The 115343-nt window shown below is 54.3% G+C and carries 106 protein-coding genes (2 of these 106 cut by a window edge); 85 read left to right on the top strand and 21 right to left on the bottom strand.

What is annotated here, in order from left to right:
* Both H627_RS0102170 and ald read right to left on the bottom strand, forming a co-directional pair.
* A protein-coding gene (locus H627_RS0102170; RefSeq protein ID WP_027827605.1) for a flavodoxin crosses the window boundary here: on the bottom strand, positions 1-452 show its 5' portion. Its footprint begins 1 nt before the window's first position; the window shows 452 of its 453 coding nt (coding positions 1-452); the start codon lies at positions 450-452; only part of the stop codon is in view: it crosses the left edge, with 2 bases visible at positions 1-2.
* A gap of 88 nt (positions 453-540) precedes the next feature.
* Positions 541-1650: an alanine dehydrogenase gene (ald, locus tag H627_RS0102165; RefSeq protein WP_027827604.1), complete on the bottom strand. Its 1110-nt coding sequence runs from the start codon at positions 1648-1650 to the stop codon at positions 541-543.
* Between the two features lie 154 nt (positions 1651-1804).
* Here ald and H627_RS16605 point away from each other — a divergent pair, with 154 nt between their 5' ends.
* The 4 genes from H627_RS16605 (at position 1805) to galU (ending at position 6167) form a co-directional block, all read left to right on the top strand.
* Positions 1805-3259: an MFS transporter gene (locus tag H627_RS16605; RefSeq protein ID WP_051225099.1), complete on the top strand. Its 1455-nt coding sequence runs from the start codon at positions 1805-1807 to the stop codon at positions 3257-3259.
* Between the two features lie 45 nt (positions 3260-3304).
* Positions 3305-4141 (top strand): type I methionyl aminopeptidase, encoded by an 837-nt coding sequence (gene map, locus H627_RS16600; protein ID WP_051225098.1) that lies wholly within the window; start codon positions 3305-3307, stop codon positions 4139-4141.
* 84 nt (positions 4142-4225) lie between these two features.
* Positions 4226-5191 carry a YihY/virulence factor BrkB family protein gene (locus tag H627_RS16595; protein ID WP_051225097.1) on the top strand — a complete coding sequence of 322 codons (966 nt, stop codon included), beginning with the start codon at positions 4226-4228 and terminating at the stop codon, positions 5189-5191.
* Between the two features lie 70 nt (positions 5192-5261).
* Entirely contained in the window at positions 5262-6167 is a 906-nt protein-coding gene (gene galU, locus H627_RS0102145; protein ID WP_027827603.1) for a UTP--glucose-1-phosphate uridylyltransferase GalU, read from the top strand.
* Between the two features lie 43 nt (positions 6168-6210).
* Here galU and H627_RS0102140 read toward each other — a convergent pair whose 3' ends face one another.
* A complete protein-coding gene (locus tag H627_RS0102140; protein WP_027827602.1) occupies positions 6211-6510 on the bottom strand; it encodes a hypothetical protein in 300 nt (99 codons plus the stop codon).
* A gap of 138 nt (positions 6511-6648) precedes the next feature.
* On the opposite strand from H627_RS0102140, the gene H627_RS0102135 reads away from it, so the two are divergent.
* The 5 genes from H627_RS0102135 (at position 6649) to H627_RS0102115 (ending at position 13758) form a co-directional block, all read left to right on the top strand.
* Positions 6649-7794 (top strand): thiolase family protein, encoded by a 1146-nt coding sequence (locus H627_RS0102135; protein WP_027827601.1) that lies wholly within the window; start codon positions 6649-6651, stop codon positions 7792-7794.
* Positions 7787-9064 (top strand): hydroxymethylglutaryl-coenzyme A reductase family protein, encoded by a 1278-nt coding sequence (locus tag H627_RS0102130; RefSeq protein WP_027827600.1) that lies wholly within the window; start codon positions 7787-7789, stop codon positions 9062-9064. The genes H627_RS0102135 and H627_RS0102130 overlap by 8 nt, the downstream gene beginning before the upstream one ends.
* Positions 9048-10220, top strand: coding sequence for a hydroxymethylglutaryl-CoA synthase (locus H627_RS0102125; RefSeq protein ID WP_027827599.1), 1173 nt, complete (start codon positions 9048-9050; stop codon positions 10218-10220). The genes H627_RS0102130 and H627_RS0102125 overlap by 17 nt, the downstream gene beginning before the upstream one ends.
* Before the next feature lie 4 nt (positions 10221-10224).
* Complete coding sequence (locus H627_RS0102120; protein WP_027827598.1) at positions 10225-11238, top strand: NAD(P)-dependent oxidoreductase; 1014 nt, start codon at positions 10225-10227, stop codon at positions 11236-11238.
* 144 nt (positions 11239-11382) lie between these two features.
* Positions 11383-13758, top strand: a complete 2376-nt coding sequence (locus H627_RS0102115; protein ID WP_056990041.1) for a SpaA isopeptide-forming pilin-related protein — start codon at positions 11383-11385, stop codon at positions 13756-13758.
* 10 nt (positions 13759-13768) lie between these two features.
* Here the strand turns inward: H627_RS0102115 and recX are convergent, their stop codons facing one another.
* Positions 13769-14575 (bottom strand): recombination regulator RecX, encoded by an 807-nt coding sequence (gene recX / locus H627_RS0102110; protein WP_027827596.1) that lies wholly within the window; start codon positions 14573-14575, stop codon positions 13769-13771.
* Between the two features lie 34 nt (positions 14576-14609).
* Here recX and rlmD point away from each other — a divergent pair, with 34 nt between their 5' ends.
* The 4 genes from rlmD (at position 14610) to trpA (ending at position 18847) form a co-directional block, all read left to right on the top strand.
* Positions 14610-16004 carry a 23S rRNA (uracil(1939)-C(5))-methyltransferase RlmD gene (gene rlmD / locus H627_RS0102105; RefSeq protein ID WP_035439748.1) on the top strand — a complete coding sequence of 465 codons (1395 nt, stop codon included), beginning with the start codon at positions 14610-14612 and terminating at the stop codon, positions 16002-16004.
* Positions 16005-16013: 9 nt separating this feature from the next.
* On the top strand, positions 16014-16499 hold the full coding sequence (locus H627_RS0102100) for a nucleoside 2-deoxyribosyltransferase (protein ID WP_027827594.1): 486 nt from the start codon (positions 16014-16016) through the stop codon (positions 16497-16499).
* 397 nt (positions 16500-16896) lie between these two features.
* Positions 16897-18111, top strand: a complete 1215-nt coding sequence (trpB, locus tag H627_RS0102095) for a tryptophan synthase subunit beta (RefSeq protein WP_027827593.1) — start codon at positions 16897-16899, stop codon at positions 18109-18111.
* A complete protein-coding gene (trpA, locus tag H627_RS0102090; protein ID WP_027827592.1) occupies positions 18104-18847 on the top strand; it encodes a tryptophan synthase subunit alpha in 744 nt (247 codons plus the stop codon). The genes trpB and trpA overlap by 8 nt, the downstream gene beginning before the upstream one ends.
* A gap of 59 nt (positions 18848-18906) precedes the next feature.
* On the opposite strand, the gene H627_RS0102085 is transcribed toward trpA, so the two are convergent.
* A complete protein-coding gene (locus H627_RS0102085) occupies positions 18907-19536 on the bottom strand; it encodes a TetR/AcrR family transcriptional regulator (RefSeq protein WP_027827591.1) in 630 nt (209 codons plus the stop codon).
* 188 nt (positions 19537-19724) lie between these two features.
* Here H627_RS0102085 and H627_RS0102080 point away from each other — a divergent pair, with 188 nt between their 5' ends.
* From H627_RS0102080 to H627_RS0102060, 5 genes are all read left to right on the top strand, one after another.
* Positions 19725-20426, top strand: coding sequence for an ABC transporter ATP-binding protein (locus H627_RS0102080; RefSeq protein WP_027827590.1), 702 nt, complete (start codon positions 19725-19727; stop codon positions 20424-20426).
* A 13-nt stretch (positions 20427-20439) separates the two neighbouring features.
* Positions 20440-24393, top strand: coding sequence for an FtsX-like permease family protein (locus H627_RS0102075; protein WP_027827589.1), 3954 nt, complete (start codon positions 20440-20442; stop codon positions 24391-24393).
* An 84-nt stretch (positions 24394-24477) separates the two neighbouring features.
* Entirely contained in the window at positions 24478-25014 is a 537-nt protein-coding gene (gene ntdP / locus H627_RS0102070) for a nucleoside tri-diphosphate phosphatase (RefSeq protein WP_027827588.1), read from the top strand.
* An 84-nt stretch (positions 25015-25098) separates the two neighbouring features.
* A complete protein-coding gene (locus H627_RS0102065; RefSeq protein ID WP_027827587.1) occupies positions 25099-25620 on the top strand; it encodes a hypothetical protein in 522 nt (173 codons plus the stop codon).
* Positions 25621-25954: 334 nt separating this feature from the next.
* Complete coding sequence (locus H627_RS0102060) at positions 25955-29782, top strand: hypothetical protein (protein WP_027827586.1); 3828 nt, start codon at positions 25955-25957, stop codon at positions 29780-29782.
* A gap of 131 nt (positions 29783-29913) precedes the next feature.
* Here the strand turns inward: H627_RS0102060 and H627_RS16590 are convergent, their stop codons facing one another.
* Together H627_RS16590 and H627_RS0102050 are read right to left on the bottom strand one after the other, a co-directional pair.
* On the bottom strand, positions 29914-30426 hold the full coding sequence (locus tag H627_RS16590; protein ID WP_051225095.1) for a hypothetical protein: 513 nt from the start codon (positions 30424-30426) through the stop codon (positions 29914-29916).
* On the bottom strand, positions 30416-30886 hold the full coding sequence (locus H627_RS0102050) for a GNAT family N-acetyltransferase (RefSeq protein WP_027827585.1): 471 nt from the start codon (positions 30884-30886) through the stop codon (positions 30416-30418). The genes H627_RS16590 and H627_RS0102050 overlap by 11 nt, the downstream gene beginning before the upstream one ends.
* Positions 30887-31244: 358 nt before the next feature.
* Between H627_RS0102050 and H627_RS0102045 the strand changes: the two genes are divergently transcribed.
* The 7 genes from H627_RS0102045 to H627_RS19910 all read left to right on the top strand — a co-directional run bounded on the left by H627_RS0102045 (position 31245) and on the right by H627_RS19910 (position 42008).
* Positions 31245-32297, top strand: a complete 1053-nt coding sequence (locus H627_RS0102045; protein ID WP_146995678.1) for a DUF916 domain-containing protein — start codon at positions 31245-31247, stop codon at positions 32295-32297.
* Positions 32298-32337: 40 nt separating this feature from the next.
* Complete coding sequence (locus H627_RS0102040) at positions 32338-36279, top strand: hypothetical protein (RefSeq protein WP_155827885.1); 3942 nt, start codon at positions 32338-32340, stop codon at positions 36277-36279.
* A gap of 161 nt (positions 36280-36440) precedes the next feature.
* A complete protein-coding gene (locus H627_RS16585; protein ID WP_051225094.1) occupies positions 36441-37598 on the top strand; it encodes an AI-2E family transporter in 1158 nt (385 codons plus the stop codon).
* A gap of 84 nt (positions 37599-37682) precedes the next feature.
* Positions 37683-39068 (top strand): hemolysin family protein, encoded by a 1386-nt coding sequence (locus H627_RS16580; protein ID WP_051225093.1) that lies wholly within the window; start codon positions 37683-37685, stop codon positions 39066-39068.
* 161 nt (positions 39069-39229) lie between these two features.
* Positions 39230-40828 carry a peptide chain release factor 3 gene (locus tag H627_RS0102025; protein WP_035439746.1) on the top strand — a complete coding sequence of 533 codons (1599 nt, stop codon included), beginning with the start codon at positions 39230-39232 and terminating at the stop codon, positions 40826-40828.
* A 115-nt stretch (positions 40829-40943) separates the two neighbouring features.
* Entirely contained in the window at positions 40944-41849 is a 906-nt protein-coding gene (locus H627_RS0102020) for a diacylglycerol/lipid kinase family protein (protein WP_027827581.1), read from the top strand.
* Positions 41850-41852: 3 nt separating this feature from the next.
* Entirely contained in the window at positions 41853-42008 is a 156-nt protein-coding gene (locus H627_RS19910; RefSeq protein WP_155827884.1) for a hypothetical protein, read from the top strand.
* Here H627_RS19910 and H627_RS0102010 read toward each other — a convergent pair.
* From H627_RS0102010 to ykzS, 4 genes are all read right to left on the bottom strand, one after another.
* On the bottom strand, positions 42005-42208 hold the full coding sequence (locus tag H627_RS0102010) for a hypothetical protein (RefSeq protein ID WP_027827580.1): 204 nt from the start codon (positions 42206-42208) through the stop codon (positions 42005-42007). The genes H627_RS19910 and H627_RS0102010 overlap by 4 nt on opposite strands.
* A gap of 134 nt (positions 42209-42342) precedes the next feature.
* A complete protein-coding gene (gene ptsP, locus H627_RS0102005; protein WP_027827579.1) occupies positions 42343-44070 on the bottom strand; it encodes a phosphoenolpyruvate--protein phosphotransferase in 1728 nt (575 codons plus the stop codon).
* A complete protein-coding gene (locus H627_RS0102000; protein WP_027827578.1) occupies positions 44070-44336 on the bottom strand; it encodes a phosphocarrier protein HPr in 267 nt (88 codons plus the stop codon). Before H627_RS0102000 ends, ptsP begins: the two co-directional genes overlap by 1 nt.
* A gap of 144 nt (positions 44337-44480) precedes the next feature.
* Positions 44481-44669, bottom strand: a complete 189-nt coding sequence (gene ykzS / locus H627_RS0101995) for a protein YkzS (RefSeq protein ID WP_027827577.1) — start codon at positions 44667-44669, stop codon at positions 44481-44483.
* A 198-nt stretch (positions 44670-44867) separates the two neighbouring features.
* Here ykzS and H627_RS0101990 point away from each other — a divergent pair, with 198 nt between their 5' ends.
* The 13 genes from H627_RS0101990 to lepB all read left to right on the top strand — a co-directional run bounded on the left by H627_RS0101990 (position 44868) and on the right by lepB (position 57738).
* On the top strand, positions 44868-47090 hold the full coding sequence (locus tag H627_RS0101990; RefSeq protein WP_027827576.1) for an ATP-dependent Clp protease ATP-binding subunit: 2223 nt from the start codon (positions 44868-44870) through the stop codon (positions 47088-47090).
* Positions 47091-47318: 228 nt separating this feature from the next.
* Positions 47319-47618, top strand: coding sequence for a DUF1827 family protein (locus H627_RS0101985; RefSeq protein WP_027827575.1), 300 nt, complete (start codon positions 47319-47321; stop codon positions 47616-47618).
* A gap of 35 nt (positions 47619-47653) precedes the next feature.
* The gene (locus H627_RS0101980) at positions 47654-48586 is read left to right on the top strand and encodes a MucBP domain-containing protein (protein WP_027827574.1); all 933 of its coding nucleotides are present in this window, start codon (positions 47654-47656) and stop codon (positions 48584-48586) included.
* Between the two features lie 140 nt (positions 48587-48726).
* Positions 48727-50172, top strand: coding sequence for a helix-turn-helix domain-containing protein (locus H627_RS0101975; protein ID WP_027827573.1), 1446 nt, complete (start codon positions 48727-48729; stop codon positions 50170-50172).
* 117 nt (positions 50173-50289) lie between these two features.
* On the top strand, positions 50290-50994 hold the full coding sequence (locus tag H627_RS0101970) for an AzlC family ABC transporter permease (protein WP_027827572.1): 705 nt from the start codon (positions 50290-50292) through the stop codon (positions 50992-50994).
* Complete coding sequence (locus H627_RS0101965) at positions 50987-51313, top strand: AzlD domain-containing protein (protein ID WP_027827571.1); 327 nt, start codon at positions 50987-50989, stop codon at positions 51311-51313. Before H627_RS0101970 ends, H627_RS0101965 begins: the two co-directional genes overlap by 8 nt.
* Positions 51314-51415: 102 nt before the next feature.
* The gene (locus H627_RS16575) at positions 51416-51886 is read left to right on the top strand and encodes a CopY/TcrY family copper transport repressor (protein ID WP_051225092.1); all 471 of its coding nucleotides are present in this window, start codon (positions 51416-51418) and stop codon (positions 51884-51886) included.
* Positions 51873-54119, top strand: coding sequence for a heavy metal translocating P-type ATPase (locus H627_RS0101955; protein WP_027827570.1), 2247 nt, complete (start codon positions 51873-51875; stop codon positions 54117-54119). Before H627_RS16575 ends, H627_RS0101955 begins: the two co-directional genes overlap by 14 nt.
* A 174-nt stretch (positions 54120-54293) precedes the next feature.
* The gene (locus tag H627_RS0101950; protein ID WP_027827569.1) at positions 54294-54980 is read left to right on the top strand and encodes an ATP-binding cassette domain-containing protein; all 687 of its coding nucleotides are present in this window, start codon (positions 54294-54296) and stop codon (positions 54978-54980) included.
* Complete coding sequence (locus H627_RS0101945; RefSeq protein ID WP_152319466.1) at positions 54977-55888, top strand: ABC-2 transporter permease family protein; 912 nt, start codon at positions 54977-54979, stop codon at positions 55886-55888. Before H627_RS0101950 ends, H627_RS0101945 begins: the two co-directional genes overlap by 4 nt.
* Positions 55888-56091 carry a hypothetical protein gene (locus tag H627_RS0101940; RefSeq protein ID WP_027827567.1) on the top strand — a complete coding sequence of 68 codons (204 nt, stop codon included), beginning with the start codon at positions 55888-55890 and terminating at the stop codon, positions 56089-56091. Before H627_RS0101945 ends, H627_RS0101940 begins: the two co-directional genes overlap by 1 nt.
* Before the next feature lie 89 nt (positions 56092-56180).
* On the top strand, positions 56181-57068 hold the full coding sequence (locus H627_RS0101935; RefSeq protein WP_152319467.1) for a hypothetical protein: 888 nt from the start codon (positions 56181-56183) through the stop codon (positions 57066-57068).
* Between the two features lie 157 nt (positions 57069-57225).
* Positions 57226-57738, top strand: a complete 513-nt coding sequence (gene lepB / locus H627_RS0101930; RefSeq protein WP_081674549.1) for a signal peptidase I — start codon at positions 57226-57228, stop codon at positions 57736-57738.
* Positions 57739-57775: 37 nt separating this feature from the next.
* Here lepB and H627_RS0101925 read toward each other — a convergent pair whose 3' ends face one another.
* Positions 57776-58840 (bottom strand): sensor histidine kinase, encoded by a 1065-nt coding sequence (locus H627_RS0101925; protein WP_027827564.1) that lies wholly within the window; start codon positions 58838-58840, stop codon positions 57776-57778.
* Positions 58837-59514 carry a response regulator transcription factor gene (locus H627_RS0101920; RefSeq protein ID WP_027827563.1) on the bottom strand — a complete coding sequence of 226 codons (678 nt, stop codon included), beginning with the start codon at positions 59512-59514 and terminating at the stop codon, positions 58837-58839. Before H627_RS0101920 ends, H627_RS0101925 begins: the two co-directional genes overlap by 4 nt.
* 74 nt (positions 59515-59588) lie before the next feature.
* On the opposite strand from H627_RS0101920, the gene H627_RS0101915 reads away from it, so the two are divergent.
* Positions 59589-60365: an ABC transporter ATP-binding protein gene (locus H627_RS0101915; RefSeq protein WP_035439743.1), complete on the top strand. Its 777-nt coding sequence runs from the start codon at positions 59589-59591 to the stop codon at positions 60363-60365.
* Positions 60343-62337: an ABC transporter permease family protein gene (locus H627_RS0101910; protein WP_027827561.1), complete on the top strand. Its 1995-nt coding sequence runs from the start codon at positions 60343-60345 to the stop codon at positions 62335-62337. The genes H627_RS0101915 and H627_RS0101910 overlap by 23 nt, the downstream gene beginning before the upstream one ends.
* On the opposite strand, the gene H627_RS0101905 is transcribed toward H627_RS0101910, so the two are convergent.
* Positions 62291-62836 carry a hypothetical protein gene (locus H627_RS0101905; RefSeq protein WP_146994640.1) on the bottom strand — a complete coding sequence of 182 codons (546 nt, stop codon included), beginning with the start codon at positions 62834-62836 and terminating at the stop codon, positions 62291-62293. The genes H627_RS0101910 and H627_RS0101905 overlap by 47 nt on opposite strands.
* Before the next feature lie 38 nt (positions 62837-62874).
* Between H627_RS0101905 and H627_RS0101900 the strand changes: the two genes are divergently transcribed.
* The 4 genes from H627_RS0101900 (at position 62875) to H627_RS0101885 (ending at position 66729) form a co-directional block, all read left to right on the top strand.
* The gene (locus H627_RS0101900; RefSeq protein ID WP_027827559.1) at positions 62875-63615 is read left to right on the top strand and encodes an MBL fold metallo-hydrolase; all 741 of its coding nucleotides are present in this window, start codon (positions 62875-62877) and stop codon (positions 63613-63615) included.
* Positions 63616-63921: 306 nt separating this feature from the next.
* Positions 63922-64320, top strand: coding sequence for a Spx/MgsR family RNA polymerase-binding regulatory protein (locus tag H627_RS0101895; protein WP_027827558.1), 399 nt, complete (start codon positions 63922-63924; stop codon positions 64318-64320).
* Positions 64321-64922: 602 nt separating this feature from the next.
* A complete protein-coding gene (locus H627_RS16570) occupies positions 64923-65669 on the top strand; it encodes an adaptor protein MecA (protein ID WP_051225091.1) in 747 nt (248 codons plus the stop codon).
* 100 nt (positions 65670-65769) lie between these two features.
* Positions 65770-66729 (top strand): competence protein CoiA family protein, encoded by a 960-nt coding sequence (locus H627_RS0101885; RefSeq protein WP_027827557.1) that lies wholly within the window; start codon positions 65770-65772, stop codon positions 66727-66729.
* On the opposite strand, the gene H627_RS16565 is transcribed toward H627_RS0101885, so the two are convergent.
* Positions 66724-67344, bottom strand: a complete 621-nt coding sequence (locus H627_RS16565) for a DsbA family protein (RefSeq protein WP_051225090.1) — start codon at positions 67342-67344, stop codon at positions 66724-66726. The genes H627_RS0101885 and H627_RS16565 overlap by 6 nt on opposite strands.
* Positions 67345-67622: 278 nt before the next feature.
* On the opposite strand from H627_RS16565, the gene yjbM reads away from it, so the two are divergent.
* From yjbM to H627_RS16560, 3 genes are read left to right on the top strand one after another with little or no spacing between them, the layout of a single operon-like run.
* Positions 67623-68306, top strand: a complete 684-nt coding sequence (gene yjbM / locus H627_RS0101875; RefSeq protein ID WP_027827556.1) for a GTP diphosphokinase — start codon at positions 67623-67625, stop codon at positions 68304-68306.
* Positions 68287-69111 (top strand): NAD kinase, encoded by an 825-nt coding sequence (locus H627_RS0101870; RefSeq protein WP_027827555.1) that lies wholly within the window; start codon positions 68287-68289, stop codon positions 69109-69111. The genes yjbM and H627_RS0101870 overlap by 20 nt, the downstream gene beginning before the upstream one ends.
* A complete protein-coding gene (locus H627_RS16560; RefSeq protein WP_051225089.1) occupies positions 69108-70007 on the top strand; it encodes an RluA family pseudouridine synthase in 900 nt (299 codons plus the stop codon). Before H627_RS0101870 ends, H627_RS16560 begins: the two co-directional genes overlap by 4 nt.
* A 58-nt stretch (positions 70008-70065) precedes the next feature.
* Here the strand turns inward: H627_RS16560 and H627_RS0101860 are convergent, their stop codons facing one another.
* The 3 genes from H627_RS0101860 to H627_RS0101850 all read right to left on the bottom strand — a co-directional run bounded on the left by H627_RS0101860 (position 70066) and on the right by H627_RS0101850 (position 72660).
* Positions 70066-70710 (bottom strand): copper homeostasis protein CutC, encoded by a 645-nt coding sequence (locus H627_RS0101860; RefSeq protein ID WP_226999154.1) that lies wholly within the window; start codon positions 70708-70710, stop codon positions 70066-70068.
* Positions 70711-70721: 11 nt separating this feature from the next.
* Entirely contained in the window at positions 70722-71549 is an 828-nt protein-coding gene (locus tag H627_RS0101855) for an undecaprenyl-diphosphate phosphatase (RefSeq protein WP_027827553.1), read from the bottom strand.
* Between the two features lie 82 nt (positions 71550-71631).
* Entirely contained in the window at positions 71632-72660 is a 1029-nt protein-coding gene (locus tag H627_RS0101850; protein ID WP_027827552.1) for a lactonase family protein, read from the bottom strand.
* 134 nt (positions 72661-72794) lie between these two features.
* Between H627_RS0101850 and H627_RS0101845 the strand changes: the two genes are divergently transcribed.
* Positions 72795-73184 (top strand): PTS glucitol/sorbitol transporter subunit IIA, encoded by a 390-nt coding sequence (locus H627_RS0101845; RefSeq protein ID WP_027827551.1) that lies wholly within the window; start codon positions 72795-72797, stop codon positions 73182-73184.
* Positions 73185-73212: 28 nt separating this feature from the next.
* Complete coding sequence (locus H627_RS16555) at positions 73213-74469, top strand: AI-2E family transporter (RefSeq protein ID WP_051225088.1); 1257 nt, start codon at positions 73213-73215, stop codon at positions 74467-74469.
* Between the two features lie 58 nt (positions 74470-74527).
* On the opposite strand, the gene rpsN is transcribed toward H627_RS16555, so the two are convergent.
* Positions 74528-74797, bottom strand: coding sequence for a 30S ribosomal protein S14 (gene rpsN / locus H627_RS0101835; protein ID WP_027827550.1), 270 nt, complete (start codon positions 74795-74797; stop codon positions 74528-74530).
* A 119-nt stretch (positions 74798-74916) separates the two neighbouring features.
* Complete coding sequence (locus H627_RS0101830; protein WP_027827549.1) at positions 74917-75864, bottom strand: magnesium transporter CorA family protein; 948 nt, start codon at positions 75862-75864, stop codon at positions 74917-74919.
* 559 nt (positions 75865-76423) lie between these two features.
* Between H627_RS0101830 and trmL the strand changes: the two genes are divergently transcribed.
* The 12 genes from trmL to H627_RS16545 all read left to right on the top strand — a co-directional run bounded on the left by trmL (position 76424) and on the right by H627_RS16545 (position 90729).
* Positions 76424-76933, top strand: coding sequence for a tRNA (uridine(34)/cytosine(34)/5-carboxymethylaminomethyluridine(34)-2'-O)-methyltransferase TrmL (trmL, locus tag H627_RS0101825; RefSeq protein WP_027827548.1), 510 nt, complete (start codon positions 76424-76426; stop codon positions 76931-76933).
* A gap of 65 nt (positions 76934-76998) precedes the next feature.
* Positions 76999-77415, top strand: coding sequence for a DUF1149 family protein (locus tag H627_RS0101820; RefSeq protein WP_027827547.1), 417 nt, complete (start codon positions 76999-77001; stop codon positions 77413-77415).
* A gap of 107 nt (positions 77416-77522) precedes the next feature.
* Complete coding sequence (locus H627_RS0101815) at positions 77523-79859, top strand: DNA translocase FtsK (RefSeq protein WP_027827546.1); 2337 nt, start codon at positions 77523-77525, stop codon at positions 79857-79859.
* 14 nt (positions 79860-79873) lie between these two features.
* Positions 79874-81151, top strand: a complete 1278-nt coding sequence (yfmF, locus tag H627_RS0101810) for an EF-P 5-aminopentanol modification-associated protein YfmF (protein WP_027827545.1) — start codon at positions 79874-79876, stop codon at positions 81149-81151.
* Positions 81141-82442: an EF-P 5-aminopentanol modification-associated protein YfmH gene (gene yfmH / locus H627_RS16550; RefSeq protein ID WP_051225087.1), complete on the top strand. Its 1302-nt coding sequence runs from the start codon at positions 81141-81143 to the stop codon at positions 82440-82442. Before yfmF ends, yfmH begins: the two co-directional genes overlap by 11 nt.
* Entirely contained in the window at positions 82439-83167 is a 729-nt protein-coding gene (ymfI, locus tag H627_RS0101800; RefSeq protein ID WP_027827544.1) for an elongation factor P 5-aminopentanone reductase, read from the top strand. The genes yfmH and ymfI overlap by 4 nt, the downstream gene beginning before the upstream one ends.
* A gap of 91 nt (positions 83168-83258) precedes the next feature.
* Positions 83259-84215, top strand: a complete 957-nt coding sequence (locus tag H627_RS0101795; protein WP_027827543.1) for a helix-turn-helix domain-containing protein — start codon at positions 83259-83261, stop codon at positions 84213-84215.
* 22 nt (positions 84216-84237) lie between these two features.
* Positions 84238-84825, top strand: coding sequence for a CDP-diacylglycerol--glycerol-3-phosphate 3-phosphatidyltransferase (gene pgsA, locus H627_RS0101790; RefSeq protein ID WP_027827542.1), 588 nt, complete (start codon positions 84238-84240; stop codon positions 84823-84825).
* Positions 84826-84934: 109 nt separating this feature from the next.
* Entirely contained in the window at positions 84935-86167 is a 1233-nt protein-coding gene (locus H627_RS0101785; RefSeq protein ID WP_027827541.1) for a competence/damage-inducible protein A, read from the top strand.
* A gap of 109 nt (positions 86168-86276) precedes the next feature.
* The gene (gene recA, locus H627_RS0101780) at positions 86277-87548 is read left to right on the top strand and encodes a recombinase RecA (RefSeq protein WP_051225086.1); all 1272 of its coding nucleotides are present in this window, start codon (positions 86277-86279) and stop codon (positions 87546-87548) included.
* A gap of 360 nt (positions 87549-87908) precedes the next feature.
* On the top strand, positions 87909-89492 hold the full coding sequence (rny, locus tag H627_RS0101775; RefSeq protein WP_027827539.1) for a ribonuclease Y: 1584 nt from the start codon (positions 87909-87911) through the stop codon (positions 89490-89492).
* Between the two features lie 145 nt (positions 89493-89637).
* The gene (locus H627_RS16545) at positions 89638-90729 is read left to right on the top strand and encodes a glycosyltransferase family 4 protein (protein ID WP_035439738.1); all 1092 of its coding nucleotides are present in this window, start codon (positions 89638-89640) and stop codon (positions 90727-90729) included.
* 79 nt (positions 90730-90808) lie between these two features.
* On the opposite strand, the gene H627_RS0101765 is transcribed toward H627_RS16545, so the two are convergent.
* Positions 90809-91471: a YigZ family protein gene (locus tag H627_RS0101765; RefSeq protein WP_027827538.1), complete on the bottom strand. Its 663-nt coding sequence runs from the start codon at positions 91469-91471 to the stop codon at positions 90809-90811.
* Between the two features lie 55 nt (positions 91472-91526).
* Between H627_RS0101765 and H627_RS0101760 the strand changes: the two genes are divergently transcribed.
* The 24 genes from H627_RS0101760 to H627_RS0101640 all read left to right on the top strand — a co-directional run.
* Positions 91527-92831: a helicase-related protein gene (locus H627_RS0101760; protein WP_027827537.1), complete on the top strand. Its 1305-nt coding sequence runs from the start codon at positions 91527-91529 to the stop codon at positions 92829-92831.
* Positions 92828-93532 (top strand): ComFC family protein, encoded by a 705-nt coding sequence (locus H627_RS18985; RefSeq protein WP_051225085.1) that lies wholly within the window; start codon positions 92828-92830, stop codon positions 93530-93532. Before H627_RS0101760 ends, H627_RS18985 begins: the two co-directional genes overlap by 4 nt.
* 135 nt (positions 93533-93667) lie before the next feature.
* Positions 93668-94240: a ribosome hibernation-promoting factor, HPF/YfiA family gene (gene hpf / locus H627_RS0101750; protein WP_027827536.1), complete on the top strand. Its 573-nt coding sequence runs from the start codon at positions 93668-93670 to the stop codon at positions 94238-94240.
* Between the two features lie 243 nt (positions 94241-94483).
* Entirely contained in the window at positions 94484-96847 is a 2364-nt protein-coding gene (secA, locus tag H627_RS0101745) for a preprotein translocase subunit SecA (RefSeq protein WP_027827535.1), read from the top strand.
* A 74-nt stretch (positions 96848-96921) separates the two neighbouring features.
* Positions 96922-98050, top strand: a protein-coding gene (gene prfB / locus H627_RS0101740) for a peptide chain release factor 2 (protein ID WP_121499932.1) whose coding sequence is annotated in 2 segments (ribosomal slippage) — positions 96922-96993 and positions 96995-98050 — 1128 coding nt in all. Because the reading frame shifts where the segments join, the coding sequence is not laid out codon by codon here.
* A gap of 90 nt (positions 98051-98140) precedes the next feature.
* The gene (gene ftsE / locus H627_RS0101735) at positions 98141-98827 is read left to right on the top strand and encodes a cell division ATP-binding protein FtsE (RefSeq protein WP_027827533.1); all 687 of its coding nucleotides are present in this window, start codon (positions 98141-98143) and stop codon (positions 98825-98827) included.
* A complete protein-coding gene (gene ftsX / locus H627_RS0101730) occupies positions 98817-99704 on the top strand; it encodes a permease-like cell division protein FtsX (RefSeq protein ID WP_027827532.1) in 888 nt (295 codons plus the stop codon). The genes ftsE and ftsX overlap by 11 nt, the downstream gene beginning before the upstream one ends.
* 96 nt (positions 99705-99800) lie before the next feature.
* A complete protein-coding gene (locus H627_RS0101725) occupies positions 99801-100514 on the top strand; it encodes a response regulator transcription factor (protein WP_027827531.1) in 714 nt (237 codons plus the stop codon).
* On the top strand, positions 100511-101908 hold the full coding sequence (gene pnpS, locus H627_RS16535) for a two-component system histidine kinase PnpS (RefSeq protein WP_051225084.1): 1398 nt from the start codon (positions 100511-100513) through the stop codon (positions 101906-101908). Before H627_RS0101725 ends, pnpS begins: the two co-directional genes overlap by 4 nt.
* Positions 101909-102121: 213 nt before the next feature.
* Positions 102122-102982 carry a phosphate ABC transporter substrate-binding protein PstS family protein gene (locus H627_RS0101710; protein WP_027827530.1) on the top strand — a complete coding sequence of 287 codons (861 nt, stop codon included), beginning with the start codon at positions 102122-102124 and terminating at the stop codon, positions 102980-102982.
* Between the two features lie 2 nt (positions 102983-102984).
* Positions 102985-103911 (top strand): phosphate ABC transporter permease subunit PstC, encoded by a 927-nt coding sequence (gene pstC, locus H627_RS0101705; protein WP_027827529.1) that lies wholly within the window; start codon positions 102985-102987, stop codon positions 103909-103911.
* Entirely contained in the window at positions 103911-104795 is an 885-nt protein-coding gene (pstA, locus tag H627_RS0101700; protein WP_027827528.1) for a phosphate ABC transporter permease PstA, read from the top strand. Before pstC ends, pstA begins: the two co-directional genes overlap by 1 nt.
* Positions 104796-104807: 12 nt before the next feature.
* Positions 104808-105617 carry a phosphate ABC transporter ATP-binding protein PstB gene (gene pstB, locus H627_RS0101695; RefSeq protein ID WP_027827527.1) on the top strand — a complete coding sequence of 270 codons (810 nt, stop codon included), beginning with the start codon at positions 104808-104810 and terminating at the stop codon, positions 105615-105617.
* Positions 105618-105644: 27 nt separating this feature from the next.
* Positions 105645-106436 carry a phosphate ABC transporter ATP-binding protein PstB gene (pstB, locus tag H627_RS0101690; protein WP_051225102.1) on the top strand — a complete coding sequence of 264 codons (792 nt, stop codon included), beginning with the start codon at positions 105645-105647 and terminating at the stop codon, positions 106434-106436.
* Positions 106437-106462: 26 nt separating this feature from the next.
* On the top strand, positions 106463-107140 hold the full coding sequence (gene phoU / locus H627_RS0101685) for a phosphate signaling complex protein PhoU (protein ID WP_027827525.1): 678 nt from the start codon (positions 106463-106465) through the stop codon (positions 107138-107140).
* Positions 107141-107510: 370 nt separating this feature from the next.
* Positions 107511-108971, top strand: coding sequence for a daptomycin-sensing surface protein LiaX (gene liaX / locus H627_RS0101680; RefSeq protein ID WP_027827524.1), 1461 nt, complete (start codon positions 107511-107513; stop codon positions 108969-108971).
* Positions 108972-108994: 23 nt separating this feature from the next.
* Positions 108995-109282 (top strand): PspC domain-containing protein, encoded by a 288-nt coding sequence (locus H627_RS16530; protein WP_051225083.1) that lies wholly within the window; start codon positions 108995-108997, stop codon positions 109280-109282.
* 2 nt (positions 109283-109284) lie between these two features.
* A complete protein-coding gene (locus H627_RS0101670; protein WP_027827523.1) occupies positions 109285-109581 on the top strand; it encodes a hypothetical protein in 297 nt (98 codons plus the stop codon).
* Positions 109582-109709: 128 nt separating this feature from the next.
* Positions 109710-110657, top strand: a complete 948-nt coding sequence (gene hprK / locus H627_RS0101665; RefSeq protein WP_027827522.1) for an HPr(Ser) kinase/phosphatase — start codon at positions 109710-109712, stop codon at positions 110655-110657.
* A gap of 27 nt (positions 110658-110684) precedes the next feature.
* A complete protein-coding gene (gene lgt, locus H627_RS0101660; protein WP_035439733.1) occupies positions 110685-111527 on the top strand; it encodes a prolipoprotein diacylglyceryl transferase in 843 nt (280 codons plus the stop codon).
* Positions 111517-112548, top strand: coding sequence for an NAD(P)H-dependent glycerol-3-phosphate dehydrogenase (locus H627_RS0101655; RefSeq protein WP_035439731.1), 1032 nt, complete (start codon positions 111517-111519; stop codon positions 112546-112548). Before lgt ends, H627_RS0101655 begins: the two co-directional genes overlap by 11 nt.
* A 24-nt stretch (positions 112549-112572) precedes the next feature.
* Complete coding sequence (locus tag H627_RS0101650; RefSeq protein ID WP_027827519.1) at positions 112573-113415, top strand: UTP--glucose-1-phosphate uridylyltransferase; 843 nt, start codon at positions 112573-112575, stop codon at positions 113413-113415.
* Positions 113416-113489: 74 nt separating this feature from the next.
* Positions 113490-114443 carry a thioredoxin-disulfide reductase gene (trxB, locus tag H627_RS0101645; RefSeq protein ID WP_027827518.1) on the top strand — a complete coding sequence of 318 codons (954 nt, stop codon included), beginning with the start codon at positions 113490-113492 and terminating at the stop codon, positions 114441-114443.
* 211 nt (positions 114444-114654) lie between these two features.
* Positions 114655-115343: the beginning of a phospho-sugar mutase gene (locus H627_RS0101640; protein ID WP_027827517.1), read on the top strand. 1036 nt of this gene lie beyond the right edge of the window; 689 of the gene's 1725 nt are visible here — the first part of the coding sequence; the start codon lies at positions 114655-114657; the stop codon falls past the right edge of the window.

Below are 115343 nucleotides of genomic sequence, written 5' to 3'. Positions count from 1 at the left end.
TAGTTTTGCGCGTTGTACGTTGCCAGCAGTTGTTTGGCAAAGGCTTGCAGCGCCGTAATGTCGTCTTCTTCGGGGGCTAAATCGATTTTGACCACCGGAGCGCCCTCAACGGCGCCGGTTTTTTTAAAGGCGTCGGCGAAGTCGTCCACGGACTTGGCAAAGTCATCGTAAAAAGTGTCGCCGGAGCCGGCACAGCCAAAGATCTTGCCGTTTAGGTCTTCCTCTTGCAGATCTTCAAAGAAATCCACCGCTTCATCGGGCAGTTCGCCGTCACCATACGTGTAGGTGACAATGATATCGATGTCGTAGTCTTCGAATTCAGCGGCGTCGGTCTGGGAGATTTCAGATACATCCACGTCGACGTCTAGGTTTTCAAACGCTTCTTCCAAAATGTCGGCGATTTCTTCGTCGTTACCGGTCATAGAAGCATACACAATTTTGGCACTGGCCATGAGTTAAATTCCTCCGATTACCTTGCGTCAGGCAAGGATAGATATATGGATAGATTATAACAAAGGCCAGGGGGAAAGCAATTTGGATTTAGAGCAACTTGTTCAATGGTGTGAAGGGAATATCCAGATCAGCGGCGGCGGCTCCCAAGGTCATGTGCCCTTGATAAGTGGCCGTACCCCGGTAAAGGTCCTGGTTTGTCTGCAACAGTTCAACCAGCGGGGTGCTGGCCAGCTGGCGGGCGTAGCCGATGGTGGCGTTGCTCAAGGCGTAGGTGGCCGTTTGCGGCACGGCCCCGGGCATGTTGGCCACGGCATAATGAATGACCCCTTCTTGGACATAAGTGGGATCGTCATGGGTGGTGACCCGGCTGCCGGTTTCGAAGATGCCGCCCTGGTCAATGGCAATATCGACGATCACAGAGCCGTCCGGCATGTCGCGGACCATCTGGCGGCTGACCAAGGTCGGTGCCCGGTGCCCCGGCAGCAAGACGGCCCCGATGGCGACGTCGGCGGTCTTCAAGGCATTGGCGATGTTGCTGGTGTTGGACAGCAGCGTTTGGACCCGACCATTGAATTGGTCGTCGATTTCCTTGAGCCGCTCCACGTTCACGTCGAGGATCGTGACCCGAGCGCCTAAGCCCAGGGCGACCCGGGCCGCGTTAGTCCCGGAGACCCCGCCGCCGATGACGACGACCCGGCCCTTGCGGACACCGGGGACGCCGGCCAGCAGGATACCTTTGCCGCCGTGGTTTTTCTCCAAATATTCAGTGCCGATTTGAGCGGCCAGACTGCCGGCGATCTCACTCATTGGCGAGAGCAGCGGCAGGGAGCCGTCCTCTTTTTGCACGTTCTCGTACGCCACCGCGTTGACCTTGGCTTTAAGCAGCGCCTCGGTCAACGGCTTGTTGGCGGCCAAATGCAGGTAGGTGAACAGCAGCAGGCCGGGCCGCAGGTAGTGGTACTCCGCGGGGGTAGGCTCCTTGACCTTCATTACCATATCGCTGGCCCAGGCGTCATCTGCCGACCCCAGCGTGGCGCCGGCTTCTTGGTAGGCGGCATCCTGGATACCGGAGCCAACCCCGGCACCGCGTTCGACACAGACGGTCTGACCGTCGTGGATCAATTCATGCACGTCCTCAGGGGGCAGCGCGACTCGATTTTCATTATTCTTGGTTTCTTTGGGAATTCCTATTCTCATATTAAGCACTCCAATCTCTCACCTATCAACTATACCGTAAGCGTTTTTCAAAAGCAAAAATAGTGATGGACCGGCCTAGGCAGTTTTCACGATTTTTTTAGCTGATTGTGCTATCCTGAAGGGGATTAAATAACAGTTGTCTGGGGGCATGGGGATGGCCAAGAATACGCGGCGGCCCAAGTGGTTGCAGGTTCTGATTGATTCGTTCACCTTCAAGAGCACTGGCTTATCGTTTATTCAAAAACTAAAAATATCGCTGCCGGCACCGATCCTGTCGGTCAGTCAAGTCATTATTCACCAGGTCTACATCAAATATTACACTGACGTGATCGGCTTGAACGCTAACTTGGTCGGGCTGGTCTACGTGATCTACAACATCTGGAACGCCCTGAATGATCCGCTGATCGGGGCTTTGATCGACCGCCAGCCTTATCGCCCGGGCCGGGGCAAATACGTGTACCTGCTGCATGTGACGGTCCCGTTCATGATGCTGACGACGATCGCGATGGCCTTTACCCAACCCAGCTGGAGTCAGTGGGCGAAGTTCGGCGTCTTCACCGCGGAGCTGTTCTTCTTCGACACGGCCGCCACGGCGTACGGGGTCGCCTATGGGTCCTACGTGCAGATTGCCGCGCCGACGAAGGAAGAACGGCTGGATATCGGCACCATCGGCAACTACTTGACCTATGGGATGTCCTTCCTGGCCACCATGATTCCCACTTTGCTGCTGTTCCAAGGCGGCAATAAGAGTCTCTTCATTCCCGTGCTCTCTGTGGTAGTGGCCGTCCAAACGTTAATCTTCATCCTGGCACTGCGGGGCTTGAAGGATACACCGGAGATGTACGCGACGCTGAAACCGGCCAAGCGGAACAACAAAGAAACGCTGCGGGCCGCCTGGGTGATCATCAAGTCCCGGCCGTTTTTGACCAGTATTACCTATTCCATCATTGCCATGGGGGCCATCAGCTACTATTCCACGGCATTCCTCTATTATATGGACGCAGTGATCCACGCCCCTGGCACGACGGCGACGCTGCTGAATTTCATCACCCACTTTGTGGCCTTGGCCTTGATGCCGCTGATGAATTACGCGGTGAAGCGCTGGGGGACGAAGACCAATATTTACATCGGGATGATCGCGGCGACGATCGGGTATATTGGGCTGACGTTTGCCCATACGATTCCGGAGGTCTATCTCTATTACGGCTTGATCGTCTGCTGTACGATTTACTTCGCCACCGCGACTGCGCCGATGAATGCCTTGATCATTGACGAAGACGAGTGGCGCACCGGGATTCGCAAGACCGGCCTGTACAGCGGGCTGTTTTCCATTTTCACCACGTCGCTGGGCAGTATCCAAATGATTCTTTACACCTCAATCATGAGTGCCACGGGCTACCGCGGCCAAGTCGCCGTGCAAAGTGCCCAGGCAGTGCGGGGGATTCGCTTCGCCACCGGTGTCTTGCCTTTGATCAGTATTTGGGTGGGGCTGCTGGCGATGATTCTCTATCCTTTCACTCGCCAGAAAGAGCAGGATATTTCAGCGGAAAGCCGGCGAATGCGGACGGCACCCCATGACCCAGTTGCGGTTTCAGAAAATAAAGGCTAACCTGTGCTATAATTCTGATGAACAACACAAGGAGGAATCTGTTAAGTGATTACATTAAAATCACCCCGGGAATTGGACGGGATGCAGCGTTCAGCACAATTGCTGGCAGCGACCCATATCGGTTTGCGGGACATCATCAAGCCGGGCATCTCCAGCTGGGAGATCGAAGAGTTTGCCGACCATTTCATTACCAGTCATGGCGGGAAGCCTTCGGAAAAGGGCTTTGAAGGATATAAATACGCGACCTGTGTCGCTGTCAATGATGAAGTGGCCCATGCAGAGCCGCGGAAGAACTTATACTTACACAACGGCGATGTTGTTAAAGTCGATATGACCGTGAATCTGGACGGTTACGAAAGCGACTCTTGCTGGGCTTATGCAGTGGGGCAATTATCCCCTGAGGACGCACACTTGATGGCGGTGACGCACAAGGCGCTTTACCTTGGGATCGATGCCGCCACGGTGGGCAACCGGATCGGCGACATCGGCTGGGCCATTCAGAGCTATGTCGAAGACGAAGAGGGCATGGGCGATGTCCGGGATCTCATCGGTCACGGCATTGGGCCCACGATGCACGAAGCACCGAACGTGCCCCATTATGGCGAACCGGGTCAGGGCTTGCGCCTGAAGGCTGGGATGACCATCACCATCGAACCGATGGTCAACTTAGGGACATGGAAGATCAAAGCGAAGACACTGCCGGGCGATACGTGGGAATACTACGTGTCCGCTGACGGCTCCACGTCTTGCCAATATGAGCACACCTTGGTGATCACCAATGATGGGCCGAAGATCCTGACCAGTCAGGATCCCGTCTTTGACGCGAAGTATCTGTACAATGGCGTCACCGAGAATCCGTTTGTCGAGAAAGTCGCCAAATAATTTCTGTTTCACCGCGCGTTCGACCAGCTGGCCGGGCGCGTTTTTTGGTACAATTGAAGAATAAGTCGGAAAGGAGGCGGCGCCATGGCCCGCCCAATGCCCCGGTATCGGCTGGTGCCGTCCGCCCCAGTCGTTAAGCCCACGCGGTGGGCCCGGGTGGGGCAGTTTATTGCGGACATTATTGCCCGCTTTTCGGAGCCGGCGGTCCTGTCGGCGCCGCCAGTGATCACGTACTACCTGCTGCTGTCGGTTTTCCCCTTGATCATCGTTGTAGGAAATTTGCTGCCGCTGGTCGGAATCACACCGCAGTTTGCACTGAGCTATTTGGCGCCGATCGTCCCCAGCAGCATCATGGCTGCCTTTGAACCAGCAATCATTGCCCTGTTGCGGGACCGCAGCGGCGGTTTGCTGTCTTTTGGTATCGTGACGACTCTCTGGACGGCGAGTCGGGGATTCAACGCGATGCGCAATAGTATGAATTATGCCTATGGGGTCCCCCGGGCGGCCAGTGCACGGGAAGGAATCATCACTTTCTTTGGTCGTCGCCTTTTTTCTTTCTTGCTCACCCTGGCGTTTATCCTGGTATTGGGTGTGCTGATGCTGCTGTTTATCTTTGGCGGCCAATTTTTGGAGTGGCTGATTCCGCTGCTGCGCCTACCCACATCTTGGTTGGATACTTATCGGACCTTGCGCTGGCCGGTCGCCGTGGGGGCTAACTTGATTCTGGGCATGCTGCTCTATTTCTTTTTGCCCAATGCCCGGATGCGCTGGTGGACAGTACTGCCCGGGACGGCCGTAGCCACGACAGGCACGATGCTGCTGTCCCAAGGCTTTTCCGTCTACATGCGGTATTTCGGAACGGGCTGGAACTCCTACGGTCGAATCGGGACGGTGATGATCGTCCTGTTGTGGATCAACTGGACCGCGACAATTTTTGTCTTTGGGGCGGTGGTCAACGCGGTGACTCAAGAAACTGCCCATGGCACGGCGCCCACCAGCGGCAGCCGGTTTGTCGATTGGTGGCGGCGGCACAAAAAGCACACAGAATAATGGTAGATTCTTAACCAGCATGTGGTATGGTAAGCGAGTACACAATATTAAGAGTGAGGACTGATAATCAATGAAGGTACGCAAAGCAGTGATCCCGGCGGCCGGCTTTGGGACCCGGCTTCTGCCCGCCACCAAGGCGATGGCTAAGGAAATGTTCCCCATCGTGGATAAGCCCACGATTCAATTCATCGTTGAAGAGGCCAAAGCCTCGGGGATCGAAGATATTTTGATCATCACTGGGAAAGGCAAGCGGCCGATCGAGGACCATTTCGACTCTGCGCCTGAACTCGAAGAACAGTTGCGGGCCCAGGGCAAGGACGATCTGCTGAAGCTGGAGCAGGAGACGACCAACATTGGCGTCAATCTGTACTTCATTCGTCAGTCCTACCAGCGCGGGTTGGGCGACGCGGTCCGGCTGGCCAAGTCCTTTGTCGCCAACGAACCCTTTGTCGTCATGCTGGGCGACGATTTGGCCATGAGCAAGGTGCCCTTGACTAAGCAATTAATGGACGATTATGAAAAGACCCACGCCTCCACGCTGGCCGTCATGCGCGTGCCCCACGAGGAAGTCTCCAAGTATGGTGTCATCAACCCCACGTCCGAAATGGAACCGGGCCTGTATAACGTCAAGAACTTCGTGGAGAAGCCGCCGGTGGATAAAGCGCCCAGCGACTTGGCTATTATCGGCCGGTACCTGCTCAATCCGGAAATCTTTGATTTACTGGACACCCAAGAACCCGGCCGGGGCGGCGAAATTCAACTGACTGATGCGATCGATCGGCTGAACAAGACCCAGCGGGTATTTGCCCGGGAATTCACGGGCAAGCGGTATGATGTCGGCAATAAGTTCGGATACGTCCAGACGACGATTGAGTATGGCTTGCGGCATCCGGAGATCAAGGATGAGCTGCATGCGTATTTGAAGAAATTGGTGGCCGGGTTTGACGATGTCCCGGCGGCGCCGAAGAAGAAATAATAATTTACTTTGCGCAGTCCTGCGGGGCTGCTTTTTTGATCCGTCAGCCAAGCCAAATATGCCGTTGCACGAGACGAAAGCCGAAAATCGGCATTGGTCCATCTTTGGTCACGACAAGAATCTGGTCCTGGGGGCGGTTGGGTTCTTTGAGCAGGGCGACCAATTCCCATTGCCGGCGGGGGTGCCCCGGAGTGCCGACGTGGAGCAGGGCCGCTGGTGCTTCGACGTCTGGCTTGGTCCAGGTGATAGCGGTGATCGGCAGCGGTTCGCCATTTTGATTATAAAAGACAGCCGTATTCGGCCGAATATCAGCCAGCAGCAACAGTAATTCACCAACGTGCATCCGAGGTCATCTCCTTCACTTATATTGTACCGTGGTTTGCTGAATATTGCGTTAAGGTCGGGCTTTCCAGCTAGTATTCTCGCCCAGTTTCCGGTATGCTTTAGGTTCTAGAAAATTCCGAACGGAGGAACCATTATTTTGCGACAAGTCGTGGTATTAAGTGCCCAACGGACGCCGATCGGCAAGCGGGGCGGGGCGTTGAGGGAGCTGTCCGCAGTCGATCTCGGGGTGCATGCGGCGCAGGCCGCCATTGCTCAGAGCGGAATTCCGGCTGAGGCGATCGATCAAGCGATTTTTGGCCACGTGCTGGCCGCCGGCAATGGGCAAAACGTGTCGCGCCAAATTGCCCTGCGGGTCGGACTCAGTGACGACAGCACTGCGATGACCATCAACCAGGTTTGCGGCTCCGGCCTGAAGGCGGTCCATCTGGGTCAGGCGGCCGTTCAACTGGGCGAAGCGGATGCCGTCTTAGTCGGCGGCACGGAAAGTATGTCCAATGCCCCAGGCTTGGTGCGGCACAATACAGCCTCGCCGGAAGTGGAAGAAAGCCTGAATATTGATGGGCTGACCGACGCCATTAACCATGAACCCATGGGCATGACAGCGGAACGGGTGGCCGATGACTTCCATATTTCCCGGGAAATACAGGATGAATTCACCCTGCATTCCCATCAAAAAGCTGCTGCGGCAACGGCTGCCGGTCGATTTACTGAAGAAATCACCCCCATCGGCCTGATGACGATGGACGAGGGCATTCGCCCGGACTCGTCAATGGCCGCCCTGGGCAAATTACGGACGATTTTTAAAACCGATGGTACTGTCACCGCCGGTAACGCTTCCGGTATCAATGACGGTGCGGCTGCTTTGGTCCTGATGGCGAAGGATGCCGCCGAGGCCCAGGGACTATCGTGGTTGGCGGAATTAACCGCCTTTGACGAACGGGGAATCGATCCGGCCGTGATGGGCTTTGCCCCCGCTCGGGTGATTCCGCACGTGCTGCGCAAGGCCGGCTGGGCCGCTGATGATGTTGACCTGTACGAATTGAACGAGGCCTTCGCGGCCCAATCCATGGCCGTTGTACAGGCATTGGAATTGCCAGCTGAGAAAGTGAATGTCAACGGCGGGGCACTGGCCTTGGGCCATCCGCTGGGGGCTTCTGGCGCCCGCATTTTGACCACGCTGATCTATGCCCTGAAGCAGCGGCAACTGCACCGGGGGGTAGCCGCGTTATGTGTCGGCGGCGGGATGGCCGTCGGTATGGGAGTGACCCTGTCCGATGACTAAGAAATTCTGGCAGCTGACACCTGCGGAGCGCCTGGTTTTGTTGGTTGATCAGGGCATTTTATCTGTTGACCAAGCACAATTTTGGTCTGCCCAACAGCCCTTGCCGGAAACAGTCTTGACCGGTCTCAGTGAAAACGTGATCGGTCAAATGAGTCTGCCGGTGGGGGTCGTGCCTGGTGTGGTCATTGCTGGAACACCCCGGACAATCCCGCTGGCGACGGAGGAACCGTCCGTCGTGGCGGCAATCAATCACGGGTTTAAGATGCTGGATCAGGGGCGGGACCTCACCATTATCGCCAATGCCCATGCGTTAACTGGCCAGATTGCCCTGCAAAATGTATCTGCCTATGCGGCGCACGAATTACAGGGCAATCTGTCCCGGTTGACGGCAATCGGCTATGCTGCTCATCCCACCCTTAAGAGCCACGGGGGCCGTATCGAGCGGATCACCGTGGCCCCGGGTGCCGTTGATGACAGTTTGCAGCTTTTGGTTACCGTCACCCCCGGCGAAGCCATGGGGGCCAACATCATGAACGATATTTTAGAAGCCGTTGCTCCCGCTGCTGCTGAAGTCACCGGCGGTGCGGTGCTGTTTGCGGTCCTGACCAATGACGGGCGCGATAGTGTGACCCAGGTGCAGGCCGCGCTTCCACTAGCCAATTTGCAGACACCCAGGCACTCAGGGCGGACAGTCGGTCAGCGGATCGCGGCCATCGCCGACTGGGCCCAGCAGGACAGCCGGCGGGCAGTGACCCATAACAAGGGCATCATGAACGGCGTGGCGGCCCTGGTCTTGGCGACGGGTAATGATACCCGCGCGGTCAACGCGGCCGCCCATGCCTATGCGGCGAGCAGCGGCACCTATCGCGGGCTCAGTACTTGGCACGTGCAAGATGACACTCTGGTGGGCACGATCACCTTGCCCATTCCAGTGGGCACCGTGGGCGGGGCCACCAAGGTCTTGCCCAGTGCCCAGCAGGCGCTGACGCTGCTCGGTCGGCCCACGGTCCTGCAGCTTCAAGCAATTGCGGCCAGCGTCGGCTTAGCGGCCAACCTGGCGGCACTGCACGCTTTAGTGACTGACGGCATTCAGCGCGGCCACATGCGGCTGCAATACGGCTCATTGGCGGTGCGGGTTGGGGCGACAGCCGCTGAAATCGCGCCGCTGGCTGCCCAGCTCGCAACCGTCGGCCGGCCCTCAGAAGCGCTGGCCCAACAACTACTCGCCCAACTGCGGGCAAAGGAGAAGGATCATGGACATCGGGATTGACGCAATTGGTTTTTATACCCCGCACTATTATGTGGATTTAGTGAAATTGGCCAAGGCGCGGGGCGATGACCCTGATAAATATACGATCGGCATTGGTCAAGACCAAATGGCCGTTACGCCGGCCACCCAGGATATCATCAGTATGGCAGCTAACGCGGTCGATGCGCTGCCCAGTGCCCGGCTGGACGGCCGCTTGGGCATGGTGATCGTGGCCAGCGAATCCGGCGTGGACGAAAGCAAAGCCGCGGCGATCACTGTCGCTCGCTTAACCGGGCTGAATCCCTGGGTGCGCGCCTTTGACATTAAAGAAGCCTGTTACGGTGCCACTGCCGGTTTGCTCATGGCCCGGGATTATGTGGCCGCGCATCCGACTAAGACAGCGCTGGTCATCGCCAGCGATATCGCTCGGTACGGCCTGGCCAGCGGCGGGGAAGTCACCCAGGGCGCTGGTGCCGTGGCCATGGTGATCAGTGCCCAGCCGCGGGTTCTCGCCCTGCAGGATGACGCCGTCGCCTATACCGAAGACATCCCTGATTTTTTCCGGCCCACCGGCATGACCGTCCCAGTGGTGGATGGCCACTATTCCACGGCCGCTTATTTGAATTTTGTCACCAAGATCGTCGGTCAGCACCAAGTCCAATACCACGACACGATCACTGATTACGCCGCGCTATTGTTCCACCTGCCCTTCACCAAGATGGGGAAGAAAGCCTTGGCGGCCCTCACTGACAGCGTCCGCTTAGGGCAGCGGTTAACCGCTGCCAGCCAATTGTCTCGCCAAGTTGGCAACATCTATACCGGTTCTCTGTACTTGAGCCTGCTCAGTCTGTTGTGTCATGATAAAACAATGCAGGCGGGTGACCGCATCGGCCTGTTCAGCTACGGTTCCGGTGCGGTGGGCGAGTTCTTCAGCGGCATCCTGGCCCCTGGCTTTGCCGACCATATCGGTCAAGCTGCGGTGATTCAGCTACTGGCGGAGCGGGAAGAACTGACTATCCCGGCGTATGAGCAGATGTTCAATGACCAGCTGCCCCTCGGTGATGCAGCGGCCGCGCTGCCGGCAGAACAAAGCACTGCCCGGTTTACCGTTGGCGGTCGGCGGGATCATGCCCGCTGGTACCGGGACACAACCAAGTCAATGACAGAAGGAGATTAAAATAATGCAATTTGGGATCTATGGATTAAAGCCGGAAGAAAAGGAATTCTTTGACGCCTGGGCAGCAGAAAACGGCGTGACGCTGCAGTTTCATCAGGAAATTCTAAGCGGTCAGACCCCGGCGGATTTTGCCGGCGATGATGTCGTTGTCGCGTTGCAAACGGTTGCTTACCCGCCCGCGGCTATTGAAGCAATGGCTCAAGCCGGGGTGAAATACTTGGCGCTGCGCAACGTTGGGACGGATAACGTCCCCTTTGCGACCCTGGCCGCTAACGGGATTCAGCTGGCTAACGTCCCGGCGTATTCGCCCCAATCCATCGCGGAATTCGCCGTGAGTCTGACACTGCAATTGGTGCGCAACTTCGGTTATGTGATCCAATCCATTAGCCATCACCAGTATACCGATGCCATGCAGCGGACCGGTAAAGAACTGGGCACGCTGACCATTGGCGTGGTCGGTACCGGCCGCATCGGCGCGTCGGCGGTCAAGCTGTTCCAAGGTTTCGGCAGCCAGGTCATCGCCTATGATCCCTATCCGAATCCAGCGCTTAAGGATCAAGTCGAGTACGTTGATGACTTGGCAGACCTCTGGCCGCGGGTGGATGTCGTTGATCTGCACATCCCGGGCACGAAGGAAAATACCCATCTGATCGGCGCCGACCAAATTGCCCAGATGAAGGATGGGGTGTATTTGATCAACACCGCCCGGGGCAATCTGATCGATACCCAAGCCCTCATCGCTGGTTTGACCAGCGGCAAGATCGCTGGGGCAGGCATTGACACCTTCGAATTCGAAGCCGATGTCTATCCGGCTTGGGAAAAGAACGAAGCGCCGGCTAACCCGCTGTACGAAAAACTGTTGGCCGATCCCCGGGTGATCATGACCCCGCATATTGCCTACCACACCGAGACGGCCGTGGAAAATATGGTCACGGTCTCCCTGAATAACGCTAAGGCGTTCGTCGAAACCGGCCACGCACCCCATGAATTGGACGTGGCGAAGCTGGCAGACGCTTAAATTAATTTGGATAAACTGACCAATACCGCCGCAATTTGGCGGTATTTTTTTGCCCGATTTCCCACTTGTGCTTGGGGACTGGGAAAATTGCGTTATACTAAATAATTGGTATGAAAATGGAATGAATAAAAGAGGATTCGAAACATGACTTGGACAAGACGTTTGGTATATGGCATGACACTGCTGCTGATCTGGGTCGTGGCGGCCGTCGGGCTGAGCCGCCCGGCAACGACCCAGGCCACCGCGGTAACGACTGTGCAGGGACTGACTGCAGGCGATGCCAGTATTTTTGACTTCAACAACAATCCGGTGGCGAACAGTCCCAGTATGACGGTTTCAAATTTTTATACCGTGACGTATAACTGGTCTATTCCTGAAAACACCAAGATTGCCAGCGGCGATACGGCCCCGGTTGCACTGCCCAGTTACCTGCAAGCTAACGATGATCTGTCATTACAGGTGCAAGACTCGACCGGCATAGTGATCGGGATCTTTAAAATTGCCAAGGGCGCGCAAACAGGAACGATCACCTTCAATGCCACCGTGGGCCAGGCGGTAAAGACTTATCGCGGTGCGCTGAGTTTCACAACTAACGGTACGATGCCCGATGCGCCGGGGGCACTGCCGGATGTCAACATTGTCGGCTGGATTTTCTCTCGGAGTATCAACGGGGCCCCTAGTGAACTGACGTGGAATATCGCAGTCAATATGAATACCAAAGAGCTGAATGACGTTATTGTCACTCAGCAAATTGGGCCCAACGAGACGTTAATTCCCACCAGCGTGTATGCCCCGACTGGGTCGTACGCGCCGGGCACCAGCAACTTTATTAATGACGGCGGGACGGTTCAGCCGAAGATTTCGGAGACCAGCCATGGCAGTGCCGGCAGTACCGTGATCTATGACTTTGGCGACATGACTAAGGCCGTGAACATGACCGTGCAGGTTAAGCTGAGCAATGTCCAGGCCAGTACCGTGAACAAATGGACCAGTGCCGCCATGCTGGCCAGTACCGAAACTGTGACAGCCAATGTGCCGGCGTACGTCCAGTGGGGCGGGACCGGGTCGATCAGCAGTGATCAGTTGGGGTCCGTGACCTTGACGAAGACGACTGACCAGGGCCAGGCCTTGCCAGGGGCCGTCTTCAGTTTGCTGGACAACGGTGGTCGGGTGGAAGTGACCGGACTGACGACGGATGCCAAGGGGCAGATCACGCTGCCGAGCGTCTATATCGGCACGTATCAATTTGTGGAAACGCAGGCCCCTAATGGGTATAAATCGGATCAAACACCCCATTGGTTTACGATCACCCAGGGCAGCAGCGTGACGACTCCCGGCAGCCACGAAACCGTTGCGGTGGCCGATGCCGCCAGTCCTTACACGGGCCAGGCGACCTTGACGAAAGTCGATGCGACAACGTCGCAGGTTTTGGCCGGCGCTGAGTACAAACTGACGGACAGCAGCGGCCAGACCGTTGCCAGCGGGATGACGACTAACCAAGTCGGCCAAGTGACCGTGGGCAGTCTGGCCAACGGTACATATAATTTTGTGGAAACGAAAGCGCCTGTCGGCTATGCATTAAATCCGCAGGCGGTGCCGGTCACGATCACGAATACCGCCCAGAACGCGACGGTCACCGCTCAGGACACGCCGATTTCAAACACCATCAGCGGCACGGTTTGGCGGGATAATAACGGGGATGGCCTGATGGCGGACAATGAAGCCCGGCTCACCGGCCTGCCCCTGGTCTTGATCAATGCAGCGACCCACGCCATTGTCGGCGCGGATGGCACGGGCTTGGCTTATGCGATCACGACGGATTCCATGGGCCGCTATCAGTTCAGCAATATTCCGGCCGGTACATATCAAGTGGGTATTTTGGTGGATAATGTCAGTGCCGGCTTGTTCCCGACCAAGAATGGTGTCGGCAGTGATCCGACAGTGGCTTCGCAACTGCTGCCGACCCACGCGACCACTGCGGATAAGCAAACTGTGCTGGTTACCCAAACGATCCAAGTGACCAAGAATTCGGCCGTGACCAACGTGAACATGGGGCTGGCCCCAGAAGCAGCGCTGCTCCAGCTGAAAGTGCCGAATCTGGATTTTGGTACCCAACCGCTGCCCACCGCAGCGGCGGCGTATTCGAACACCAACATCAGCGGCAGCGAGGCCAACACCATTGTGGTCACTGCTGCGGGTACCATTACCGATGCCACGCTGGCGGACACCTTGGGGACGCAATACACTGTCGATGCCAAGCTGACCGCGTTCAAGCAGGCTGACACTGATGCTGCCGGTCTCCAGGGGGCCGACTTGGCCTTTGTCCAGGGCAGCAGCATCACCAGGGTGGGGATGCAGGCCAGTCAGACTCTGTTCACCAACACCGTGACCACGGCCGACTATGCGCTGCATTACAACGATATTCGTCTGGAAGTGCCGGCGCCCAGCGCGGCTAACACGATCAGTTCAGGCCGCTACACCGCCACTGTCGAATATACCCTGACAGATGGGGTAAATTAAAAAGACGCCCTTAGGCGTCTTCCGTTTCCTGCTCAGCAATCCAAGTATCAATGGCCCCCAGATCAAAGCCTTTTTGATACAGCATCTGCTTCGTCTTCCGCTTTTGCACCGCGGCCCCTTTGCTGGCATATCGTCGCCAGTACTTGGCCCCCTGGGCAGCCAAGGCATCGGCTTCTTCCTCCGGATCCGGGGTGAAGTCGGCCGCATCCATCGCCTGAGTGATCAAATCGCCAGCGAAGCCTTTGGTGTACAGATGCTGCCGAATCTTCCGTTCTTGTTCCCGAGCGGAATTCCGGCGATAGTGGTTGCGCTGCTTGGCAATCAGTTTGGCCAGTGTTGCCAGCTGCTCAGCTGGGGTAAAAATATCGGTAATCGCCTCGCGGTTGGCGAGTTCCGGGCTGATGCCCTTTTCCCGCAGTTTGCGTTCGATGATCGTCGGGCCGTTTTCCGTGGTGACCATCTGCGTCCGGACAAAACTGTCCCGGTAGGCGTGGTCGTCTAAATACCCTTGTTCCGTCAATTCTGCCGCCACTTGCTTGATATAAGCGGGCGGCACTTCTTTTTCTTCCAGCTTCGCCCAAATCTCATGGCGGGTCCGGAGCTGGTGTGCCAGGTAGTTCACTGCTATATTATAAGCATGGCGAAAATTATCCTGCTCTTGGATGCGGGCAATCTGGTCCGGCGTCAGTTCCTGCCCCTTGGCCAGAGCAAACTGGACCAGGACGCCCTCATCCACCGCAAAGGCATACTCGCCGTCGAGAAAAATATTGTAGCGGCCCGGACGTTTCTGGGCCGAGATCTTGGTTATCGTTGCCACGGTTGACCTGCTTTCTGAAAGGAATTTTAAATTCATGTCACGTTATACGCGCACCAAACCCGTTGAAGCCGTAGTCGGCGAACGGGTGATCATTACCATCAAACGCATCGGGATCAATGGTGAGGGGATTGGTTACCTGCGCCATAAAATCATCTTTATCCCCGGGGTACTGCCCGGCGAAGTCGTTTCAGCCACGATCACGGCGGTTGCGCCCAAGTTCTTACGGGGCGAGATGACCCATATTGAGAAACCCAACAAGGATCGGGTCCAGCCGGCCGATAAGAATTTCGGTAAAGTCGGCGGGCTCGAATTGAACCATTTGGCCTATCCGGCCCAAGTGGCCTTCAAAGACGATGTGCTGCGTCAGTCTTTGGAGAAATTTGCGCCCCGGGATTACAAGGATTATCAGATCAAACCGGGGATCGGCATGGCGAATCCCACCCATTACCGGCACAAGGCGCAATTCCCGCTGGCGGTGGAGAAGGGCGGCAAGATCATTGCCGGCATGTATGCTCCGGGCACACATGATCTGATTTCCATTACCCATAGTATTACCCAAAGTCCCCGGACGATGCAAACCATCAATGCGCTGGTGGAGATCCTGAACGCGCTGCACATGCCGATCTATGATTTGCAGCAGCACCGCCAGGGCCTGCGCACCTTGGTCGTGCGGGAATCGGCCAGCACTGAGGACCTGCAAGTGACCTTCGTCAGCAGTGTCGAAGACTTCCGGGATCGCGACCGATTAGTCGCAGCGGTCAAGGCCACGATGCCGGCAGTGACCAGCGTGATGGAAAACGTCAATCCGGATGATACCTCGCTGATCTGGGGCCCGAAGACGATCCATCTGGCCGGCGCCAGCACGATCACCGAAGAGTTGCGGGGCAACAAGTTTGTGCTGTCCCCAGAAGCCTTCTTCCAGCTCAATCCGGTCCAAACCGAAGAATTATACGCCATCGCGCTGCGGGCGTTGAATCTGGATAAAGACGACCGCTTGATTGATGCCTACGCTGGGGTTGGGACCTTGGGGTTGACGGCGGCTAAGCACGTCGCCGCCGTGCGGGGGATGGAAACCATCGCCGCCGCGGTTCACGATGCCCAGCGCAACGCTGAGATCAACGGCATCACCAACGCCGTTTACGAAGTGGGCAAGGCTGAAAATGTCATTCCCCGCTGGCGGAAAGAGGGCTTCACTCCGACCGCCCTGATCGTCGATCCTCCACGCACCGGTCTGGATGTCGCCTTGCGCAAGACCATCGTCCAGGAACGTCCGCCCAAGTTTGTGTACATTTCCTGCAACCCGTCCACGCTCGCCCGGGATCTGGTCACCTTGACCGAAGCCTATGACGTGGACTGGCTCCAATCCATTGACATGTTCCCCCAGACCGCCCGTTGCGAATGTGTCGTGAAACTCAGTTTGAGAAAGTAGGTTAATGCCGTGAAAGTCTATTTTGCCAATGGCTTGTTCTCCCAAGCCGATGCCGAATTCAACGCCAAGATCGTGGCGAAGATTCGCGCGCAATATCCGCTGGTCGAAGTCTACCTGCCCCAAGAGAACGCCAGCATCAATGACAAGAATAACTATGCCAATTCACTAATGATTGCTAAAGCCGACACCGACGAAGTGCTGGCCAGCGATCTGCTGATTGCTGTGCTGGATGGCCCGACGATCGATAATGGCGTCGCCAGTGAAATTGGCGTGGCCTATCAAGCCAAGGTGCCCATCATCGGGTTATACACCGATACCCGCCGCTTGGGCGCGGACAACCAGCAGAAGCTGGACGCCTTGCAGCAAGTGGCCGAGAATCAGTTCCACTACCTGAATCTGTACACTACTGGGCTGATCAAGCTGAACGGCAAGATCGTGACCAGCGTGGATGATTTAGTGGCGGCGATTGATGAGTACGCGGAACGGGGAGACTAGATTTTTCAATTTCTCATCAAATTAGGGTTGACAGTCTCAAAATGAGCGTGTAGTATCCTAATCAATCAAATAAGTTCGTCCTCAAACCGCTGAGGTGGAAGTCAAGTCGATCGGGCCCATACAGAGAGTCGCCGTTGTTGAGAGTGCGATTGGATGCTAGTCGATAAATGGACCACTGAGGGTCTTCCCGAAACATATGGAGTACGGAAGAACGTTAGGCATACGTCAGTTGCCGGGAGAGTGTTGGCTCTCTGCTAAGTCGGGGACTCTGGCGTTATTTTGATAACCTGGAATCCCAATTAAGGTGGCACCGCGGAAAAATCCGTCCTTAAGCAACAGTTGTTGTTTGAGGACGGACTTTTTTTGACTACTTTAGTTCTCAGAAAGGGCGAGTAACATGCAAGAAATCGAAAAGCAGCACACATTTAAGACACCGGGCCATTACGGCGAGTTCGGCGGGACCTACGTTCCGGAATTGCTGTACCCCGAATTGCAACGGGTGGCCGACGCGTATCACGCGGCGCGCAAGGACCCAGAGTTTAACAAGGAATTGAATGATCTGCTGGTGAATTATGCCGGCCGGCCGTCGCTGCTGTACTACGCGGCCAATATGACCAAGGACTTGGGCGGGGCCCAAATTTACTTCAAGCGGGAAGACTTGAACCACACCGGGGCGCACAAGATTAACAACGTTCTCGGTCAAGCCTTGGTTGCCAAGCGGATGGGCAAGAAACGGCTGATTGCCGAAACTGGTGCCGGTCAGCATGGCGTGGCGACGGCCACCGTCGCCGCGTTGTTCGGCATGGAATGTGAGATCTTCATGAGTAAAGTCGACACCGAGCGGCAAAAGCTGAATGTCTACCGGATGCAGCTGCTGGGCGCCAAGGTCACGCCGGTGACTAACGGGTCCGCGGTCCTGAAGGATGCGGTCAATGCCGCTTTGCAGAATTGGGCCGCCCGGTCCGACGACACGTTCTACCTGTTGGGCAGTGCTGTGGGGCCGTATCCGTTCCCGGCGATGGTCCACGATTTCCAAAGTGTAATTTCTAAAGAATCGAAGAAACAGATTCTGAGCCAGGCCGGCCGGCTGCCGGATTACGTGGTCGCCTGTGTCGGCGGCGGTTCCAACGCCATTGGGTCCTTCGCTGAGTACATCGACCATCCGGAAGTCCATCTGGTCGGGGCCGAGGGTGCCGGCAAGGGGGCGGATACCCCGGAGAACGCAGCGACGATGACCAACGGCAGCACCGGCATTTTCCACGGGATGAAGTCCAAGTTCTTGCAGGACGCAGACGGCCAGATCGACAAGGTCTATTCCATTTCGGCCGGGCTGGATTATCCGGGTGTGGGGCCGGAGCACGTGATGCTCCAAGAAAGCGGCCGGGCCCAGTATTACCCGATCACCGATGATGAAGCGGTGGACGCCTTCGAATATATTGCCAAAGAAGAGGGCATCATCGCGGCGATTGAGAGCTGCCACGCGGTGGCCCAAGTGATGAAGATGGCGCCGAAATTACCCAAGGATAAAATCATTATTTGCACGTTGTCCGGCCGGGGCGACAAGGATGTCGCCAGCATTGCCAAGTATCGGGGGGTAGAAATTGATGACTAATACAACTGTAACCAAAACCATTGTGCCGGTGATCGTCGCCGGCGATCCGAGTTTGACCAGCACCACAGAACAACTCGTTGCTTTAGGCGCGGCCGGCGCTAAACTGGCGGCCATTTCCGTGCCGTTCTCCGATCCCGTCGGTGATGGACCGGTGATCCAAGCCGCCGATGTCCGGGCCTTAGCCGCCGGCACGAACCTGCCCGGCATCTTCTCGGCCATTGAAGCGGCCCGGACCAAGACCCAGGTACCCATTCAATTGACGATTTACGCCAACTTAGCCTACAAGTACGGCGATGAGAAATTCGCCAAGAAATGTTCCAGCCTCGGGGTGACTGACGTGCTGGTGCTCGATCTCCCGGGCCAGGAAGATGATCCGCTGCCGGGTGCGCTGGCCGCCGCCGGGGTGAATCTGGTGACGGTGGTCACCACGAATTCTTTGGGTCACGTCGCCCCCATCGTGGCCGCCGCGAAGAATTATATCTTCGTCATGCCGATTCCCGGTTCCGGTCCCGAGGCCACGGCGGCGCAACTGCAACAGCTGGTCCCGGAGATTCGCCAGCACACGGATCTGCCGGTGATCGCTGAAATCGGCCTGCCCATCACGCCGGTTCCCGCACCGATCCTAGATCAAGTCGATGGCGTTTACCTGGACACAATTTTCCCCGCCGTGGCGGCGGAAGCAGGCCAGGACGCGCCGGCCAAGCTGCAAGCAGCGTTCAAACAGTTGCAAGGATAAATCGCGGATTTTGAAAACGCCCCGAATCGCTGAAAAATGCGGTCTGGGGCGTTTTTGGGTCACCGGGCCGAACCATTTGTTTCCGCAATTCCCAGCAACTCGTAAGGGCTCATAAACCGCGTCTTCATAATAATATCCGCGACTTCATCCGGGCTCTCGGGATTATCCTGACTGAGCCAAAACGTCACAATATTCGCTATATCACCGACCACGATTTCATGGGCATAGTTGTCTGGAATCACCGTGGTCATTTTTGTGTTGCCTTTGACTTGATACAGATCAGCGTCGATAATGCTGCGCAGGATTTTCTTCATTTCATCGACAAAATGCGGATCGCCGCCGGGTCCGATCAGTGCCCGCAACAGGTCGAAATTATCGCCAATATAATGCAGCATCTTGCGGATGGCATCATAGGTGACCATGGTTTCCGGGCCATTCTCCGGCGACACCATGGCGGCGGCCAGGCGGTTTGTGATGATATCCTGCAAGGCCTGAATTGATTTCTGCTCAAAGAACTGGATCAAATCGAACTTATCTTGATAATGGGCGTAGAACGTGCTCCGGTTGATGTGGGCGTATTTCGTTATGTCGCTGATGGTCAGGCGTTCGAAGCCCTTCGTATGGATCAAATAGATAAACGCTTCTTTGATTTTCTGCTGCGTCTTCGTCACTTTGGCATGGGTTGTCATGATGATCACCTCAGGGCTCATTATGCAGTGGTCGATAATTAAAAGCAACAACATGTTGGTGTATTTCCTGTTTTGACGTTCAAACCAACACTTTTTGGCTTTTTGATGGTTGCTAGAAGCCAAGGCAACCCCGTATACTCGACACAAGACAACACGATGTTGGATTTAAATTCCAGGAGGTAATCGAAATGGCCTATATTGAAGTGAAGCATAGCTATAAGCGCTACGCGATGGGTGACACCACCATCGTGGCTAATAACGATATTAATTTTGCAGTGAACAAAGGGGAACTGGTCGTGATCCTTGGCGCATCCGGGGCCGGGAAGTCGACGATGCTGAATATTCTTGGCGGCATGGATACCAATGACGAAGGGGACGTAATCATTGATGGTAAGAACATCGCCAAGTACAACGCCAGGGAATTAACGACGTATCGGCGCGATGATGTCGGCTTCGTCTTCCAGTTTTACAATCTGGTGGAGAATCTCACCGCGAAGGAAAATGTAGAACTGGCGTCAGAAATCGTCAAGGACGCCCGGGATCCGGAGCAGACCCTGAAAGACGTGGGTCTGGCGAACCGAATCAATAACTTTCCTTCCCAACTATCCGGCGGGGAACAGCAGCGGGTGGCCATTGCCCGGGCCGTGGCCAAGAACCCGAAGATCCTATTATGTGATGAGCCCACCGGCGCCTTGGATTACACCACCGGTAAGCAGGTCCTGCAAATCGTTCAAGACATGAGCCGCAAGCAGGGCGCCACCGTCATCATCGTGACCCATAACGCGGCGATCGCCCCCATTGGCGACCGAGTGATTCATTTCCGGGACGCCAAGGTGGAAAAGATTGAAGAGAATCCCCATCCTGAAGCAATTGCCAATATTGAATGGTAAGGAGTGTTGAGCATTGAAGAAAAAAGCATTGTGGCAAGACATTCGCAAATCATTCTCCGGCTCCTGGGGGCGGTTCTTCTCGATCATGGGCTTAATGCTCCTCGGATCGTTTGCCTTGGTGGGGTTGTACGTCACCGGTCCGGATATGCGGGCCACAGGGACGACGTATTTCAATCAGCACCACACCGCTGATGTCTCCGTCATCGCCGATTATGGGTTGGATAAAAGCGACGTACAAACCATCAAACAGGCCAAAGGGGTCCAAGACGCCGAATTCGGTTATCTTAAGGACGTCGCCATTCAAGGCACTGATACCAGTGTCCGGATTTTCTCAGCACCGACCAAGGTATCCCAGTACCAGGTCGTTAAGGGCCGGATGCCGCGGCAGGCGGACGAGATCGCCCTCAACGCGAAGCAAGAACAAGCCTACAAACTCGGCCAGCAGTTCAAAGTAACGGAGAAAGCCGACGCCCTGGGCAATACAGTCCTGAAACGGCACACCTTCAAAGTCGTCGGCTTTGTTAATTCAGCGGAGCTGATTTCCGACGTCAACATGGGCCAGTCGACTTCCGGGTCCGGCAGCCTGAAGGGCTTCGGGGTCGTTACCAAGCAGGCCTTCCGGTCCGACTACTACATGCTGGCCCGTTTGACGTTCAAAAACACGCAGGGCGTTGACCCCTATTCCAGTCAGTACACCAAATTGCTGGACACCCATAAGGGCCAGCTCAAGACCCTGCTGAAAGATCAACCGCAAAAGCGGCTGGCCGCCATTAAGAAGCAGGCCAACGCCAAAATTGCCAGCGGTCAAAAGAAAATTGACGCGGCGAAACAGAAGCTGATCGATACCCAGAACCAGCTGGCTTCCGCCAAAACGCAAATTGCCCAGGCCAATCAGCAGATCAGTGCCAATCAAGAGAAGCTGAACACCCAAGTCGCCAGTGCCCAAAGCCAGATCAGCGCCGGTGAAAAGCAGATCCAAACCGCGCAGACGACGCTGGCCACGAGTACCGACCAATTGAACGCCGCCAAAGCCCAGCTGGATAACGGGCAAACCACGCTCAATCAAAAATGGACCCAGCTCCAAACCGCCAAAACCGCCTTGGCTCAAACCCAAACACAGTTGGCGGCCGCCAAGCAGCAGTTAGCAACGGCAGCCCAAGCCATTGATGAGGGGCAGAGCCAAATCGCCGCGGGGTACAAACAGATCGACGCCAATCAGGCTAAGATCAATGACGCTCAAGCGCAAATCACGGCGTCCGCCCAGACGCTGGCCCAACAGAAGGCGCTGCTTGATGCCAAAGAAACAGAGTACCAAGCAAACGCCCAAGCACTGGCGACCAAGCAGGCTCAGTGGGACGCAGCCAATACGGCTCTGAATGAAAAACAGGCGGCCCTGACCAAGCAGCAGGACGCCCTCACCGCCGGCAAGAACCAATATACGACGGGCATCAGCCAACTCCAGGCCCAAATCGGTCAGCTTAACCAGCAGCTGGCGAACGCTCAGTTGACGGACGCGGAACGCGCCCAGCTGACCGGCCAATTACAGGCGGCACAACAGAAACTGACCGAGACCCAAAGTGCCTATCAAACCTTCATGCAGGAGAAATACACCCCCGGCATGGCTCAAATCGCGCAAGCCCAAGGCCAAATCGATGCCTCCGCCAAAGAGCTGGCCGCCACAAAGACCCAGTTGGCCCAAAGCGCCCAGCAATTGCAGGCCGCGCGCAGCCAGCTGGATGCCAGCCAAGCCAAATACGCCGCTGCTGCCCAAGAATTAACCGCGGCCCAGACCAAGCTCCAGGACAACATCCAAGCCCTGGCGGCGGCAAAGGCCAAACTGGCGGCCAGTGAAAAACTGTTAGCCGCCAAGAAACAAGAATACCAAGCCGGGCTGATCCAATACAACCAAGGGGTCCAGGCTTACAACAGCGGGCAGCACCAGTACCGCGGCGGCTTGCAGACCTGGTTGGCTGCAACGGACACCCTAAGCCAGAAGTCCGCGGCGTATCAGCAAAATGCGGCCAAAATTGCCCAGGCTCGTACCGAATTGCAAAGCAAAGTTAACCAATTAGCCACGGCTAAATCGACGTTAGCAACGCAACAGGCAACGGGCGAGCAGCAATTAGCCGCCGCTAAAAGGGAATTAAGCACGAAGGAAAAGCAGTACCAAGACAGTCTGGCTAAGTTTAACGACGCCAAACCGGCAGCAGAGAAGAAAATCGCGACGGCAGAGGCCACCCTAAAAGAGGCCAAGGCCACGCTGAAGCATCTGCAAGCACCCGTTTATGCCCGCGACTCCCGGCGGGAAGTCCCTTGGGGCGACGGCTATAAGATCTATGGCACGATTTCCTGGATCGTTGACTCCTTAGCTGCGATTTTTCCTATCTTCTTGTACTTCGTCGCCGCCTTGGTGACGATCACCACAATGACCCGGTTCGTCGACGAAGAACGGATCAATTCCGGCACGCTGAAGGCGCTGGGTTACGACAATCAAGACGTGATCAAGAAATTCACCATCTACGGCTTCGCCGCCAGTATGGTGGGCACGGTGCTCGGCGTGATTTTGGGCCACACTCTGCTGCCGTACATTGTGTACAACGCCTATTCCACCGGCTTTACCTTGCCGCGGATTCAATTCCACATCCATTGGGGTGTGACCCTGATTGCCTTCGCGTTAGCTCTGCTTAGTGCCGTCGTCCCCGCGTATTATGTGGCCATGCGGGAACTGCGGGACAAGCCGGCGGCCCTGCTGCTGCCGAAACCGCCAGCAGCCGGCTCGAAGATTTTTCTGGAACGCATCACGGTCATCTGGAAGCACCTGAGTTTCACCCACAAAGTCACAGCCCGCAACATCTTTCGCTATAAGAAGAGGATGTTCATGACTATCTTCGGTGTCGCTGGCTCCGTCGCCTTGCTCTTCACCGGCTTAGCCGTGCAGCATTCGATTGCCGGCATCAATGACCGCCAATTCGGCGATCTGGTGCACTACGACATGATCGTCGCCCACACGGATTACGTACCGACCAGTCAGCAGAAGAAGATCAACAAACTGCTAGACGAGACGGCAGTCAAAGAGCACACCAAGGTCCACTACGAGCAGCTGACCCGGGTTGCTGGTAAAAGCGGCGATACGCAGCAGATCAAGCTGATCGTTCCTAGCGACACCCAGTCCTTCACGGATTACATTCAGCTCGTGAATCGCCAGTCTCAGCAGAAGTTGACGCTCAAAAATAGTGGTGTCGTTATTTCTGAACGATTGGCGAATCTATTGGGGGCTAAAGTCGGGGGCACCATCACGCTGCGGGACGCGAACAATACCCTGCGGCGGATGAAGGTGACCGGGATTACCGAGATGTACATGGGCCACTTCGCGTTCATGAGCCCGCAAGCTTATGCCCGAACGTTCGACACATCCTTCTCGACCAATGCCGATCTGATCAATCTGAAGGACCGCAGCACCAGCAATACCCGGCGGCAATCCGCGAAGTTCATGAAACTCAGCGGCGTCGCCGGGGTGGTGCAGAACACCACGCTGCGCTCGCAGATCAACGTCATCGTCAACTCTCTGGACAAGATCATGATGGTCCTGATCGTCATCGCCGGCTTGCTGGCCGTCGTCATCCTGTACAACCTGACCAACATCAACGTGTCCGAACGGATGCGCGAGTTGTCCACGATCAAGGTCCTGGGCTTCTACACCAACGAAGTCACCATGTATATCTACCGGGAGACAATTATTCTCTCCCTGTTCGGGATCGCGGCCGGTTACGTCCTCGGCGAACTGCTGCACCGCTATATCCTCTGGGCGGTGCCGCCGGATGAGGTGATGTTCAATCCGGCGCTGGGCGCCATGGGCTTCATCATTCCGTTCATTGTGGTGGCCATCATCACGCTACTGCTGGGTTTCTTCGTGAATCATCGACTGAAGAACGTCGATATGCTGGAAGCGTTGAAGTCGGTGGATTAAGGTAGAAAATGCCAGGGTGGAGCCCCCCTGGCATTTCTGCTATAATTCTTAGTGACTAACAGTTCCACGAAAGCTGGGTTCGCAGTGCATCTTCCCAAGGAAGGAGACTATATTGCGATTCAGAGCTACAAGCATGATGGGAGCTTACATCGTACCTGGCGCGATACAATGGTGCTCAAAACGAGCGAGAATTCGCTCATTGGGTGCAACGATCACACTTTAGTGACCGAATCGGATGGCCGTCACTGGCTGACCCGCGAGCCGGCAATCGTCTATTTCCACCGTAAATATTGGTTCAACATCATCGCGATGATCCGCGACAACGGGGTGTCTTATTACTGCAACTTGGCCAGCCCGTTTGTGATTGACAAGGAAGCCCTGAAATACATCGACTACGATCTTGATGTGAAGGTGTTTCCAGACGGCGAAAAGCGCCTGCTGGACGTGGACGAATACGAAGCCCACGCCAAACGCTGGTCCTATTCGCCGGAGATCGACCATATCCTCAAGGAGAACGTGAAGGTGTTGGTGGATTGGATCAATAACGGCAAAGGGCCGTTTTCCCAGGAGTACGTCGACATCTGGTATCAGCGGTATTTGGAGCTGTCTCATCGCCGCTAGTTGTAATCATAGTCTCGAAAATAAAAAAGCCGGGGTCAGCCTCGGCTTTTATCATGTATATTAAAGAAGAAAGAGGAGTGCACAATGGCAGAAATTAAAAACGTGGACGCAATGCGGATGATCGGGTATCCCTACCTGCCCACAATGATGGATGGTAACGGCAGCTTCTATTCAGCTTGGGAGGAATTCATGCACAGTGACGCGCCGGCCCAGTTGGACGCGCATCAGACCGGGCAAAAGAACCGGACCGCCCTGATCGTCTTTTCCCCATACTCCTTCGTGTACTACATTGGTTCCTTATTCCCAGTCGGCACAGAAAAGTTCGGCGATTTCGTTACCTTCGACCTGCCGGATAGTAAGGCGGCGGTGCACACCGAAACTGCCGACACGGTCATCTACCAGATCGGGGTCAATCAAGGGATCGAACGGCTGATGAAGCAGTTCGAGAAGTCTGAGCTGAAAATTCCGGAACACTTGGCCATGACCAGCAAGCCGTATTTGGTGGACAGCTGGCGGATGGATGAGCAGGACAAGATTTGCGACCACGCCGGCATCATGTATATTGGCAAGGAACAAGACAGCCAGCCGGATGAATATGACGATTAATCAGTAAAACCCTATTGTGCCGGGCGGCAGCAAGTAATTGCAGCCGCCCGGTTTTTGTTTTCCTCAAAATTGAATTGGTATTTGACAATACAGGCGTATCATCTGTTATGTCAGTTTTCATATGCGTACTTTTCCGTATTCGAAGTGGGAATACCGGTAACAAGTGTTACAGTAGAAAATGGCTTGGTGATAAACTGCCTGGGCCTATTGATTGGACTACTATTTTTTATCTTGTGGTCTGGTTTACATACAAAGCTTTTCAACCAAAGAAATGTTATTTAGAGTCATTAACCATAGTGTTTAACGGTAATCAATCGTAATGGGGGGATCTGTCATGCAACGCAATTTGATGAAGAAGGGAGTCTGGGGGCTGTTACTCGTAATCCTGGCGAGCAGTGTTCTGTGGCTAGGGCAGCCGGCTCAGGTTGCCGCCGATACAATCGGGGATGTACTCGATAATACTGGAACCACAGTACCCAAGGATAAGAATGGGCAACCGTGGAATATGTATCAAGTGCCTGGGCTGACGAATAATCAGGGCGTTTCCCGGGACCATGGGATGAATGAAGGGTCCTTTGTACGGTCTGGGACGGCAGCGTCTGGGGCGCCTTTATCGACGACGCCGGATTCGTCAGGAACTGGTTATCAGGATATGGATTCGACGACGAACTCGCCCCAAGCTGAGTCGCCAGCGGATATTCAATTCCAGGATTCGGATGACGGGACGCACGGTAATCCGTGGTTCGTTATTAACTATGTCAATAAGCTTGGCTTTGTTGACTATGGCAATGCGGATATTGCCAATAATTTCAGCAAGTCATCAACTCCGTTTGATACCGATGCCAACCACTATCTGTATAATCCCGATGGCGTACAGAGTAAGATGGATGGCAATACTGGAAAATTGAAAGATGGCGAATCATTCAACGGCGGCTATCTGCAGATTTCCGGAAACGTTCCAATTAGAGCCCGGATTGCCACCACCCCGACAACAATCAATGCGATCATGGCAGGCAACTGGGGGGTTATGGTCCGGGTTGACTTACCCAAAGGCGTCAATGCAAAGGACTTGGCAAGTACCGTTGCTTGGAATTCCTCGTATTTTTACCTGACTCTGGACACGTACACGTTTAATATAGATTATAATTTTTTATTTATCCCTATTAAGATCCCAATCACATTCAAAAATCTAACATTTCCACTCCAGTTTGATCATCATATATACTTGGACAAGAACAATCCAGACGGCAATGATTTTTACTTGAAGGTCAAGGGAATTCCGTTTAGCTATAACATTCCCTCGGATGGATCAAGTGCGCAGATGCAATTGCAAAAGCCAAAATCAGATGCGCTGGATTACCTGCACAACAGATACTATGATGGCGGTCAAATGGAGCCATTGGATAATCTAGATAGTGATTCAGACAATAGCCTCGATTTGAATGGTCAGCCGGAGTTTCAAACGCAAGGAACTGGCCGTGGGATGCCGTGGGATGCCTGGTATGGCATAGCTCACGAGCTAGTCATTGATCCTTTACAAGGTCAGGGATTGCTTGGACAATTTGCGTCCTGGGCAGCATCGGTCATTCTCACCACGTTAGTTCCTGAAAGCCCGGTTTACAAAACGGGGCTAACCGGACGTACTTTGGCTATGTTGAACGGTGTTACTAAGATGCAGTCAGCTGATCGTAAGACAACCAATGGGAATATTTTAGGTGCACTTAATAGCATCATCGTTGCCCCGATTATCAACAACCTTGCCTCATACTTTACCCAGAACTACTTCAAGGGTACAGCACATATCAACTTTACGTTCGACATTTCGAAATACGCTGACCACAGTAGCGCAGACCGAGAAGCGTTGACGTCGGGCAAATTGTTTGCGGCGCCGTATTCAGACGGAAAAATCAATGATGGTGATGGGCTGCAGTCCGGCGACAGACGTGGATTTGGGATTACGATGTTTAACACGGCTCAGCTGGTTGACCCGTATCGGGTGTTGACTGGGTCAAATACAATGGACAGCAATTCAGCATCCAGTAACGACGCCATTTTCCAGCACTTAAAAGCGGGGGTCACGCCGATAGATTATGCCCTGGTGAAAACGGGTGAAAAAGGAACGCCTTATCCGGTGTACACGAACTTTACTTCCTGGACCGGGGCAATTACCCCTTACGACCGGCTCCACTGGGCTGACGACAGCAGCAAGCCTTTACCGAAGATTGCAACAGATACGTTGCACTCCCAGGACAAGCTGGCTAGTGATCTGAATTCTCGCAGTGCCACGCCGGATCCGGCGAAGGACGGCATTTTGGTCAACGACGGAAAAGCATTCCCAGTACAAGACCAGACGACTTTCTACAATCAGGAGCAAGCGTATCAACCGGTCTTTAACAAGGATAAGTTCACCACCGCCGGCGTGATTCGACCGCAGCGGTACGCGAACGTGTATCAGTTGTACGATTATTCCAAGAGTACTCCGACGCCGTTGGAAACACCTAAAGCGGTCTATGACGGGGTGGATAACAACAAAGTCTCCGTGACAGCCAATGATGGCGTCAACTTTGACGGCACCACGATCAACAGCGCGTTGAACAACAGCCAATGGCATTACACCGGGACGCTGAATACGTTACCTCTGGCGGATGCGACGTTGGGGTTGAATCAGTCGTTGAAACCGACGATTGATTTGTCCGATTACTTCCCGATTTACGTCAACCGCAGTGAAATTACAGGCGGCAAGAGTCAGACCAAGCCGGTGGGGTACTTCCGGGACCCGTTGGCCACCGGGACCAATGCGTCGAATTTGCATCTCGGCTTCTCCACGAAGCAGACACAACAAGACGCTTGGAACAAAACTGGCGAAGGGGTAACATACAGTCCAACACCTAAACTGTTGAGCGGCAACTTTTCTAGCAAGAATGATGTGGCACTTGATCAAAACCAAAATATGGCGAACAACACAGCCATGAGTTTCAACTCAGACGGTTCGGCTGTGGGTAAATTTCAAGTACCATTGCAAAGCGACCCGACATCGATTCTATATTATGGTTATGCAGATGTTGATCGAGATAACACCAAGGTCAATATTGTCAACAGCTACAAGCTGGGCGCTAACGTGGATAACACGGCTTCGGATGATACCATGCTGGTCATTGATGACAACACCCCAGATAAAGACTGGTATACGATCAAGAAGCAATTTTCGGATGGTTCGCTCGTCCACTTTGTTCAGAGCGGTGACACTGGCAAAGATGTCGGGGTGACCACTGAAGGTATCAGTAATCAGCTTGGCGGCAAGAACTATGGGAAAGATGTTACGTTGATGATTCCGATTGTCCCGGGTGCAGACATTGACGGGACACCGCAAGTCACCACAAGTGATTCAGGCAACTCACTAACCAGTGGTCCGACCAAGGTTTCGTCGGGGAATGGGGATATTGATAAGAAATATGCTTCCTATCAAGTATCGTTCGCGAGTCCCCCGGAGGAATTCAAGTTTACTTACCAGTACAAGATCACGGATCCGACCCAACTGCCGTATCAGCGGTCATTACAAGACTTGGCGGTGAATGGTACCCAGGCGTTAGGGGTGTCCAATGGCATTTCGTTCAATGAGTTCAAGAACGAAAACCTGGTTCATGTGCCATCACTCGATTTTGGTAAACATCAGACGCCCAGTGCAACGGGAACCAATGCACCATATAGCCTGACTGATCCGCAAGATGCGTACTTCCAAGTGCAGGATAATACGAATCACATCGGATCGTGGACCTTGTATGGGGCAATGGGGCCCTTTACCAGTGCGGACCACAATACGCAGTACACGGACTTCAGGACCAGTCTGGGTGTACCGGGGACGGACGTCAAAGGTACTGGCGAAAGCGGCGTTACTCCGGTCGACGTTACCGGTGCGTTCGATCCAGCGTGGGACTACAGCCAAATGCGGTATTTCAACCATTACCCCCACGACATGATTTCAAACAATCAGCAAACCAAACTCTACGAGTTGAATCGGTTGCAGGGTGATGTTGATAATACAGAGAATCCATTGACCCGCTACTATCCCAAGGCCGGGTTAACGGTGCCGGCAGAAACCATCACAAATGGTAAATACACTTCCACGATTACCTACCTGTTGTCCGATAACGGTTCCCTATAATCGGTCACAACAAAAACACCCTCCAGATGAAGGGCGTTTTTGTTGTGCTTGAAAGTCCGTATCAGACATGGATAGGGATGGTTTCAGAAAATTAGATGTTGTGAGAGCGCCTTTTTAATCCAAATAGTTCGTTATTTATTCGTCTTGATTGATTTAGGTCGTGGGTTGCGGACTTGAACCTCTTTGGTGCCCGTCCGCTCCACACTGAGTAAATCATAATCGATATATCCGCCAATCAATACCGAAATGAACATGATCAGCATCAGCCAGCCGATCAGCGACCACATGATCCATTCCCGGGGAAAGACGTTGCGCACTACCCAAGTGGCGACCCCGCAGAAGACGAAATCGATGCCCAGGTTCAGCACCCGTTTCTTCATGTCGCCATCGACTTTGAAGAAGTCCAGAATGTCCCGCAGCAGGGGCCGGGTGGCGTTGGCCACCAGGATGGCGAGGGGCCGTTCTACGGTGACTTTCAAGGCACTCATGACCACGGCCCCGACCGCGGCGCCGACGAAGGTCCGCCAGAGACTGGCACTGTGCAGCACCAGTGCGTTGTAGCTGGTGCCGATGACCAGCAGGGCACATAAATAGGGCAGCAGGAACAAGAACAGATAAACCGCGGCGATTTTCTTATTGGACATGGTTAGCTCCCTTAGCATCGGCGGCTAGCGGCTTGACCATTTCCCGATGGCGGATGCCGGCATCCAAAAATTCCGGCCGATCCGTTAGCGTATAGCCTAATTTCTCATAAAAAGGAATCGCGTGCACCTGGGCATGCAGCAGCAGGGCCGCGTAGGCGTTCTTCGCGGCATAGTCGGCCACCGCGTTCAGCAGGACCCGGCCAATGCCGTGGTGCCGGTCGGTTTTGCGCACCGCCATCCGCTGCACATCGCCGACGCCGTGCTCATCCGGTACGAGGCGCACCGTCCCTTCGGCGTGGTGGTCGTCATCGTAGGCGACGAAATAGATTGCTTTGCCTTCGTCGCTGTCCACCTCTAAGTCAGCGGGGACGTGCTGTTCTTGGACAAACACCTCTTGGCGAATGGCCAAGGCGTCGTCGTATACAGGAGAACTCAGGGAGGTCGTGATTTCAATTGCCAAGGAAGCCACTTCTTTCGTTTAAAAGTCAGTCAATATGTCCGTATTATACCATGCTCGATCGGTTCCACGACGCTGCCTGAATATGTCAATACCAATTTTCAAATGATATTTTGTCATTTCTGAAATACCAGTGGGAACTGAGCGGTATATAATAAAAAATGGGTGAAGTGGAACTTCCGATGGAAATCTGGAATAACTAGGCCAGTGAAGCAAAACACCCGTTGTTTTTTAACCGTTGTGATGCTACCATTTCAGATAGTTGTGAATAGGGAGTTTGGCCGACTATTTTCGGAAAACGGATTCTGATTCTTACGTTATTCTTGCCGGTAAGAGTACTGGTTTCATTGGAGGTGATGTCGTGCCCAGGAAATATATCATCCGGCCGTGGTGGCTGCTCAGCATCCTGGCGGTGTTGGTCGGCTTGTTTAGCAGTGCCGTCACTGTGCATGGCGCCGCCACAAAAACGCCGAAGAAGGCCTACGCCGTGAGTGCGGTGCTGCCGCCCAATCAGGTCGATGGCGCGTTGAATTATTGGCAGCTCAGACCGACGCCAAACCAGACGCAGACCCTGCAATTGCAGGTCGCCAATATCGGCAGCGAGCCGATTACCGTCGATGTCTATGCCAACAACGGCACCACCGACAGCAATCCGCAGATTATATACAGTCAGGCGGCCACCAGCGTGTACCCCAAGACGGCTACAAGTTTTGCCTCATTAGTCGTAGGGGCGAGGAAGAAAAGTGTGACGCTGGCGCCGGCAGCGGTGAAAGTCGTCGAGTTTACGATCCGAGCCCCAGCCAAGCAGTTTTCGGGTATGATCCTCGGCGGTCTCTATTCAGAAGCCGATGTGACCACGACAGCGACGCCGATTCGGCAGAAAGTGGCCTATCAGCGCAGCGTCGTGCTCCAAGGCAGCAACATCAACACCGAGCGGCCCAAGCTGAAGTTTGGCACGGTGCAGCCGGTGGCGGAAGCCGGTAAGCTGGCCCTGCGGCTGGTCACCAGCAACGATGCCCCAATGTACGCTTACGCATTGACGACCGATTTGACGGTCACTAATCGCGGTACCAAGAAACGAGTCATCCATACGACCGCCCAAAACGGCAAGGTCGCCCCGCAAAGCCGATTCAATTGGCAGTTCCCGATACATAACCTGCCCGCCGGGGCGTACCGCATGACACTGGTGGTGGCCGGCAATAATGTTGCCCGCCAGACCATCACCCGCAATTTCACTATTGAACAAAGCCAGGTCCAAGCCCTGGCTGATTATTCGTCGCCCAATCGGCGCAACATGATCATCGTCGTTATTCTGGTGATACTGATCATCATTTTGATGATTGCCGGCTGGGTCTTGATCTACAATAAAGGCCGCCGCCACGGCGAACGGCTTTGGGATAAATTAAAGCATTAAGATACTTAGGATTTCAGACATAATTACTGGGGGAATTTTGATGAGGATCATCAAGAGACATAGAACTAAGCAGGGACTCGTCGGCCTCCTACTGGCCGCCCTCGTGGGGGGTGCGTTGATTGCTGGTAGTGGGCCGCAGGTGAAGGCGGCGACTATTGGGGATGTGTTGGATAATAGCACGCTTTCAACAAAGACAAATAGCAGCGGGATACCGCAAGTAGTTACACCTACAGGCGATCCGTGGAGTATGTACCAGATTCCAGGATTAGGCCGAGAGCGAAAGCCAAGTGAGGGATCGTTTGTTAAATGGGGGTACAATGGCTGGTCTGGCGCAAGTGCCGGGATGCCCTTGTCCACCGATGTGTCCGGCGGTGGACAGAGTGCTGTTAATCAAACCAAATCTGATTGGAATGGTGGTGTGACCGGATCGCCCGTTGCAATTTCATTCAATAATGCCGGTTCTTCCAATGGGAAGCCGTACTTTTCATTAAATTATGTTGATAAGGATGATCTTGTTGATTTTGGCAGTAGTGATACTGCACCACAGGTCACACAAGATTGGGCTAACCAGACAGTTAGTGCGGCTGATAAAACGCAAATTTATAATTCTACTGGCGTCTCTTCCAAGATGAAGAGTAGTGATGGAACGCCAACTGGCACTCCCAAGTTGGATACCGCAAACGCGTCATTTGATGGCGGATTTGTCCAGGCCACTGGGAACGTTCCTATTTCGGCAGCTGTGGCAAACTCGCAATCCCTTGCAGATGCGACAATGGCAGGTGATTGGGCGGTAATGGTACGCGTTCAAGTGGCGGATGGTATTGATGCCAAAGCGTGGGCAGCAAGTGTTGACTGGAATAAGTCATACTATTATTTGACTATTAAGACAATTTCAATTGCTGGTACGAGCTTTACCATTAATTTTCCGATGCAATTTGATCACCATATTTATCTTGACCCTAATAATAAGAATACTTTCTTTATTAAAGTTAAAGGCCTGCCTTTTTGGGCTAAACAAACATCTCCGACGGCGGCATCTGGTTGGCCAGGACAGGGTCCCGACGATCTTAACTCTACTGTTCAACTTCAATTGCAGGACGGCGATGCAGACTATGTTGATTATCTGAATAATCGCCAAATCAATGCATCCACGAACACGGCTAGTACTCTTGATAATTTGGTTGACGCCAAGGGCAATGTTGCCCCGGGGACAGATTTAAATGACGAAAAATTAACCACCAAAGACGTGAATGGCGATACTCAGCCTGCATTTGCCAAGTATAAACACTCTTCGGCATTACCTATTTTGGGCAATCCACTTTGGAATATATGGGATGTGACAGGCATTGGTTGGGTCGGTCCGAAGGGCGCACTGTATAATGCTGGACCGACAGGACGTATGATTACGCTGTTGAATGCTGTTCCAGGAAAAAGTAATTCTATTCCTGAAAGATATATTGGCGACGGGGTTTCTACCGCCTATGTGGCTATTCTTAATTGGTTTACAAGCAATATGTTTACAGGCAGTGCACATATCAACTTTTCCTTTGATATGTCAAAGTACGCGGCAGGTACTTCCACGAACGAGCAGGCCCTCACTGCTGGCCGTTTCTTTGCTGCACCTAAAGCGGATGGTACATTCAATAGCTCCACGGAGAGTTCGACAGGGCAAACTGCTACAGATACAATTAAAATCACCATGTATGATTCGTCTCAGCTGGTTGATCCGTATAGTTTGACTAAAGGATTGGATCGGACTAGTACTAGTCGAACCAGCCCTTTGAGACAAACTTTGCATACAGCTGATTCTTCTGCCCTGAATGCAACTAAGGGCGGCCCAGCAGGGATGACCCCAGCTGACTATGCGGTGATTAATAAGGATGATTTGGACAAGGGAACGCCATACCCAACGTACACTAACTTTACGTCTTGGACGGGGGCCATCATCCCATACGATCGGGAGCACTGGTCCGATGACGATAGCACAGAAAGCACCTCATTTACGGACACAATGCATTCTCAGGGTAAATTTGGGACCGACTTAAGATACCGTACCGCGTCCCCTGATCCGGCTAATGATGGGGTACTAGTGAATGATGGCTCCGCATTCAATATCGATAAACCGACGGATTTCAAGACCAACTATATTGATCAATATACCCCGATTTTTGATAAGACCAACACGGCAAAGCTAACTACTGCGGGGGTCGTCAAACCGCAGCGTTACGCCAATGTTTACTCGCTGTATAATTACGTCAATGGTGTGGGAACGTTGCCGAGCAGTAATGAGCCTGTGCCGGTTTATACAAGCACAGGAACTGGCGGTAACAATCTCAGCGTTACAGCTGGTCAGGAAATTGCAACGAAACCGGCTGTCGCGACTAATGCGGCCAAGGGAGCCACGAGTGTTACGTCGTCTCTGGATAAGGGGAGATGGCGTTACACCGGAACCATGGACAGCGGCGGCGGGGCTTTGCCGCTGGCAGATGCTACAATCAGCCTTTCTCAACCGTTGAAACCGCAACTTACACTGAATGGTCAGAGTCCTTACATTGTGAGCGACGCCCAGCTCAATGCCGGTGGTGGCGTGACCAAACAGCTGGGCACATGGCGTGATCCGTTGGGCTTGGTGGTCCAAACCGCCCAAAGTGACAACCTCAGAGGGACTGTATCTGCCTCCAATACCCAAAAGCAGAATACTAACTGGGATAGTATTCAGAACATGGATACGAAGGTACACGGGATGTCATTTAATGCAGCGAGTGCCAATGTGCTGCCTGATCCAACCCAGCCTTCTACCAAGGCCGGCGGCATTACCCATGATGATCAAAGCGATCCGCAGGCCGTAACGTTTAATTACAAACTGCCCTGGAATCAGACCGACACTTCCCGTGTGTATTATGGACAGGTCGATTTAACCCGAGCAGCTGCTGTACCGCTTCGAAACAGTTACACGTTAAATCTTGGTGCGGCCGATAACACAGCGACAGCGAACTATCTGATCATTCGGAACAGCGAAACACCATCAACTAACACGTACCAGATCAAGAAGTATTTCAATACAACCGGCAATCCCACGACCCATCTCCTCACAACTGCTGACAACGGTCAGAAGATTCCGGTCAAAGCGGACGCCACAGTATCGACGGCGGGCAAGAATACGAGTCAGACACTTTCAATTTGGGTGCCTAAAGTCGCAGGAACGACGATTGATGATTTGCCAGTGGTGACTTCCGCCGATGGTTCAACGGCAACAGTGACCAATACAACAAGTCAGCAGTCCACCCAGATTCAAGCCCAGTACTATGTGTATTCGGCGCAATTCAGTAAAGTGCCGGCCAACTTCTCTTACACCTATGCGTATCATGTTGGTACGAGTGGGGTGAGTGCAACTGCGTACAATCAGCAGTTAGTCGATCTGGTTATGAGCAGTTCACAATTGCTGGGTCAGACGAATGCCATTGACTTCAAGATTTCGCAAGGCGTTAACCTGCTCCATGCCCCGAATTTTGACTTTGGGAAAAACACAACACCGACTACTGCTGCAAACTACAAGTTGACCGATGCTGGCAAGGCTGATGCGTACTTTGAAGCACAAGAAAATGATGGTTTGCCATATACAAACACGTATACTTGGATGCTTTCAGCCACCATGAACCCGTTCAAGCGTTCGATGACCGATACTGGGTATAACAACTTCAACGTCATTCTTGGCAACCCTTATCTGGACGCAGCCGGCACACAGATCGACAGTGTCGACGAACACCGACCAGATGTCAATGGCTTGATATCTGACGGCTACTCGTCATCTCGGTTATTCTACGTCGATCCAATGAAGGAACCAGATACGCAGAGCTACGACGTCAATTCAATCAAGCGATATTATCCAAACGCCAACCTGACTGTGCCGCCCCAAATAATTACACCGGGTAAGTACACGTCAACAGTGACGTATACCATAAGTGACAACGGCAGTATCTGATAGTCGCACCATCTGATCCGAGACGATTTCCTTGGGAAGTCGTCTCGGCGTTAAGTCAATTCGGCCGCGCCGCCCTGCATTTTCTTCGGAAAAGCGGGGCGGCTTTTCTACTTCTTCCGGCACTGGTCTGCTAAACTAGAAGAAGAAGGGCAGGGAGCGTTATGTTCAAGGAAATGCGGGAGTCGAAGCTGTTTTACTGGTCGGTCCAGATTCTGGTCATCGCGACGCTGGTTTGGGTGTTTTCGCAAATTGGCTGGGTGTTTACGCCCATCGCCACGTTTTTTAGTACACTTTTTGGCCCGATCATCGCGGCGGGTTTCCTATTTTATATGCTCAATCCGCTGGTTAAATTGTTAATGAAGCTCCATGTTCCCCGGCGAATGGCCATCGTGTTGTTGTTCGTGCTCTTGCTGGCGGCGGTGGCGCTGGTGTTTGCGGCAATTATCCCCAACTTGATCGAGCAAGTGACCCAGGTGGTGGATAACTTTCCCGGCTTTTTGAGCGAATTGCGCAAGTCCTCCACCGCCTTTCTCAATACGCCGCTATTGCGCCGCTTCAATTTAACGGAGTCGCTGACTCAGTTGAAGCTGGATCCGGCGACGATCCTGCGTTCTGTCTTGAGCGGTGTATCCAATAATATTGGCGGGGTGGTGTCCTCGGTGGGCAGTGTGGTGATTTCGGCCATCACGGTCCCAGTCATGCTGTATTACTTCTTGCAGGATGGACACAAGCTGATCCCCAACATTCAGCGGTTCTTCCCGAATCGGCTGAATGATCAGATCAGTGATGTCCTGACGAAGATGAACGAGACGATTTCCCACTATGTGGCGGGCGAAGCGCTGGAGCTATTGTTTGTCGGCACGTTCACCGGCCTGGGTTATCTGATCATTGGGATGCCTTACGCGCTGTTGCTGGGCGTTGTGGCTGGTTTTATGAATATCATTCCGTACCTGGGGCCCTATATTGGCTTGGCGCCGGCCTTGATCATCGCATCCACGATTTCTTGGGAGCAGGCGGCGCTAGTCTGTGTCGTTGTCGTTATCGTTCAGCAGCTGGACGGCAACTTTATTTATCCCAATGTCGTGGGCAAGGCGCTGGATATCCATCCGCTGACGATCATTATTCTGCTGCTGGTGGTGGGCAATCTATGGGGCATCATCGGCATGATCATCGGGGTGCCGATCTATGCTGTGGTCAAGACCGTCGTTCAGTATTGGCACAGCATCCGCGTGTTGCGGGAGAAGGGCGAACTGACGGAGTTCAGTACGACGCCGGTGCGCTGGCATTTGCCCCAAGAACCGCCGAAGAAAGATAAGTAGGGGCCGGCTTGTATTCACCCGGTTGCGTTGCTATAATTCTAGTAATATTACATTTTTTCAATCGAAAGCGAGTGTGGTTCTATAATGAGTGGTGACCCTGGAAGTACGAGCATGGGTGGTCAGATAATTTTGATCGTCATTTTGACAGCGGTGAACGCGATCTTCGCGGCCGCGGAAATGGCGATCGTATCCGTTAATCGGCCGCGAATCGAGGCGGAAGCCAAGGACGGCGATAAGAAGGCAGCCAAACTGCTGCTGGTGATGAACAATTCCAGTCAATTTCTGGCGACGATTCAAGTAGCCATCACCTTCGCCGGCTTTCTCTCCTCCGCCAGTGCGGCCACATCCATGGCATCGCGCTTGGCACCAGTCTTTGGGGATGTCGCGTGGGGCGAAGAGGCCTCGACAGTAATCATTACCCTGGCGTTGTCCTACATATCGCTGGTCTTCGGGGAACTCTTCCCGAAACAAGTGGCGCTGGCCAATCCAGAGGGGGTCGCTAAGGCGACTGTCGGCATCGTTAAGTTCACCAGTACGTTCACCAAACCGTTCGTTTGGCTGTTGTCGGCTTCGACCAATATTCTGACGAAGCTGACCGGCCAGAAGGTCAAGCGGGAAGAGGATAATATGACCCGGGAAGAAATGCTCCAGGTCATCGAAACCTCCCGCAAGACGGGGCTGATCCGGCCGGATGAGTATCAAATGCTGGAAGGGATCATCACCTTCAACGATAAGATGGCCCGGGAAGTGATGGTGCCCCGGACGGACGCCTTCATGATCGACATTCAGGATAACGACCAGGAAAATATCGATGATATTCTGTCCCAACCGTTCTCCCGGGTCCCGGTGTACCGGGGCGACAAGGATGAGGTCGTCGGGATCGTCCACATCAAGCGCCTGCTGAAGCGGGCCCGGGCTGTGGGCTTCGATCACTTGCAGATCGCGGACGTGATGTCCGAACCGCTCTTCGTGCCAGAAACCATCACTATTGATGAACTGCTGCGCGAGATGCAGAAGACCCAGCAGCAAATGGCCATTCTGCTGGATGAGTACGGCGGCGTGGTGGGCTTAGCCACCATTGAGGACTTGCTGGAAGAAATCGTCGGCGATATCGACGACGAATCCGATCACGTGACCACGCTGTACCACAAGGTCAATGACTATGAGTTCGTTGTTTCTGGGAAAATGACCATCACTGATTTCAACGATGAATTCGGGTTGGACTTGTCGGCGGATGACGTCGATACCATCGCCGGGTACGTGGTCACGGAATTGGGGAGTATCCCCACCAACGGCCATCCGATGACACTGGATATCGGCTACGGTTTGCAGCTGGTCACGGGTCATATGGACGGGTCGCGGCTGGAAACAGTTTACCTGCGCCTGCCCCAACGCTCAGCCGCTGCTGTTGCCGCTCAAGAGGAAGCCAAGACCAATGATCCGCAGCACATGTCGGTGAATGCCGGATAATTTCATTTTGTGCTAAAATAGGCGTTACAGCCGCAGAGGCTGTAGCGCCATTGCTTTGTTTTCAAGAATTCGAGGAGGACCATTATGCGCGGGACCGTCTGGTAACGGCCTTTATTCTCATTGTCAGGCACTTAAGCAGAGAATAAAGGAGACAACCAATTATGATTGATACATTAACCAAGAAGGATCTGGACCAGGCCATTGCCAAGCGCCGGACCTTCGCTATTATTTCCCACCCAGACGCCGGGAAGACGACGATCACTGAACAGATGCTGTTGTTCGGCGGGGTGATTCGCTCGGCCGGGACCGTTAAGGGTAAAAAGAGCGGCCAGTACGCCACCAGTGACTGGATGGAAATCGAAAAGAAGCGGGGCATCTCGGTGACCAGTTCCGTGATGCAGTTTGATTACGCCGGCAAGCGGGTCAACATTCTGGACACCCCGGGGCATGAGGACTTCTCGGAAGATACCTACCGGACCTTGATGGCGGTGGATGCCGCGGTCATGGTCATCGACACGGCTAAAGGGGTCGAGCCCCAGACCAAGAAGCTGTTCCAGGTCGTGAAAAAACGGGGGATTCCCATTTTTACCTTCATGAACAAGCTGGACCGGGATGGTCGGGAACCGTTGGATCTGATCGCGGAGCTGGAAGACCTGCTGCACATTGAGGGCTACGCCATGGACTGGCCCATCGGGATGGGCAAGGGGCTCAAAGGCATCTACGATCGGCAAAACAAGCGAATCGAGCTGTACCGCTCCGAAGCCAAGGGCGAGAACTTTATCCCGCTGAATGCGGACGGCACCATTGATCCCAGTAATCCCTTGACTGAAGAGGGCGAGTACCAGGATACCTTGGGCGATATTGACCTGCTGAATGAAGCTGGAAATAAATTCGACTTGGCGAAGATCGCCAAGGGTGAACAGACGCCGGTGTTTTTCGGGTCGGCGCTGACCAACTTTGGGGTCAAGACGTTCCTGGACAGCTTTTTGAGCATGGCGCCAGGACCCAGTGCCCATGAGACCGTGGACGGTGATAAAATCCAGCCGGATTCCGATGACTTTTCCGGCTTCGTCTTCAAGATTCAGGCCAACATGAACCCCAACCACCGGGACCGGATCGCCTTTGTTCGGGTGACCTCCGGCGCCTTCGAGAAGGGCATGGACGTCACCCTGGCCCGGACCGGCAAGACGCTGCGGCTGAACAATGCCACCGAATTCATGTCCGATGAACGGGAACAGGTCAGCCAGGCCGTGGCCGGGGATATCGTTGGTCTGTACGACACCGGCAACTTCGCCATTGGTGATAGTATTTATACCGGCAAGACGAAGGTTCAATTCCCTAAGCTGCCTCAATTCACCCCGGAACTCTTTGTCCGGGTGACGCCGAAGAACGTGATGAAACAGAAGTCCTTCCATAAAGGCATGAAGCAGCTGGTCCAAGAGGGGGCCATTCAGCTGTATCGGACCTATAACACCGAGGATTATGTCCTGGGGGCGGTCGGTCAGCTGCAATTCGAAGTCTTCCAGTATCGGATGCTCCACGAATACAATTCTGAGGTTGAAATGACCCCGATCGGTTCTCGGACGGCCCGGTGGATCGATCCAGAACAACTGGATCCGAGCATGGCCTCGTCCCGGAACCTGCTGGTCAAAGATTTGGCAGGCAATCCGCTGTTCCTCTTCGAGAACCGCTTTGCCGAGAATTGGTTCCACGATAAGTACCCGGACGTGAAGCTGACCGCCAAGTTCGAGATGGATTAATCTACCAGGCGGCGCGCAGGCCGCCCGGTATGCTAAGATAACTATAAGAATACCACGCTTTGCCCACCGGCAGGGCGTGTTTTTAGATACTGAAAGTGGGAAAGGTGGGGTTTCCGTGATTCAACGGGTAGGTATTTTTTACAATGACCAAGCCGGTCACAGCCAATCGGCTCGGCTGGCCAGACAGTTCGCGGCCAAAGCGGCCAAACAAGGCATCCAGTCCGCCTATATCACCGCGCCCAGCGTGGATGAGGCGATCACGGCGGTGGCTAAGGCGGCGCACAGGTATGACGCGCTGGTGGCGATCGGCGGCGACGGCACGCTGAACTTGGTGGCGACGGCCTTTCTGCGCGCTAAAAAGACCGTGCCGCTGGGAATTATCCCGGGCGGCACGGTGAATAACTTAGCCCATCAGCTGAATATTCCGCCGCTGCCCTTGATCGCGATTGATCGACTGGTCACGGCGATGACCCAGGATCATACCGTCAGTATCGGCATCGGCCAATGCGGCGACCACGCCTTCGTCAGTTCGCTGGTCTTTGGGGCGTTGGCCGATATTTCGAACCAAGTGCGGCAACAGGAGAAGCGCAAGTTCGGGCCCATCGTCTATTTAGCGAAGGGGGTGCAGCTGCTGGTGACGAATCGCTCGTATCGGATCGAAATGATCCATGACGGCGGCAGTGAGACGTCGCGGATTTGGACCGGTTTGGTGACGACCACGAACGGGGTCGGCCGAGTGCAGTATATCCCCGACGATGAGTCCGACTTGCTGCACGTCTCGCTGCTCCATCATTTCCGCTGGAACGAGACGCTGACATACTTGCGCTACTTCCTCAGCGGCCACTTCGATCAGATGAAGGGTGTGACCTATTTCACCACGGAAAAGCTACGGTTGGTGCCGGTGAATGCGAAGCACACGATTCGGCTGCGGCTGGACGGGGACAAGGGACCGGCGCTGCCGATGACCATTCGCTGGCGGCCGCGGTATTTGCCGGTGCTGTTACCGAAGGAGGGGAAGTAGAGCATGACAGTGATTATTCTGGCGGCGGTCTTGTTTACGATCCTGCTGGGCTATCTGGGTCTGCACCAGCAGCACCCGAAGTGGCCAAGGATCGCGGGACTTTTGCTGCTGCTGGAAGCGGCGTTTTTCCTTTATCTGGTCTTTGACCGGTCGTGTTAGTAAACTTCTGCGTCTGATAGCGGACGGATTTCTCCGAGACGCGGCAGGTCCCGATGCCGAATAAAAAGTTTCACTTCGCCTGTTTCGTCGTCTACTTCCGCAAAAACTGGGATACTTTTGCTCATCAACCCATTGCCGATCACCGTCACAGGCCCGCCGCCATAGGCTGGAGTCCGCGTATTATAATACTTTTTAGCCATCACTGGTTCGCTCCTTTCTCAATATACTTGGAGTATAGAGCAGTCGGCAGGAAAAGGCTATCAAAGCAGTACACAAAAACACCGAGTCGCCGCTTGTGCGGGACTCGGTGTTTTATTTAAGCTATGGACACAACTTACTCTTGCCCAGTTGCCTTCTTGACCATCTCGGCGACTTCCTCGTTGGAGGTCATCTCGTTGACTGCCTTGTCAGCTAACTTCTTCATATCCTTAGTGTCCAGCCGCTTCATCAAGCTGCGGACCTTGAGGATACTGGTGGCGGACATGGAATATTCATCCAAGCCCATCCCCAGCAAGAGGGGAACCATGATCGGGTCGCCAGCGGCTTCCCCACACATACCAGCCCATTTGCCTTCCTTGTGCGCAGACTCAATCGTATGCTTGACTAAGCGCAGGATGGACGGGTTATAAGGTTGATACAGGTAGGAAACGTGCTCGTTGCCCCGGTCAGCGGCCATGGAGTATTGAATCAGGTCGTTGGTACCGATGGAGAAGAAGTCGACTTCCTTGGCGAATTGATCGGCCAGAACAGCGGCAGCCGGGATTTCGATCATGATACCAGTTTGGATATCATCAGAAACCTTGGTGCCAGCGTCTTCCAACTTCTTCTTTTCTTCCAAGTAGATCTTCTTCGCCTGCCGGAATTCATCCAGCGTGGCGACCATCGGGAACATGATCCGCAGCTTGCCGAAGGCGGAAGCCCGCAGCAAAGCCCGTAATTGGGTGCGGAAGATGTCTTGGCGATCCAGAGAGATCCGGATAGCCCGGTAACCCAGGAACGGATTCATTTCGTGCGGTAACGGCATGTAGGGCAGGTGCTTGTCGCCGCCGATGTCCATGGTACGAACAACGACCGGCTTGCCCTTCATGTCTTCCAGTACGGACTTGTACGCTTCGAACTGGGCGTCTTCAGTGGGCATCTCGTCGGAGTCCATGTATAAGAACTCGGTTCGATACAACCCGACTGCTTCGCCGCCGTTGGCGTTCACGGCCGCCATATCCTTCGGCGTACCAATGTTGGCCCCAACAGTATATTGCTTGCCGTCAGCGGTGACAGAAGGCTGATCCTTCAGCTTCTCCCATTCCGCCTTTTGTGCGGCAAACTTCTCAGCGGCGTCCTTGTACTGGCTGATTTGATCAGCAGAAGGATCGATCACGATATCGCCAGTCAGACCATCGGCAATGACCATGTCATTGTCCTTGATGTCCTTCGTGACGGATTCTGCACCAACAATGGCGGGAATCTCAAGCGACCGGGCCATGATAGCCGAGTGGGCCGTCCGGCCGCCGATATCGGTGACGAATCCTTTAACGAATTTCTTGTTCAATTGCGCCGTATCACTGGGCGCCAGGTCGTGGGCCACAATGACGACTTCATGGTCGATCAATGCCGGGTTGGGCAGGGTGACACCCAGCAGGTGACTCATCACCCGCTTTGTGACATCCCGCACGTCAGCGGCACGTTCTTGCATGTACTTGTTGTCCGTCATGGCTTCGAAGGTGCTGATGAACTGATCCGATACAGCAGATAATGCCGCTTCTGCATTGATTTTATCGTCCTTGATTTTGGACTTGATTGCACCGATATAATCAGGATCGGCCAGGATCATCATGTGTGCTTCGAAGACTTGTGCCTCGTCTGCACCCAAAGTTTCCTTGGCCTTGTCCCGAATAATCTTTAATTCTGCAGTTGATTTATCAAGTGCATCTTGTAAGCGGCTAACCTCTGTATCAGGATCGCTGATCGTCTTCTTGTCGAACGACAGATCCGGCTCTACCAACAGGTAGGCGGGCGCGACGGCAATCCCGTCACTGGCGGCAATCCCTTTGAGGTGCTTACTCATTATTCAGCGAGTCCTTCCTTCTTCATCGTGTCGGCTACGGCAGTGATGGCATCCTTTTCATCCGCGCCTTCGGCAGAAATGGTCACATCAGCCCCTTGGCCAACGCCCAGGGACATAACGCCCATGATCGACTTCAGGTTCACTGACTTGCCCTTGTATTCCAAGTTGATGTCAGAGTCGTACTTGCTTGCTGTTTGGACCAGCAGCGTAGCGGGACGAGCGTGGATACCTGTGTCAGCAATGATGTGAAAATCGCGTTTTTCCATGATTCATATCTCCTTTTGATCAGTTAATTAACCACGTCAGGTGGTCGGGAAATGGCACGGCGAAAGCCCTACATTTCATCTTTCAGAGTACCATTTTTTCAGTAGTGATACAACCTTCAAGCCCCGTAAAAAGTACGATGGCTGTTAGTGTTTACCGCTTTCATGGAACTGGTAAACGATGGTGCCGCCGCGCTGGGCGGTGCCCACAATCTCGTTGCGCTGGGGAAAATCGGTCCAGACCTTTCGAAACGCGAAGAAGTTCTCCGGTTTAATGGTGATCTCGCTGATCTTCCCGGCCACCAGCTGTTGCAGCGCTTGTTGGTAGTCAGGCATGAGCCCCACAGCCTCCTTTCTGTTAGAAACATTGATCCGCTTCCTATTATACCCCCTCACAGCACAGTGCATTAAAAAGCCGCGAAAAATCGGCGATTTGCCCCAAGCATTAGCACTTGCATCAAGAGAGTGCTAGTTGTATGATAATAAGCGTAGGTCGAAAGCAAGTTTCGGCCAGTGAAGAAAGGTGGCAAGCGTATGCTGTGTGACAACTGTCATAAGAATGAAGCCACGATCCATCTGTACACCAGCGTTAATGGCCAGCGCAAGGAAATCAATCTTTGCCAAGACTGCTATCAACTGCTGAAGAACCAGGCACAGAATGGCACTCGTGACGCCGGCCCGAATGATCCATTCGGGTTTAGCAGCTTAAACGATATTTTCCAAGCCATGAATCCAGCCGCCCAAAACCAAGCAAACGAGAACTTCCAACAACAGCGTCCCCAGACCCAAGCTGGTGGTCGAGGCGGGCGCGGCAACGGCGGTGGTCTGCTCGGACAATTCGGGGTTGACCTGACTGCCGAAGCCAAGAATGGCCAGATCGATCCAGTGATCGGCCGGGATAAGGAAATTGCCCGGGTGATTGAGATCCTCAATCGCCGGACCAAGAACAATCCTGTCCTGATTGGTGAGGCCGGGGTCGGTAAAACGGCCGTGGTGGAAGGCTTAGCTCAGAAGATCGTCGATGGCGATGTGCCCGCTAAGCTGCAAAACAAGCGCGTGATTCGCTTGGACGTTGTTTCTCTGGTGCAAGGCACCGGGATCCGCGGCCAATTCGAACAACGCATGACCCAGTTAATGGAAGAATTAAAGAAGAATAAAGACATCATCCTGTTCATCGACGAGATCCATGAGATCGTCGGGGCGGGCAACGCGGAAGGCGGTATGGACGCCGGTAACGTCTTGAAGCCAGCGTTGGCCCGGGGTGAACTGCAGCTGGTCGGTGCAACGACCAGTGACGAGTATCGGACGATCGAGAAGGATTCTGCTCTGGCTCGCCGGTTACAGCCCATCCAAGTGGATGAACCGAGTGTCAAGGAAACCATCAAGATCCTGCAGGGCATTCAGAAGCGGTACGAGGATTATCACCACGTGCACTACACGGCGGAAGCCATCAAGGCAGCCGCGGAGTTGAGCAGCCGGTATATCCAAGATCGGTTCCTGCCAGACAAGGCGATTGACTTGTTGGATGAGTCTGGTTCCCGCAAGAATTTGACCTTGACTGTTGTTGATCCCGAGACGATCCAAGAAAAGATCGACGCCGCGGAGAAAGAAAAGCAGGCCGCCCTCAAGCAGGAAGACTACGAGAAGGCCGCTTATTACCGTGACCAGATCGACAAGCTCGGGGATATGAAGAAGAAGGATACCATTGATCCCAAGAACGAGCCGACCGTGACCGAAAAGGACATGGAAAACATCGTTGAAGAGAAGACTGGTATCCCCGTCGGCCAGATCAAGGATCAGGAACAGCATCAGCTGGTCAACCTGGCCCCTGAATTGGAGAAGCACATCATCGGCCAGAACAAGGCCGTGGAAGATGTGGCCCGCGCCATTCGGCGCAACCGGGTCGGCTTCAACAAGTCCGGCCGGCCAATTGGTTCCTTCCTGTTCGTTGGCCCCACTGGGGTCGGTAAGACGGAATTGGCCAAGCAATTGGCTAAGCAGCTCTTCGGTTCCGAGGATTCGATGATTCGCTTTGACATGAGTGAGTACATGGAGAAGTTCAGCGTCTCCAAGCTGATCGGTTCGCCTCCGGGTTATGTCGGCTACGAAGAGGCTGGTCAGTTGACTGAGCAGGTACGGCGTCATCCGTACAGCTTGATCCTGCTGGATGAAATCGAAAAGGCGCACCCGGACGTGATGCACATGTTCCTGCAGATTTTGGATGACGGCCGGTTGACCGACAGCCAAGGCCGCACGGTCAGCTTCAAGGACACCATCATCATCATGACGTCCAATGCCGGCCAAGCAAACCAAGAAGCCAATGTTGGTTTCGCGGCAGAAGCATCGGGCAAGACGCATTCTGTCCTGGGCTCTTTGAAAGATTACTTCCAACCGGAATTCCTGAATCGGTTCGATGGCATCATCGAGTTCAACTCCTTGACTAAGGATAATCTGATGAAGATCGTATCCTTGATGATTGCAGATACCAACAGTATGATTGCGGATCAAGGGTTGCACATCCATGTCACTGAACCTGTGAAGGAAAGACTAGTGGATCTGGGCTATGATCCGTCCATGGGCGCGCGGCCGTTACGCCGGGTGATTCAGGAACAGATCGAAGACCGGGTTGCTGACTACTATCTGGCCCATCCGGATGTTAAGGAATTGGAAGCGCGGATGAGTGACGGCGAAATCACCATCAGCGGCGACAGTCCTGCAGCAGCCGTGGATGCCAAAGCGGATTCTGCTAAAAAGTAATTAATGTAATTGAAGTACCTTGATAAAACGACCATCTCCGGCCCAATCGCTGGAGATGGCCGTTTTGTTCTCTTCCGGCGGTATTTGGTGTAACATGATGAGTATCACGACCGCTTGGGGGAAACGCACGAAAACCACGGTGTTTTCGTGTTTCTTGGTTTCCCCATGCGCGTTTTTCTTCTATAATAGATTTGTGAACGGAGTTTCTTGGATAGGGGTGGAAAAGCAATGCGTCTCATTGATATCACCAATAGTTATTCCCATCTGGTAGCGCAACAGCTATCAGCGACCGATGCCCAATTCGTGAAGGTGTACTCACTGGGGCCGACGACGGTCGTATATACCCAGGCGCCGGCACATCAGGAAATATTGCTGACGAATGAGCGGCGCAATATTTTGGACGCCGAAATCGATTATGTCTTAGATAAATTGTGCAAGGCGAAGCAGAACGAAGTTGATCTGGTCCGTGGTCATCATTTGGCGGAAGTATCGATTCCCATGGATATGCGCCGAACAGAAATCAGTTAGGTGTTATTCTGGCAATGAGCGGAGGGGACACAGCGGTGACAGAAGTCGATCATCCTGAACGGATACCGGCACGCCGGGAGTCGCCGTTGAACGTGGCACCGGTGCGGATTATTGTACGTTATTTATCGGTACTAGGCGACCGCTTGTTAAAAGATACCCAGGTTTCTGGCCCGGCCCATAGCCATCTTGATTTACCCTGGCGGGTGATTCAGGGATACAAACTGATTCGGGTGGAAAATTACTCGGAAATTTTCCAACCAGTACCGGACGGGATCCGCATGATTTATACGGCCCAGCAGGCGGCACCGGTGGTGGTGTACCACAAAAACGCCGAGGGCAACTTGCTGGTCCCGCCCCAGTATGTGTCCGGCGATTTGAATGCGCCGTATCATTTGACACCGCTGCCGGGCAATCCGTTTCCAATCATCAAAACACCCGACGCGAGTGCCGGGGTGTTTACCACCAAAAGCAAAGTTGCCCAGTATGTTTATGACACGCTGCAGCTCATGCGGCTGCCGGTGGACAAACAATTGCTGATGAAGATGGATATGGCGGTGTACCCGTTTGCCGATCCGCTGGCGCCGAAACCGCTGGCGGCGGCGCTGCCCGCCGGGTCGACTTGGCCGGTGTATCGGGCGGTAGTCGATCGGATCAGCCGCACTCAATGGTACGATTTGGGCGGCGGTATTTGGGTCAAACGCTCAGAGCGGATGACGCTGCTAGGCCGGCCGATTTTAACTACGCCGCCGCAGTTGACCGCTTTTGCCCACCGGGCAGAGGTCGTCAGCCATACGGCGCAGCAGGTGCCGGTCTTCGATTTCCCGCACTTCGGGCAGGCCGCGAACACTGTGGCCTCGGGCAGTATCGTGACGACCACCGGTATTTTAGCCGATGATCAGGGCCGCCAGTGGGTTCAATTGGATACGCGGTGTTTTATCTCCCGCTGGGATCTGCTGTTACTGGATTAAGAATTTCCCTGCTGTCTATGACAGTGGGGATTTTTTTTCGTCTCGGGGCAAATATTTTATTCCTTTTTTCTCGGCTATTATGTTATCCTTATGGTAATGATAAGACATAGAATGTTTGCTTGAGAAAAGAGGTTATCATCATGCCTAATGTCGCTGATTTATTCCTGGATAAGACCGCCAATGACAAGCTGCACTTGTATACGGCAGTGCGGCAGGCGTCCCCGGGAGTCTACACCGTCCGGGCACTGGATGCTGAATATGGCGATTACGGCGTCACCCGGCTGCGGTCCCTGGTACACCTGATCAGTACCGACCTGGCTACTGTGGAGCCGAATATGGCGGCTTTCGTTGATGCTAATGGCGACGTGGCAGTCGATGACCGGCTGCCGGCGGCGGAGGTGTATTTCCAATATTTGATCAGTGACAGTCTGGCGATGCAGGCGATGGCGTATATGCTGCATCACCCGGCGGGAACGATCGAAGAGTTCAGCCAATCGGTGTACCTGTCCACGATGACGGTCATTCGCCGCTTGAAGCCGCTGGTGGATTATTTGAATGAACAGTACGGTATTCGGATCAACGTACGCCAGCTGACGTTTGTCGGCAGCGAGCCTTTGGTCCGGTACATGATTTTTAACTTATTAGTGGATGTGGGGCTGTGTTCCGCTAAGGACTATGCCGTGCGCTACCCGGAACTGCTGCCGGTGGTGGACCGTCTGGGCCATTACTTCAATGCTAATGCCGGTCCAATCGTGATCAAGGAACGGCTGCTGGTCGTGTTGGGCGTAGGACTGGAGCGGGCTCGGCACGGCTTTGCCGTCGAGGATACGACGATCCCGGACTTGTGGTTCCGTCTGCCGGAAAAACAAATGATCGCGGATGTTTTTGCTGCCCGGCATATCCCGAATATTGAAGCGGAAGTGGCTTTTGCGGGGTTCGCGCTGTTTTCCGGTCCGGTGGTGCTGGCCACCAGCGACCGCATCCATTCCCTGGTTTGTGCCCGGCTGGCTCAGGAAGCGGATCCGTGGGCCAAGTTAACGGACGAATTGGCGGAAACGCTGGCCAACAAGATGGGCGGGGAACCGACCCATGAGCGCTGGACGGTATTGCTGGCGAATACGTATTTGATGCTGATTCCCATCTTTTATTTCCAGCAGCCCTTACCGGTGCTGTTCCCGCTGATTCGGATGCAGCTGACCCCGAATAACCGCCACTACCAAGAACTGCGCCGGTCGATTCGGGCCTTTTGGGAAAAGGTGGCGCGGCGCAAGGACTGCTACTGGCTGCACCACACGGTTGACCAGCTGACGAATCTGTTGACCTATTTGTTCTGGCCGGCTTATCGGGCCCATTACACGACCCATCATCTCCGGGTCAGTTTACGGATGGGGCTGAGTTACCACTTGCAGCAGCCGGTGCGGAATTTACTGGAACACATTCCGCTGGTGGATATGATCCCGTATAACCCGGCCGATCCGCCGGATTTATTGATCGTGTCCGCGCCGCGATACGTGCCTAAAGACTGGCATGGTCATGTGTATCATTTCGGCCTGGCCTCCGCGTCCAGCGATACCCAGCAGCTGTAGGAATTGATCAATCAGGCTTACGGGGAGAAAAATGCAGTAGACTAATTTAATGGGAACTGCCTTGCTTTGCCGGCGGATTTTGCTACACTAGGGAAAAAGCAGGGAGCAGGTGGTTCGGTGGATGATGAACTCACGTGGCGCAGCGGGTTTAAGGATGTGCTGCCCACGGTTTTTGGTTACATAGGAATCGGTCTGGCCTTCGGGATTATTGCGAAGACCAGCCGTTTTTCTGTTTTGGCAGCGGTGCTCATGTCGCTCATCGTGTACGGCGGCTCCGCCCAATTTGTGATGGTCAGTATGCTCGCTGTGCACAGTCCGCTGGGGGCGGTGGTCCTGTCCTCAGCCCTGATCAATGCGCGGATGGGCTTGATGAGTATGACCGTGGCGCCATTATTACAGCGGGAAAGTTTATTCCAGAACATCACCGCGGGGTCATTGCTGACGGATGAGACCTTTGCGCTGACGATGAATAAGCTGAACCATGCTGGCCGCACCCTGCACAGCAGCTGGCTGCACGCGGCGAATTTGGCGGCCTATTTAGTTTGGGCGCTGGCGACGCTGGTCGGTGCCATGGCCGGCCAGCTGATTCCGGACCCGGATGTTCTCGGACTGGATTTTGCCGTCGTGGCGATGTTCATTGGTCTATTGTATTTGCAGGTGATCACGGACCGGACCCACCCGCTGGTGAAGCAGGTCGGTATCGCCGTATTTGTGGCGGTGCTGATGGTCATTCTGATGCGCTTCATGGCCGGCAACTTGGCGATTTTAGCGGCCACCGTACTCGGCTGTCTGTTTGGAATGGCGGTGAGCCGGCATGACTGAGTATGTTTTAGCAGCCATTATTTTAAGCGGCCTGGCGACCTGGCTGATTCGCGTGGTGCCATTCATTTTGGTCAAACGGTTTACGCTGCCGGCCTGGCTGGTGGAATTTTTAAGCTTTGTTCCCGTGGCGATATTGACGGCAATTTATGTGGAAAGCCTGCTCACGTATCGGCCGGGACAGTGGCCAGGGGTGAACATCGCCAATTTATTAGCGTCGCTGCCCACCTTTTTGGCGGCCGTTATTTCGAAAAATCTGCTGGTGATCGTTATTGTTGGGATCGCGTCGATGGCGGTGATTCGGCTGCTGGGCTGGGCATAAATTTTTTTGAAGCGCGGGTCTGCCTCTTGCATTTTTAAGTTTACAGTTGTAAACTAATTGGTGTTGAGAGTTTACATTTGTAACCAAGGAAGGAAGAAACCCATGATTGACGAACAACAAGTCGCGATTACTGATTCTGAATGGGAATTAATGCGGGCGGTCTGGACCTTGAAACGCGTGTCCAGCCGGCAATTGATCACCATTATGGAAGAAGAACGGCAGTGGGCGGATTCTACGACGAAGACGCTGCTCCGCCGCCTGATCAAGAAGGGCGCTATTACCCCAGTGGGCGATGCCCGGCCCTATGATTACGTCCCGGCGGTGCAGGAGCAAGCGTCCATGGATGCCGCCGCGGTGCGGCTGTTTGACCAGATGTGTGCCATGCGCGCCGGCAGCGCGGTGGCGGCGGTGATCAACAGTCGCGAATTGTCCCAGGCGGATATTGCCCAGCTGCAGCAGATTTTACAAGAAAAAGCGAAAACCGCGCCGCAGATGGTGGCCTGCAACTGTCTGCCGGCGGGGATGGGCGAGAATTGTATGAGTGAAGGAGACGATGTTGATGGCCAACGATGACAAGATGACGCATAAGGATCATGACATGTCTGGGATGGATCACTCGCAAATGACGCACCAAGAGATGGACCACAGTAAGATGGACCACGCGCACATGAGTCATGATGAGATGGCGAAGATGGATCATCACGGTATGGCGCACAGCAAGATGACTCATGAGACGGCCGGCATGGATCATAGCCAGATGTCCGGCATGGACCACAGCCATATGGATCACGGCGATATGGACATGGGCGGCCACGACATGATGATGCACGGCGGCCAAATGATGCATATGGGCAACCTGAAGCAGAAGTTTTGGGTCTCGGTGGTATTGTCCCTGCCGGTGCTGCTGCTGGCACCGATCATGGGTCTGAACCGACCAGTTTTTAATTTCAATTCCATCGTCCAAGATTGGGTCGTCGTCTTGTTTGACACGATCATCTTCTTCTATGGCGGGAAAGTCTTCCTGCAAGGGGCGAAGGCCGAATTGCAGAGCAAGGAACCGGCCATGATGACCTTGATCGCCATGGGCATCACCGTGTCTTATGTATACAGCCTCTATGCCTTCATCGCCAACAACTTCTTGCATCCCCAGACCATGGTCATGGATTTCTCGTTTGAACTGGCGACCTTGATCCTGATCATGCTGCTGGGTCATTGGATCGAAATGAACGCGGTGATGGGCGCCGGCGACGCGCTGCAGAAGATGGCGGCCTTGCTGCCGAAGACGGCGCACCGGGTGACGGCGGACGGTCGGACCGAGGACGTGCCGGTCAGCCAGCTGCAAGTCGGCGAGTCCTTCCAAGTTCGGGCCGGCGAGAGTATTCCGGCCGACGGGACGATCACGGCGGGCACATCCACGGTGAATGAATCCCTGGTTACCGGGGAATCCGCCGCTGTCGCGAAAAAGAGCGGCGATAGGGTGATCGGCGGGGCGACCAACAACGATGGCACCCTGACCGTCGCCATCACGGGGACTGGTAAATCCGGCTACCTGGCGCAAGTCATGCAGCTGGTGCAAAGTGCCCAGCAGGCCAAGTCCAATGCCGAAAGCAAAGCGGACACTGTGGCCAAGTACCTGTTCTATGCGGCCTTGTCCGTGGGCATCATTGCCTTCTTCGCTTGGCTGCCCCAGGGGCTGGACACTGCCTTTGCGCGGATGGTCACTGTCTTCATCATTGCCTGCCCCCATGCCTTAGGGTTGGCCATCCCGCTGGTCGTGGCGCGGTCAACGGCGATCGGGGCCCAAAACGGACTGCTGATCCGCAACCGGCAAGCGATTGAGGCCAGCACCCAGATCAGTCATGTGCTGCTGGATAAGACCGGCACCTTGACGGAGGGCAAGTTCACTGTGAACGCGCTGGTCCCGGCGGGTGATACGGATAAAGATACGTTGTTGCGCCGGTTAGCGGCTCTTGAAAGCAACTCGACCCACCCGTTGGCCCAGGCCATTCTATCGGCGGCGAAAGCGGCCAAGGTCGATTTCACACCGGCCAAGAATACGCAGAACCTGCCCGGGGTGGGGATTAAGGGAACAATTGACGGCACTGAATACACCATCGTCAATGCCAAGTACTTAACGTCTCAGCACATCGCCTTTGATGAACAGATTTCTGACGAGTGGGCCGGCAAGGGCAACTCTGTCAGCTTCCTGCTCCAGGGCGAAACCGTCCAAGGGCTGGTGGCTGAAGGGGATACGATCAAAGCCGGCGCCAAGCACTTGATTACTGGTTTGCAAAAGCGGGGTATTACCCCGGTGATGCTCACCGGCGATAACCCCAAGGCGGCGGCCCACGTAGCCAACCTGTTGGGGCTGACCGAGTTTCACGGCGGTCTGCTGCCGGATGACAAGCAGAAAATGGTCGGCCAGTATCAAGCCGACGGCCACCACGTGATCATGGTCGGCGACGGCGTTAACGATGCGCCCAGTCTGGCCAAGGCGGATATCGGCATCGCCATTGGGGCGGGGACCGATGTGGCAATTGACTCCGCCGATGTTGTGCTGGTAAAATCCGATCCCCAGGATATTCTTCACTTCTTGGATCTGGCCCGGATCACCAACCGGAAGATGGTCCAGAACCTCTGGTGGGGCGCTGGCTACAACATTCTGGCAATTCCGCTGGCAGCGGGGATCCTGGCCTTTGCCGGGATCATCCTTGATCCGGCAGTCGGCGCGATTCTGATGTCCCTGTCCACCGTCATCGTGGCGTTGAACGCCATGGGGTTGACGGCGGCGAAGATCAAAGAATAGATTGACCGGGTAAGCCAAGCGGCACTGTACAGATCAAATTCTGCGCGGTGCCGTTTTTGTGTAGTTTTTGGCGATTTCCTAAATTAACATCATCGTTTTCCTATCGTTTCTCATCGTTTGGCGGTACAATTCCATTAAGCAGTGTAATCGGATGCAAAGGGGAGGCAAACGACAATGATTCTCGATATTAATGAGCTGTCCTTTGGCTGGCGCAAACAACCCGTGTTCAATCAAGCTAATTTGCAATTAAAGGAACCCGGCCTTTATGGCTTAGTGGCACCCAATGGTTCCGGCAAGTCCACCTTGCTGAATCTCATCACTAATTTGCTGAAACCACAGAGTGGGACGATCAAAATCATGGATGCGCCCAATTCGACCCGCCAGGTTTTTGAACAAGTGGCTTTCTTACAGGACAATTCGGTATTGTACCCATATCTAACAGGCCGGGAGCATCTGATTTTTGTCGCCCAGATGCATCAGCTGCCGATTCAAGCCATCCAGCCGATTGCTGACGAACTGGAAATGACTGATTATTTGGCCCGGAAGACGCAGAAGTATTCGCTGGGGATGAAGCAGCGCTTGCTGCTGGCCATGGCGCTCTTGGTGAAGCGGCCGCTGATGCTGCTGGATGAACCGTTGAACGGATTGGATCCGACGAGTTTGCAGATCGTTCGCGAGGCCTTGATTAGTACAAAGGAAGCCGGTCAGACAGCGCTGATTTCGTCCCATAATCTGGATGAGCTGATGCGGGTCACTCAGGATGTCTTCTTCATCGTCGACCAGCACATTGAGTTCTACCACTTGGATGCGGGCGACACTGCGGAGGCGCGGTACAACGACTTGTACGTGAAAAAGCGATGATGCGGGTGGTCCGATTCGAGTTGCGCCGACTCTGGCGCAGTTATTTAGCGGGCGGGTTGCTGCTGCTGACGGTGTTGCTGACGGCGCTCTTTTTCTGGTTCGCCCAAGTGGGAGTCGGTCAATATCGCACCCAGTTGCTGCAGGATTTAGAAAGCAAGGACCAAAGTGTTGGTCAAGAAGTCAACGGGCTGCAATTTCAAATCAAACAAACCGACGATGCGGCAGTTAAGAAGGTGCTCCGCGCCCAATTGAACTTGACCAGCCGCACCGATGACGGTATCGTGGCGCAGATCAAAGCGGTGAAGCAGCGCAACAGCCCGGCCTTTATTGCTGGCGGGTTGCAAGTCAGCCGGTATGGGCCGCAATTCAATAAGACCGGCGCGGGCAATTCTGCTGGTTGGAGCGACCAGCAGCTGTTGCAGCAAAAGCAGCAGTATCAGACTCTGCAAAAAGAGCACCAGGCTTTCGAAAGTCCCACAGTGACCATGCAAGCGCCAGGATTGCTCGTCAACTGGCAGCGGCTGCTGGCGTCTCCCTTGACCTTGGTGCTGGTGATCCTGATCTTGTCCACCTTGTGGGTCACTGCGGTATTCACGGCCAACCGGCAATGGATGCAGCTCAATGTGCAGCCGGCGTGGCAGTGGTTAGCTGCCAATTGGGCGGTCATGAGCGGAATCTGGTTAATGATGCTGCTGATTGCCAATGGGTGCATGTTTTTATTTGCTCGCTTTTTGGGCTCCCCCTTGTTGAGCGGCACGATATCTTGGACTGCAGTATTACCCGGAAGCAAGCTGACCTATTGGCAGGCGTGGCTGTTGGCCCTTGGGCAGAGCTGGGTATCGTTTATTGGCGGTTATGGAGTATGGCTCGGACTGACCCAGTGGATTCAACGACGGAGGCGAGGATAATGCAGCATTTATGGCACTTTGAACTGCTGAAACGAAACCGCCGGTGGCCGGTGTGGTTAGTCGTGGGACTGGTGTTTTTGGGCTTGCTTGGTGGTTTTGGCGCGCTGCGCATCAAGCAATCCCGCTTCGTTGATGACTATGCGGTTACTTTGCGGCGCATGGCCAAATTTCCCGGTCAGAAAAAAATTACGACGCCGAATTAGCTGCCTTACACAAATCACCAGCCGCCTATCATCGCTGGTTCTATAATACGCTGCAGGTCCGAAAACAACGTGTCATGCCGACCCCGGCCATGACCGGGTCAAGTGTCAAATTGCCCAGCGGCCAGTCTGAATCAGTTGATCTGACGGACCAAGCCTATCAGTACATGAAAAAAAACAAGATCACGCCGATGTGGCCAGACAGCATGTTTTTAGTCAACACCGATATGGCTGCTGACAAGTCAGGCAACTTGCGCTACCTCAGTCAACGTTTCTACCAAACGGCTTGGTATTACGTTTGGGGTCTGATTCAGCAAAACATTCTTTATGTGTTACTCACTCTCGGCATTCTCATTACCGGACGGCAGTGGGCAAAAGAATTGGCGAATGGGGCGGTCCACGGGGAGTGGCTGACGCTACAGGGAATTTCCCCGGCCCGGCAAGTACTGAATCAGTTTGGCGTGATTGCCTATACGTTGGGCCAAATTGCCTATTTGCCGCTTCTCTTGGCCTTCATCGTGATTGCCTTCTGGCAAGGGCTTGGATCACTGGCGTATCCGGTGGTGGGCTATGGCAATAACGGGCTGGGCTTTGGCGCCCTACTGCTGCCATTACAGCAGTATCTTGGCGGCGCCCTGCTGCTGAGCATCGGCCTGATTATTTTTATTGCGACAACGAATCTGCTGCTGGCGGATTGGATTCGCAATTCTTGGATCGTGACGGCGTTGCAACTCGTTCTCCTGGGAATTACCTGGGTGGCACCGCCGATGCTCTCCTCACCGCTCACGTACTTTAAGCTGGATCCCATTCTGACGGGCGCATTGGCCCAGCAAGTGGACGATTCGGCCTTTACTGCCTGGCAAGGGTTCACGGTGCTGTTGACGGCCAGCGTGCTGCTATTGGTAATTTTGGCTGCTACCCGGTTGGTCCGAGGATGGCTGCGTCAACACCATGGCGTGACCGCTGCCGCCGCCAAGTAAAACATTTTCTCCACCTCCCTCCATTGAATAAGGTACAATGATTATATATCTGAGTTGAGGTGGCAAAATCGTGAAAGAACCGAGCAGTCGCAAAGAGGTTAAGGCCCAAGAGAATCAGGAAGAAAGCTGGGGCAAATGGTGGCTCCAGACCTTTGCCATGGCGCTGGTGTTTGTGGGAATCGTGACCCTGCTGTTCACCTTCGTTCTGGCCAACGACCAGGTCTCCGGACCGTCGATGCAGCCGACGTTTGAGGGCAATGACCGGGTGATCGCCCTGCGCCACGGGCACGTAGACCGCAACGACGTCGTCATCTTGAACGCGCCGGATGAACCGGGCGTGCTGTACATCAAGCGGGTGATCGGGCTGCCGGGAGAGACCGTGGAATCAAAAAATGATGTCATGTACATTAATGGCAAAAAAATCGCCCAGCCCTATCTCAAAAATTCCCTGATGAAGGGCGACGAGGCCCGGGGTGATCTGTACACCGACGACTTCACCTTGCAATCTAAGGGGTTAGGCAAAAAGGTGCCGGCGGATTCCTACTTCGTCATGGGGGATCACCGGGACGATTCCAAGGACAGCCGGATGTTCGGTTATGTCAAACGCAGCGCCATTGTCGGCGTCGTCAAGTTCCGGTATTGGCCGTTGAATCGGTTGAAGGGCTTCTAACCCAAGCAAATAGCGTCCAGCCATTGCGGTCTGGACGCTATTTCTTTAACTTGGGCGCTTGAACTGTGGCCTGGTCGTCGCCATAATAGCTGAGAAACGGGAACGTGATTTTGACGGTAGTGCCTTGGCCCGGAGTGGAAGTGACGGTCAGTTCGTGACCTAACCGCTCGGCCATCGTGTGGGCGAGATAGAGACCCAGACCAGTGGCTTGGGAGTTGACTTGGCGGCCGTTTTGGCCGGTGAAACCCTTTTGAAAGATCCGGGGCAAATCGGCGGGGTCGATTCCCACGCCAGTATCAGCGATGGCCAGCCAGGTAGCTGTCTTATCCTGCCCGGCGGTAATCGTGATCTTGCCGCCGGCCGGGGTGTACTGAACGCTGTTGGCGAGAATCTGGTTGATGATGAAAAGCAGCCATTTATCATCGGTGAGCACTTGGTAGTCCTCGTCAAACACCGAAAGTTGGAAGTGCTTGCTGAAGAAGCCGTTCATTTGGCTGCGCAGCGCGGTGGCGACGATTTCCCGCAGATTGTGGTCCCGCAGCAGGTAGTCATTGGCAAAACTGCTCAGCCGGGAATAATACAGCACTTCTTCCACGTAGTGATTGACCCGCTCCAGCTGGGTGGTCACGTCGTCATAGGTTTCTTCATCAACTTGGCCGGCCAATTGATCGCTGGTCAGCTGCAGCCCAGCCAGGGGCACCTTGATATCGTGAACCCAGCGGGTAATGAAGGCCAGCTGGTCTTCCTGTTGCTGCAGCAGCTGGTCCGTGGCTTCGCGATGCAGCTGCAAGATTCGGTTCACGTAATCTTGGGTATATTGCTGGGCTTCGTTTTGGGCGCCAGTCAGCGGCCAATTCAAAGCATCGGAGCCGGCGTCTTCCCGCTGCTGAATGCCGCGATACCAACGGGCACGGTAGAAATAAACGCCGACCATGAAAATAAAAAAGAAGACGGTCAGCAGAATGTCCAGATAGACTAAGGTCGGCCAGGACAGCAGCCGCTGGCCGGGGGCTAACCACAATAACAGATCGGCGACCAGCAGGCCGGCGATCCAGAATAGAATGTGGGGCAGATGGTCCTGCAGGTATTTGCGAACGTTCACGGAATCAGATACCCTTTCCCGACCTTGGTTTGGATCAAGGTCGCTAAGCCGGCATCACTGAGTTTCTTGCGCAGTCGATTGATATTCACGGTCAGGGTGTTGTCATCCACGAAGCGTTCGTCCTCCCACATGGCGCGGAGCAGACTGGCGCGGGGGACGAGTTGACCGTGCCGGCGAAGGAGATATTGCAATAATTTATACTCGTTTTTTGTTAAATCAACATTAGCACCGTTAACTTGTACGGATGAATCTTCCAAATTCAATACGACCCCGCCGTATTCCAAAGTCTTAGTGCTTTGGTTGCTATAATGATAAGTGCGGCGCAGCAGCGCATTGATTTTGGCCAGCAGCACCGATGCCGAGAAGGGTTTCTCCACGTAATCGTCCGCGCCGCTGTTCATGGCGGTGATCATGTCCATATTGCTGTTGCGGGATGAAATGAAGATCACTGGGACTTGGGAGTGGCTGCGGATTTGGCTGTTCCAATAGAAACCGTCATGGCCGCCGGGGAGATTGATGTCCATCAAGACCAGATCCGGCTGTTGACTGACAAAGGCCGCCAGTACATCGCTGAAGTCCGTGACGAGCAAGGGCTGCCAGCCGGCTTCCGTAACCGCCTGGGCGATGTGCCGACTGACGGTGGGGTCGTCTTCCACAATGAGAATTTTGAACACGGATGTTGCCTCCTTCTGTATACTGGTATTATCGTACCGATTCCGACTCTGAATGACAAGAAAGGATCACTGCTATGGCCCTGGTTACTGTTCAAGGTTTAACTAAGATTTTTGGCCACCGGCTCCATCCCGTGCGGGCGCTGAACGGTCTCTCGTTTGCGGTGGAAAAAGGGGAGTTCGTGGGGATCATGGGTCCGTCCGGGGCGGGCAAAACGACGCTGCTCAGTATTATTTCGACCATCGATGTCCCGACCCACGGCACGGTGACGGTGGCGAACACGAATGTGACCCGGCTGCGCGGGGACAAGCTGGCCGAATTCCGCCGCGCCAATCTCGGGTATGTGTTCCAGGACTTTAATCTGTTATCCGGGATGACGGTACGGGAGAATATCCTGCTCCCGCTGTCGATTGCCCGGCAGGGTGTCGCGGATGCCCAGGACCGGCTTGCGGCGGTATTGACAGTGACGGGGCTGACCAGTTTGGCCGAACGCTATCCCCAGGAGCTGTCGATTGGTCAGCAGCAGCGGGTGGCGGTGGCCCGGGCGCTGATCACCCAGCCAACCCTGGTTTTTGCGGATGAGCCGACGGGGTCGCTGGATTCGAAAGCAGCGACGGAGCTGCTGCGCTACCTGACCACCATCAATCAGCAGTGGCACACCACGATCATGATGGCGACCCATGACGCCTTCACGGCCAGTTATTGTTCGCGGGTCATTTTTATCAAAGACGGCACGCTTTTCGCGGAGATTCGCCGGTCCGGCGACCGCCAGGCCTTTTTTGATGCGATCATTGATATGCAGGCGACCATCGGTGGAGGGGGGCATTGGCATGACGTGGCGCACCAAGAGTAAGATAATCGGCCGAGTCCTGCACCACAATGTCCTGTTTTGGCTGGCGACGGTTTTCCTCGTCGCGGTTTTTTACATCATGATGTGCTGCTACGCCGTGGCGGCAAACTGGACGGCCACGAGTCAGAACGTCTTTTTGGTCGCGGCAGTGACCAATGCCTTATTTTTCATGGCCTTTTTCTATTATGGTCAGCGCTACATCATCGGCCAATATCGCCAAGAAATTGCCCTGTATCAGTTGTGGGGCGTGCCGCGCCAGCAACTATACGGTACGATTCTGACCCTGAATCTGATCGTGCTGGGCTTGATGGTCACGGCGGGGTTGGCTTTTGGTGCTCTGTTTATGCCGTTGGCGGTCCTGCTGCTGCAACGGTTCATGGGCTTGGCCACGCAGTTCGTTGCCCCCTGGCAGGGTGCTGCCCTGGTGCGCACGTTAGCCACTTTCGCCGCGATCGGCCTGTTGTCCCAACTGGTGCTGGTGCGCCAGGTTTATCGGGTTCGGCCCGTTCAGCTGCTCCATGGCAAAAAGGCGGATACCCTGCACGGCCGCCATCGGCTGTCGCTGGTGGCCGGAGTGTACGGTGTTCTGGCGACCGTAAGCGGTCTGATTATTGCCCAGCATTTCTGGTGGCTCTGGCTCATTCGGCCGGACACGACGGGCCTGCGGCTGCTGGGCTTGCTGAGCGCGATTTTGATCCTGGTCATTTCCGGCGAACACGCGCTGATTCACACCACCATTCCATTATTGTTAATGGGGTTGCGCCGGTTGCCGCGCTGGCCGCTGAAGAGGAACCGGCTGCTCAAGCTGGCCCGGCTTACCCGGCAGTTCCGCGGCGAAGCCACCGTGCTCTGGATCGGCGCGATCCTCCTGTCGATCGTCGTGACGTGGGCGGGGATGCTGACCACCACCATCAGTGTTGCCAATCGGGAAGCGGCCAACCAGGCGCGGATGACGTTTGTGACCCACAATCCGCGGGCCTGGCAGGACTTAGATAAGGCCCTGACCCGATTTTCAATCAGTGATGTGCAGCGTGTCCAATCGACGTTCAAAATCAGGGTGGTTCAGTTCCGGCTGGTGAATCACCAAACGGGTCAGGAACAGGCAGTGCACAACACGGTGGCGATCATGTCCCAAGCGGAATACCGCCGGGTGCAGCGCATGCAGAACCTGCCGGAGCTGCCGCGGCTGACGGGCCGCGCCGTGATGATCGGTGATGCCCTGAGCAACACAGCCTGGTCGCTGTATCGGCCAAACATCACGCTGCATCTGAACCAAAAGGGCCTGCCACCCCTGCGTCGAGTGGGATTTCTCACCGCGACACCCTATGCCACGACTTTCAACACGGCCTATGCCACCGATATGGTGATGGTCGTCAGCGATGCGCTGTGGCCGCAAATCAAACCGGAAGCAACCATTACCTGGTACGGCGGGCAGGCGACGAAGCCCCTGACGGTGACCCAGATCGATCGGCTGCTGGCAACGATGCCCAGCAAGTATCGGAATGCGGCCTATTTTTCTGAAAAAGGGAAAGTCGTCACGCGGCACTACACTGACTCCCGAGATCAAACCCTGTGGACGGCCCCCAAGATTCGCCAAACGTTCCGGCGGGAAACCGGCATTGATGTTTTTGTCGGCTGTGTCCTCAGCGTCGTCATTCTCTTTGCCGTGAACAGTATGCTCACGCTGCGGGCCTGGGCGGAACGGGAAGAGGGGGTGGGCCTGTTCTTCAGTTTAGGTATGACCGCCGATGAGATCCGTCACGTGCAAAACGATGCCTTGGCTTGGCGTTATGCCCTGCCGGTGATCATGGCCGCGCTGAATGGTCTGTTTGCCCTGCAAATGCTGTGGACTGTCGCCTGGACGGCTGAATCAGCAGCCCTGTTCCTGCTGGTCCTGGGGGCAGTGGCACTGGTCTCCTGGCTGTTCTTTATGCTGTCGGCGCAGCTGGTCCGCCGGTCGATCGTATCGCGTTAGCTTTTTCTTCGGTGATGTATACGTGGGCAAAGAAACCGCTCAGGCTATGCCGGCTGCGTTCGATATAGTCCTGCATCTGCGCCGGAGCCTGATCCCGCAAATGGCCTCCCGCCAAGGGCGGCTCCTGCACCGCAAGGACCATCAGCCAGGCTCGTTTTTCCGTGGCGGATTGGCCCAGCCATAACCCGGCTGCGCCGGTTTGATTCAAAATATTTTGCAAAAAGGCCGGCGTCAAGGCGTTGTTGAAGAGTGCATTGTCGGTCCGTTTAAAATGCAAATACCAGAAGTGGTAGAAATCATCTGGGCCAAAAATCCCCAGCCGATTCGTTTCAGAAAAATAGGCGGCCGCTGAAAATTGTGGTAAGGTGCGGTTAGTGACGCTGTACAGCAACGCATCGCCGTCATCGTGCCACGGGACGAGCAATCGGCTCGCCGGCAGGTTGGCCTGCTTACTGTGCAAGTACTCGGCCGAACCGAGTACAGTGATCAATGTGGTCAAAAAAATCATCTCACTTTTCTTTTAGGAGGTTACTGCATATGGAATTTCAAGTATTGGGTTATTACGGCGGCTATCCCACTGCCGCGGCTGGGACTAGCGGCTACTTGCTGCGCAGCGGGGATACTAATATTCTGCTTGATGCGGGCAGCGGCGTGCTGCGCGAATTGGAAAAAGTCATGGATCCCTTGCAGCTGGATGCCGTCGTGCTGTCCCATTACCACCATGACCATACCGCGGATGTGGGGGTCCTGCAATATTTGTGGCAATTGAAACAGGGACCAAAGAAAGAGCCCATCTTGCCCATCTACGGCAATACTCAGAATCCCATTGAGTTTGCCACCCTCACCTGGCCTGGCGCCACGGTTGGCCGGGCGTATACGGATACTGCGCCAGTGACCATCGGACCGTTGACGTTCACCTTCCAGCGGACGATTCACCCAGTCCCAGCGTTTGCCATGCGGATCACAGAAGCTGGGACTGGCAAAGTGCTGGCTTTCACTGCAGACACTCGTTACTATCCAGAGCTCGCTGATTTTGTTCAGGGTGCCGACGTCCTGATCACCGACACGAATTTCCTGAACGACCACCAGGGCGTGGCTTGGCACATGACAGCCGGACAGTCGGGCCAGCTCGCCCAAGATGCAGGGGTCAAACATTTGATTATCTCCCACTTGCCCCAGGAAGCATCGCTAACCAAGCTGCAAGAACAAGCCCAGGCCGCGGCGGGTTCAATTAAGGTTACATTAGCAAGTAATATTCATGGTCTAGAATTGGTCTAGGACACTTGCGTGGTTTTTATTACAAAGCCGTGACATACCCCTGCAGGTCATCTGCAGGGGTATATTTATCCGTACAAGGGTCGCCAGCCTTACATATTTGTCACTAATCATTTACATTTCAACTTTTGCGCTGAAAACTGCAAAAGTTGACGGTAAAAGCGTTCCCACCAAGAGTGGGAAAAGGTCCCACTCGGTATGCCTAATGTTTTTTAATCAAAATTGTATAGCCATTTTTTGGTGGGTTGTGTATAATATCCTTGTAGTTGAATTTAATTATTGTCACAGAGGTAGAGGGGGTCCTGCATCATGGTGACACTTTTCATTTCGCCGAGCTGCACATCTTGCCGGAAAGCGCGTGCTTGGCTTCAACAACATAACATTCCCTTCGTGGAACGGAATATTTTCACTGATCCGCTGAACAAAGCGGAAATTATGAATATTCTACGGATGACTGAAGACGGGACGGAAGAAATTATTTCCACCCGGTCTAAGGTTTTCCAAGAGCTGGGGATCAATTTGGATGATTTAACCATTGACGCGCTGCTCGATTTAGTCCAACAGCACCCAGGCCTGTTACGGCGGCCGATCATCTTGGATGACAAACGCCTGCAAGTCGGGTACAACGAAGACGAGATCCGCCGCTTCTTGCCACGGGAAGTGCGCGCGTTGGAGTTACATCAGGCCCAGATGATGGCTGGGTTCTAAAGAAACAAAGGAGTGCGATCAGGCAATGAGTTTGGGGTTAGCCTGATCAAAACGAGGAGGGCAGTCTTACCTGGGGGTGAGATTGCTTTTTTGTTTTGGCCAGAGAAATTTGAAGTGTCGGGCTGATGAACGTCTATTGATTACAGTGGGGCTAGTGCCAAGTGCGTAGCAGGCGGAGGCAAAATGGGCTCAGCTGTGGGAACAGTACGGCGGCTTTGCCGCCGATGCTGTTAGGCGTGTTTGAGACGGCGGTTTTTGCCGGCTCAAACCGCCGTCACAGCTAGCTACGCCTTCGGCTTCGCACTTGCTGCGCGTCGCCAGCCCAATTTTGCCGCAGCCTGCGGAGCACTTGGCACGGCAATCAACGCCCATTTCCTGCCTCCGCCTCCCGACCGAGACTCCTTCTCTCAAAGTGCGGTACAATATACACCAGTAAACACAGAACCAGACGTACAGAAAGACCCGCCGCGCCCACTTGACGCGCTTGTCTTTCTGCATTAGTATGACGGGTACTGCGCATTGGGCATTTTTCAAAGACACTGTTATAATTAAGTTGTTGAGAACGATGTTAACGCAGTTCCTGGAAGCGAGGTGCATCCGGAATGGAAATGGAACGGATCAATAATAATACGATTCGGGTGATACTGGGCAGTGAAGATCTCGCCGAGCGGGGCGTCACTGTTCTGGACTTGCTGGGTAACCGCAAGCAGATCGAACGCTTTTTCTACAGCATCTTGGAAGAGGTCGATAAAGACCACACCTTTGTCAGTAACGATGCTGTGACCTTCCAAGTGATGCCCAATAAGAATGGCTTGGAACTTCTTATTAGTAAGGGCGACCGTGATGAAGAGGATGACGATGATCAAAATCATGGTCGCCGCCGTCACGACGATCGGCCCAGTGATGAGGATGTCTCTGAATTCGTTAAGCGGCAGTTGGGCGGTTACGATGATGATTCCAGCGCACAAAGCCAAGTCAGCACCCCTGGCGCGAATCGGAGCCGATATGGCAATCAGCCGTTTACTAAGGTATTGGCCTTTGATGATTTTGAGGATATCGTCGCGTTGGCCGATGTGCTGAACGATGATGAAGTTGATGTGGATCTTTACTCTTACAAGAATAAGTACTACCTCGTATTTACGATGCCGGATCAAGACCTGTTGGATATGACCCGGGAAGACTACTTAGCGGTGGCCAATGAATACGGGCAGGAAGTACAGAATGTCACGCCGGAACTGTTGTCGGAACACGGCAAACAATTGATGGCAAAGAGTGCGTTGCATCAAGTTGCTCATTTCTTCGGCCCGCAACCTAAGAAACCGAAGAAGCGCGCGAAAGCATCTAAATAAGCAGTCAATGCACTATGGCCGGCAAGGGTAGTTAACTTGGCGGCTTTTTTTGTTGTCAGCGCCTCGGTTTGCGTAATGTAATGACGAGGAGGCGATCGTCGTGAAAGTTGCGTTGAATCAGCGCGGTCAGTTGCAAGTTGGGGCGGAAGCCAATCAGTATCCATGCCCGCCGTATACCTGCTGTGATTGCGGCCAAGCCGTCGTGCTGCGCCGTCGCCGGGAGAAATGGTATTTCAGCCACGTGCAGGGACGGCGCCCGCACATGCCGGAAAGCGAAGCACACCAAGCAGGCAAAGCGGCACTTACCCAGTGGCTGGCGGCCAGCGGGCTGGCGCCGGAGAATGAGCGGGTCATTTTAACGGGGGCGCAGCGGATCGATGTCTGTGTACCGAGTTTGATCTTGGCCGGCGAGTACCAGTGCAGCCCGTTGGCACTGACGGCCCTGCGGCAGCGGCATCAGGGCTACCAGATGGCCAACTGGCGGGATTGGTGGATCCTGGGAGAAAATTACGTCCCCCAGCAGCGCTGGCAGGCCCAGACCGCCCAGTTCTGCCAATACAGTCCGGCCCTAGGCTTTTATCTGTATCTGTTTCGCGCACCGTATCGCCAGTTAGAATTGTGGCATCATTTGACCCGGGCACCGCACAAAAGTCAGTGGATCGCTGGGGGCTGTGACCGCTTCGCCCTGACGGAAGACTGGGCGCATTTTCAGCGCTGGCATAACGCACCGCATCCCAGTCGGCCGTATTTGCCGCTAACCGTGGCGGCGTGGCGGGAGCACTTGGTCTGGCAGGGCCGGCGGCGGGATCCGCGGTATCAGCAGCTGCTTCAGCTGCTGTACACCCATGGCCGGCAAGTCAACGATGTTCCGGCGTGGTGTTTTCCGTTGACCCCGCTGCCGCCGGTATTCAGCGGTTCATTTTTCATTTGGGCCGTGCAGCACTGGCTGGGGATCACACCGGTGGTGCCGCGGCTGAACGCGCCCCTGCTCAGTATCGCGGCACAAAAAAAGTGGATCGATTTTCCGATCCACTGGCTGCATCAGCAGCAGGGTTTATAGTACGTGAAAATGCCGGCGCGACTGAATTTCCTTCGTGGTGTGCAAATCGCCGGCGTGGGAGAAGAGACCGCGGATGATGTTCTCATTCGTACACCCGGCCACGAGCAGGCCGGCATGATCGATATCTTTTGAATAGTCGAACAGCACCATGGACGGGGCAATCTCCACGCCCATTCGCGTGGCAGCGGCCAGGTCCTTTTCGTACCCGCTCTTGACGTAAGTGCTGTGCCGGTCTTCCCAAAACATGGCCGAATCGAGCCCGGCTTCACGCAGACCCTCTTCGATGAGGTCGGGGGTGTATTCCCGGTCGTGTTCGTTAATGGCGGATTGCATGAACAAGAGGAACTCCCGGGCCTTTTTCGTGCCCTGGAAGCTGGCCGCCTTGAAGTCCAGGGCGACCGAATAGGCGATCCGGTTGATCTCGTTTTGCGCCGCGAGATCCGCCGGGTCAATGTGTTTAAGCGCCATGTAGCGCTTGATTACTTTCAGATTAACTAACGGGATGAACGAGAAGTGTACGGTATCCGGGTAATCTTCAATGGCCTTGAGGGTGGAACGTTCCGCCGACAGACATTCGATGCCGATTGGATTGACAAATAAAAAAATCTCGAGCACGGGAATACCTCCAATTTTTAGAAGCACCATGGCAACAGCGATGTGAACCACGTGATTAACTAACTGAATCATACCGTATTTTTACGGGGAAGTGTTGCAATATGCTTTCGCGTTAATCAAGGTAAGGCGGTCCGCTAAGCCGGAGACTGGCTGCAAGCGCCAGTCCGGTCAAGCGGGCCGCCTTATTTCTGATGGATAAGCACCTAACTATGTTAAAATGACAAAGGTTGTGTGTCAACTGCGCGCGGCAGTCGGCACAGAGAAAGCAGGGACGTACGATGGACAGAGATTGGCCAACATTTTTGTTACCCTATGAGCAGGCCGTCAATGAGTTAAAAATCAAGCTCCGCGCACTGCGCAAGGAGTTTTTGGAAAAAGGGGAACACACCCCGATCGAGTTCGTCACGGGGCGGGTCAAGCCCGTGGCCAGTATCAAGGAAAAGATGCACCGGCGGGTGATCGACCCCGCTCTGCTGGAAGAAGATATGCAGGATATTGCCGGACTCCGGGTCCAGTGCCAGTTCGTGGAGGATATCTACGACGTCGTCGCCCTGATTCGCGAGCGCAGCGATATGCATGTGGTTGAGGAACGGGATTACGTCAAAAACGATAAGCCCAGCGGTTACCGCAGCTATCATGTTGTCATCGAGTATTCAGTGCAAATGGCCGAGGGAGAAAAGAAAATTCTCGCTGAGATCCAGATTCGGACACTCGCCATGAATTTCTGGGCGACGATCGAACATTCGCTGAGTTATAAGTACCCTAAGGCTTTTCCCGAAGAAATCAATGACCGCTTGAAGCGGGCCGCTGAGGCCGCGTTCATGCTGGATAAAGAAATGTCCGCGATCCGTGAAGAGATCCAGGATGCCCAGACGATGTATCGGCGGGGGCAACAATCGCCGGACGATCCCGAGGATCCGGACACAGGAGACGAAAACACCCATGAAGATCGCAATATTTAGTAACGATAAACAGAAATCCCGCATGTTCCGCCGCAAATTGATGCGGGAACTGCGCCGGTTGGATATTGTTGTCACGAATCAGGACCCGGACATTGTCATCACTGTGGGCGGCGATGGCACGCTGCTCAGCGCCTTTCACCGGTATGCCCACCAGATCGACCATATCCGCTTTATTGGCGTGCACACAGGCCACTTGGGCTTTTACACCGATTGGCGGGATTATGAACTGCCGGAGCTGGTGGAAGCCTTAGCCAACGACTCGGGCCAAAGTGTCAGCTATCCGTTGCTGGACGTGGTGATCCAGTATTTCGATCAGACGAAGGAACACTACATTGCGTTGAATGAATCGACGATTCGTCGGGTGAACAAGACGATGAAGACGGATGTCTATATTCGCAGCGAGCTGTTTGAGAGTTTCCGGGGCGACGGGCTCTGTATTTCGACGCCCACCGGGTCTACGGCGTATTCCAAGTCTTTGGGCGGCGCGGTGCTCCACCCACGGTTGGAGGCGTTGCAAATGGCCGAAATTGCCTCGATCAACAACCGTCTGTTCCGGACGTTGTCGTCGCCCATCGTGATTGCCCCGGATGAGGACATCACGCTGCGCCCGGACGCCCAGGAAGACTATATTTTGACCATTGATTCCTTCACCCACCGGGAACGGCCGATTTCCCAAGTGACCTTCCGGGTGGCCAAAGAACGGATCCACTTTGCCCGCTACCGCCACATGCACTTTTGGGATCGGGTGGAGGATGCGTTCATCGGCAGCAAGCAGGCCCATGGCAAACGGGGGCCCCAGGCGTGATTTTTAAATGGGTGGTCCCGGATCCCGCTCCGGCCACGGTGCAGAAGTTTTTGACCCACCGGGGTTTGTCCCGGGCGTTCATCGGCCGCACCAAGTTCAACGGTGGGGCCCTTTTTGTGAATAGCCGCCAGCGTAATTCCGATTATCCCGTTCATCCTGGCGACGTGATCCGGCTGATCGCCCCGCCGGAGCAGGGCGCGGATACCATTGTCCCGTCGGCTAAGCCGTTGCGGATATTGTATGAGGATCAAGATATTCTGGTGGTGAATAAACCGCCCTTTGTGGCATCGATCCCATCGCCCAACCATCATTTCGATACGATGGCCAATCGGGTCAAGGGTTATTTGCAGGCCCAGCATAACGAAAGCGACTCGGTCCATGTCGTGTCCCGCTTGGATCGGGACACCAGCGGGGTGATGCTGTTTGCCAAACACAGTCTGGCCCATAGTTTGCTGGACACCCAGTTGCAGGATAAGACGATGCAAAAGGAATATTTGGCCATCGTGAGCGGGGCGCTGGCTGTGCCCAGCGGCTTGATCGATCTGCCGATTCGGCGGGCGCCCAACAGCACCTACGAACGGATGGTGGGTGCGGGCGGCAAACCATCCCAGACCGCGTTTGCAGTGACGGCTTACAACACTGATGCCAGTGTGGTCACGGTGCGGCTGCTCACCGGCCGGACCCACCAGATTCGGGTCCACTTCGCCGCGCTGGGCCATCCTTTGGTGGGGGATGACGTTTACGGTCAGGTTAGTCCAGCGATTGCGCGCCAAGCGCTGCATGCCCACGTATTGCGGCTGATTCAGCCGTTGACGGGCGCGCCGCTGACCATCGTGGCGCCGCTGCCGCCGGATATTCAGAATTTGCGGGCGGCGATTTGCCGAACGAGTGAGTGAGGATATAAAAAGAGCGCCTGCTGGGTGATTCCTGGCAGACGCTCTTTCTGTTGACTGCTTAGATTGTGATCAGTTTCGTCCCGTGCAGCTGCTTAACATGCAGTGTCTCAGCAATTTGGTCCGCGTTCACCGCGGTGACGCCGCCGCCGGGCAGAATCGTCAAGCCGGCTGGGGCCGCTTTGATCGTTTCGGCTAAATGCGGCAGGGTGTTAGCGATCGGGGTCGTCAAAGGACCGCCGTGGGTCAAGACCCGGACGACGTCGTGGGCGGCCAACCAAGTGAGGGCCGTTGCCTGTTTTTCTTCGGGAATCGCATCGAAGGCCATGTGGAAGACCACGTCCATGCCCGCGGCCGCGGCGATCAGCTGTTCCATGGCATCGGTATCGATGTCCCCGGCTGGCGTCAGCGCACCGGTGACGATGGCGTCCGCGCCCAATTCTTGGGCACTGAAGACGTCTGCCTCCATGATCTTGATCTCGGTATCGTTATAAACGAAATCACCGCCCCGGGGCCGAATCATGACGGCCACGCTGCGCTGCTTTTCGTGAATGTAGCGGGTGGCCTCAGCCATCACGCCGCGGCTGACGGTGGTGCCGCCGACGGCCAGATTGTCGTTGAGTTCGATCCGATCCGCCCCCGCAGCCAACAAGGCGGGAATATGGGTAAAGTTTTCAACAGCCAGTTCTTTCAGAAATTGAGCCAACCTAATCTCTCCTATCCGTGCAAACCAAACCAAGCGATGACCAGCAAGCCGAGAACGATCCGGTACCAGCCGAAGCCTTGGAAGTCGTTTTTCTTAATGAAGTTGAGCAAGAAGCGGATTGCCACATAGGCAACGAGGAAGGACACGACGGTGCCGACCAGCAGGACCATGAGCTGATCCCCGGTGAACGTGTTGCCCTTCAAGATATACTTCGCCAGCTTCAAACCGGAAGCCCCGACCATCGTCGGAATCGCCAGGAAGAACGAGAACTCGGTGGCGACGTAGCGGGAGGCCCCGATGGTGATCCCGCCGAGGATCGTGGCGCCGGACCGGGACGTCCCAGGAACCAGACTCAGCAGCTGGAAGAACCCGATTTCTAAACCCGTCTTCGGACTGATCGCGTTCAGATCCGTCTCCCGGGGTGTGCGGTGGGCGTTCCAGCGTTCAATAACGATGAACAGGACCCCGTAAATGATCAAGGTGGCACTGATCACCGGCCACGTATTCAGATGGGCATCCATCCAGTCATTCAGCAATAAGCCAATGATCATGGACGGAATAACAGCCAGAATGACCTTGAACCAGAGCTTCCAGGTATCGTTTTTTTCCTGATGACTCTTCTTTGGCGAAAAAGGATTCAGCCGGTGGAAGTAGAGCACGACCACCGCCAGGATCGCGCCCAGTTGAATGACGACCATGAACATGGTAATAAAGGCTGGGGTCTCGTCGAGTTTGATGAATTCATTGGCCAGGTATAAGTGGCCGGTGGAACTGATGGGCAGAAATTCGGTAATTCCTTCGATAATGCCCAGCAGCACTGCTTTGAAAATATTCAGCACAAGAAAAATCCTCCTCGTTAGTACTTTGACGTTCTCAAGTATAACGTATGGAGGATTATGACTGTAGTGTTTTTACAGAAGCTTAGACAAACAGCACACAGGTGCTTTCCGGGGTATCAATATCTTTTTGAATCATGGTCAAAAAGCCGCTTTCCGGATCGCGGCGGTACAGAGTACCGTTATCGGAATCCTGGTTTACCGCCAGGACGTAACGGTCCGTCGGGTCTAGATTGAAGTCCCGGGGAATCCGGCCTTCGGTACTGATGCGCTGGATCAAGCTGATTTTGCGGCCGTCGGGGCTGATGCTGAAGACGGCGATGGAGTTGTGGCCGCGGTTAGAAGCATACAGGAACCGGCCGTCTTGGCTGACGCGGATGGCGGCGGAACCGTTGAACGCGGTCCAGTCGTCGGGAATCAAAGATTTTTCTTCCAGCTGGGTGAAACTGCCCTTGGCGGCGTCATAGGCTAAGACGATCACGGCGCTGCCGAGTTCGCCTAAGAGATAGGCGATCGGCGCACTGGGATGGAAAACAATGTGCCGGGGGCCAAAACCGGCGGGCGCCGTGAAGGTGGCGGCGTGGGTCAAGTGGCCGGACGCGCTGATGTCGAAGGTGTCGATTTGATCCATGCCGAGATCGCAGGCAACGAGCCGGTTATCGGGGGTCAGGATCGTCTCGTGGACATGGGCAGCTTCTTGTTCCGGTTTGGGGCCATGGCCTTCATGCTGGACAGTGTCCACTAACGCCAAGGTGCCATCGGCCGCGACACTGTATACCAGGACTTGGCCTTTATGGTAGTTAGCCGCGTAGAGCAGGGAGCGGCCGCCGTCGTAGAAGACATGGGCGGGGGACGAGCCGGGAGCCAGCACCGTATTGATCAGCCGGGGCGTATCACCGCTGAGGTCATAGCTGGCCACGCCGCCTTGACCGTCTTGACTGGTGATGGCAAAAAGACGCTGGTGTTTGCCATCCCAAGCAATGTAGGTGCTGCCGTTGTTTTTGATCAGCAGATGCGGCTGAGCGACCGTTTCTTTGTCAGTATCCAGAACCGTTTCATAAATGCCTTGGGATACGCGTTTTGTGTATCCGCCCAGGTAGATCTTCTCTTGCACGCGAATCGACTCCTTTAATTTCTAAGCTAAATCGATTATAACAGAGAAACCGGTCTCGGGACCGGCAGTCAGCCGGTGGGATTATGCTAAACTATAACTATGTGCTAACTATTGACAAAGGCAGGCAAAATGAGATGACAACAACACAGGCAACGGTGACGCAGATCGGTGAGCAGGCATTGGGCCATGCGGATCCGATCGTGGTATTGTTTGGCGAAGAAGCCACGACGGAGATTGCTGCCATTGCAGTGATCCAACGGTTTGCCGACCCGGCCCAGCAGCGCGCTTTGACTGTCGCTGTGGGTGACACGATCCAGGTCGGGGCGGCGGCCTACACGATCACCTACGTCGGCCGGGCGGCCCAGAATAATTTACGGTCTTTGGGTCATGTGGCGTTTGTGTTCAGCGATACGGCCCAGGGCGACCGGCTGCAAAACGGACTTTATTTGCATCCCATCGCTGATGCCCCGCGGTTCCCTGATTTTCAAGCGGGCACGACGATCAGCTATACGCATCACGTGTAAGTTCTATTAGGAAGAAAGGAGCCAGGCGATGGCAGCTAAACAATCGCAACCGAATCGGCGGTTTGACCGGTTCAATCAATCGTGGTTTTTCCGCTGGTTCGTGAATAACAAAGTCACCGCGGCACTGATCAATGTGCTGCTGGTGCTGATCGTGATTTTTGTTTTCACTAAAGTAAGCAGTATTTTTGACCCTGTCGGCAAAGTCTTCAATATTTTACTGCCGCCCGTTCTGCTGGCCGGCGTCCTGTATTACCTGATGGAACCGCCGGTATCCTTCATGCAGCGCAAGTGGCATATTCCCCGGGTCGTCTCCACGCTGCTTTTGTTTGTCGTGATCCTGGCTCTGGTGATTTGGGGACTGGTCTCCGTGATTCCGCTGATTCAATCCCAGATCACCCAGTTTCTGACGGCCTTTCCCGGGTATTGGAACGGACTGGAGAAATGGATCGGCGAGCTGCTTCAGGACTCCCGCTTCAGTCAGGTCACCCAGCAGGTGGAAAATGCGTTGAAGAATGTCTCCAGTTCGTGGATGTCCACGGTGCAAAGTGCGGCTGGGGCAACACTGCTGAATATTGGCGGGGCGGTGGGGACAATTACCAGCGTGGTGATGACCATCGTCACGGCCCCTTTCTTGCTGTTCTTCATGCTGAAGGACCCCAATGGGTTCCGCGAGGCTATGGTGCGGGTGGTGCCTCTGCGCTGGCAGGATCATTTGCGTCATATTTTGACTGAAATCAGTCAATCCATCAGTAATTACATCACCGGGCAGCTCACCGTCGCCTTCTGGGTCGGGGTGATGTTTGCCATCGGCTATACGGTCATCGGCCAGCGCTACGGCGTGACCCTGGCGATTCTGGCGGCTATCCTGAACCTCATTCCGTATCTGGGATCATTTTTGGCTATGATCCCCAGTTTGCTGGTGGCGGCGATGACGTCACCGCAAATGATCCTATGGGTGCTGGTGGTCTTTGCCATCGAGCAGACCATTGAGCAGCGGGTCGTTTCGCCGCTGGTCGTCGGCAGTAAGATGGATATGCATCCGGTGACGACTTTGCTGGTCCTATTGGGGGCTGGCGGGCTGTACGGTCTGCCGGGTGTCCTATTCGGGATTCCAGTCTATGCAATCATCAAGATCATCTGGGTGCGCATCTGGCACTGGTTCGTGTCGACGTCGTCGCTTTATGAAGAACAAGCGCAACTGCCGACTCCGGCAACCGCCCCCGCGGCAGCACCGGCCGATAAGCCGACATCGACAGCTCCGGAGCCGCCGGCCGATAAAAAATAGACAGCAAAAAATCCCAATCAAAGGCGACCGGCCAATGATTGGGATTTTTTTCAGCTGATTACCAGCTGGCTTTACGGACACCCGGAATTTCGCCTTTGTGGGCGAGTTCCCGGAAGTTGATCCGGCTCAGACCGAACTTACGGTAGTAAGCGTGCGGCCGGCCGTCAAGGCGATCGCGGTGATGGATCCGGACCGGCGACGCATTCCGCGGCAGCAGGGACAGCGCGGCATAGTTATGTTCTGCCTTCAGCTTAGCCCGCAGCGGCGCATACTTCGCGACGGTGGCCTCGATCTTTTGTTCCTTGAGGATCTTTGACTTTTTGGCCATACAATGGCCTCCCTTCAATTGAAAAATATGGATACTCGATTTAAGCGAACCACAAACAAGATTAGTATACCACGCCAGTAAAGGACTAACAATTAGTAAGTGCTCATATGAACACTTATTCAGAAAAGATGCTTGCGCCAAAAGTGAAATGCGACCAAAGCACCGATAATCAGCGATAACACAATCGCAATCACCCAGCTGACGCCCAAGTTGGCAATCGGCAGGGTCATGTTCATCCCGTAGAAGCTGAAGACCAGTGTCGGGATCGTCAACAGGATGGAGTAAACCGTAAGAAACTTCATGACGTTGTTCATGTTGTTATTGATCACCGAAGAGTAAGTGTCCATGGACTCCGTCAGGATGTTATTGCTGATCTGGGCCATCTCGATACTCTGCTGCACTTCGGTGAGGATGTCGTCGATGTATTCACCATCCACGTCGTTCAGTGGGAAATGGGGCGCCTTACGCAAAGCCTCCAGCGCCAGACGGTCGGTCCGCAGGGACATTAGGAAATAGACAAGACCGCGCTGGATTCGCATGAGACTGTAAAGATCTCGGTTGTGCATGTTCCGCTGCAACCGGTCTTCGGTGCGTTCCCGGCTCTTATTCATGTCCCGCAGATAGCGCTGATAGTTGGACACCACGTGGGCCAAAATACTGAGCACCGCATGGATCGGCTTGGTGGGATTCAAATGGCGCCGATTGTCGCTGAAGGAATCTAAAAAGGGCATATGCATATTCGAAATTGTAACAATGTGATTCTTCGTCAAAATAATACCCAGAGGAACAGTCCGATACACTGCGTTGGTATTGCTGCCATCTTTTTGCAGAATGGGGACGTCGAAAATAATCAGGGTCGCATCATCGTCCTCATTATATTCAGTCCGGGCATTCTCATCCTTATCCAGGCCATAGAAGACGAAGGATTCCGGCAGATCTGTTTTGCCTAACAGGGTGGCGATTTCCTCGGCACTGGGGTCGACGGCATTGATCCAGGTTTGGTTGGCGAAATGATCAGTGGGCACCACTTGGTGGTTGCGCCGATCGTACTCGTAGATTTTTAGCATGGTTTTGCTCACTTTCCATCGAATTAACTTGACTATAACCTGCTGAAAATAATTAGTCTAGACCTGTTGCAACCCCTTGGAGCAGGTGTTATTATATTGCCAATGACCTTTCCGCTTACTTTTCTCAGAAGTTTTTTTGATAAAAATAAACGAAAAGGACGTACTAGCGTATTGCCTTGCTGTGGTTGTCACCGAGGCGATGCGTTTTTTTGTTGTTTAGTATAGATAGGCGTGTTGTTAGCTGAGCCACAGTGTAGTGCCAATGCGAAGCAATCGGAGGCGGAATGGGCTCAGTGGTGGAAACAACACGGCGGCTTGCCGCCGATGTTGTTAGGCGTGTTTAAGACCGCGGTCCTCAGCGGGCTTAAACCGCCGTCACCACTAGCTACGCCTTCGGCTTCGCACTTGCTGCGCGTCGCCAGCCCATTCCGCCGGAGATTGCGTAGCTTTGGCACGGCAGTGTACGGGAACATCCTTTAGCGTTACTAGCATTACGTGAAAAGTTCCGCCGACCGCTGTATGCTAGTACACATGACTGAATATGAAAGAAGGACCTTCCTTGACGAACCATATTGTACTTTATGAACCCCTGATGCCGGCAAACACCGGGAATATTGCCCGGACGTGTGCGGCGACTGGGGCGACTTTGGATTTGATTTATCCTCTGGGCTTTGAACTAAGCGACCGGAACATGAAGCGGGCGGGGCTGGATTATTGGGATAATGTGAATCTGGTGGAACATGATGATTTAGATGCGTTCATGGCGACCTTGCCGGATACCCAGCATCTTTATTTGATCACTAAATTCTCGGATCTCGTGTATACCGACCAAGACTTCAGCGATACCGATGCGGATCACTATTTCATGTTCGGCAAGGAAACCACGGGCCTGCCTAAGGACTTCATGGACAAGTACCACGATCGCTGCCTGCGGATTCCCATGACGGATAAAGTGCGGGCACTGAATCTGGCCAATTCGGTGGCCATCGTGATTTACGAAGCAGTCCGGCAGCAGCACTTCACGGGGTTGGAAGAACATCATGTTTATCCCCACGATAAGTGGAAGTAGGTTGCGAGGTTGGCAAAAAATTGCCATACTAAAGAGAGTGCAATCTGAAACTTTGGAGGATAATCATGGAGACTAAAAAATTCCCAATCATCGTGAATTCGTTCCATTATGATTTATTGCAAAAAGACGATCAAGCCAGCCAGGACGTGCAAGTGGCCATGCGGACAGTCCAACCCAACGACGACCGGTTGAAGGGGACGGAGAAGGACGGTAATTTCTTTGAAATTATGGTGCCCTTCGATGTGACTGTGGAGAACAACGGCTTCCGCATCTCCGGGTCCATCAGCCGGGTGGTCCAAGTGCTGAACTACTTTGGTGAAGCCAGCGATTTGCCGCCGGAAGAGCTGGAGAAGCTGTCCCGGCCGTTAGTGGAGTACATTGAAACCTTGACTTATCAGGTGACTTCGGTGGCTTTGAACGAGGGCGTTTCTTTGAACTTCCAAGCCTCTGGCGAACCGGAAACGAAAGACGATGCCAAGTAAGGCCCATTAAGGTAGAAAGCAGACGGAACCGTTTGGTTTTGCCTGCTTTTTTAACTTATAATGGGGAACAGGTTTTCAGACCGAGAATACAGTAGAAGGAGTACACCATGGCTAAGCGCAGAGCAGCCCGGACAACCAAAAAACGACCAACGACCAGCCGGCCGCGCACCAGTAAAAAACAGCCGATTCCCACAATGAATGTGGTGGGGTTTGTTTTTCTGTTGCTGGCGGTACTGGCTCTTTTTCGGCTGGGCTTCATCGGCGTTTTCATGGCGAATATCCTGCGCCTGCTGGTGGGGGATACTTACATGATCGCCGCTTTTCTGCTGGGTTTTTGCGGCTTCACGTTGATGGCCAACGGTGAACTGCCGCACATTGCGTTGAGCAAGCTGGGCGGGCTGGCACTGACCTATGGCGGCAGTCTGCTCTTTGTAGCGGCCCTGTATTTTGGCCAGGCGGACGTGCACAGCCGGTTCCTGCAATATTTGTGGATGATCTTGCGTGAAGAATTCGTGCGGGCGACGATTACCGAAAGTGTGGGCGGCGGCATGGTCGGGACTGTGCTCTATACAGGCACGTATTTCCTAGTGTCGCAGGTCGGCACGTATATCCTGGCGACTTTGTTCATGCTGGCCGGGGCGATGATTTTCTTTGGTATTCCCTTTGCCAAGGTGGCCCACGTCGCGCAAGCTGTGGAATCCGGCGGCGCGGCCATGAGCCGGGCGGCGCGGCACCATACCGTGTCGTTCTGGCAGGCATTGGCTGATCGTTTTCTCAATGATGCTGGTCCGCGGCCGGCAAAGAACCCGGCTCCGGCAGAAAAACCGGCTCCGGCGGCACCTGAAGAAACAGCTCCCCCAGCCCCGGCGAAGCCTAAACCGGCGGCCCAGAATGATTTTGTTATTGATACGCCGCCTGCGCCCACTTCGGCGGCACCGGTGCCGGAGCCGCCCAAAGATGAACCCAAGGACCTGCCTTTAGGAGACACTCAGGTGGCTGAAGATTACGAGCTGCCGCCCACCAGTCTGCTCACCGCGATTCCGCCGACGGATCAGAGCGCGGAGGTGGCAACGATCAATACCAATAAGAATAAGCTGGAAGAGACTTTAGCCAGTTTCGGCGTGCATGCGGCAGTAAAAAAGGCTAGCTTAGGCCCGGCGATTACGAAGTATGAAGTCCAACCGGCGGCTGGTGTGAAGGTGTCCCGGATCGTCAATTTGACCGACGACCTAGCCCTGGCCTTGGCCGCTAAGGATATTCGGATGGAAGCGCCGATTCCTGGGAAGCCTTACGTCGGCATTGAAGTACCCAACCAGCAAGTCTCCACGGTTTCCTTCCGGGATGTTGCGGAGCATCTGCCGGCTGACCGGAAACATCTGCTGCGGGTACCGCTGGGGAAAGATGTCACGGGTAAAGTGATCAGCGCTAATTTGGCAAAAATGCCCCATTTACTGATCGCCGGATCTACCGGCAGCGGGAAATCGGTCATGATCAATACGATGATCACCAGCCTGCTGATGCGGACCCGACCGGATCAAGTGAAACTGCTGCTGATCGATCCCAAGATGGTGGAATTGAACGTTTATAACGGCGTTCCCCATCTGCTGATCCCAGTCGTCACCGAGGCCAAGAAGGCAGCCGGAGCGTTAAACAAAGTCGTGGCCGAAATGGAACGGCGCTATGAGCTTTTTGCACATGCCAGTTTGCGCAACATGGATGAATACAATGCCAAGGCCGAAGAATTTAACCAGACCGATGCAGGCAAAAAGACGCCGATGCCAGTTCTGCCGTATATTGTCGTGATCGTGGACGAATTGTCCGATCTGATGATGGTCGCCGGCAATGAAGTGGAAAATGCCATCGTCCGGTTGGCCCAAATGGCCCGGGCGGCGGGGATCCACATGATTATTGCCACCCAGCGGCCTTCCGTGGATGTTATCACGGGGCTGATCAAAGCCAATATTCCGTCGCGGATTGCCTTCGCAGTATCCAGCGGGATCGATTCCCGCACGATTTTGGATCAAGTTGGGGCGGAAAAGCTCCTCGGCCGAGGCGATATGCTTTTTCTGCCCATGGGCGCCAGCAAACCAGTCCGGGTCCAGGGGGCTTATATTTCCTCAGACGATGTGGAAAAAGTGGTGGCCTTCGTGGCGGAGCAGCAGCCGGCTGAATACGATGAGTCCATGGAGCCGACGGACGACGACATTAATGGTCTGGGCGGTGATCAGGGTAAAGACAGTGAAGACGAATATTTCAATGACGCTGTCACGATGTTGAAAGATCAGGATACAGCGAGTGTATCCATGCTCCAGCGGCGGTTCCGGATCGGTTATAACCGGGCGGCGCGGTTGATGGATGAATTGGAAGCCCACGGAGTCGTGAGCGGACCGGACGGGTCTAAACCCCGGAAGGTACTCAATAAGACCGGCCAAGCGGCCGATTAGAAAGCAGACGGTGTATGGCTTTTTCACAACGATTAAAGTCTGGGGTGCGGCTGACGGTCGTCCCTAGCAAGAAGTTCAAAACAGTGGCGGCCACGGTCAATTTTATTGCCCCGCTGCAACTAGAAACGCTGACGCCTCGGCAGTTGATCGTTAATCTGTGGCCGGTGGCGAACGCTCAATATCCGGATCCGACTGCGCTCACTGTTGCACTGCAGGATCTGTACGGCGCGTCGCTGCGCACAGGCGTCGATCGGGAAGGGGCACTCAGCATTGCCACTTGCCAGCTGCAATTTCTAAGCGATGCGGTCCTGCCCAAGGGAGAATCCATTTTGGGCCCAGCTTTGGCGTTGCTGCAGGCCATTACGCTGCACCCGCTGCTCAGTACGGCGGGATATGCAGCGCCTTTCTTCACGCCGGAACAGGATAATCTGCGCCATGAGCTGCAGAGCGTCACAGATAGTGCTGACAATAAGGCTGTTTTGACTGCCCAGGCCCAGTATTTCCAGCATGCGCCGGAACAAGCGGCGGTGCTTGGGGGGACAGCGGCGACCATTGAAGCGGCCACGGCCGAAAACTTGGCGGCGTATTGGCAGCAGATGGTCAGTCAGGATGAAATTGAAATCATCGTGACCGGCGATGTGGATCCAGCGGCGGTACTGAGCCAGGTGGCCGCGTGGCCGCTGGCGGCCCGGCCGGCGGTAACCACGCCGCTGCAATGGACGGGGCAGGTACCGGCTTTTCGTCAGTGGCAAACGATGGAGAATTTTCAGCAAAGCCAATATGTGGCCTTGTATCATCTGCCGGTCACGTATTACGGGCCGACCTATTTCCAATATATGGTGACCGATGCCTTGTTCGGCGGCTCAGCGAATTCGCTATTGTTTGCCGCGGTCCGCGAGCAGGCCAGTTTGGCTTATTATGCTGGGACGGAACTGGATGCCCAGACGGGGGCCACCCTGCTGCAAGCCGGCATCGATCCGGGGACTGCGCCGCAAGTGCGCCAAATCGTGGCAGACACCCTGCAGTGGATGCAAACCGGCCAGTTTACCGCAGCCCGGCTGTATAGTGTGCAGGAAGAGCTGATTGCTAATCGGTTGGGCGAGAGTGATCGCCAGAGCGATGTGAACAGCCGCCTGATTTTGCAATACCGCCTCCCGGCGGCTGATATGCGTACAGCGGCCTTTGTCCGCCAGGTGCGGGCGGTGACGCCGGCAGCGGTGCAGGCGTGTGCCCAGCACTACGTCTTGGTTGTGGATTATTTACAGGAAGGGGTGGCCCAGGATGGCGAATGACTTTCCACCATTGCCGGAGCAAGTGCGCCAAGCCGTGCTGCCCAACGGCCTGACCGTCGTGGGAATTGAAAAACCCGGTTTTGTCCGGCATTACGCCCAGCTCACCGTATTTTTCGGCAGTGCGAGTGCCCGCCGGTTGACGGGGGCCAACCCGGGCGCGTCATTACCCGCCGGGGTGGCCCATTTCTTGGAGCATAAAATGTTTGATAAGGGCGACCACGATGCTGCCGACGCGTTTGCGGCTCGGGGGGCGGATGTCAATGCGTTCACGACCCGGAACGTGACCAATTATTATTGTTCCGGTTTGGCTCACCTGCAAGAAAACGTTCAGGATTTGCTGAACTTTGTCCTGACGCCGTATTTTACGGCGGCCACGGTGGCTAAAGAACAGGGCATTATTTCCCAGGAAATACAAATGTATCGGGATGATCCGGATTATGGGCCGCAGCAGACGGTCTGGGACCATCTCTTTCCCGCCAGTGTGATTGCCGAGGATGTGGCGGGTTCCCGCCAAAGTATTGCCGGCATCACCCCAGAATTATTGACGGCGGCGTACCAGACGTTTTATCGGCCGAACAATATGCAGCTGGTTGTGGTGGGGGACTTCAACTTCGATACACTGCTGACCCAGCTGACGATTCCCGCTGCTGCTGCTTCAGCTGGCCCGATTCCCCGCAGTGCAGTGGCCACGGCGCCGGTGATCACGGCCCCCCGGCTGCTGCGGGCACCCTTAAGCCTGCCGGAGGCTTGGGTCGGGGTGCGGCTGCCGGCTTTGCCGGATCCGACCCAACGCTTGCGGGTATCACTGCAGCTGGATCTGCTGCTGAGCGGGTTATTATTGGAATCCGCGCCGGACTTTTTGCGCCTGTATCAAAGCGGCTTAATTGATGATTCATTCTTAGTTGACGCGGAACTGCACAGCAACTTTGGCGTCTTAACCGTCGGCGGGAAGACCCCGGCGCCAGCGACCCTGGCGCAGTCCTTGAAAGAAATTTTGACCCCAGCCCACGCCCGGGCGGCACTGACCCCGGCGGCCTTTACTCGGCTGCAGCGTGAACTGATTGGGCGCAATATTACCGGGTTCGACCATTTCGGCTGGTTGGGTGCTCAGCTGGTGGACGCCGCGGATACTCGGGCGGCCGATCGGCGGGTGGTTTATCCGCTGCCGAAACTGGCCGCGATCATCGCCAGTTTGCGGTATACCGATGTGCTGGCCTTAGCGGACGAGTTGTTTCAACCGGCCGCAATGACCACCGTGCTGGTTTCGCCAGACGAGGAGGCCGCCGGATGAAACGCGTTTTGCTTTGCGGCGCCACAGGGGCCATTGGCCAAGCAGCCGCCAGAGCTTTAGCGGCGGTTGGCTGGTCCCTTTACTTGCAGGGCTGGCAGCACATGACTCGGGTGGCTGACCTGATCCGGGAATTAACGGTACGTTATCCCGGCCAAGAGTTTTTACCCGTTCAATTGGATTTCACCAACCCCACTGTGGTGGATCAGCTGCGCCCAGCACTCTTTGGTGTTGATGCCGTGGTCTTTAGCCAGGGTGTCACGGATTATGAATTATTTGCGGACACGCCGGCAGCGCAGCTCGACCGGCTGTGGCAAATCAATGTCCGCACACCGCTGCTGATCACCCAAGCACTACAGGAAAAATTAGCACAAACCGGCCATGGCCGTGTGATATACTTAGGGTCTGTTTATGGTGGACACGGCAGTCCAATGGAAGCCGTGTATAGTATGACTAAAGGGGCGTTGTCTGCGTTTGCTCAGGCCTATTCCCGCGAAGTGGCATCCTTGGGGATCACGGTGAATGTTATTGCCCCCGGAGCGGTGGATACCCCGATGAACGCGGCGATGCTGGCTGGCGGGGCGAAGGCCGCGTTGACGGATGAGATCCCCGCCGGCCGCATGGCCCAGCCCCAGGATGTTGCATACTGGCTGCAGGTGCTGCTGGCGCCGGAAGCCCAATATTTAACGGGTCAGACGATTTACGTCACCGGCGGCTGGCTGGTATAGACCAGCGGGCCTTAAGACTTTCTTTCATTGGTGTCGTTGGCGGCCTATGATATACTGTTTTTGAATAATACCTAGTAGGTGAATATAGAATATGGATGAAGTTGGTAAAAAGTTGCGGGAGGCCCGTATTGATAAGGGCTATACCATTGATGACCTGCAACAGATTACAAAAATACAAAAACGCTATTTGATCGCCATTGAGGAAGGTAATTTTGATGCCTTGCCCGGTGACTTTTACGTACGCGCGTTTATCAAACAGTATGCCGAGACTGTCGGCCTGGATGGTCAGAAATTATTAGACCAATATTCTGACGAGCTGCCCCAGTCGGCGTCAACGACCGCTGCCGCTGAGGAAGAAGAACAGCAGCCGACCGACAAGCGCCGGGAAGCCCGGCCGCTGCTTGGGGCGTCTACAGTGACTGCCCGGGCGAAGAATTACTTGCCGCAGATCATCATTGTTGCTGTTGTGACGATCATTATCATTATTCTGAGTTACTTCACGTGGCGGGGAACCCAGGGCAACAAACGGGCTATTCCCAGTACTGAAGCCACTTCCAGTGAAGTAGCCAAGTCCAGCAGCAAGGAGACCAGCAGCTCAGCTAAGAGCAGCAGTGCCAAGTCATCCAGTAAGAAGAAGGAAAGCAGCAAGAAGGAATTGAAGATCACTGCGGCCGGCGTCAGCGGGTCCCAGATGAACTATACGGTGACTGACTTGCCGGATTCCGGCAACAAGATCACGGTGGCGGCATCGACGCAAGCCGTTTGGCTGGCCGTTTCCTTCGGTAATGTCCAGAGCTGGCAGGGAACACTGCAGGCCGGCGCGGACCATACCGTGGAGGTTCCCAGCGGCACGCAAAGCATTCAGATCCGCACAGGGAATGCCACTTACACCACCGCTAAGCTGAATGATCAGACGATTGATATGAATCAAGCGGGTGTGACCAGTATTGTGCGGACGGCGAATCTGACCATCAGCGGCGCAGCCGCAGCCAGCAGTGATCAAAGCGGCGCGGCCAGTTCCAGCAGCAGTGATGCGGGTCAGGATTGATTGTGCAGGGGGAGAAAAATAAATGAACTTACCCAATAAGTTAACGGTCTTTCGGATCATTTTGATCCCGGTCTTCATCCTATTGCTGGCTGTGCCTTGGAACATGGGCAGCGTCGTCCTGCTGGGAACCGGTATTTCGACGACTTACCTAATTGCCGCCATTGTCTTCATTGTCGCGTCATTGACAGATTTGCTGGACGGACGTATTGCCCGGGGCCAGCACTTGGTCACCAACTTTGGTAAATTTGCTGATCCGTTGGCGGACAAGATGCTGGTCATGACGGCGTTCATCTTCTTGGTGGAATTGGGCAAGGCCCCGGCGTGGGTCGTCGCCATTATTGTTTGCCGGGAGTTGGCTGTCACGGGCTTGCGGCTCTTGATCGTTGAGCAGAACGGTACCGTTATGGCGGCCGCTTGGCCCGGCAAAATCAAGACCAACACCCAGATGTTTGCCATCATCTTCTTATTGCTGAACAATATCGGCTTCAGCAACTGGCACATTCCCTTTGGCGAGATCCTCCTGTATATCTGCCTGTTCTTCACGATTTACTCGGGGGCGGAGTACTTTATCAAGGGCAAGGATGCCTTTAAGGACGCCAGCAAGGAATAGATTTTTTCAGTCGTGAGCCCCGATGACCATTTTCTGGTTGTTGGGGCTTGCTTCGTTTATTTGACACCAGATTGCGTAATGTAATGATGTGGGGAAAGGAAGGACAACAATGCAAGCAGAGATCATCGCGGTCGGTACAGAAATGCTGTTGGGAGAAATCACCGATACCAACAGCCCGTATTTAGCCCGGCAGCTGGCTCAATTGGGCATCGATATTTATTATCAGGAAACGGTGGGGGACAATCCCCAGCGAATCACGGCTTTGCTGCAACAGGCCAGCCAGCGCAGCGACTTGGTCATTCTCAGCGGCGGTTTAGGCCCGACCGCCGATGATGTGACGAAACGTACGGTAGCGGAGTTTCTGCATCAGCCGCTGGTGACTAACGCTCAGGCCAAGGAAAAATTAACGGCCACGGCAGCCCGGCTGCAGCATGCATTAACCCCGAACAACCTGGTTCAGGCCCAATTACCGGCCGGCGGCGAGCCGCTGCCGAACCGGACCGGGCTCGCGGTGGGCAGTTGGAATGTCATGCAGGGGACGATTTACGTGACGCTGCCCGGCCCGCCCCAAGAGTTCAAACCGATGGTCAGCGAGCAGCTGATCCCCCGGCTGGCCCAGCATACGCATAAGGTGTTGGCGTCGACCATGCTGCGCTTTTATGGGCTGACGGAATCAGTGATCGCGACTAAGCTGGCACCGCTGATCGATGCCCAGACGAATCCGACGATCGCCATTTATTACCAATTTCCAGATATTGCCGTGCGGGTCACCGCTCAAGCGGCGGACCATGCCGCGGCGGAACAGCTGGTGGCGCCGGTGGCCGCCCAGGTGAAGGACTTGCTGGGCGATGCCTATTACGGTACTGGCGAACACGGCTCGTTGGCCCAGGTCGTGGGGCAGCAGCTGATTACGCGGCATTTGACGATCACGGCGGCGGAGAGCCTGACGGCGGGCGAATTCCAGGCGTCACTGGGGACCGTCTCCGGTATTTCTGCCGTCTTTCCCGGCGGTTTTGTCACCTATGCCCCGGCTCAAAAAACAGCGATGATCGGCGTGCCGGCAGCCACGATTAAGCAGTACGGAGTGGTCAGCCGGGAAACGGCGGCGGCGATGGCTGGGGGTGCCCGGGCTAAAGTCGGTACTGATTACGCCCTGGGCTTCACCGGCGTGGCCGGACCCGATACCTTGGAAGGACAGCCGGCCGGCACAGTATTCATCGGTTTGGCCGGGCCCCAGGGCACCACGGTGCAGGAGTTCCATTTGCTGGGCAGCCGTAATGAAGTCCGCGCCCGGGCCGTGGCTTGGGGATTCAAGATGCTGCAGAACGCCTTAAAAAATTAAATTTGAACGTTCGTTCGCTTTTTTGTTGTGTTTTGCCGGGCAATCCGATAAACTATATAAGACGCATAAAGTGAACGAAAACGAGCAACCTAATTGAGGAGGGACGCTTTTGGCTGTTAAAAATACCAAGCTTAAAGAAGTCGTTGAATTAACCGACAAGCAAGAACGCAAGACTGCTTTGAATGATGCTCTGAAGAAAATTGAAAAAAACTTCGGGAAAGGGGCCATTATGCGGATGGGCGATAAAGCCGATACGCAAATTCGGACCATTTCCACGGGCTCATTAGCCTTAGATACAGCACTGGGAGTCGGCGGCTACCCCCGCGGCCGGATCGTCGAAATTTACGGACCTGAATCATCCGGTAAGACGACGGTGGCGCTGCACGCAGTCGCTGAAGTACAGCGTGAAGGCGGTACGGCGGCGTATATCGACGCGGAAAACGCCTTGGACCCTGAATACGCTAAGCATTTGGGCGTCAACATTGATGATTTGCTGCTGTCCCAACCGGACACTGGCGAACAAGGGTTGGAAATTGCGGACGCGCTGGTCACCAGCGGCGCCGTGGATCTGGTCGTTGTCGACTCAGTGGCAGCGTTAGTTCCGCGGGCTGAAATCGATGGTGAAATGGGCGATGCCCACGTTGGGCTGCAGGCCCGGTTGATGTCCCAGGCATTGCGCAAGTTGTCTGGATCCATTAATAAGACAAAAACCATTGCTATTTTTATCAACCAGATCCGGGAAAAAGTCGGTGTTATGTTCGGCAGCCCGGAAACGACTCCGGGCGGTCGGGCGCTGAAGTTCTACGCCACGATTCGGTTGGAAGTACGCCGGTCAGAACAGATCAAAGACGGTACCGACATCATCGGCAACCGGACGAAGATCAAGGTTGTGAAGAACAAGGTTGCCCCGCCGTTTAAGGTTGCCGAAGTCGACATTATGTACGGCAAGGGCATCTCCCGTACCGGCGAATTGCTGGATATGGCGGTCGAGAAGGATATCGTGGATAAGAGCGGTTCCTGGTACTCTTATAATTCAGACCGGATCGGCCAAGGCCGGGAGAACGCGAAGCAATATATTGCGGATCATCCGGACATGGAAGCCGAATTGCGGACTAAGGTCCGGCATGCTTACGGCATTGACGGTGCCGCGGATCCGGATGCGAAGGATGCCGATGATCAGGCCAAGGATAAGGATTCTAAAGACGCCCCTAAGGCCGATAAAGATGCCAAGGGTACGAAGGACACCAAGTCTGCCGCAACGGACGCGAAGAAGCCGGAAAGCAAAGACAGTGCGAAAGATACGCCGAAGGCCAAGGATACGAAGGCAGCCGCGGATGGCGAGTCGATCGATATCTTTGAGGGTACGGACGCGAAGAAGTAAGGATTTCGTTAAGAGTGAGAGGAGCTCGCCGGGTGACCGGTGGGCTTTTTTTGGTTGCGGCTGCCTCTCCCTTAAACGGGCTCAGGCCGACAGAAGCTAGAGGGCTTTCTCCCCCCTTAAACGGGCTCCGGCGACCAGAAGCTAGGGCGGAAGGCCAGGGGCGCAAAAAACCTAAGGGCGGGTTTTCTGCGCCCCTGGCCTTCCGCCTACGCTTCTGAACGGTCGCCTGTGCCCTCTGTCTATTGACACCCCTACCGTTTCCCTCTAGAATTGTGATTGTGTCAATAATCTACAATTAACCATCATGAAAAGATTCTCTAAGAAATGAGTACCACTTTTTGATGATGCGGAGGTGAACTAATGGAACTTTGGATTCCAATAATCCTCGCCGTCATCATGTGTGTTGTTGGTTTTGTTGCTGGGTATTTGACCAAGAAAGCCGCGCATCAGCGGGCAGTTAACGATGCCCATACGAATGCCGCGGGGATCATTGCGAGTGCCAAGCGGGATGCCGCCGCCATTAAGCGGGAGGCAGACACCGCTAAGAAGGAACAACTCCTCGCCGCTAAAGATGAAGCCCATCGCTACCGCGCAGAGCAGGAAGCGGAGCTGAAGAGTCGGCGCGAGGAATTACAAAAGCAAGAAAATCGGTTGCTGCAACGGGAAGACTCCTTGGACCACAAAGACGACATTCTGAACAATAAGGAAGGCAGTCTGGATAAACGTGAGGACAAACTGGCGCAGCAACAGCAGCAGATCGATGAAGCCAAACAAAAAGTAACAGATACACTGCAAGCTCAAGAAGATGAACTGGCCCGCATCGCCCAATTTACCCGGGATGATGCTCGTCAGGAGATCCTTGATTCCACTAAAGAAGAATTGACCCATGAACGCGCGGCTCTGATTCGCGAAAGCGAGCAGACCGCCAAAGAAGAGGCGGAGCATAAGGCCAAAGACCTAATTGCCCAAGCCATTCAACGCAGCGCGGCAGATGTGGTGACGGAAACTACTGTCACTGTTGTATCGCTGCCGAGTGACGACATGAAAGGCCGCATTATTGGTAAAGAGGGCCGTAATATCCGGACTTTGGAGACATTGACCGGAATTGACCTGATTATCGATGATACACCTGAAGCTGTTGTGTTGTCCGGATTTGACCCCGTTCGTCGGGAGATCGCCCGGATCGCACTGGAGAAACTCATCGCTGACGGCCGGATTCATCCGGCCCGGATCGAAGAAGCGGTGGAGAAAGCCCGGAAAGAAATGGATGCCCGGATCCGCGAAATCGGTGAGCAGGCGTTATTTGAATTGGGCATTCACCACATGCATCCGGATCTGATCAAACTGGTGGGGCGGATGCACTTCCGCACCAGTTATGGACAAAACGTTCTCAATCATTCGATTGAAGTGGCAAAGCTGGCCGGTATTTTGGCTGGTGAGCTTGGTGAAGATGTTACCCTGGCTAAACGCGCAGGATTATTACACGATATTGGGAAGGCCATTGACCATGAGGTCGATGGCTCCCATGTGGAGATTGGTGTGGAACTCGCCAAGAAGTATCACGAGTCCCCTACAGTGATCAACACCATTGCGTCCCATCATGGGGACGTGGAACCGCAGAGCATCATTGCTGTACTGGTCGCGGCTGGCGATGCCATTTCAGCCGCCCGGCCAGGGGCCCGGTCTGAATCGCTGGAGAATTATATCCATCGGTTGGAGAAGCTGGAGAATATTACTAACAGCTTCCCTGGCGTGGATCACAGCTTCGCCATTCAAGCCGGCCGTGAAGTCCGAGTCATTGTGGCCCCCAATCAGGTCACTGATGATCAGGCGGCCATTTTGGCCCACGAGATCCGCTTGCGGATTGAGAAAGAGCTGGAATATCCAGGTCATATCAAGGTAACGGTCATTCGGGAAACCCGATTTATCGAAACTGCTAAGTAGCCATGATTCTTGGGTTTCTAAAGTGACAGCAAATTGCATTATCAGCAGCAGTCCCGCACCGGTCAGCCGATCGGCGCAGGACTGCTTTTGTTTTGCCCGATGAATCGGTATAATAAGTGTAATTGACTAGACAGGAGCTCATTCTATGTTTCGTGTAATCGTCGCCCTTTTCGGTACCATGTTCTTCTCGGCCGTCATCACGCCGTTTGTTAGAAAATTGGCCTTCGTCCTGGGGGCGGTGGATATGCCCAACGCGCGGCGGGTAAACCGCAAACCGATGCCCACCATGGGCGGTTTGGGGATCTTCATTGCATTCGTCTTTGTGACGTTTGTCCTGCTGCGCAATCAATTTCCCACTCACGAACTGTTCAGTGTCCTGCTCGCCGGCAGTGTGATCATTCTGACCGGGATGATCGACGATATCAAAGAACTCAAGCCCTGGCAAAAGATGCTGGGAATCGTTATTGCCGCCAGTATCATCTACTTCTTGGCCGGCATTCGGATGGACGATGTCTCCCTGTTTGGGTTGCACTTCAACCTGGGCTGGGCCAGTTATTTCGTGACCGTCTTCTGGATCGCCGCGCTGACTAATGCCGTGAACCTGATCGATGGGTTGGACGGCTTGGCCACTGGGGTGGCCATCATCGCGCTGTTCACCATGGGGGTCATCGGGGTCTTCTTCCTGCTTCCCGGCGAAATCTATGTGCCGATTTGGATCTTCTGCTTAGTAGCGGCCTTGATTGGCTTTTTACCCCATAATTTTCACCCGGCCAGTATTTTCTTGGGGGATACGGGCGCGCTGTTCATCGGCTTCATGGTGGCCGTTTTCTCCCTGAAGGGGCTAAAAAACGTGACCTTCGTGACCATGGTTATTCCGGTCATCATCCTCGGGGTGCCGATTACGGATACAGTCTATGCCATCTTACGGCGCAAGCTGAACAACAAACCGATTTCCCAAGCGGATAAACACCATCTGCATCATCAGCTGATGGCTCTGGGCTTGACCCAGCGGCAAACCGTCATGGTAATCTACGGGTTGGCCTTGATTTTCGCTGCCATTGCTTTGATTTATCCGCTGTCCACGCTGTGGGGGAGCATTCTGCTGACGATCGCGGTGATTCTGGGCTTGGAACTCTTTGTGGAATCCATCGGCTTGGTCGGGGCTGGCCGTCAGCCGCTGCTCCATGCAATTCAGCGCTTCGTGAAGCGCCTGTCCCATTCGGATCATCCAGTTTAAGCAAAAAATAGACGGGCGACCGTCTATTTTTTTTGCTTAAACGCGCTCTGGCTTCTGACCGTCGGCCTGCGCTCTCTAACTAATTTTCATACCGCGGCGCGGCAGTATCCGTGTAAGGTACCTCCCGGAACTGCTGGGCCCCGACGGTCATGGTGATGCGGCCATTGGTTAAGTCTTGGAGCTGCTTTTGGTACGTATCGATTTCAGTGATGTCGACCAACGCGGTCATGGTGACTTGCACCCCGTAGTCCGTCTTTTCGATGGTATAAGGACTTTCGCTGAAGAAATGCTGGATGGGATCCACTTGGTTGTAATCAATCGTGAAGGTGAGCGCTTGCTGCAAGACGCCGCGGACGATACCGATGTGGTGGGCCGCTTCCGTGACGGAGTTGCTGTATGCTCGGATCAAACCGCCAGCCCCCAGTTTGATCCCGCCAAAGTAGCGGGTCGTTACCGCGACGACGTTTTTCAGCTGCATCAGTTTCAAAGATTCCAGCATGGGAATTCCTGCCGTGCCGCTGGGTTCGCCGTCATCATTGGCGCGCTGGTGTTCATCGTTGTCGCCAATCACGTAGGCACTGCAATTATGAGTCGCCTTGTATTGCTTTTTCTTGATTTGGGCGATGAACGCTGCCGCCTCGTCTTCGGTGGTGACTCGGGCGAGTTGACCGATGAAACGGGACTTTTTGATTTCGATTTCGTATTCGCCATTTTGGGCAATGGTGAGGTAATTATTTTGCATACTTGCAGCTCCTTTGCGTAATTTAACTATGTAAGGAAGAAAGGCGGCGAGAATAATGATGACGGGGTCGTTTTATCCCGGGCAGCAATTGGTGGTCCCAGCCGGTGAGACACCGCCGCGGGGCGGTCAGCTGGTATCGGCCGTGCGCGCTCAGGGGCGGCAATTGTGCTGCCAGCGCTGCGGGGCGATTTGGCCTCGCGGAATACAGACTTTACCGTTGGGCGGGGCGTATTGCCAGGACTGTATTGGGCTGGGGCGAGTGACGACCCGGGATCGGCTATGGCGTTTGGCGCCGCCAGTATTTCCTGAGCGGCCAGCCGGCCAATGCTGTGCATGGCAGGGGACCCTGACGCCGAATCAAGTCCGGGCAGCGCAGGCGATTCAACACGCCCACACTGCTGGCCGGGGGATCCTGGTCTGGGCGGTGACTGGGGCCGGCAAAACTGAGATGACCTTCCCGGTCGTCACGGCTGCTCTGGCCGCCGGCGGGTTAGTGGCTTATGCGTCACCCCGGATCGACGTGTGCAATGAATTATTTCCGCGAATCCAAACGGCCTTTCCAACGATCAGCACCGGCCTGCGTCACGGCCGGGAGGAACAGCCCTATATGGGTGAGCAGCTTATTGTGTGTACGACCCATCAACTACTTCGATTCTATCATGCTTTCTCCCTGATTATCGTGGATGAAGTGGATGCGTTTCCTATGCATAATTCGCGCTTGCTGCACGCAGCGGTGGCCCAGGCGCTGCAGCCGGGAACGGCACCAGTCTATTTGACCGCCACGCCGGATGCCCACTTGCGCCACCAGTTGCGGCGCGGGCAATTGGCGGTGGCGTATTTGCCTCGGCGGTTCCATGGGGCGCCGCTGCCGGTGCCCCGCTTGCATTGGTGCCGCCAACATACACTGACCACGGGTTTTCAGCCGTTACAAAGGCTTGTACGGTGCCACCGCAGTGCCCGGCGGCCGGTAATGCTGTTTGTCCCGACTGTCCCGTTGCTGACAGCACTGACTGTTTGGCTAAGCAGCCGCTTCCCAGCAGAAACCGTGGTCAGTGTTCATGCTGATGACCCCGAACGGGTGGCCAAGGTCCAAGCCTTCCGGGACGGGCGCATAACACTGCTGGTCACCACAACGATTCTGGAGCGAGGCGTGACAATTCCGCATTTGCAGGTGATCGTGTGGGCTGCCGATCATGAGCATTTTCAAACCAATGCCCTGGTTCAAGTGGCTGGACGCGCCGGTCGAGCGGCGGATGATCCCTGGGGCCGGGTGGATTTCTTTTACCACCGTTATACCTTGGCCATTGCCCGGGCCCGGCGGGAGATTCGGCAGATGAATCGGCGAGGCGGTTTTCGATGACGCCGGCATGCGGCTGGTGCGGGCGGCCGTGGACGATTACGCCTACCTTTGGTGCGCTGTGCAGCCTGCGGCGGCAGCGGCCCGCGACCCTTTGTCCAGAGTGTCGGGCCACTTTTCTGCCCTGGTCCGCCGAAACGGTCCACTGTCCCCGGTGCCACCGGCCGGGGGCCGCGGTCCTGTGCGCTGATTGTCAGTATTGGCAGCAGCTGCTGCCCTGGCTGGACGGCCAAGCCCAGCACCTTTTTGCCTATCACTCACCCATCCAAACGTATTTTGAACGGTTTAAGCGCCAGGGAGACTATCAATTGGCCGCAGTGTTTGCGGCAGACATTGGTGATTGGTGGCGCACTCGGCGCCGGCACTACGATGCGGTCATTCCGGTGCCAAGTGACCCGGTCCGGGCCCGGCAACGGGGGTTTGACCCCGTGACGGCCCTGTTTGCGTCAGTCCTGCCGCTCACGCCGGTACTGGAAAAACAAGGCACGACACCAGAACAAGCGCAGCAGGATCGGGCCACTCGTCTGACCACGCGCCAGCCGTTTATCTATCAGCCCAAGCGCGGCGTTAGGCTGCGCCAATGGCGCCGCATTCTGCTCGTCGATGACATCTACACCACGGGCAGTACCCTCCATCAAACGGCCGCTGTATTGCACGCCGCTGGCAGCGACGCCGTCATGGATACCTTCACTTTAGCCCGATAAGTCGAAAATGCTTACAAAGCTGTTTATCTACGGCGCCTACTTTGTTATAATTAAGACGTAGTAAGGGTGGTGCAAGAGGTTTTACTCACCACCGGGTGTACCTTTTTTGATACACTTTGAAGGGAGAGAAGTACTATGTTATCTTTTAATGTCCGTGGCGAAAATATTGAGGTCACTGAGGCCATTCGTGCGTATGTCGAGAAACGGCTGAGCAAGCTCAATAAGTATTTCGAAGACGCGCCTGACTCCATCGCTCATGTGAACTTGAAATTGTATTCCAACAAGAACGCCAAGGTCGAAGTCACGATTCCGTTGCCGTACTTAGTATTACGGGCAGAGGAGACTTCTCCGGACCTTTACGCCAGTATTGATCTGGTCACTGATAAGCTGGAGCGGCAGATCCGCAAGTACAAGACCAAGATCAACCGCAAGAGCCGGGAAAAGGGCATCAAGAACTTTGATTTGACCGGTCCTTCCGAAGGGGTACAGGATGCACCGATCCCTGAACCGGCAGAACCTAGCGACAACTTCACCATTGTCCGGACTAAGCAGGTTTCTTTGAAGCCCATGGATCCCGAAGAAGCTGTCCTGCAAATGGACATGCTGGGGCATAACTTCTTTATCTTCGAAGATGCAGAAACCAATGGCACAAGCATCGTTTATCGCCGCCGCGACGGCCGTTACGGCTTGATCGAGACCGACGAATAAAATAGGTGCGACCATTTTAGAATTTAGATAATTGATCGGACTGGGACAAAGTAAAGATTTCAAGTGTATCTAGTGCCAATGCGGAGCAATCGGAGCGCAGCATTGGCGCGGCAGTGCCCGGAAATCCCACTTTGTCCCAGTCTTTTTGCGTTCTCCTTGCCCCCTATGGTAAAATGTAACGAACTCTGTTTATCGAAGTTAGCTAAAGAAATATTACGTCAATTGAGGTTGTGAGGTCTAGAAATGGCAAATGTATTGAAGCGGTGGGTCGAATCCGACGCCCGCGAAGTCAAACGGATGGGTAAGATTGCGGACCAGGTGATCAGTTACGAGGATGAATATGCCAAGTTGTCTGATGAACAGCTGCAAGCCAAGACGCCCAAGTTCAAAGAACGATTAGCCAACGGTGAAACCCTGGATGACATTTTACCCGAAGCTTTCGCCACCGTGCGCGAAGGCGCCAAGCGGGTCCTGGGGCTATTCCCGTTCCGGGTCCAGATCATCGGCGGGATCACTCTGCATGAGGGGAATATCGCTGAAATGAAGACCGGGGAAGGGAAAACCTTGACCGCGACCATGCCGGTTTACCTGAATGCCTTGGACGGCAAAGGGGTCCACGTGGTCACCGTCAACGAATACCTGTCCAGCCGGGACGCCACCGAAATGGGCCAGTTGTACAACTGGCTGGGCCTGACGGTTGGTTTGAACCTGAACGAAAAGAGTACGGATGAGAAGCGGGAAGCCTACAATTCCGATATCACGTATTCCACCAACAGCGAGCTTGGGTTCGACTATCTGCGGGACAACATGGTCGTGTATAAAGACCAAATGGTACAGCGCCCGTTGAACTTTGCCATTGTCGATGAAGTCGACTCGATCCTGATCGATGAAGCCCGGACACCGCTGATCATTTCTGGTCAAGCCGAAAAGTCGACGGCCCTTTACATCCGGACCGATCGTTTCGTCAAGACTTTGAAAGAAAAAGACGATTATAAGATCGATTGGCCGACCAAGAGTATTTCCCTCACCGAGCAGGGGATTCGCAAGGCCGAAAAGAACTTTGGCTTGGACAACCTGTATGATACCGACAACATGGTCTTGAACCATCACTTGGACCAGGCACTGCGGGCCAATTACATCATGCTTCGGGATATCGATTACGTGGTCCAAGACGGCAAAGTCCTGATCGTTGACCAATTCACCGGCCGGGTCATGGAAGGCCGCCGGTACTCCGATGGACTGCACCAGGCCATTGAAGCCAAGGAAGGCGTCAAGATCGAGGATGAGACCAAGACCATGGCCAACATCACCTATCAGAACTACTTCCGGATGTACAACAAGCTGGCAGGGATGACCGGGACTGCGAAGACCGAAGAGGAAGAATTCCGTGAGATTTACAACATGGAAGTCATTTCTATCCCGACAAACAAACCGGTCATCCGGGTGGACAATCCGGATGTGCTGTATCCAACATTGGACAGCAAGTTCAACGCTGTGGTGAAAGAAATCCAAGAACGCCACGCCAAGGGCCAGCCGATGCTGGTCGGGACTGTTGCCGTAGAAAACTCGGAACGTTTGTCCCACATGCTGGATCAATTGAATATTCCCCACGCCGTGCTGAACGCGAAGAACCACGCCAAGGAAGCCGAGATCATCATGAATGCCGGCCAACGCGGAGCGGTCACCATCGCCACTAACATGGCCGGCCGGGGGACCGATATCAAGCTTGGACCGGGCGTTAAGGAACTGGGCGGCTTGACCGTACTGGGGACTGAACGGCATGAATCCCGGCGGATCGATAACCAGTTGCGGGGCCGTTCCGGCCGACAGGGGGATCCGGGCGAGACCCGCTTCTACATGTCGCTGGAAGATGACCTGATGAAACGGTTCGGCGGCGACCGAATCAAGAGCTTCATGGATCGGCTCAGCGGCCCCGATGAAGACAAAGTGATCGAGAGCCGCTTGATCACCCGCCAAGTTGAATCGGCCCAGAAACGGGTCGAAGGGAACAACTACGATACCCGGAAGAACACCTTGCAGTACGACGATGTGATGCGGGAACAGCGGGAAGTGATGTACAAGCAGCGGCTGGAAGTCATTTCTGAACAGAAGGACTTGAAGCCGGTGCTGATGCCCATGATCAAGCGGACCATCGCCAATCAGGTGGACATTCATACCCAGGGCAAACCTGAAGAGTGGGATTTGCAGGCCATCTTGGACTTTGCATATACCGCCATGGTCAACGAAGACAAGATCAGTATGAAGGATATCAAAGGCAAGACCCCGGAACAGATCGAGGCCTTCATGTACAAGCTGGCTGAAGAAAACTATGACGAGAAGGCCCATGCGCTGCAAGATCCGGCGCAAATGCTGGAATTCGAGAAGGTCGTTATCCTGCGGGTCGTTGACTCCCACTGGACGGACCATATCGACGCCATGGATCAGCTGCGTCAATCCATCGGGTTGCGGGGCTACGGCCAGATGAACCCGTTGGTGGAGTACCAAGAAGAGGGCTATCGCATGTTTGAAGAAATGATCGCCGACATCGATTACGATGCCACTCGGTTATTCATGCGGGCTGAGATCCGCCAGAACATTCGGCGTTAACCAAAGAGAGGCTGGGGGCTCGTTGTCGCCAGCCTTTCGTATATCCAAGAAATGAATAGAAAGAGGCTCACACTATGGAATTAGCCGATGCACGTCATGTGCTGGATGAAATGCGCACCAAAATAAATCAGTTTAGGGGGTCTCTTTGACTTCCCTCACTTGCAGGAAACAATTGCCGTGAATGAAGCCAAAATGGCTGAACCCGACTTCTGGAATGATTCCGAACATGCCCAGAAGATCATTGATGAAACGAATGCGGCCAAGGCCCAACTGGATACGTTTAAACAATTAGACGATGGCTGGCAGAATCTTCAGGTGGCAGCGGAACTATTAGCTGACGAACCGGATCCGGATATTGCCAAACAGCTGGATACCGGCATTCCTAAATTACAAAAAGCGATGCATGATTATGAATTGAGCCAGTTGCTGACCGGCCCCTATGACAGTCATGACGTTTTAGTCGAAATCCATCCTGGGGCTGGTGGTACTGAGGCTCAGGATTGGGCATCAATGCTGTTGCGGATGTACACCCGCTGGGCCCAGAACCGGGGCTTTAAGGTGGAAACATTGGACTTTCTCGCTGGCGATGAAGCCGGCGTGAAGTCGGTGACGCTGCAGATCAGCGGGCATAACGCCTACGGGTTGCTGCGGAGTGAAAAGGGTATCCACCGGCTGGTGCGGATCTCGCCCTTCGATTCCGCCGGCCGGCGGCACACCTCCTTTGCCTCCGTGGATATCATGCCGGTGCTGGACGACAGCATCAATATTGATATTCGGCCGGAGGACTTGCGGGTCGATGTTTACCGGTCCTCTGGGGCTGGTGGGCAGCACATTAATAAGACCTCCAGTGCCGTCCGGATCACCCACCTGCCCACCGGCATCGTTACCCAATCCCAGGCGCAGCGGTCTCAGCTGCAAAACCGGGAAACGGCAATGAATATGCTGCGGGCCAAGCTGTATGAACGGGCCCAAGAGGAGCAGAAGGAAAAGGAAGCCGCTATTCAGGGCGAGCAAAAGGAGATCGGCTGGGGTTCCCAGATCCGCTCCTACGTCTTCCATCCCTACACCATGGTCAAGGATCACCGGACCAATTACGAGACAAGCAATGGCCAAGCTGTGATGGATGGCGACATCGACGGGTTCATTTATGCGTACTTGCAATGGGAACTGGCCCGTCATCAAAACCGGAATTCACAACTTTGAGACAACTCTGTATTGTTTCGTAAACGAATTGTTACGTTGGCTTGATACAATAGCGACGTGCTTTTAACAGGAAAGGAATAGTCCACCCCTATGATTCGTATGGTAGATGTGTCAAAGGTATACGACAATAAAGTGACGGCCTTAGAAAACGTCAACGTCGAAATTGCTCAGGGTGACTTCGTGTACGTGGTCGGTCCTTCAGGGGCCGGGAAATCCACGTTCATTAAGCTGCTCTACCGGGAATTGCGCGCGACCAGCGGCTTGATCATGATCGATGATTTCGATCTGACCCAGCTCAAGGATCGAGAAGTCCCCTTTCTGCGCCGAAAAATCGGTGTCGTGTTCCAGGATTTCAAACTGCTCTCCCGATTAACAGTGGCCGAGAATATTGCGTACGCAATGGAAGTAATTGAAACAGATCCGGAAGAAATTAAACAGCGGGTCACCCAAGTGCTGGCTGAAGTCGGCCTGACTGGCAAGGCCGCCCGGTTCCCCAACGAGCTCTCTGGCGGGGAACAGCAGCGGGTCGCGATCGCCCGGGCAATCACGAACAATCCCCATATTCTGATTGCCGACGAACCTACCGGCAACCTGGATCCGAATACGTCTGAAGAAATCATGGCGTTATTAGAAAAGATCAATGCGAAGGGGACGACTGTGATTATGGCTACCCATAATGACCAGCTGGTGAACAGTCACGTCCACCGATTGCTGGAGATCAACAACGGCGATATCGTACGGGACGAGAAGGAGGGGACTTACGCCAATGAAGGCTAGTACATTCAAGCGCCACGTGACCGACAGTTTCCGCAGTCTCAAGCGGAATGGCGGGATGTCCGTGGCGGCCATTGTGTCCGTTACCGTGACTCTGCTGCTAGTCGGTATCTTTCTCGCCCTGATTTTCAACGTGAACCACGTCTCCCGGGAAGTGGAAAATGATGTGCGGGTACGGGTGATGATCGATCAAAAGACGACCAAGACCCAGCGCAATGACCTGCGCGATGAATTGCAGGCGATGGCAGACGTGAGCAGCGTCACCTATTCCAGCCGCCAACAGGAGCTGGATAAGGTGGTCGGCAGCTACGGCAGTGCCTTCCAAATGTTTGGCGGCGATTCAAACCCATTGAACGATGTCTTTATCGTGAAGACCAAGACACCCCAGGCGACGGAAAAAGTGGCCAAGGCGGCGAAGAAACTGGCCCATGTGTCCGAGGCTAACTACGGCGGGGCTAACGCCCGCAACTTGTTCCGGGCGACGGATAGTCTGCGCCAATGGGGGCTGGGCTTCAGTATTCTGCTCCTGCTGGTGGCCGTCTTCCTCATTTCGAACACCGTGCGGATCACGATTCTCAGCCGTCAGACAGAAATTGGGATCATGCGGCTGGTCGGGGCGACGAACTCCTATATTCGTTGGCCGTTCCTGCTTGAGGGAGCCTGGACGGGACTGTTCGGCGCGATTATTCCCATCATTATTGTGGATATCGGCTATGCAGTACTCTATGGCGCCTCGGCGAAGACTTTTGCCTCTGCTGGCTATGCACTGTTGTCGCCGGGCAGCCTGCTGTTCGGCATGGATTTGCTCTTGGCAGTCATCGGTATCGTCATTGGGGCCGTCGGCGCGGCCATCTCCATGGGCCGCTTCTTGAAGATTTAAGACGGTCAAACACTCACCTGTTTTCTGATTTTTTTCAGAAAATATCAGGCGGGTGTTTTTTTCTGGTATACTATTGGTGAAATTGGAGGGGATACCATGACCACACGCATTCTGGTGGTGGATGACGAATCTACCATTCGCACGCTGATCGAGTACAACCTAAGTCAAGAAGGTTTTACCGTGGATACGGCAGAAGACGGTGATGAGGCACTGCAAAAGGCCGAGGGTCAAGACTATGACCTCATCTTGCTGGACCTGATGCTGCCAGGCAAAGACGGCTTGGCCGTAACCAAAACGCTGCGCCAGGAGAAAAATGCGACACCGATCATTATGCTCACCGCGAAGGACAGCGAGACGGATAAGATCGTTGGCCTGGAGCTGGGTGCCGACGATTACGTCACCAAGCCGTTCTCCGTCAAGGAACTGCTGGCCCGCATTCATGCGGTCCTGCGGCGGATGGAGGCACCCACTGAAGCGCTGGCAACCGGCCGGGTAGTCACCTTCGGCCCCTTGACGGTGGATATCGACGGCTTGCAGGCGTCTTTGCGTGGTGCACCGCTGACCCTCACGCCGAAGGAATTCGATGTTTTGGCTTATCTGGTCCAGCGCCCGAATCGAGTCATTTCCCGGGAACACATCCTGGATGCCGTTTGGGGTGTGGATTATCCCACCGAAACTCGGACTGTGGACATGCAGATCTCCCATCTCCGGGAAAAGATTGAAGCTAATCCCAAAGAACCGCAATATCTGCAAACGATTCGCGGGTTCGGGTATAAGTTGACGCAGCCGACTTCGGAGGTGTCTGAATGAGATTTCGGGTACAGTTGTTTCGCTTGTTGGGCGCCGGTGTGCTGTTCGTCGGCTTGCTGATCTGGATGACCCAGTGGGGACCGATGCTGGGGCTGACTCAGCCGTTCCAAGTGGCCGCCCCTGGAATCTTCTGGGGCATAATCGTGGTTTACTGGGTGCTCTATCTGCTCCTCAGCACCCTGCGGGATCTGCGCATGCGCCGGTATCGGCGGCAGCTGACAATGGCGACCCGTTACATGGAACAGATTCAGCATCTGCAAGCGCCGGAACTGATGCTGGCGGAGGATGCCCCGGAGTGGCAGCAGTTTTATCAGGCCGCCAACCAGGTCAACTTGCAGACGCATCGGTTTAAAGTAGCCATTGATCAAAAACAGGCCGATTTTGACCGGCTGATCAATCATCTGCCCGTGGGCGTGATGGTCATCAATCCGGACGATATGGTCCAGATGGCCAATGATGTTATGGCCACGCTGCTGGATGTACCCATCGACCAGGAACCCCACTCCTATTTGGATGACGTAAAAACGTATGGTCTGAGCAGCTTGATTGAGCATACGGAGCGGAATCATCAGACGCATCACGCGGAGATCAAATTGGTGCAGAATAACGAACGGCCGGTGGATGCCTATGTGATTTGGATCGGCGATAAGGAATCCGGACAAGTCGTGGTTGTCCTTTATGATCTGGCTTTGATTCGAGCGGCTGAACAAATGCAGCTGGACTTTGTAAGCAATGTGTCCCACGAATTAAAGACCCCGATTACGTCGATTGCCGGTTTTGCCGAGACCCTATTGGGCGGGGCAAAGGATGATCCCAAGGCGCTGGATCAATTTCTGCATATCATTTTGCAAGAGGCCGATCGTTTGAATGATTTGGTCACTGACACGATTTCTGTGGCGAAGTTTGCCAATCCCCATCCTATCCATCCGCAACCAGTAACGGTGCGGAAAGAGATCGATCATTGTTTGACCATGCTCAAGCCGCGGATCGAAGAACGCAGTTTGCAGACGCGAATTGAGGGTCCTGAGGATCTAACCGTCGTCTTTGACCCGGCTGAGTTTGAAGATATCATCAAGAATCTGATGACCAATGCAGTGATTTACAATCACCATCAGGGCAGTATTGATGTCCGGTACAGCAGCGACCAGGATAATTTCAAGCTGGTGGTAGCGGATACCGGTATCGGTATTCCTGAAGATGACCAGCAGCGGATCTTTGAACGCTTCTATCGGGTGGATAAGATGCGCTCCCGGCGCAACGGCGGCACTGGCTTGGGGTTGGCCATTGTTCAGGCAATTGTTCAACGGGCTGGCGGCGAAATCACATTGCACAGCCAAGTGGGTGTCGGCTCATCATTCACGGTCACTCTGCCGCTCAAAAAACAGAATGCTTAATTTCCCCAGCTCTGCCCTTGCCGGCAGGGCTTTTTCAGTTGAGCAGGAAGCGCCGGTTTACCGGACGGTATCTGGTACAATGAATCCGGATACGGAAGAAAACACCCGGTACGCAATGCATTTACAAGAAATTTACATTTCCCAAGATAAATCGTTACATAGCTACCGTATGCTGGTATAGAGAGAGATATTTGGTGAATTGAGGAATGCCCAGTGAGACAACATAAATTATGGCTTTTGGCCGCAGTCTTTGGCCTGTTTATTTTGGCCGGATGCAAACAGCAGGGAGCGGCCATTACCGCCGTGGGGTCGTCGGCTTTACAGCCGCTCGTGGAAGCTGCGGGCGAACGCTATAGCAGTGAACATAGCGGTGAGTTTATTAATGTCCAAGGCGGCGGCTCCGGGACCGGCTTGAGTCAGATCCAAAGCGGCGCCGTGGATATCGGTAATTCTGATCTGTATGCCCAGGAGAAGAGCGGCATCAATGCTAAGAAGCTTGTTGACCATCAGGTCGCGGTGGTCGGCGTTGTGCCAATCGTGAATAAAGATATTCCCCTGGATAATTTAACGATGGCCCAATTACGGGGCATTTTTTCTGGCCAATATACGAATTGGTCCCAGGTTGGCGGTCCTGATGTCCCTGTTGTTCTGGTTAATCGCGCCACTGGTTCTGGGACACGGGTGACCTTTGAACGATGGGTCATGAACAAAGTGCCGACCAAAGCGGCTCAGGAACAGGATTCTACTGGGATGGTACGGCAGATCGTTTCGTCCACCCCCGGCGCCATCAGCTACGTGGCCTTCCCTTATGTGAACAAGACCGTGAAGACCCTCAAGCTGGATGGTATCGCGGCGACGGATCGCAATGTGCAGACCAACAAATGGGTGATCTGGTCCTATGAGCATATGTACACCAAGGGCACGCCTACTGGGCTGACGAAGCGGTTCATCGATTATGTATTGAGCAATACTGTACAACAAAAAATTGTTAAGAAATTAGGATACATTGCTGTGAATGAAATGCAAGTTGCACGTGATCTTGCCGGTCACGTGACGAAGAGAGTGGGGCAGTAGGTATGGCAGAGGATAAAATTCGAGCCAGTCTGTTAAAGGAGTCGAAAGCTTCCAAACGGGAAAAGCACGGCAAAATACTGAGTTTCGCCGCCATTGGCTTGATCGTCATCGTGGTGGTGGCGATTTTCATCTTTGTTGCCACCCGGGGAATTGCGACGTTTACCGTGGATAAGGGCAGTTTGTGGGACTTCTTCACAAAAAGCCAATGGAATCCGGGGGCAACGGATAAAAGCGGGCATCCGCTGATCGGGGCACTGCCAATGATTGTCGGTTCCTTTGCCGTGACTCTGTTATCCGCCGTCGTGGCGACGCCGTTTGCGATTGCGGCGGCCATCTATATGGTGGAAATTTCGCCCCGGCGAGGATATAAGATTTTACAACCGGTCATTGAATTGCTGGTTGGGATCCCGTCCGTTGTTTATGGGTTTGTCGGGTTGTCGCTGGTCGTACCGTTCATTCGCAATCACTTTGGCGGAACTGGATTTGGTATTTTAGCCGGGACGATGGTATTGTTCGTGATGATTTTGCCCACTGTAACGTCCATGAGTGTGGATGCGCTGCGGTCTGTCCCTCGCTATTATCGGGAGGCATCATTGGCTTTGGGGGCTACGCGCTGGCAAACAACCTATAAAGTCGTCCTGCGGGCAGCGGTCCCCGGGATCATGACGGCGGTGATCTTTGGTATGTCCCGAGCCTTTGGTGAGGCCCTAGCTGTCCAAATGGTCATCGGGAATGCTGCTCTTCTGCCCCAGAACCTGGTGTCCCCGGCGTCGACTTTGACCAGTATTCTGACCATGGGTATGGGCAACTCTGTAATGGGCAGTGTGTCCAACAACGCTTTGTGGTCGCTGGCATTACTGCTATTGCTGATGTCATTGTTGTTCAATATTTTGATTCACCGCATCAGTAAGAAGGGAGCGTTACATTAATGAACGCTAAGCGAAGCGATAAAATTGCCACGGGGGTATTGTACGCCATGTCCGGAATTATCGTATTGATTCTGGCCTTGCTGCTGTTCTATATCTTAGCCAATGGGCTGCCCCATATCAGCTGGCACTTTCTTACCGCCCCCGCCCAGAGTTTTGAGAAAGGCGGCGGGATTGGCGTCCAGCTTTTTAATTCCTTCTACTTGCTGATTTTGTCCATGGTGATTTCGACGCCAATTTCCATCTGGGCTGGGATTTATTTATCGGAGTACGCGAAGCCTAATCGATTGACCAATATTATTCGCACCTCCATCGAAATTTTGTCGTCACTGCCGTCAGTTGTCGTGGGTTTGTTCGGTTTCCTAGTTTTCGCCGTCCAGGCTGGGTTTGGTTTCTCTATTCTTTCCGGAGCATTGGCGCTAACTGTTTTCAACCTGCCGCTGTTGACCCGGAACGTGGAGGATTCACTGCGTTCCGTTGCCTTCACGCAACGGGAGGCGGGTTTAGCGCTTGGCCTTTCCCGGTGGGAAACTGTGATTCACGTGATCTTGCCGGAGGCGCTCCCGGGGATCATCACTGGGATGATTCTGTCAGCGGGCCGGGTATTTGGGGAAGCCGCAGCATTGATTTACACTGCCGGGCAAAGCGCGCCGACGCTGGACTTTACGAACTGGAATCCGTTCTACATTGCGTCACCGCTTAATCCTATGCGGCCGGCTGAAACTTTGGCCGTACACATCTGGAAGATCAACTCAGAAGGGATCATTCCCGATGCGGCCGCTGTTTCTGCTGGTGCCAGTGCGGTGTTGATCATTGCCGTTTTGCTGTTCAATATTCTGGCCCGGCTGATTGGTAACAAGGTTTACAAACGGCTCACTGGGGTCTAGAGGAGGCAAACGATGCAGAACTATTCATTTGATGATACGTATTTTCTACCCCTGGACCCGAAAAAACACGAAATTGCGATATCTACCGATGATCTCAATGTGTACTATGGCGATAATCAAGCCATCTTCGATGCGTCACTGCAATTCGAACGCTTCAAAATCACCGCCTTGATCGGCGCTTCCGGGTCTGGTAAATCCACCTATTTGCGTTCTTTGAACCGCATGAATGACAATATTGCCAGCGCTAAAGTGACTGGTAAAATCATGTACCGGGATTTGGATATCAACGGCAGCGGCATCGATACTTATGAGATGCGCAAGCACATTGGAATGGTTTTCCAGCGGCCTAACCCGTTTTCTAAATCAATATATGACAACATTACGTTCGCACCGAAACGGCACGGCTTGAAAGATAAAGCTAAGTTGGATGAGATGGTAGAGACGACACTGAAGGAGGCCGCACTTTGGGATCAGGTTAAAGATGACCTGCACCAATCTGCGCTGGCTCTTTCTGGCGGTCAGCAGCAGCGGCTGTGTATTGCCCGGGCGATTGCCATGAAGCCGGACATCCTGCTGCTGGACGAACCGGCCAGTGCGTTGGACCCGATCTCGACCTCAACGGTGGAAGAGACGCTGATTCGGTTGCGGGAGCACTACACGATTATCATTGTGACCCACAATATGCAGCAAGCGGCTCGAATCAGCGACTACACAGCATTCTTCCACTTGGGCCACGTGTTGGAATTTAATACGACGAAAGAAATCTTCACGACGCCGAAGGTCAAAGCAACAGACGATTATGTGTCTGGACACTTCGGTTAATCCGTAGAGAGGTGACGGTATATGGCAATGGCGATTGAAGCAACAGAACCGGATAAGACAGCAGCCCCGCCAATCATTGATACCGAGGATGTGCATCTGTGGTATGGCAGCAATGAAGCATTGAAGGGCATCAACTTGACCTTCAAGGAACATGAAATCACCGCCTTGATTGGGCCCAGCGGATGCGGGAAATCCACCTATCTGCGGACCTTGAACCGGATGAATGATCTGATTCCCGGAGTGACCATCAAGGGTGAAGTGAAATTAAAGGGAAAAGATATTTACGCGCCGGGAAACGATACGGTATCCCTGCGTAAGGAAGTCGGTATGGTTTTCCAGCAGCCGAACCCGTTCCCGTTCTCGATCTATGATAACGTAACTTACGGGTTGCGCTTGGGCAAGCAGCACACCCGGGAACAGCTGGATGAAGCGGTCGAGACCGCGTTGCGGCAAGCGGCTGTGTGGGAAGAGGTCAAAGATAAGCTGCATGACAGTGCATTAGGCCTGTCCGGCGGTCAGCAACAGCGGGTGTGCATTGCTCGGGTGCTGGCGGTGAAGCCGGATGTGGTTTTACTGGACGAACCGACCTCCGCGTTGGATCCAATTTCGTCCAGCCAGATTGAAAGTATGCTCGTAGCGTTGAAAAAGGACTATACTATAATTTTAGTTACGCACAACATGTCGCAGGCATCCCGAATTTCTGACCGCACGGCTTTCTTCCTTCAGGGGCATCTGGTCGAGTATGATGATACTAAGACGATTTTCTTGAATCCCCATAAGAAAGAAACCGAAGACTACATCAGCGGGCGGTTCGGGTAATCATAAAAGGAGCAGGAGGTGGCAGCGTGCGCCGCGTATTTGAAGATGAGTTGAACGATTTACACGTCCGTTTTTCAGAAATGGGCATGATGGTCAATGAGGCCATATATAAGTCAGTTAAAGCGTTCATCAACCACGACAAGGAACTCGCTCGGGACGTGATCACCAGTGATCATTTGATCAACGAGCGGGAAGTCGATTTGGAGAAGCGCAGTTTTGAATTAATTGCGTTGCAGCAGCCGGTAACGACGGATCTGCGGACGATCGTGACGGTCATGAAGGCCAGTTCAGATCTGGAGCGGATGGGGGACCACGCCGTATCCATCTCGAAATCCACCATTCGAGTGAAGGGCACGACCCGGGTGCCGAAGGTGGAGCAGGATATCGCCTCAATGGCGGAGCTGGTCAAAGAAATGGTGAACGAGGTCTTGGACGCTTATGTCAAGAGTGACGATAAGCGGGCGTTGCAAATCGCCAATGAAGACCACGGGATCAACCATTATTCAGACTTGATCTATGAGACCTGTCTGGAGATCATGCAAAAGGACCCGGCAACGGTGCCGGGAAGTATGGATTATTTGTTTGTGAGTTCGTATTTGGAGCGGATCGGCGATTATGTAACGAATATCTGTGAGTGGATCGTTTACTTGCAGACGGGGAAGATCGTGGAATTGAATTCGAATGCGAAGGAAGACGACTTTTAGGGGTTGTTTTCGGAGGGCCTGCCAGCGGTGTTGGTGGGTCTTTTTGTTTTGCGGTAGGAAATGGGAAATTTGTCGTTGTACGCCGTGCCAAGTGCTCCGCAAGCTTCGTCGGAGGGGGCTGCTTTTCCGCGTAAACGGGTTCAGGCCGACAGAAGCTAGAGCAGAAGGACAGCAGGGCAAAAAACCTAAGTGCGGGTTTTGTGCCCTGCTGTCCTTCTGCTTACGCTTCTGACCGTCGGCCTGAGCCCTCTCTTCCATACTATAGCCCATCCAAATATCAACCTTTGGACCTATGCACTCTCGCCGGTTCCTTGGCATAATGAGAATGTAAATAAAGCCATGTACCCAATGTGGATGGAGGCAAATACTAATGAACGAACGTGAACGGATTATGCAGCTCGTCAAGGACGGGGTCATCAGCTCGCAAGAAGCGATTGTACTATTGGAAAATTTAGCGAACAAGGCCGATAACGGCACAGAAGAGAAGCAATCGGCGGCGGAAGAGGCCAAGTCGGCGGAGCAAGAGAGTGCCGATGCAGCGCAGGAAGAGGCCGACGCGCAGGCTTCCGATGATTTACGCAATGCCCATGAGACTTTGGCTGACTTGCAACAGCAGTTGCAGGAGAAGCAGCGTCAGATTCGGGCCACAGAGGAACAGATCACCGTCTTGGATACACTGGAAGATTTGGAAGATCTGCCGGCTGAAAAGGCGGAAGAGCGTTCCAAGCTGCAGGCCAGCCTGATCACGCTGAAGGAAGACGTAGATCGGCTGAGCGATCAAGTGCAGGCAGCGAAGCAAGTCGTTGATGATTTGCAAGCCAAGACTTGGCAAAATGCGAAGAAGGAATTCGAAGATACGGATTGGGCCGGGGATTTCTCCCAAACCTTCAGCGACTTCGGCAAGCGGATGGGCAGCTTAGGCACTCAAGTCGGCCAAGCCGTCCGCGACGCGGTGACCAGTGTCACCGACAACGTGGATTGGAAAGACGTGAAGATCAAGGTGCCCGGTGTGGTCAGTGCCAGTTTCGACCATGAATTCTTGTTCGAGCACATTGACGCGCCGGCGGTTGAGATGCGTATTGCCAATGGTGACATTCGTATTAAGCCGTCCATTAACGATAACGTATCGATTCGCGGTCAGTTCAAGATTTATGGCCACTATGATGAACCGACTCCGTTGGCGGCATTGACTGCCCGCAGTCAGATCGACGTTTCAAATGAGCACATTGTATTCTCAGTACCCAATAAGCGGATTCGGGCCGACCTGGATGTTTATCTGCCCAAGCGGTTGTACGATCACACCTCGGTGAAGATCCTCAACGGCAACCTGGCCGTCGACGGATTCAATGGTCAAGACTTCTATGCCAAGCTGACCAATGGGACTGGGAGCTTTGCCAACGTGACGCTGCAATTGCTGAATGTGGAAGACATCAACGGCACCGTGAACTACGACAGCGGCAAAGTGGATGAATTGCTGGCCCAGACCATGAACGGTACGCTGACCGCCAAGGCGCCGTTCAAGAGTGCCGAGTTGAGCACTGTCAATGGGACGATTCGGGTCACTGCGGAAACCAACGACCTGCACAAGCTGGTGGCCAATTCTACCAGCGGCACGATCAAGGTATCCGTACCGGCTAGTCTCGGCCTGACCGGCGAGGCCCAGAGCAAGGTTGGGGCTGTGCGCTCACGCTTGTCCGGCTTAACCAGTGAACCGGTCCGCGGCACGGTTGGTCAGCGCTTGACGCTGGATCGCACGACGGATTCCGGTGATGTGGCCGAGCTGCAATTGACCGCTGGCGCTGGCGCCATCATGTTAAAGGATAACGACTAAGAATTAGAGGAGACGAGCAGACCATGAATGAACGAAATAACACGAGACGATTAATGAAGTCGCGGACCGATCGCAAGGTCGATGGTGTCCTCGGCGGGATTGCCGCCTACTTCGGCTGGGACAGCACGCTGCTGCGGATTCTCTTCGTTGTCCTGTTAATGCCCAGTTTTGGGACCATGTTCGTGGTCTACATCGTCCTGGACATGATCATGCCGCTGGCGCCGCGGCCGGAAAAGCCGGCGAAGCCGAGTCAGCCCCAGGAAGAGCCGCGGTCTAAGAATAGCAGCGATGATAATTGGAGTGATTTCTAAAAATGATTACACTATTGGTGCTTTTGATTCTGATTCCCGTTTTACTCGTGGTCCTGTTTGCGACTGGGATTGGGATGCTGGCCATGGTCATCGGTTTGCTGCGCTTCTTCTTCCCGGTGCTGGTCATCTATCTGATCTACCGGTGGCTTTTCGCACCGAAGCGGCCGAAGCGGCCCACTGATTTCCGCGGGACGCCCTATGCCCATCCGTATCAACCTAATCGGCCGCGCCGAGAGATCCATAACGAGGCCAAGCCGAAACAGGACAAGGGCAAGGATGATACTTGGGATGATTTCTAATTGTCCGGCTAATTAACAAATCAACTAACGACGCTGACTTCGGTGAGCGTCGTTTTTCTGTCAGCGAGAAAAAAGCGGCGCCGATTATGGTATGATTTAGCATGTATATCGCAATGGAGGGTTGAACTATGGCAGATGCAGTACCAGTGGCTAAGCTGGTCCAGGAAACAGATCTGAAAGTGTTCTCCGGCAAGGAGTTCATGGCAGACCGCACCGTGACCGTGAGTGATATTTCCCGGCCGGGCCTGGAATTGACCGGTTATTTTCGCTATTATCCCAGCAATCGGATTCAATTATTTGGCAAGACCGAAATTTCTTTCTCTAAGGGGATGACCCCGGACGAGCTGAGTGTTGTCTTGGGTCGGATGGCCACCGCCGAGACACCAGCATTTCTGGTGTCCCGGGGCTACGAACCACCGGCGGAAATGATCACTGAAGCCAACCGGGCGAAACTGCCGGTACTGGGATCACCGTTGCCGACGTCCCGGTTATCCAGTGTCGTGACCGAGTTTCTGGAAGAAGAATTGGCAGAGCGCCGGTCAATGCACGGTGTTCTGGTGGATATCTATGGCTTGGGCGTGCTGATCACCGGGGATTCTGGCGTTGGTAAATCAGAAACGGCCCTAGACCTGATCAAGCGGGGCCACCGACTGATCGCCGATGATCGGGTGGATGTCTATCAACGGGATGAAAAAACCATTGTGGGCGAAGCCCCAAAGATCCTGCGCCATTTATTGGAAATTCGCGGGATTGGCATCATTGATGTGATGAATCTGTTTGGCGCCGGCGCGGTGCGGGATTCGGCTGAAATTTCGCTGATCGTCCATTTGGAAAATTGGTCACCGGATAAGAATTACGATCGCATCGGGGCTCATGAACAGTTCCAGCAGATTTTTGATGTGGCCCTGCCCAAGATCATCATTCCGGTGAAAGTCGGCCGGAACTTGGCCATTATTATTGAATCGGCGGCGATGAATTTCCGAGCCCAATCAATGGGTTACGATGCCACCAAGGTCTTCGAACGGAATCTGAATTCTTTGATTAAGGAACATTCTGCGGAAGACGAAGAAAAGTAAAAACTCGGATATTTAGGAGATGGATCTATGTTGTCACTTGCTGCCCTGAATCCCGTGGCGCTGCGCCTGGGATCACTGCAAATCAAATGGTACGGCGTACTGATCGCCACCGGTGTGGTGATTGCCGTTATTCTTTCCATGCGGGAGGCGAATCGGCGTCAGATCAGCCCTGACGATATCGTCGATTTGTTATTATGGATGCTGCCGATCGGTGTGATCGGGGCCAGGGCGTACTACGTGATTTTCCGCTGGTCATACTACGCCGCCAATCCCGGCGAGATTTTTGCCATTTGGGAGGGCGGTTTGGCCATTTACGGCGGAATCATCGCTGGGCTGATCGTGCTGGTCGTGTATTGTTATTACCGGATGCTGCCGGCCTGGCTGGTGCTGGATATTGTGGCGCCGACCGTGTTGCTGGCCCAGGCCATTGGCCGCTGGGGCAACTTTATGAACCAGGAAGCATTTGGCGCGAAAACGACCAGGGCGTTTCTAGAGAGCATTCATTTGCCGACTTTTATCATTAACCAGATGAATATCAACGGGGTATATCATCAGCCGGACTTCTTATATGAGTCGATGTGGAGCCTGCTGGGCGTCATTCTGCTGCTGGCCCTGCGTCATCGGGAGCACTTATTTAAACGCGGCGAAGTGGTATTGAGCTACGTGGCCTGGTACTCCTTCGCGCGGTTCTGGATCGAGGGCACGCGGACGGACAGTCTGTATCTGTTCGGCCCCGTTCGGGTGTCTCAGTTATTGTCTGCGATCCTCTTCGTCGGTGCAGTGTTTTTGATTATCTACCGGCGCGTACGCAAGCCAAATAATCCTTGGTATCTTGATGGAAGCGGGTTGAAATATCCTTATGAACGCTAAGCGACAATTGCATCTCACCGTGCTCGGGTCTGGTTCCTGGGGCAGTGTATTGGCGGATGTCTTGGCAAAAAACGGCCATGCCGTCACGATTTATGGCCGCAATCCCCAAGAAATTGCTGAAATCAACGAACACCACACGAACACGCACTACATTGCCAATTTGCACATGGACGAGAGTATTGCAGCGACGACGGACTTGCGCCAAGCGGTCACCGGCGCAGCAGCCATTTTCTTTGTAATTCCTACTCAAGCCATTCGCTCGGTGGCGGAAAAGGTTGGTGCTATCTTAAATGAAGAGGGCAACCGGCCGTTCCTGATCTCGGCCGCAAAGGGGCTGGAAGAAGGCTCACTGGATCGTATTTCTCAAGTCTTGAGTCAATCAATCCCGGCGGCTGTCCGCGGCGATATTGTGATCCTGTCCGGGCCCAGCCACGCGGAAGATGTGGCCAAGCGGGATATTACGACCCTTACCGCGGCGTCTGCCAACGATGATGCCGCGGCGTGGGTCCAGTGGATCGTGATGAATGATTTCATGCGGATCTATACCAGCCCAGATGTTGTCGGGGTGGAGCTGGGCGGCGCAATCAAGAACGTGATCGCCATCGGTGCCGGCGCCATCCATGGGCTGGGTTATGGGGATAATACGAAAGCCGCTTTGATGACCCGGGGCTTAGCCGAAATGGCTCGGCTGGGGGTGGCCTTCGGTGCAGATCCCCTGACGTTCAGCGGCCTCTCTGGTCTCGGCGATTTGATCGTGACCTGCACCAGTACGAATTCCCGGAATTGGCGCTGCGGCAATCGATTGGGGCAAGGCGAACCCTTGCAGCACATTTTGGATACCATGGGCATGGTGGTCGAAGGCGTGCCTACCGCGAAGGCGGCCCATGACTTGAGCAGTCAAGCACAAGTGGATATGCCGATTTGCGAAGCTATTTATGAAGTGCTGTATCGCCAGCGGCCGCTGCAAGACAGTATCGATGCCTTGATGGGCCGAATCGCTAAGCCGGAGATTGATTTTTAACAGACAGTAAAGGAGCATTCGTTTATGGTGAAAGCCGTCATCGCTGCCGGCGGTCTGGGGGGCTCCCTCATGCCGCTGACCAAGGCCGTGGCCAAAGAGATCATGCCCTTGGGCGGCCGCCCAGTCATTGATTACATTGTGCGGGAACTGCAGGCCAATGGCATTACCGATATTCTCTTGGTGGCCAACAAGAGCAAACAGGCCATCGAGGATTATTTCGATTCGGCGCCGGAATTGGAGCATCTCCTGCGGGCGAAGGGCGATACGGCCCAGCTTGCCGATATTGCTGCTTCTACAGCGGTGAATTTGCACTTTATCCGCCAGCAAGCCGCGGATGGCATCGGCAGTGCCCTGGCTTTGGCCGAGGATTTCATTGATGGGGAAGACTTCTGTTTCGTCCTGTCGGATGATGTGCTGCCGCTGCCAACCACGTTGCTGCAGCAGTTGTGGCAGGCCCACACGGCCAGCGGCCAGCAAATGCTGGCGACGGTGCCGATCGCGGCCAAGCAAAGCGAGCAATATGGGATCGTGGAGTGGGCGGACAAAGCGGCCGGCCAGATCAAGCGGATTGCTGAAAAGCCGACGCCGGCCACGGCGCCTAGCCAGGATGCAGTCTTCGGGCGGTATGTGTTTTCGGCCGCCATTTTTGATCAACTGGCCCAATATCCCGCAGATCAACAACAATTTGCCCAAGCGCTGAATGCTTTGGCGGCTGAAGGAAATCTGACCGGGCTGCCCTATGGTGGTCCTCGGGAAAACATCGACGGCCGCCTCAGTCTGTTGGAAGCCAATATTGACCTGGCACTGACTGATCCGGATACTGCCGCACCGCTGCGCGCCTATTTGCGCAGGCTGGTCAGCGACTGAGCCAAGTGGTAGATTTATTAGTAGAATTCATGTATAGTATGACATGTACTTATTTTTAGTAAGGAGTGTTGCTGATGGCCAAAGAATATGATGTCGTCGTGATCGGTGCAGGACCGGGCGGCATGACTGCCGCGTTGTATGCTGCCCGTTCCAATCTGCGGGTGGTCATGCTGGACCGCGGGATTTATGGCGGCCAGATGAACAACACCGCAGCGATTGAAAATTATCCTGGGTTTACCGATGTGCTTGGCCCCGAGTTGGGGGAGAAGATGTACGCGACAGCAGAACAAGCCGGCGTGGAATATGCTTACGGTGAAGTAAGCAGCATCGAAGACCACGGCGCCACCAAGCTGATTCACACGGACGAAGACGATTACGAAGCTAAGGCGGTCGTTTTGGCGACTGGCGCTGAACATCGCAAGGTTGGCGTGCCTGGCGAAGAAGAGTATTCGGGCCGAGGCGTATCGTACTGTGCAGTCTGCGACGGTGCTTTCTTCAAAGGTCAGCCGTTAGCCGTCATCGGCGGCGGCGATTCAGCCGTTGAGGAAGGCCTGTACCTGGCCCAATTATCACCGGATGTACACGTACTGCATCGCCGGGATCAATTGCGCGCCCAGAAGGTCTTGCAGGACCGGGCGTTTGCCAATGACCACATGCATTTTGTTTGGAACACCCAGTTGCAATCCATTGATGGCGACGGGAAGAAGGTCACCGGTGTCACTTATAAAGATAAAGTGACCGGTGAAGAGAAACAGATTGCGGTCGGCGGTGTCTTCATTTATGTGGGCATTACGCCGATGACCGCTGCTTTTAAGAATCTGCCGATTTTAGACGATCAAGGCTGGATCATCACCGACGATCATATGCGGACCAAGGTGCCTGGCGTTTTTGCTGTCGGCGATGCCCGGCAAAAGGATCTGCGCCAAATCACCACTGCCGTTGGTGAAGGCGGCCTCGCCGGTCAGCAGGTTTACCACTATATCCAAGAATTGGGCGACAAAGTATCCGCCACGCAGGCGCACGCTTAATTACCCTGACCAAACAGTCTATTGTGAATTGAGAAGCGCTTGTCCTGTGGACAGGCGCTTTTTTACAACGCTCAGGTAAAATGTTTAGTAAATATAAAGAAACGTTTACCATTGATTTAGTAATTTTTTTGAGGGCTTACATCATCGCTTTTCCCAACAACCATGTATAATGAAAGTGGAATCAAAAATTGGTTTTAGGAGGCTGTTATCGATGAGCTGGCAAGATAATTATCAGCAATGGCAACAAGCTACCCTCGTACCCGATTTAGCCGAGGAACTGACTCAGATGAAAGGGCATGAAGACGATCTGGAAGACGCCTTTACTGCTCCGATGGAGTTTGGTACCGCCGGCATGCGCGGCGTGATGGGTCCGGGCATCAATCGGATGAATATTTACACCGTGCGCCAAGCCACTGAGGGCTTGGCCCGGTTTATGGACAAGTTACCCGCAGAGCAAAAGCAGCAGGGGGTCGCGATTAGTTTCGATTCCCGCTATCATTCCCAAGAGTTTGCGCATGAATCCGCGCGGGTCTTAGGGGCCCACAAGATTCCATCGTTTGTCTTTGACTCCCTGCGGCCGACTCCGGAACTGTCCTTCACGATTCGGCACCTGCACACTTATGCTGGGATCATGATCACCGCGAGTCACAACCCGAAGCAATACAACGGCTATAAGATCTATGGGCCGGATGGCGGTCAGATGCCGCCGGAAGAGGCCGATACGATCACCAAGTACATCCGCGAAGTGACGGATATCTTCAATATTCCCGTCGTTCAAGAACAGAAGCTGCGGGAAGCCAAAATCATGAGCTTGATCGGTGAAGATGTGGACGAAGCTTACTTGGCGGCGTTGAAGTCTGTCACCATCAATCCGGATTTGATTGCCAGTGATGGCAAGGA

This window comes from Schleiferilactobacillus harbinensis DSM 16991 (assembly GCF_000425885.1).
GTDB classification, from domain to species: domain Bacteria; phylum Bacillota; class Bacilli; order Lactobacillales; family Lactobacillaceae; genus Schleiferilactobacillus; species Schleiferilactobacillus harbinensis.
The sequence above is the reverse complement of the archived record's forward strand: the minus strand, read 5'-3'. Positions and strand labels throughout refer to the sequence as shown.

What these genes read in the sequence shown, in the direction of transcription:
- ald (WP_027827604.1), bottom strand. Translation starts at nt 1,650, where the DNA reads ATGAGAATAGGAATTCCCAAAGAAACCAAGAATAATGAAAATCGAGTC.
- H627_RS16605 (WP_051225099.1), top strand. Translation starts at nt 1,805, where the DNA reads ATGGCCAAGAATACGCGGCGGCCCAAGTGGTTGCAGGTTCTGATTGAT.
- H627_RS16595 (WP_051225097.1), top strand. Translation starts at nt 4,226, where the DNA reads ATGGCCCGCCCAATGCCCCGGTATCGGCTGGTGCCGTCCGCCCCAGTC.
- galU (WP_027827603.1), top strand. Translation starts at nt 5,262, where the DNA reads ATGAAGGTACGCAAAGCAGTGATCCCGGCGGCCGGCTTTGGGACCCGG.
- H627_RS0102140 (WP_027827602.1), bottom strand. Translation starts at nt 6,510, where the DNA reads ATGCACGTTGGTGAATTACTGTTGCTGCTGGCTGATATTCGGCCGAAT.
- H627_RS0102130 (WP_027827600.1), top strand. Translation starts at nt 7,787, where the DNA reads ATGACTAAGAAATTCTGGCAGCTGACACCTGCGGAGCGCCTGGTTTTG.
- H627_RS0102125 (WP_027827599.1), top strand. Translation starts at nt 9,048, where the DNA reads ATGGACATCGGGATTGACGCAATTGGTTTTTATACCCCGCACTATTAT.
- H627_RS0102120 (WP_027827598.1), top strand. Translation starts at nt 10,225, where the DNA reads ATGCAATTTGGGATCTATGGATTAAAGCCGGAAGAAAAGGAATTCTTT.
- H627_RS0102115 (WP_056990041.1), top strand. Translation starts at nt 11,383, where the DNA reads ATGACTTGGACAAGACGTTTGGTATATGGCATGACACTGCTGCTGATC.
- rlmD (WP_035439748.1), top strand. Translation starts at nt 14,610, where the DNA reads ATGTCACGTTATACGCGCACCAAACCCGTTGAAGCCGTAGTCGGCGAA.
- trpB (WP_027827593.1), top strand. Translation starts at nt 16,897, where the DNA reads ATGCAAGAAATCGAAAAGCAGCACACATTTAAGACACCGGGCCATTAC.
- trpA (WP_027827592.1), top strand. Translation starts at nt 18,104, where the DNA reads ATGACTAATACAACTGTAACCAAAACCATTGTGCCGGTGATCGTCGCC.
- H627_RS0102085 (WP_027827591.1), bottom strand. Translation starts at nt 19,536, where the DNA reads ATGACAACCCATGCCAAAGTGACGAAGACGCAGCAGAAAATCAAAGAA.
- H627_RS0102080 (WP_027827590.1), top strand. Translation starts at nt 19,725, where the DNA reads ATGGCCTATATTGAAGTGAAGCATAGCTATAAGCGCTACGCGATGGGT.
- H627_RS0102065 (WP_027827587.1), top strand. Translation starts at nt 25,099, where the DNA reads ATGGCAGAAATTAAAAACGTGGACGCAATGCGGATGATCGGGTATCCC.
- H627_RS0102060 (WP_027827586.1), top strand. Translation starts at nt 25,955, where the DNA reads ATGCAACGCAATTTGATGAAGAAGGGAGTCTGGGGGCTGTTACTCGTA.
- H627_RS16590 (WP_051225095.1), bottom strand. Translation starts at nt 30,426, where the DNA reads ATGTCCAATAAGAAAATCGCCGCGGTTTATCTGTTCTTGTTCCTGCTG.
- H627_RS0102040 (WP_155827885.1), top strand. Translation starts at nt 32,338, where the DNA reads ATGAGGATCATCAAGAGACATAGAACTAAGCAGGGACTCGTCGGCCTC.
- H627_RS16585 (WP_051225094.1), top strand. Translation starts at nt 36,441, where the DNA reads ATGTTCAAGGAAATGCGGGAGTCGAAGCTGTTTTACTGGTCGGTCCAG.
- H627_RS16580 (WP_051225093.1), top strand. Translation starts at nt 37,683, where the DNA reads ATGAGTGGTGACCCTGGAAGTACGAGCATGGGTGGTCAGATAATTTTG.
- H627_RS0102025 (WP_035439746.1), top strand. Translation starts at nt 39,230, where the DNA reads ATGATTGATACATTAACCAAGAAGGATCTGGACCAGGCCATTGCCAAG.
- H627_RS19910 (WP_155827884.1), top strand. Translation starts at nt 41,853, where the DNA reads ATGACAGTGATTATTCTGGCGGCGGTCTTGTTTACGATCCTGCTGGGC.
- H627_RS0102010 (WP_027827580.1), bottom strand. Translation starts at nt 42,208, where the DNA reads ATGGCTAAAAAGTATTATAATACGCGGACTCCAGCCTATGGCGGCGGG.
- ptsP (WP_027827579.1), bottom strand. Translation starts at nt 44,070, where the DNA reads ATGAGTAAGCACCTCAAAGGGATTGCCGCCAGTGACGGGATTGCCGTC.
- H627_RS0102000 (WP_027827578.1), bottom strand. Translation starts at nt 44,336, where the DNA reads ATGGAAAAACGCGATTTTCACATCATTGCTGACACAGGTATCCACGCT.
- ykzS (WP_027827577.1), bottom strand. Translation starts at nt 44,669, where the DNA reads ATGCCTGACTACCAACAAGCGCTGCAACAGCTGGTGGCCGGGAAGATC.
- H627_RS0101990 (WP_027827576.1), top strand. Translation starts at nt 44,868, where the DNA reads ATGCTGTGTGACAACTGTCATAAGAATGAAGCCACGATCCATCTGTAC.
- H627_RS0101985 (WP_027827575.1), top strand. Translation starts at nt 47,319, where the DNA reads ATGCGTCTCATTGATATCACCAATAGTTATTCCCATCTGGTAGCGCAA.
- H627_RS0101975 (WP_027827573.1), top strand. Translation starts at nt 48,727, where the DNA reads ATGCCTAATGTCGCTGATTTATTCCTGGATAAGACCGCCAATGACAAG.
- H627_RS0101965 (WP_027827571.1), top strand. Translation starts at nt 50,987, where the DNA reads ATGACTGAGTATGTTTTAGCAGCCATTATTTTAAGCGGCCTGGCGACC.
- H627_RS16575 (WP_051225092.1), top strand. Translation starts at nt 51,416, where the DNA reads ATGATTGACGAACAACAAGTCGCGATTACTGATTCTGAATGGGAATTA.
- H627_RS0101955 (WP_027827570.1), top strand. Translation starts at nt 51,873, where the DNA reads ATGGCCAACGATGACAAGATGACGCATAAGGATCATGACATGTCTGGG.
- H627_RS0101950 (WP_027827569.1), top strand. Translation starts at nt 54,294, where the DNA reads ATGATTCTCGATATTAATGAGCTGTCCTTTGGCTGGCGCAAACAACCC.
- H627_RS0101945 (WP_152319466.1), top strand. Translation starts at nt 54,977, where the DNA reads ATGATGCGGGTGGTCCGATTCGAGTTGCGCCGACTCTGGCGCAGTTAT.
- H627_RS0101940 (WP_027827567.1), top strand. Translation starts at nt 55,888, where the DNA reads ATGCAGCATTTATGGCACTTTGAACTGCTGAAACGAAACCGCCGGTGG.
- H627_RS0101935 (WP_152319467.1), top strand. Translation starts at nt 56,181, where the DNA reads ATGACCGGGTCAAGTGTCAAATTGCCCAGCGGCCAGTCTGAATCAGTT.
- lepB (WP_081674549.1), top strand. Translation starts at nt 57,226, where the DNA reads ATGGCGCTGGTGTTTGTGGGAATCGTGACCCTGCTGTTCACCTTCGTT.
- H627_RS0101915 (WP_035439743.1), top strand. Translation starts at nt 59,589, where the DNA reads ATGGCCCTGGTTACTGTTCAAGGTTTAACTAAGATTTTTGGCCACCGG.
- H627_RS0101910 (WP_027827561.1), top strand. Translation starts at nt 60,343, where the DNA reads ATGACGTGGCGCACCAAGAGTAAGATAATCGGCCGAGTCCTGCACCAC.
- H627_RS0101900 (WP_027827559.1), top strand. Translation starts at nt 62,875, where the DNA reads ATGGAATTTCAAGTATTGGGTTATTACGGCGGCTATCCCACTGCCGCG.
- H627_RS0101895 (WP_027827558.1), top strand. Translation starts at nt 63,922, where the DNA reads ATGGTGACACTTTTCATTTCGCCGAGCTGCACATCTTGCCGGAAAGCG.
- H627_RS16570 (WP_051225091.1), top strand. Translation starts at nt 64,923, where the DNA reads ATGGAAATGGAACGGATCAATAATAATACGATTCGGGTGATACTGGGC.
- yjbM (WP_027827556.1), top strand. Translation starts at nt 67,623, where the DNA reads ATGGACAGAGATTGGCCAACATTTTTGTTACCCTATGAGCAGGCCGTC.
- H627_RS0101870 (WP_027827555.1), top strand. Translation starts at nt 68,287, where the DNA reads ATGAAGATCGCAATATTTAGTAACGATAAACAGAAATCCCGCATGTTC.
- H627_RS0101845 (WP_027827551.1), top strand. Translation starts at nt 72,795, where the DNA reads ATGACAACAACACAGGCAACGGTGACGCAGATCGGTGAGCAGGCATTG.
- H627_RS16555 (WP_051225088.1), top strand. Translation starts at nt 73,213, where the DNA reads ATGGCAGCTAAACAATCGCAACCGAATCGGCGGTTTGACCGGTTCAAT.
- rpsN (WP_027827550.1), bottom strand. Translation starts at nt 74,797, where the DNA reads ATGGCCAAAAAGTCAAAGATCCTCAAGGAACAAAAGATCGAGGCCACC.
- H627_RS0101830 (WP_027827549.1), bottom strand. Translation starts at nt 75,864, where the DNA reads ATGCTAAAAATCTACGAGTACGATCGGCGCAACCACCAAGTGGTGCCC.
- H627_RS0101820 (WP_027827547.1), top strand. Translation starts at nt 76,999, where the DNA reads ATGGAGACTAAAAAATTCCCAATCATCGTGAATTCGTTCCATTATGAT.
- H627_RS0101815 (WP_027827546.1), top strand. Translation starts at nt 77,523, where the DNA reads ATGGCTAAGCGCAGAGCAGCCCGGACAACCAAAAAACGACCAACGACC.
- yfmF (WP_027827545.1), top strand. Translation starts at nt 79,874, where the DNA reads ATGGCTTTTTCACAACGATTAAAGTCTGGGGTGCGGCTGACGGTCGTC.
- yfmH (WP_051225087.1), top strand. Translation starts at nt 81,141, where the DNA reads ATGGCGAATGACTTTCCACCATTGCCGGAGCAAGTGCGCCAAGCCGTG.
- ymfI (WP_027827544.1), top strand. Translation starts at nt 82,439, where the DNA reads ATGAAACGCGTTTTGCTTTGCGGCGCCACAGGGGCCATTGGCCAAGCA.
- H627_RS0101795 (WP_027827543.1), top strand. Translation starts at nt 83,259, where the DNA reads ATGGATGAAGTTGGTAAAAAGTTGCGGGAGGCCCGTATTGATAAGGGC.
- pgsA (WP_027827542.1), top strand. Translation starts at nt 84,238, where the DNA reads ATGAACTTACCCAATAAGTTAACGGTCTTTCGGATCATTTTGATCCCG.
- H627_RS0101785 (WP_027827541.1), top strand. Translation starts at nt 84,935, where the DNA reads ATGCAAGCAGAGATCATCGCGGTCGGTACAGAAATGCTGTTGGGAGAA.
- rny (WP_027827539.1), top strand. Translation starts at nt 87,909, where the DNA reads ATGGAACTTTGGATTCCAATAATCCTCGCCGTCATCATGTGTGTTGTT.
- H627_RS16545 (WP_035439738.1), top strand. Translation starts at nt 89,638, where the DNA reads ATGTTTCGTGTAATCGTCGCCCTTTTCGGTACCATGTTCTTCTCGGCC.
- H627_RS0101765 (WP_027827538.1), bottom strand. Translation starts at nt 91,471, where the DNA reads ATGCAAAATAATTACCTCACCATTGCCCAAAATGGCGAATACGAAATC.
- H627_RS0101760 (WP_027827537.1), top strand. Translation starts at nt 91,527, where the DNA reads ATGATGACGGGGTCGTTTTATCCCGGGCAGCAATTGGTGGTCCCAGCC.
- H627_RS18985 (WP_051225085.1), top strand. Translation starts at nt 92,828, where the DNA reads ATGACGCCGGCATGCGGCTGGTGCGGGCGGCCGTGGACGATTACGCCT.
- hpf (WP_027827536.1), top strand. Translation starts at nt 93,668, where the DNA reads ATGTTATCTTTTAATGTCCGTGGCGAAAATATTGAGGTCACTGAGGCC.
- secA (WP_027827535.1), top strand. Translation starts at nt 94,484, where the DNA reads ATGGCAAATGTATTGAAGCGGTGGGTCGAATCCGACGCCCGCGAAGTC.
- ftsE (WP_027827533.1), top strand. Translation starts at nt 98,141, where the DNA reads ATGATTCGTATGGTAGATGTGTCAAAGGTATACGACAATAAAGTGACG.
- ftsX (WP_027827532.1), top strand. Translation starts at nt 98,817, where the DNA reads ATGAAGGCTAGTACATTCAAGCGCCACGTGACCGACAGTTTCCGCAGT.
- H627_RS0101725 (WP_027827531.1), top strand. Translation starts at nt 99,801, where the DNA reads ATGACCACACGCATTCTGGTGGTGGATGACGAATCTACCATTCGCACG.
- pnpS (WP_051225084.1), top strand. Translation starts at nt 100,511, where the DNA reads ATGAGATTTCGGGTACAGTTGTTTCGCTTGTTGGGCGCCGGTGTGCTG.
- pstC (WP_027827529.1), top strand. Translation starts at nt 102,985, where the DNA reads ATGGCAGAGGATAAAATTCGAGCCAGTCTGTTAAAGGAGTCGAAAGCT.
- pstA (WP_027827528.1), top strand. Translation starts at nt 103,911, where the DNA reads ATGAACGCTAAGCGAAGCGATAAAATTGCCACGGGGGTATTGTACGCC.
- pstB (WP_027827527.1), top strand. Translation starts at nt 104,808, where the DNA reads ATGCAGAACTATTCATTTGATGATACGTATTTTCTACCCCTGGACCCG.
- pstB (WP_051225102.1), top strand. Translation starts at nt 105,645, where the DNA reads ATGGCGATTGAAGCAACAGAACCGGATAAGACAGCAGCCCCGCCAATC.
- liaX (WP_027827524.1), top strand. Translation starts at nt 107,511, where the DNA reads ATGAACGAACGTGAACGGATTATGCAGCTCGTCAAGGACGGGGTCATC.
- H627_RS16530 (WP_051225083.1), top strand. Translation starts at nt 108,995, where the DNA reads ATGAATGAACGAAATAACACGAGACGATTAATGAAGTCGCGGACCGAT.
- H627_RS0101670 (WP_027827523.1), top strand. Translation starts at nt 109,285, where the DNA reads ATGATTACACTATTGGTGCTTTTGATTCTGATTCCCGTTTTACTCGTG.
- hprK (WP_027827522.1), top strand. Translation starts at nt 109,710, where the DNA reads ATGGCAGATGCAGTACCAGTGGCTAAGCTGGTCCAGGAAACAGATCTG.
- lgt (WP_035439733.1), top strand. Translation starts at nt 110,685, where the DNA reads ATGTTGTCACTTGCTGCCCTGAATCCCGTGGCGCTGCGCCTGGGATCA.
- H627_RS0101655 (WP_035439731.1), top strand. Translation starts at nt 111,517, where the DNA reads ATGAACGCTAAGCGACAATTGCATCTCACCGTGCTCGGGTCTGGTTCC.
- H627_RS0101650 (WP_027827519.1), top strand. Translation starts at nt 112,573, where the DNA reads ATGGTGAAAGCCGTCATCGCTGCCGGCGGTCTGGGGGGCTCCCTCATG.
- trxB (WP_027827518.1), top strand. Translation starts at nt 113,490, where the DNA reads ATGGCCAAAGAATATGATGTCGTCGTGATCGGTGCAGGACCGGGCGGC.